The 111440-nt window shown below is 68.2% G+C and carries 104 protein-coding genes, 1 tRNA gene and 2 pseudogenes; 51 read left to right on the top strand and 56 right to left on the bottom strand.

Annotated elements, in window-relative coordinates; genetic code table 11:
- Positions 1-9: 9 nt before the first annotated feature.
- The 5 genes and pseudogenes from ASC81_RS27995 to ASC81_RS23240 all read right to left on the bottom strand — a co-directional run.
- A pseudogene (locus tag ASC81_RS27995) lies at positions 10-510 on the bottom strand (multicopper oxidase domain-containing protein); the annotation flags it as partial.
- Between the two features lies 1 nt (position 511).
- Positions 512-1532 (bottom strand): copper oxidase (locus ASC81_RS23255; RefSeq protein ID WP_235533750.1); only part of this gene is annotated, 1021 nt, incomplete at its 3' end.
- Positions 1533-1552: 20 nt separating this feature from the next.
- Complete coding sequence (locus ASC81_RS23250) at positions 1553-2956, bottom strand: TolC family protein (protein ID WP_056272806.1); 1404 nt, start codon at positions 2954-2956, stop codon at positions 1553-1555.
- A 13-nt stretch (positions 2957-2969) separates the two neighbouring features.
- Positions 2970-3341, bottom strand: a complete 372-nt coding sequence (locus ASC81_RS23245; RefSeq protein WP_156392385.1) for a hypothetical protein — start codon at positions 3339-3341, stop codon at positions 2970-2972.
- 123 nt (positions 3342-3464) lie between these two features.
- Positions 3465-3839, bottom strand: coding sequence for a hypothetical protein (locus ASC81_RS23240; RefSeq protein WP_056272800.1), 375 nt, complete (start codon positions 3837-3839; stop codon positions 3465-3467).
- A gap of 170 nt (positions 3840-4009) precedes the next feature.
- Here ASC81_RS23240 and ASC81_RS23235 point away from each other — a divergent pair, with 170 nt between their 5' ends.
- On the top strand, positions 4010-4267 hold the full coding sequence (locus ASC81_RS23235; protein ID WP_056272797.1) for a heavy-metal-associated domain-containing protein: 258 nt from the start codon (positions 4010-4012) through the stop codon (positions 4265-4267).
- Between the two features lie 19 nt (positions 4268-4286).
- Here ASC81_RS23235 and ASC81_RS23230 read toward each other — a convergent pair whose 3' ends face one another.
- From ASC81_RS23230 to ASC81_RS23200, 7 genes are all read right to left on the bottom strand, one after another.
- On the bottom strand, positions 4287-4667 hold the full coding sequence (locus tag ASC81_RS23230; RefSeq protein ID WP_056272795.1) for a hypothetical protein: 381 nt from the start codon (positions 4665-4667) through the stop codon (positions 4287-4289).
- A gap of 290 nt (positions 4668-4957) precedes the next feature.
- The gene (locus ASC81_RS23225) at positions 4958-8080 is read right to left on the bottom strand and encodes an efflux RND transporter permease subunit (RefSeq protein ID WP_056272792.1); all 3123 of its coding nucleotides are present in this window, start codon (positions 8078-8080) and stop codon (positions 4958-4960) included.
- Positions 8081-8090: 10 nt separating this feature from the next.
- On the bottom strand, positions 8091-9194 hold the full coding sequence (locus ASC81_RS23220) for an efflux RND transporter periplasmic adaptor subunit (RefSeq protein ID WP_056272789.1): 1104 nt from the start codon (positions 9192-9194) through the stop codon (positions 8091-8093).
- The gene (locus tag ASC81_RS23215; protein ID WP_156392384.1) at positions 9191-9784 is read right to left on the bottom strand and encodes a hypothetical protein; all 594 of its coding nucleotides are present in this window, start codon (positions 9782-9784) and stop codon (positions 9191-9193) included. Before ASC81_RS23215 ends, ASC81_RS23220 begins: the two co-directional genes overlap by 4 nt.
- Positions 9781-11037 carry a TolC family protein gene (locus ASC81_RS23210; protein ID WP_056272784.1) on the bottom strand — a complete coding sequence of 419 codons (1257 nt, stop codon included), beginning with the start codon at positions 11035-11037 and terminating at the stop codon, positions 9781-9783. Before ASC81_RS23210 ends, ASC81_RS23215 begins: the two co-directional genes overlap by 4 nt.
- 105 nt (positions 11038-11142) lie before the next feature.
- A complete protein-coding gene (locus tag ASC81_RS23205; RefSeq protein ID WP_056914162.1) occupies positions 11143-11526 on the bottom strand; it encodes a hypothetical protein in 384 nt (127 codons plus the stop codon).
- A gap of 61 nt (positions 11527-11587) precedes the next feature.
- A complete protein-coding gene (locus ASC81_RS23200) occupies positions 11588-12478 on the bottom strand; it encodes a LysR family transcriptional regulator (RefSeq protein WP_056272779.1) in 891 nt (296 codons plus the stop codon).
- Between the two features lie 96 nt (positions 12479-12574).
- Here ASC81_RS23200 and ASC81_RS23195 point away from each other — a divergent pair, with 96 nt between their 5' ends.
- Entirely contained in the window at positions 12575-13561 is a 987-nt protein-coding gene (locus ASC81_RS23195) for a TerC family protein (protein WP_056272776.1), read from the top strand.
- 109 nt (positions 13562-13670) lie between these two features.
- Positions 13671-14159 carry a DUF456 domain-containing protein gene (locus ASC81_RS23190; protein ID WP_056272773.1) on the top strand — a complete coding sequence of 163 codons (489 nt, stop codon included), beginning with the start codon at positions 13671-13673 and terminating at the stop codon, positions 14157-14159.
- A gap of 76 nt (positions 14160-14235) precedes the next feature.
- Here the strand turns inward: ASC81_RS23190 and ASC81_RS23185 are convergent, their stop codons facing one another.
- The 11 genes from ASC81_RS23185 to ASC81_RS23140 all read right to left on the bottom strand — a co-directional run bounded on the left by ASC81_RS23185 (position 14236) and on the right by ASC81_RS23140 (position 28771).
- On the bottom strand, positions 14236-15537 hold the full coding sequence (locus tag ASC81_RS23185) for a glycoside hydrolase family 105 protein (protein WP_056272769.1): 1302 nt from the start codon (positions 15535-15537) through the stop codon (positions 14236-14238).
- 131 nt (positions 15538-15668) lie between these two features.
- The gene (locus ASC81_RS23180) at positions 15669-17387 is read right to left on the bottom strand and encodes a PQQ-dependent sugar dehydrogenase (RefSeq protein WP_056272766.1); all 1719 of its coding nucleotides are present in this window, start codon (positions 17385-17387) and stop codon (positions 15669-15671) included.
- Between the two features lie 35 nt (positions 17388-17422).
- A complete protein-coding gene (locus ASC81_RS23175) occupies positions 17423-18316 on the bottom strand; it encodes a 2-dehydropantoate 2-reductase (RefSeq protein WP_056272763.1) in 894 nt (297 codons plus the stop codon).
- 13 nt (positions 18317-18329) lie between these two features.
- Positions 18330-19160 (bottom strand): NAD(P)-dependent oxidoreductase, encoded by an 831-nt coding sequence (locus tag ASC81_RS23170; RefSeq protein ID WP_056272760.1) that lies wholly within the window; start codon positions 19158-19160, stop codon positions 18330-18332.
- Between the two features lie 154 nt (positions 19161-19314).
- Positions 19315-22281, bottom strand: a complete 2967-nt coding sequence (locus ASC81_RS23165) for a TonB-dependent receptor (protein WP_162245953.1) — start codon at positions 22279-22281, stop codon at positions 19315-19317.
- A gap of 294 nt (positions 22282-22575) precedes the next feature.
- A complete protein-coding gene (locus tag ASC81_RS23160) occupies positions 22576-25617 on the bottom strand; it encodes a glycoside hydrolase family 2 protein (RefSeq protein ID WP_056273378.1) in 3042 nt (1013 codons plus the stop codon).
- Between the two features lie 5 nt (positions 25618-25622).
- Positions 25623-26057 (bottom strand): hypothetical protein, encoded by a 435-nt coding sequence (locus tag ASC81_RS23155; protein ID WP_056272754.1) that lies wholly within the window; start codon positions 26055-26057, stop codon positions 25623-25625.
- An 8-nt stretch (positions 26058-26065) separates the two neighbouring features.
- Complete coding sequence (locus tag ASC81_RS23150; RefSeq protein WP_200946964.1) at positions 26066-26893, bottom strand: DUF4861 family protein; 828 nt, start codon at positions 26891-26893, stop codon at positions 26066-26068.
- A 71-nt stretch (positions 26894-26964) separates the two neighbouring features.
- A complete protein-coding gene (locus tag ASC81_RS27230; protein ID WP_156392382.1) occupies positions 26965-27117 on the bottom strand; it encodes a hypothetical protein in 153 nt (50 codons plus the stop codon).
- A gap of 23 nt (positions 27118-27140) precedes the next feature.
- Positions 27141-28355, bottom strand: a complete 1215-nt coding sequence (locus tag ASC81_RS23145) for a glycoside hydrolase family 105 protein (RefSeq protein WP_200946963.1) — start codon at positions 28353-28355, stop codon at positions 27141-27143.
- A gap of 340 nt (positions 28356-28695) precedes the next feature.
- A tRNA-Ala gene (locus ASC81_RS23140) sits at positions 28696-28771 on the bottom strand.
- Between the two features lie 47 nt (positions 28772-28818).
- Here ASC81_RS23140 and ASC81_RS23135 point away from each other — a divergent pair.
- Complete coding sequence (locus ASC81_RS23135; protein ID WP_056272748.1) at positions 28819-29709, top strand: alpha/beta hydrolase; 891 nt, start codon at positions 28819-28821, stop codon at positions 29707-29709.
- Here ASC81_RS23135 and mnmH read toward each other — a convergent pair.
- Genes mnmH through ASC81_RS23115 form a run of 4 tightly spaced genes read right to left on the bottom strand, consistent with a single transcriptional unit; the run spans position 29704 to position 35060 of the window.
- A complete protein-coding gene (mnmH, locus tag ASC81_RS23130) occupies positions 29704-30771 on the bottom strand; it encodes a tRNA 2-selenouridine(34) synthase MnmH (protein ID WP_056272745.1) in 1068 nt (355 codons plus the stop codon). The genes ASC81_RS23135 and mnmH overlap by 6 nt on opposite strands.
- Positions 30768-33356, bottom strand: coding sequence for a [protein-PII] uridylyltransferase (locus tag ASC81_RS23125; protein WP_056272743.1), 2589 nt, complete (start codon positions 33354-33356; stop codon positions 30768-30770). The genes mnmH and ASC81_RS23125 overlap by 4 nt, the downstream gene beginning before the upstream one ends.
- Positions 33357-33359: 3 nt before the next feature.
- The gene (gene map / locus ASC81_RS23120) at positions 33360-34181 is read right to left on the bottom strand and encodes a type I methionyl aminopeptidase (protein WP_056272740.1); all 822 of its coding nucleotides are present in this window, start codon (positions 34179-34181) and stop codon (positions 33360-33362) included.
- Positions 34182-34202: 21 nt separating this feature from the next.
- The gene (locus ASC81_RS23115; RefSeq protein WP_056272737.1) at positions 34203-35060 is read right to left on the bottom strand and encodes an undecaprenyl-diphosphate phosphatase; all 858 of its coding nucleotides are present in this window, start codon (positions 35058-35060) and stop codon (positions 34203-34205) included.
- A gap of 116 nt (positions 35061-35176) precedes the next feature.
- On the opposite strand from ASC81_RS23115, the gene ASC81_RS23110 reads away from it, so the two are divergent.
- From ASC81_RS23110 to ASC81_RS23100, 3 genes are all read left to right on the top strand, one after another.
- Positions 35177-35815: a TetR/AcrR family transcriptional regulator gene (locus ASC81_RS23110; RefSeq protein ID WP_056272735.1), complete on the top strand. Its 639-nt coding sequence runs from the start codon at positions 35177-35179 to the stop codon at positions 35813-35815.
- 44 nt (positions 35816-35859) lie between these two features.
- Positions 35860-36513, top strand: coding sequence for a protein-L-isoaspartate O-methyltransferase (locus tag ASC81_RS23105; RefSeq protein ID WP_056272732.1), 654 nt, complete (start codon positions 35860-35862; stop codon positions 36511-36513).
- 140 nt (positions 36514-36653) lie between these two features.
- Positions 36654-38000, top strand: coding sequence for a TolC family outer membrane protein (locus ASC81_RS23100; RefSeq protein ID WP_056272729.1), 1347 nt, complete (start codon positions 36654-36656; stop codon positions 37998-38000).
- A 6-nt stretch (positions 38001-38006) separates the two neighbouring features.
- Here the strand turns inward: ASC81_RS23100 and ASC81_RS23095 are convergent, their stop codons facing one another.
- Positions 38007-38537, bottom strand: coding sequence for an Lrp/AsnC family transcriptional regulator (locus ASC81_RS23095; RefSeq protein ID WP_082536762.1), 531 nt, complete (start codon positions 38535-38537; stop codon positions 38007-38009).
- A gap of 109 nt (positions 38538-38646) precedes the next feature.
- On the opposite strand from ASC81_RS23095, the gene yedA reads away from it, so the two are divergent.
- Entirely contained in the window at positions 38647-39552 is a 906-nt protein-coding gene (yedA, locus tag ASC81_RS23090; protein ID WP_056272726.1) for a drug/metabolite exporter YedA, read from the top strand.
- Here the strand turns inward: yedA and ASC81_RS23085 are convergent.
- Positions 39524-40405: an MBL fold metallo-hydrolase gene (locus tag ASC81_RS23085; RefSeq protein WP_056272723.1), complete on the bottom strand. Its 882-nt coding sequence runs from the start codon at positions 40403-40405 to the stop codon at positions 39524-39526. The genes yedA and ASC81_RS23085 overlap by 29 nt on opposite strands.
- Positions 40406-40485: 80 nt before the next feature.
- On the opposite strand from ASC81_RS23085, the gene ASC81_RS23080 reads away from it, so the two are divergent.
- From ASC81_RS23080 to ASC81_RS23055, 6 genes are read left to right on the top strand one after another with little or no spacing between them, the layout of a single operon-like run.
- Positions 40486-40800, top strand: a complete 315-nt coding sequence (locus ASC81_RS23080; protein WP_056272720.1) for a metalloregulator ArsR/SmtB family transcription factor — start codon at positions 40486-40488, stop codon at positions 40798-40800.
- Between the two features lie 3 nt (positions 40801-40803).
- Complete coding sequence (locus ASC81_RS23075; RefSeq protein WP_056272718.1) at positions 40804-41238, top strand: YeeE/YedE family protein; 435 nt, start codon at positions 40804-40806, stop codon at positions 41236-41238.
- A gap of 9 nt (positions 41239-41247) precedes the next feature.
- Positions 41248-41658: a DUF6691 family protein gene (locus ASC81_RS23070; protein WP_056272715.1), complete on the top strand. Its 411-nt coding sequence runs from the start codon at positions 41248-41250 to the stop codon at positions 41656-41658.
- A 3-nt stretch (positions 41659-41661) separates the two neighbouring features.
- The gene (locus tag ASC81_RS23065; RefSeq protein ID WP_056272712.1) at positions 41662-42294 is read left to right on the top strand and encodes a DUF599 family protein; all 633 of its coding nucleotides are present in this window, start codon (positions 41662-41664) and stop codon (positions 42292-42294) included.
- A 27-nt stretch (positions 42295-42321) separates the two neighbouring features.
- Complete coding sequence (yaaA, locus tag ASC81_RS23060) at positions 42322-43107, top strand: peroxide stress protein YaaA (RefSeq protein WP_056272711.1); 786 nt, start codon at positions 42322-42324, stop codon at positions 43105-43107.
- Positions 43104-43946 carry a 2OG-Fe(II) oxygenase gene (locus ASC81_RS23055; RefSeq protein WP_056272708.1) on the top strand — a complete coding sequence of 281 codons (843 nt, stop codon included), beginning with the start codon at positions 43104-43106 and terminating at the stop codon, positions 43944-43946. The genes yaaA and ASC81_RS23055 overlap by 4 nt, the downstream gene beginning before the upstream one ends.
- On the opposite strand, the gene ASC81_RS23050 is transcribed toward ASC81_RS23055, so the two are convergent.
- Both ASC81_RS23050 and ASC81_RS23045 read right to left on the bottom strand, forming a co-directional pair.
- Complete coding sequence (locus ASC81_RS23050) at positions 43947-44906, bottom strand: DUF3667 domain-containing protein (RefSeq protein WP_056272705.1); 960 nt, start codon at positions 44904-44906, stop codon at positions 43947-43949.
- Complete coding sequence (locus ASC81_RS23045; RefSeq protein WP_056273373.1) at positions 44903-45475, bottom strand: LuxR C-terminal-related transcriptional regulator; 573 nt, start codon at positions 45473-45475, stop codon at positions 44903-44905. Before ASC81_RS23045 ends, ASC81_RS23050 begins: the two co-directional genes overlap by 4 nt.
- Before the next feature lie 92 nt (positions 45476-45567).
- On the opposite strand from ASC81_RS23045, the gene ASC81_RS23040 reads away from it, so the two are divergent.
- The 9 genes from ASC81_RS23040 (at position 45568) to paoC (ending at position 56374) form a co-directional block, all read left to right on the top strand.
- Positions 45568-46062, top strand: coding sequence for a hypothetical protein (locus ASC81_RS23040; RefSeq protein WP_156392381.1), 495 nt, complete (start codon positions 45568-45570; stop codon positions 46060-46062).
- A 114-nt stretch (positions 46063-46176) separates the two neighbouring features.
- A complete protein-coding gene (locus ASC81_RS23035) occupies positions 46177-46884 on the top strand; it encodes a CoA transferase subunit A (RefSeq protein ID WP_056272702.1) in 708 nt (235 codons plus the stop codon).
- A gap of 1 nt (position 46885) precedes the next feature.
- Positions 46886-47524, top strand: coding sequence for a 3-oxoacid CoA-transferase subunit B (locus tag ASC81_RS23030; RefSeq protein ID WP_056272701.1), 639 nt, complete (start codon positions 46886-46888; stop codon positions 47522-47524).
- Between the two features lie 117 nt (positions 47525-47641).
- Positions 47642-49339 (top strand): DUF1800 family protein, encoded by a 1698-nt coding sequence (locus tag ASC81_RS23025; protein ID WP_082536760.1) that lies wholly within the window; start codon positions 47642-47644, stop codon positions 49337-49339.
- Entirely contained in the window at positions 49336-50709 is a 1374-nt protein-coding gene (locus tag ASC81_RS23020) for a DUF1501 domain-containing protein (RefSeq protein ID WP_056272699.1), read from the top strand. The genes ASC81_RS23025 and ASC81_RS23020 overlap by 4 nt, the downstream gene beginning before the upstream one ends.
- A gap of 31 nt (positions 50710-50740) precedes the next feature.
- Positions 50741-52507, top strand: a complete 1767-nt coding sequence (locus ASC81_RS23015) for a gamma-glutamyltransferase family protein (RefSeq protein ID WP_235533748.1) — start codon at positions 50741-50743, stop codon at positions 52505-52507.
- A gap of 80 nt (positions 52508-52587) precedes the next feature.
- Positions 52588-53226, top strand: coding sequence for an aldehyde dehydrogenase iron-sulfur subunit PaoA (gene paoA, locus ASC81_RS23010; protein ID WP_056272696.1), 639 nt, complete (start codon positions 52588-52590; stop codon positions 53224-53226).
- Positions 53223-54173 carry a xanthine dehydrogenase family protein subunit M gene (locus tag ASC81_RS23005; protein ID WP_056272693.1) on the top strand — a complete coding sequence of 317 codons (951 nt, stop codon included), beginning with the start codon at positions 53223-53225 and terminating at the stop codon, positions 54171-54173. The genes paoA and ASC81_RS23005 overlap by 4 nt, the downstream gene beginning before the upstream one ends.
- Positions 54174-54175: 2 nt before the next feature.
- Positions 54176-56374 (top strand): aldehyde oxidoreductase molybdenum-binding subunit PaoC, encoded by a 2199-nt coding sequence (gene paoC / locus ASC81_RS23000; RefSeq protein ID WP_056272690.1) that lies wholly within the window; start codon positions 54176-54178, stop codon positions 56372-56374.
- Positions 56375-56497: 123 nt separating this feature from the next.
- Here the strand turns inward: paoC and ASC81_RS22995 are convergent, their stop codons facing one another.
- Together ASC81_RS22995 and ASC81_RS22990 are read right to left on the bottom strand one after the other, a co-directional pair.
- The gene (locus ASC81_RS22995; protein WP_156392380.1) at positions 56498-56944 is read right to left on the bottom strand and encodes a disulfide bond formation protein B; all 447 of its coding nucleotides are present in this window, start codon (positions 56942-56944) and stop codon (positions 56498-56500) included.
- A 44-nt stretch (positions 56945-56988) separates the two neighbouring features.
- Positions 56989-57456 (bottom strand): RidA family protein, encoded by a 468-nt coding sequence (locus ASC81_RS22990; RefSeq protein ID WP_056272683.1) that lies wholly within the window; start codon positions 57454-57456, stop codon positions 56989-56991.
- Between the two features lie 80 nt (positions 57457-57536).
- Here ASC81_RS22990 and ASC81_RS22985 point away from each other — a divergent pair, with 80 nt between their 5' ends.
- Both ASC81_RS22985 and ASC81_RS22980 read left to right on the top strand, forming a co-directional pair.
- The gene (locus ASC81_RS22985; RefSeq protein WP_235533747.1) at positions 57537-59948 is read left to right on the top strand and encodes a DNA internalization-related competence protein ComEC/Rec2; all 2412 of its coding nucleotides are present in this window, start codon (positions 57537-57539) and stop codon (positions 59946-59948) included.
- A gap of 49 nt (positions 59949-59997) precedes the next feature.
- Positions 59998-61083 (top strand): cyanophycinase, encoded by a 1086-nt coding sequence (locus ASC81_RS22980; protein WP_162245952.1) that lies wholly within the window; start codon positions 59998-60000, stop codon positions 61081-61083.
- Here ASC81_RS22980 and mltB read toward each other — a convergent pair.
- The 3 genes from mltB to ASC81_RS22965 are packed head-to-tail and all read right to left on the bottom strand — an operon-like array spanning position 61077 to position 65139.
- Positions 61077-62132 (bottom strand): lytic murein transglycosylase B, encoded by a 1056-nt coding sequence (mltB, locus tag ASC81_RS22975; protein ID WP_235533746.1) that lies wholly within the window; start codon positions 62130-62132, stop codon positions 61077-61079. The two genes, ASC81_RS22980 and mltB, sit on opposite strands and share 7 nt — an antisense overlap.
- Positions 62129-64159, bottom strand: coding sequence for a DUF3488 and transglutaminase-like domain-containing protein (locus ASC81_RS22970; protein WP_056272677.1), 2031 nt, complete (start codon positions 64157-64159; stop codon positions 62129-62131). The genes mltB and ASC81_RS22970 overlap by 4 nt, the downstream gene beginning before the upstream one ends.
- Positions 64156-65139 (bottom strand): DUF58 domain-containing protein, encoded by a 984-nt coding sequence (locus tag ASC81_RS22965; protein WP_056272666.1) that lies wholly within the window; start codon positions 65137-65139, stop codon positions 64156-64158. The genes ASC81_RS22970 and ASC81_RS22965 overlap by 4 nt, the downstream gene beginning before the upstream one ends.
- A gap of 88 nt (positions 65140-65227) precedes the next feature.
- Between ASC81_RS22965 and ASC81_RS22960 the strand changes: the two genes are divergently transcribed.
- From ASC81_RS22960 to ASC81_RS22950, 3 genes are read left to right on the top strand one after another with little or no spacing between them, the layout of a single operon-like run.
- Positions 65228-65824, top strand: coding sequence for a DUF6151 family protein (locus ASC81_RS22960; RefSeq protein ID WP_156392379.1), 597 nt, complete (start codon positions 65228-65230; stop codon positions 65822-65824).
- Complete coding sequence (locus ASC81_RS22955; RefSeq protein ID WP_056272643.1) at positions 65821-66321, top strand: GNAT family N-acetyltransferase; 501 nt, start codon at positions 65821-65823, stop codon at positions 66319-66321. Before ASC81_RS22960 ends, ASC81_RS22955 begins: the two co-directional genes overlap by 4 nt.
- Positions 66296-66733: a cupin domain-containing protein gene (locus ASC81_RS22950; RefSeq protein WP_056272640.1), complete on the top strand. Its 438-nt coding sequence runs from the start codon at positions 66296-66298 to the stop codon at positions 66731-66733. The genes ASC81_RS22955 and ASC81_RS22950 overlap by 26 nt, the downstream gene beginning before the upstream one ends.
- A 7-nt stretch (positions 66734-66740) precedes the next feature.
- Here the strand turns inward: ASC81_RS22950 and ASC81_RS22945 are convergent, their stop codons facing one another.
- Positions 66741-67688 (bottom strand): MoxR family ATPase, encoded by a 948-nt coding sequence (locus tag ASC81_RS22945; RefSeq protein ID WP_082536756.1) that lies wholly within the window; start codon positions 67686-67688, stop codon positions 66741-66743.
- Positions 67689-67698: 10 nt separating this feature from the next.
- Here ASC81_RS22945 and ASC81_RS22940 point away from each other — a divergent pair, with 10 nt between their 5' ends.
- Both ASC81_RS22940 and ASC81_RS22935 read left to right on the top strand, forming a co-directional pair.
- On the top strand, positions 67699-68634 hold the full coding sequence (locus ASC81_RS22940) for a histone deacetylase family protein (protein WP_056272637.1): 936 nt from the start codon (positions 67699-67701) through the stop codon (positions 68632-68634).
- Positions 68635-68710: 76 nt separating this feature from the next.
- Positions 68711-69997: a mechanosensitive ion channel family protein gene (locus tag ASC81_RS22935; protein ID WP_156392378.1), complete on the top strand. Its 1287-nt coding sequence runs from the start codon at positions 68711-68713 to the stop codon at positions 69995-69997.
- Here the strand turns inward: ASC81_RS22935 and ASC81_RS22930 are convergent.
- From ASC81_RS22930 to ASC81_RS22895, 9 genes and pseudogenes are all read right to left on the bottom strand, one after another.
- Complete coding sequence (locus tag ASC81_RS22930; RefSeq protein WP_056272631.1) at positions 69994-71010, bottom strand: NAD(P)-dependent alcohol dehydrogenase; 1017 nt, start codon at positions 71008-71010, stop codon at positions 69994-69996. The genes ASC81_RS22935 and ASC81_RS22930 overlap by 4 nt on opposite strands.
- Before the next feature lie 22 nt (positions 71011-71032).
- A complete protein-coding gene (locus ASC81_RS22925; protein WP_056272628.1) occupies positions 71033-71893 on the bottom strand; it encodes a PHB depolymerase family esterase in 861 nt (286 codons plus the stop codon).
- A gap of 49 nt (positions 71894-71942) precedes the next feature.
- The gene (locus ASC81_RS22920; RefSeq protein ID WP_056272626.1) at positions 71943-73616 is read right to left on the bottom strand and encodes an asparagine synthetase B; all 1674 of its coding nucleotides are present in this window, start codon (positions 73614-73616) and stop codon (positions 71943-71945) included.
- Positions 73617-73636: 20 nt separating this feature from the next.
- A complete protein-coding gene (locus ASC81_RS22915) occupies positions 73637-75400 on the bottom strand; it encodes a GNAT family N-acetyltransferase (RefSeq protein WP_235533745.1) in 1764 nt (587 codons plus the stop codon).
- Between the two features lie 51 nt (positions 75401-75451).
- A pseudogene (locus ASC81_RS28310) lies at positions 75452-75802 on the bottom strand (GNAT family N-acetyltransferase); the annotation flags it as partial.
- A gap of 45 nt (positions 75803-75847) precedes the next feature.
- Complete coding sequence (locus tag ASC81_RS22910) at positions 75848-76921, bottom strand: glycoside hydrolase family 99-like domain-containing protein (protein WP_056272621.1); 1074 nt, start codon at positions 76919-76921, stop codon at positions 75848-75850.
- A 12-nt stretch (positions 76922-76933) separates the two neighbouring features.
- Positions 76934-78406 (bottom strand): oligosaccharide flippase family protein, encoded by a 1473-nt coding sequence (locus ASC81_RS22905; protein WP_056272618.1) that lies wholly within the window; start codon positions 78404-78406, stop codon positions 76934-76936.
- Positions 78407-78411: 5 nt separating this feature from the next.
- A complete protein-coding gene (locus ASC81_RS27225; protein ID WP_056272616.1) occupies positions 78412-79464 on the bottom strand; it encodes a glycosyltransferase in 1053 nt (350 codons plus the stop codon).
- A gap of 2 nt (positions 79465-79466) precedes the next feature.
- On the bottom strand, positions 79467-80444 hold the full coding sequence (locus ASC81_RS22895; protein WP_056272613.1) for a glycosyltransferase family 2 protein: 978 nt from the start codon (positions 80442-80444) through the stop codon (positions 79467-79469).
- 194 nt (positions 80445-80638) lie between these two features.
- On the opposite strand from ASC81_RS22895, the gene ASC81_RS22890 reads away from it, so the two are divergent.
- From ASC81_RS22890 to ASC81_RS22880, 3 genes are read left to right on the top strand one after another with little or no spacing between them, the layout of a single operon-like run.
- Positions 80639-81682, top strand: a complete 1044-nt coding sequence (locus tag ASC81_RS22890) for an NAD(P)-dependent oxidoreductase (RefSeq protein ID WP_082536751.1) — start codon at positions 80639-80641, stop codon at positions 81680-81682.
- Positions 81679-83094: a GMC oxidoreductase gene (locus ASC81_RS22885; protein WP_056272608.1), complete on the top strand. Its 1416-nt coding sequence runs from the start codon at positions 81679-81681 to the stop codon at positions 83092-83094. Before ASC81_RS22890 ends, ASC81_RS22885 begins: the two co-directional genes overlap by 4 nt.
- Positions 83091-84212: a glycosyltransferase family 1 protein gene (locus tag ASC81_RS22880; RefSeq protein WP_056272605.1), complete on the top strand. Its 1122-nt coding sequence runs from the start codon at positions 83091-83093 to the stop codon at positions 84210-84212. The genes ASC81_RS22885 and ASC81_RS22880 overlap by 4 nt, the downstream gene beginning before the upstream one ends.
- Here ASC81_RS22880 and ASC81_RS22875 read toward each other — a convergent pair.
- Genes ASC81_RS22875 through ASC81_RS22855 form a run of 5 tightly spaced genes read right to left on the bottom strand, consistent with a single transcriptional unit; the run spans position 84192 to position 87710 of the window.
- Positions 84192-85115, bottom strand: a complete 924-nt coding sequence (locus ASC81_RS22875; protein WP_056272603.1) for a glycosyltransferase — start codon at positions 85113-85115, stop codon at positions 84192-84194. The genes ASC81_RS22880 and ASC81_RS22875 overlap by 21 nt on opposite strands.
- Before the next feature lie 3 nt (positions 85116-85118).
- A complete protein-coding gene (locus ASC81_RS22870) occupies positions 85119-85835 on the bottom strand; it encodes a M48 family metallopeptidase (RefSeq protein ID WP_156392376.1) in 717 nt (238 codons plus the stop codon).
- Positions 85805-86656 carry a hydrolase 1, exosortase A system-associated gene (locus tag ASC81_RS22865; protein WP_056272599.1) on the bottom strand — a complete coding sequence of 284 codons (852 nt, stop codon included), beginning with the start codon at positions 86654-86656 and terminating at the stop codon, positions 85805-85807. Before ASC81_RS22865 ends, ASC81_RS22870 begins: the two co-directional genes overlap by 31 nt.
- Complete coding sequence (locus ASC81_RS22860; RefSeq protein ID WP_056272596.1) at positions 86653-87456, bottom strand: hydrolase 2, exosortase A system-associated; 804 nt, start codon at positions 87454-87456, stop codon at positions 86653-86655. The genes ASC81_RS22865 and ASC81_RS22860 overlap by 4 nt, the downstream gene beginning before the upstream one ends.
- Positions 87453-87710: an acyl carrier protein gene (locus tag ASC81_RS22855; RefSeq protein ID WP_056272591.1), complete on the bottom strand. Its 258-nt coding sequence runs from the start codon at positions 87708-87710 to the stop codon at positions 87453-87455. Before ASC81_RS22855 ends, ASC81_RS22860 begins: the two co-directional genes overlap by 4 nt.
- Before the next feature lie 132 nt (positions 87711-87842).
- On the opposite strand from ASC81_RS22855, the gene ASC81_RS22850 reads away from it, so the two are divergent.
- Together ASC81_RS22850 and ASC81_RS22845 are read left to right on the top strand one after the other, a co-directional pair.
- Positions 87843-89432: an acyl-CoA ligase (AMP-forming), exosortase A system-associated gene (locus ASC81_RS22850; protein ID WP_056272588.1), complete on the top strand. Its 1590-nt coding sequence runs from the start codon at positions 87843-87845 to the stop codon at positions 89430-89432.
- Positions 89429-90691 (top strand): pyridoxal-dependent decarboxylase, exosortase A system-associated, encoded by a 1263-nt coding sequence (locus tag ASC81_RS22845; RefSeq protein ID WP_082536750.1) that lies wholly within the window; start codon positions 89429-89431, stop codon positions 90689-90691. The genes ASC81_RS22850 and ASC81_RS22845 overlap by 4 nt, the downstream gene beginning before the upstream one ends.
- A gap of 6 nt (positions 90692-90697) precedes the next feature.
- On the opposite strand, the gene ASC81_RS22840 is transcribed toward ASC81_RS22845, so the two are convergent.
- Both ASC81_RS22840 and ASC81_RS22835 read right to left on the bottom strand, forming a co-directional pair.
- Complete coding sequence (locus ASC81_RS22840; protein WP_056272586.1) at positions 90698-91432, bottom strand: arginyltransferase; 735 nt, start codon at positions 91430-91432, stop codon at positions 90698-90700.
- Complete coding sequence (locus ASC81_RS22835) at positions 91429-92160, bottom strand: leucyl/phenylalanyl-tRNA--protein transferase (protein WP_056272584.1); 732 nt, start codon at positions 92158-92160, stop codon at positions 91429-91431. Before ASC81_RS22835 ends, ASC81_RS22840 begins: the two co-directional genes overlap by 4 nt.
- A 15-nt stretch (positions 92161-92175) precedes the next feature.
- On the opposite strand from ASC81_RS22835, the gene ASC81_RS22830 reads away from it, so the two are divergent.
- The 14 genes from ASC81_RS22830 to pepA all read left to right on the top strand — a co-directional run bounded on the left by ASC81_RS22830 (position 92176) and on the right by pepA (position 106778).
- Positions 92176-92541, top strand: a complete 366-nt coding sequence (locus tag ASC81_RS22830) for an arsenate reductase (protein WP_056272581.1) — start codon at positions 92176-92178, stop codon at positions 92539-92541.
- Positions 92541-93248, top strand: coding sequence for a riboflavin synthase (locus ASC81_RS22825; protein WP_056272580.1), 708 nt, complete (start codon positions 92541-92543; stop codon positions 93246-93248). The genes ASC81_RS22830 and ASC81_RS22825 overlap by 1 nt, the downstream gene beginning before the upstream one ends.
- A 334-nt stretch (positions 93249-93582) precedes the next feature.
- The gene (gene kdpF, locus ASC81_RS26735) at positions 93583-93675 is read left to right on the top strand and encodes a K(+)-transporting ATPase subunit F (RefSeq protein ID WP_082536749.1); all 93 of its coding nucleotides are present in this window, start codon (positions 93583-93585) and stop codon (positions 93673-93675) included.
- Positions 93672-95357 (top strand): potassium-transporting ATPase subunit KdpA, encoded by a 1686-nt coding sequence (gene kdpA, locus ASC81_RS22820; protein WP_056272577.1) that lies wholly within the window; start codon positions 93672-93674, stop codon positions 95355-95357. The genes kdpF and kdpA overlap by 4 nt, the downstream gene beginning before the upstream one ends.
- The gene (gene kdpB, locus ASC81_RS22815) at positions 95354-97399 is read left to right on the top strand and encodes a potassium-transporting ATPase subunit KdpB (protein WP_056273360.1); all 2046 of its coding nucleotides are present in this window, start codon (positions 95354-95356) and stop codon (positions 97397-97399) included. The genes kdpA and kdpB overlap by 4 nt, the downstream gene beginning before the upstream one ends.
- Positions 97396-97980 carry a potassium-transporting ATPase subunit KdpC gene (gene kdpC / locus ASC81_RS22810; RefSeq protein WP_056272574.1) on the top strand — a complete coding sequence of 195 codons (585 nt, stop codon included), beginning with the start codon at positions 97396-97398 and terminating at the stop codon, positions 97978-97980. The genes kdpB and kdpC overlap by 4 nt, the downstream gene beginning before the upstream one ends.
- A 16-nt stretch (positions 97981-97996) precedes the next feature.
- On the top strand, positions 97997-98965 hold the full coding sequence (corA, locus tag ASC81_RS22805; protein WP_056272572.1) for a magnesium/cobalt transporter CorA: 969 nt from the start codon (positions 97997-97999) through the stop codon (positions 98963-98965).
- 100 nt (positions 98966-99065) lie between these two features.
- On the top strand, positions 99066-101744 hold the full coding sequence (locus ASC81_RS22800) for a DUF4118 domain-containing protein (protein ID WP_056272570.1): 2679 nt from the start codon (positions 99066-99068) through the stop codon (positions 101742-101744).
- Between the two features lie 17 nt (positions 101745-101761).
- On the top strand, positions 101762-102424 hold the full coding sequence (locus ASC81_RS22795) for a response regulator (RefSeq protein ID WP_056273357.1): 663 nt from the start codon (positions 101762-101764) through the stop codon (positions 102422-102424).
- A gap of 45 nt (positions 102425-102469) precedes the next feature.
- The gene (locus ASC81_RS22790) at positions 102470-102688 is read left to right on the top strand and encodes a DUF3820 family protein (RefSeq protein WP_056273353.1); all 219 of its coding nucleotides are present in this window, start codon (positions 102470-102472) and stop codon (positions 102686-102688) included.
- Positions 102689-102807: 119 nt separating this feature from the next.
- On the top strand, positions 102808-103674 hold the full coding sequence (locus ASC81_RS22785; protein WP_056272568.1) for an ABC transporter ATP-binding protein: 867 nt from the start codon (positions 102808-102810) through the stop codon (positions 103672-103674).
- Entirely contained in the window at positions 103671-105251 is a 1581-nt protein-coding gene (locus tag ASC81_RS22780; RefSeq protein WP_056272565.1) for a hypothetical protein, read from the top strand. Before ASC81_RS22785 ends, ASC81_RS22780 begins: the two co-directional genes overlap by 4 nt.
- A 56-nt stretch (positions 105252-105307) precedes the next feature.
- Complete coding sequence (locus tag ASC81_RS22775) at positions 105308-105826, top strand: hypothetical protein (protein WP_056272562.1); 519 nt, start codon at positions 105308-105310, stop codon at positions 105824-105826.
- Positions 105827-105977: 151 nt separating this feature from the next.
- Positions 105978-106778, top strand: coding sequence for a flocculation-associated PEP-CTERM protein PepA (pepA, locus tag ASC81_RS22770; protein ID WP_162245950.1), 801 nt, complete (start codon positions 105978-105980; stop codon positions 106776-106778).
- Between the two features lie 41 nt (positions 106779-106819).
- Here the strand turns inward: pepA and ASC81_RS22765 are convergent, their stop codons facing one another.
- Positions 106820-107641: a Crp/Fnr family transcriptional regulator gene (locus tag ASC81_RS22765; protein ID WP_082536748.1), complete on the bottom strand. Its 822-nt coding sequence runs from the start codon at positions 107639-107641 to the stop codon at positions 106820-106822.
- A 218-nt stretch (positions 107642-107859) separates the two neighbouring features.
- On the opposite strand from ASC81_RS22765, the gene sigJ reads away from it, so the two are divergent.
- The gene (gene sigJ, locus ASC81_RS22760) at positions 107860-108816 is read left to right on the top strand and encodes an RNA polymerase sigma factor SigJ (protein ID WP_156392409.1); all 957 of its coding nucleotides are present in this window, start codon (positions 107860-107862) and stop codon (positions 108814-108816) included.
- A gap of 49 nt (positions 108817-108865) precedes the next feature.
- Positions 108866-109345: a carboxymuconolactone decarboxylase family protein gene (locus ASC81_RS22755; RefSeq protein ID WP_056272554.1), complete on the top strand. Its 480-nt coding sequence runs from the start codon at positions 108866-108868 to the stop codon at positions 109343-109345.
- Between the two features lie 10 nt (positions 109346-109355).
- On the opposite strand, the gene ASC81_RS22750 is transcribed toward ASC81_RS22755, so the two are convergent.
- Both ASC81_RS22750 and ASC81_RS22745 read right to left on the bottom strand, forming a co-directional pair.
- Complete coding sequence (locus ASC81_RS22750; protein WP_056272553.1) at positions 109356-110027, bottom strand: hypothetical protein; 672 nt, start codon at positions 110025-110027, stop codon at positions 109356-109358.
- Positions 110028-110067: 40 nt separating this feature from the next.
- Positions 110068-110871, bottom strand: coding sequence for a HEAT repeat domain-containing protein (locus ASC81_RS22745; protein WP_056272549.1), 804 nt, complete (start codon positions 110869-110871; stop codon positions 110068-110070).
- Between the last annotated feature and the right edge of the window lie 569 nt (positions 110872-111440).

Here is a 111440-nt window from a genome sequence, read left to right as displayed (position 1 = left end):
GATGGGCGCTCAGTGATGGCCGCCGTGGCCGCCGCTGGGCTTGCGAACCTTGACCTCGACATCGGTCTTGGCACGCTTCACCGGCGGCATCAGGCCCGCGCTTTCCGACTGGAAGCGGGCGGCATCCGGCAGGCTGCCGTTGAACTCGTAGGCCACCGTGCCGGGGGGGTGCTGGTACCACCCAGGGTCGCTGTAGTCGCCTTTCTTCAGACCCTTGCGCACCTTGACGACGCTGAACATGCCGCCCATGCCCACCGCGCCGAAGGGGCCCTGGCCGGCCATCATGGGCGCCGTGTTGTCGGGCAGCGGCATGGCCATCTCGGTCATGTCCTTCATGCCGCGCTCGCCCATCACCATGTAGTCGGGCACCAGCTTGCGGATCTTGCCGGCCAGGCCGCTGTGATCGACGCCGATCATGGTGGGCACGTCGTGGCCCATGGCGTTCATCGTGTGGTGGCTCTTGTGGCAGTGGAAGGCCCAGTCGCCCTCCTCGTCGGCGAGGAAGTCGATNCGATCATGGTGGGCACGTCGTGGCCCATGGCGTTCATCGTGTGGTGGCTCTTGTGGCAGTGGAAGGCCCAGTCGCCCTCCTCGTCGGCGAGGAAGTCGATTTGGCGCATCTGGCCCACGGCCACGTCGGTGGTGATCTCGGGCCAGCGCGCGCTCTTGGGCGTCGGACCGCCGTCGGTGCCGGTGATGAGGAACTCATGCCCATGCAGGTGGATGGGATGGTTGGTCATCGTCAGGTTGCCGATGCGGATGCGCACCTTGTCCTTGAAGCCGACGACGAGCGGGTCGATGCCCGGGAAGATGCGGCTGTTCCAGCTCCACAAGTTGAAGTCCAGCATCGTCATGATCTTGGGCGTGGCCGCGCCCGGGTCGATGTCGTAGGCGTTGAGCAGGAAGCAGAAATCGCGATCCACCTCGTCGATGAGCGGATGCCGGCCCTTGGGATGCGTGACCCAGAAGCCCATCATGCCCATGGCCATCTGCACCATCTCGTCGGCATGCGGGTGGTACATGAAGGTGCCGGGGCGGCGCGCCACGAACTCGTAGACATAGGTCTTGCCCGGCGGGATGCCGGGCTGGTTCAGGCCGGTGACGCCGTCCATGCCATTGGGCAGGCGCTGGCCATGCCAGTGGATGCTGGTCAGCTCGCCGAGCTTGTTGGTGACGAAGATGCGCACCCGGTCGCCTTCGACCACCTCGATGGTCGGGCCGGGGCTCTGGCCGTTGTAGCCCCACAGGTGGGCCTTGAAGCCGGGCGCCATCTCGCGCACCACGGGCTCGGCTACCAGGTGGAATTCCTTGACGCCCTGGTTCATGCGCCAGGGCAGGGTCCAGCCATTGAGCGTGACGACCGGGTTGTAGGGGCGGCCCGTGTTGGGCACCAGCGGCGGCATGGTGTCGGGCTTGGTCTGCAGCACCGGCTCGGGCAGTGCGGCAAGCGCCACCTTGCTGACCGAGGCCATCGAGGCGGCGGCGGTGATCGCACCGGCCCCGCCGAGCAGGGCGCGTCGATTGAATGTCATGTGGGTTCCTTGAAAAGGCTTCAGTGGCCCGCACCGGCTTCGCCGCCGGCGGACACAGCGGCTGCGGCCGGCATTGGCAGCGTGGCGCGGCCGATCAGGGCCATGTCGAGATCCGCCTTGGCCAGCCAGAAATCGCGCAGCGCCTCGATGGACGCATTGACGCTGGCGACCTGCGAGCGCGCATCGGCCAGCAGCTCGAAGACGCCGATCAGCATGCCGTTGTAGCGCAGCAGTTGCTCCTCGGAGATGCGCTTTCTCAGCGGCACGATCTCGTCGCGGTGATGGCGGGCGATGTCGTAGCTGGCGCGGTAGTTGCCGTAGGCCTCGCGCACTTCCGAGCGGGCGTTGATGGCGGTCGCAGCGGCCTGGTGCAGGGACTGCATGTAAAGGCTCTCGGCCTTGGCCGCGCGGGCGCCGCCCCAGTCGAACAGCGGCAGTTCCAGGGAGACTTCCCAGCCGGTCTGGCGCGGCGCCTCGTTGGACGTGTTGCGCACCAAGCCCAGCTCGAAGACGCTGACGAAGCGCGTCACCTCGGTCAGGCGCAGATTGCGTGCCGTCTGCTCGGCCGCCAGGCGCGCCGCCTGCACATCCAGGCGCTGGGCCAGGGCCTGGCGCTCGATGTCCGGCTGGTCACGCGGCGCATCCGGCAGGTCCGGCAGGCGTTCGGGCAGCTTGAAGTCCAGCTGGTCACCCCACAGCCCGAGCAGCCGGGCCAGGCGCTCGCGCGCGGCGCGCTGGCGCTGTTCGGCGCGGGCCAGGCCGAGCGCCGCATCGGCGTAGAAGCCCTGCTCGCGCAGTCGCGTCAGCGCATTGAAGTTACCGGCCTGCTGCATCCTGCGAGCGAGTTCGGCACTGGCCTCGGCGGCCTCCTGCACCTGGTGCATATAGCGAAGGCTCTCGCGCGCCGCGACGGCCTGCACCCAGGCCTTGCGCGCATCGGCGGCCAGGCTCAGCACGTCCATCGCCACCTCGCGTTGCACGGCCTGCAGCCGCCGTTCCTCCAACCGGCTGACCAGGGGCAGGGTCAGCAAGCGGGCGAGGTTGACATGCAGCGCTCGCTCCAGCTCGATCTCATCGCCCTGCGTGAGGCGGCCGAAGCTGAAACCGGGATTGGGCAGCCGCGCGGCCTGGCTGACTTCGGCCTCGGTGATGCCGAGCTGCTGCAGCCGGGCCTGCAGGCCACGGTTGTTCAGCAGCGCGATCTGCACGGCGGTGTCGGCGCCTATGGGCTGGCGCAGCAACTCCGTGACCTTGGCGTGCGTGCGGGCCAGGTCTTCGGCCGAGCGATCAACCGTCAGCGCTGGCGCGGTGTGAGCCTGGGTCAGCGACCTAACCTGGTTGAGCGAGGCGCCGGGTTCGACGGAAGCACAGCCCGCCAGCATGGCGACGGCCAGCAGGGAAAGCGGAAGTCGGGATCGTTTCATCGGTCGATCTCCTTCAGCGCGGCGCGTGGTGGTCATGCCGTTCGTTCGGCTTGACCGCAGACGCCGCAGCGGCAGGGGCTGCTGGGCCGTCATCCGCCTGCACCTTTTCACGGGCGTAGGCGCGCCAACCGCCGGCGCGGCGGGCCGCCTCGTTGGCCTGTTGCCAGGACCCGGCCGGCGCTTCCTTCAGCGCGCGGTAGCGCGCGAGGGCGCTGTCATGGCGAACCGCGGGCGCGCTGGCTTGCGGGTCGGTGGGATCAGGTCTGCCAACTGCCGTCTGCGCCTGGGCGGGCAGCAGGGCTGCGGCGACGATCATGGCCAGCGTCAGCGGTGGCCAAGCCGAACGCGCGGCGGTGCGGCCGTCTTTCAAGGGGGTGGGGAACATGCTGTCCTCGTCCAAAGAAGTGGATCGAAGAGCCCGCAGCAACGGCTGCCGGTCAGGCAGGCGCTCGGGATCTCGGGGTCGAGTTGAAGCGGGTCGCGGCGCTCCGGGCGGGCGCCGGCCGGCTCAGCGCAGGCTTCTTGGAGGGCGGTCGATGCGGTCGATGCGGCCGCCCACCACGAGGGAGCGGACCGCCTGCAGGACCGTGTCCGCGTTGACGACCTCGGTTGCCAGGCTAGGCGCTTCCGCCTGTGGCGCGACAGCGCCGCAGCAGGGCGCGCACTGCACGCATTTCGTGGCCGACGTCTCGTCCATCGCGGACTGGCTGGCCTCAGCATGGTGATCATGTTGAGACGAACTGTCCGCCGTCGCATGATGTTGCGGCAACGCCGCGCCCGCATGCGCCGGTCCGCAAGCCATGTAGCCGGCCGCCGCCAGCCCCTTGAGGGGCAGGGTCAGGATCAGCAGGCTGACCAGGAGGCAGCGGAGCAGTGCACGCATGCTGAAACTTTATCCCAGCCGCTTTGCAACAGCACATGGGCGCAGTGGCAGGCCTCGGTTCGGCGGGGGCATCTATCGACGTGACCTGGCCTCGCGCGATCTGCCGCTTGACCTTGCCACGGGGGCAAGCTCCACAGTTCCTTCACCACAACGTATTGAAGGAGCCAGTGATGATTGCGTTCGAAGTGAAGGACATGACGTGCGGACATTGCGTCAGCATGATCACCAAGGCCGTCAAGGGTGTCGACAGCGACGCGGCGGTCGCCATCGACCTGGCGTCCAAGCGCGTGGAGATCGGCTCCAGCGCCGCCAGCCCAGACGAGTTCAGGTCGGCGATTGCGGAAGCGGGCTACACGCCCACCGAAGCAACCGGCGCACCTGCCGCGCCCCGCGCAGCCACGGGCGGCGGTTGCTGCGGCTGTCGTTGAGCGGGCTCGCCGCGCACCCTTACTTGACGGTGAAGCGCACGGTCGCGGTCCTGCCCTCGACGTTGTACAGCACGGCCATGACCTTGGCACCCGGGGCAATCTTCACGCCGGTGGCACGCAGCTTGTTGCCCTCGGTGGCCTTGACGGCCACCTCGGTCTTTTGCGTGCCGTTCAACACGGTCAGCTTGCCCGAGATGCCCTTGGAGGGCATGTCCTCGTCATGGTCGACGAGGTAGATGGTCGCGCCGTCGGCGTCGGCCACCAGCTCGAAGTTGACGTCGTTGGCCACCTGCACCGTGCCGCCGTGGCGCGGCTTGGCGGCGCCGTGGGCCATCGCGACATTCATCCCCAGCGCGCTGATGGCGAGGAGGGCGGCAGTCAGCAGTTGCTTGGTTTTCATGGGTACTCCGATCTGATCGAGGGTCTAGGGCCTGTTAACGCTACGGCAATGGGTCGCGAAGGCCCGCCGCCAGGGGCCAATCAAGGCGCGACACGCCGCCCGCACTGATGTGCAGGCAAGTGGCGCAACGCCGAGTGGCCCCTGGCGGCGGGCCTTCCCTTCGGGTTGTGGCCGGAAAGGCCGCGCGCGGCGTTGCAAATGCTCGCCGGGTGTCCAACCCGGCTCCGCTTTGCGCCTTGCGCGCGGCCTTTCTGGCCACAACGCGACCCGTTGCCGTAGTGTTAACGGCCCTAGAACGATTGCTCGGCCTCGGCCGACGACTCGACGTCTTGTAACAGCCGTGTCAACGGACGCTCGCCTACCAGCCAAAACACGACCGGCGTCAGCACCGTGTCGAGCAGGGTTGAGCTGACGAGGCCTCCGAAGATGACGACGGCCACCGGATGCAGGATCTCCTTGCCGGGCTGGTCGCCGGCCAGCAGCAGCGGTGTCAGCGCAAAGGCCGCCACCAGCGCGGTCATCAGCACCGGCGTCAGCCGCTCCAGCGAGCCGCGCACGATCATGGCCTGGCCGAAGTGCTCGCCCTCGAACTTGCACAGGTTGATGTAGTGGCTGACCTTGAGGATGCCGTTGCGCGTGGCGATGCCGGCCAGCGTGATGAAGCCGACCATCGTGGCCACCGACAGCGTCACACCTGCCAGCCACATCGCCAGCACGGCGCCGATGAGCGCCAGCGGGATGTTGGCCATGATGATTGCCGCCAAGGTGGCCGAGCGGTAACGCGTGTAGAGCACCAGGAACATCATTGCCAGCGACACCAGCGACAGCGCCACGATCAGCTGCGTGGCCTGCTCCTGCGCCTGGAACTGGCCCTCCAGGCTGACGAAGGCGCCGGTCGGCAGGGCGGTCCCGGCGATGACCTGGCGGATGTCGGCGATGACCTGGCCCATGTCACGCCCGTCGGTGTTGGCGTAGACGACGATGCGCCGCCGCCCGTTCTCGCGGCCGATCTGGTTGGGGCCGTCGGTCTCCTCCACGGTCGCGATGCTGGACAGCGGCAACCGCCCGGCCGGCGTGTCGATCAGCGTGGTGCCCAAGTCTTGCGGGCTGCGCTTGTCATCGGGCAGGCGCAGCACCAGGTCATAACGGCGCTGCCCGTCGACGATCTGCGCGCCATGCGCGCCATCGGTCAGCGCCTGCAGCACGCGCACCGCCTCGCCGGGCGACAGGCCGGTCTGGGCCAGCTTGCGCTGGTCCAGGCGCACGGCGATCTGCGGGATCAGCACCTGCTTTTCCACGGTCAGGTCAACCAGGCCCGGCACGTTGCTCAGGCCGGCGCGCATCTGCTCGGCCAGGCCGCGCAGCGTGTCGGTGTCGTCGCCGTAGATCTTCAAGGCGACCTGCGCACGCACGCCCGACAGCAGGTGGTCGAGCCGGTGCGAGATGGGCTGGCCAATGGCGACCTGGGCCGGCAGCGAGGCCAGTTGCTCGCGGATGCGGGCCATTGCCGCCTCGCGGTCGACGGGCTCGCCATCGCGCTTGAGATCAACGTCGATCTCCGTGGAATGCACGCCCTCGGCGTGTTCATCCAGTTCGGCGCGGCCGGTGCGGCGGCCGACCTGGGTGACCTCCGGCAGCTGGCCGATCAGCGTCTCGGCCAGCGCGCCCATGCGGTTGCTCTCGGCCAGCGAGGTGCCGGGGTTGAACATCAGCGACAGCACGAGCGAGCCCTCGTTGAAGGCCGGCAGGAAGGCGCGTGGGAAGAAGGGCACGCTGGCCGCAGCCACCGCGACGGTCAGCGCCGCCGCACCGATCAGCAGGCGCGCCCGCGGGAAGGACCAGGCCAGCAGCAGCGCGTCCCAGCGTTTGAGCCGGGCCACCAGCGGGCTGTCGGCATGCGCCAACTTCATGCCGGGAAGCAGGAAGGCGCTGAGCACCGGCGTGACCGTCATCGACACTCCCATCGACGCCAGGATGGACACGATGTAGGCGATGCCCAGCGGCGTGAACAGCCGACCTTCGATCCCTGGCAGCGCGAACAGCGGCACGAACACGAGCACGACGATCAACGTCGCGTAGACGATGCCGGTGCGCACCTCCACGCTGGCCGCGCGCACGACCTCCAGCACCGGCTTCGGCTCGGGCAGCAGGCGGTTCTCGCGCAGGCGGCGTTGGATGTTCTCCACATCGACCACCGCGTCGTCCACCAGCTCGCCGATGGCGATCGCCAGGCCGCCCAGCGTCATCACGTTGATCGACTGGTCGAGCCAGCGGAACACCAGCGCTGTGACCGCCAGCGACAGCGGAATGGCCACCAGCGAGATCAGCGTCGTGCGCGCCGACAGCAGGAAGGCGAACAGCACGATGGCCACCATGATGGCGCCGTCGCGCAGCGCACCGGTCACGTTGGAGATCGACGCGTCGATGAAGTCCGCTTGGCGGAACAGCACCTGCGGCGCGCTCAGGCCCTTGGGCAGACCGGGCTTCAACTCGTCCAGCGCGGTCTCGATCTGACGCGTCAACTGCACGGTGTCGGCGGCCGGCTGCTTCTGCACGCTGACGATGACGGCCGGCGCGCCCTTGTAGCCCGCGTCACCCCGCTTGAGCGCAGCGGCGAAGCGCACGCCGGCCACCTGCTCCAGCAGGATGGGGCGGCCGTCCTTCCAGGCGACGGCGATGCCTTGCAGGTCCTCGATGCGGTTGCTGCGGCCGAGGTGTCGGATCAGGTATTCGCGACTGTTCAGGTCGATGAAGCCGCCGCCGGCATTGCTGGCAAAGCCGCGCAGCGCCTGCTCGATCTGCGTCAGCGACACGCCGCGCTGGGCCATGCGCACGGTATCGGGCTCGACGCGTAGCGTGCGCACCTCGCCGCCGATGGGCACCACCTGGGCCACGCCCTGAATGGCCAGCAGCCGCGGGCGCAGAACGAAGTCGGCGTACTCCCGCGCCTGCATTGGTGTGGCTCCGCTGGCGCCGAGCGGTAGTGCGATCAGCATGACCTCACCCATGATGGACGACACCGGCCCCATCGTCGGCGTGATGTCACCCGGCAACTGGCCACGCAGCTGGGCCAGGCGCTCGGCCACCTGCTGGCGGTTGGCGTAGACGTCGGTGCCCCAGTCGAACTCGGCATAGACGATAGACAGGCCGACGCCCGAGGTCGAGCGCACCCGCGTGATGCCAGGCATGCCGTTGAGCGCCGTCTCGATGGGCACGCTGACGAGCTGCTCCACCTCCTCCGGCGCCATGCCGCCCGCCTCGGCCAGCACGGTCACCAGAGGCTTGTTGAGGTCGGGAAAGACATCGACCGGCGTGCGCCAGGCGGTGAGGGCGCCATAGGCCATCAGCAGCGCGGCAATGGCCAGCACGAAGAGCCGGTTGCGCAGGCTGGTCTGGACGATCCAATTGAACATGGCCGGCCCTTCAGCGGATCTGCGCGATCAGCGGTGCGCCTTGCACCACCACGCGGTTGTCGGCCGCGAGGCCGCGCGTGATGAGCACGGTTTTCGCGTCCAGCGGCCGCAGCTGAACCGGCTGCGGCAGGTAGCGCTCGGCGCCGGTCTTGATCCACACGACCGCCTCGTTGACAGGGCTGCGCACGACGGCCTCGGCGGGCAGGGCGATGCCCTTGGCGGTCTCCTTCAACGTGACGATGACGTTGACCGTCTGGCCAACCGCGAGCGTGGATGCCTTGTCGATGCGCGCGCGAAAGCTCAGCGGCAGGCTGCCCTCGCGCAGCGCCAGTGGCACGCCGGCCAGCTGCAGCTTCACGCCGCCCGTGTCGGCCAGGCTGGCACCGGCGATGCGCGGCCCCAAGGTCACGTCGGTTGTCAGCGCTTCCACCATCAGGCGGCTCGGGTCGACGATGTCCACCAGCACATCGCGCGCGTCGACAACCTGGCCGGCAACCAGCTCAGAGCGGGCGATGACGCCCGACACCGGCGCGCGCAACGCCACGCGCGCACCCAGGCTGGCAGAGATGCTGCGCTCGCGGGCGGCCAGGGACCCGGCCTCCAGCCGCGCAGCCTCGATCTCCTTGCGCGGCACGGTGGCTTCCAGGCCTTCAAGCCGTTTCTGGCGCAGTTCGGCAAGCTGGCGGGCGGCGCGCAGTTCGGCGCGCTGGGCCTCCTGGTTGGCCTGTGCGAAAGGCTCGGATTGCGGTTGCAGCCAGGCCAGCACGTCGCCCTGGCGCACCGCCTGGCCAGGCACGGGCAGGCCCCTGGGACCCGGTTCGATGCGGCCGGCGTAGCTGGCCTGCACCCGGCCGCTGGCATTCGGGTCCAGCACGACACGGCCGGGCAGCTCCAGCGTGGCGGCAGCCTCGGTTTCGGGTGCCAACAGTGTGCGCAGCCCGAGCCGGCGCTGCGCCAGCTTGGGCACGTTGACGCTGCCATCCGGCAGGCGCACCAAGCCCGACGCATTGCCCGGCGCGGCGTGGTCCAGATGTTCGCCGTCGGGGCCATGGGCGCCCGGCCCGGCGAGGGCAGTGCCGGCGGCCAGCATCAGCGTGAGCAGCGCGCGCTTCATGGCTGACCTCCTTGCCGGGTCTTGGCCGTGCGGGTGCGGCGCCGCCAGACGGCGATGCCGATCAGCAGCGTTGCAAGAACGGCCGTGCCGATCCAGACCTTGCCGCCAAGGAATTCACCGCCGTGGCTGTCGTGCGCTTCATCCGCCGCCACCTTGAGCGTCGCGTCCAGCAGGTCAGACTCGTTCCCATCGATGATGGTGAAGACGAGTGCATGGTCACCGGGATTGCCGAGCAGCTTAAGCATCGCCGCGTCGGCGACGGCATAGCTGCCCATGTCGGCCTGGAAAGCCGCCTTGGCCTTGAGGCCGCCCGATTCGATCTCGACCTGGGCGCCCAGCACCGGCTCGTTGGTCGCGAAGCGGTCGATCAGCATCGAGAACTCCTTGGTGCCCAGCGTGGCGACAAGCTCGAACTGATCGCTGGCCGCTTCGATGCGCGGGCGGCTGCTGGCCGTGGCGTTGTTGGCCGCCGGGCCGTCGAGGTGTTCGCCGTCGGGGCCGTGGGCGCCGGGGCCTGCGATGGCGCCGAGGCTGAGAGTGGCTGCGAGCAGGCCGGCGACCAGCGCCCGCAGCAAGGTGGTCATGCTCATGGGAGAAGTCCTTGGGCTTGTTGGAGTCGCGCCTGGGCCAGGCGCAGTTGAGCCTGCTGGCGAGCGCTCGCCGCTTCGGCCTGCGCGGCGGCATTCAGCGCGCGCAGCAGTTCGGGCAGCGGCAGCTCACCGGCCTTGAAGGCCTTGTCGATGTGGCTGGCGCGCTCGCGCAGCAGATTGGCGCGCCGGGCCTCCAGGGCGGCCTGGCCGTCGGCACCCTGCAACTGCTCGCGCGCCAGAGCCAGTTGGGCCGCCAGGCGATCCCGGCTGCGCTGCTGCTGGTTCAGCGCCAGGTCGACCTCGGCCAGGGCTGCCGCAATGCGCGGCTGGGCGTGCGCGGCCGTGCCGAAAGGCAGGCGCAAGGCGACGCCGACGCTGTGCTGCGTTGGATTGCCCAGGCCCGGCCGCTCCTGGCGCAGGCTGACACCCAACTCCGGCCCTTCGCCGCGCTGGGTCTGCACCAGGGAGAGCTTGCGCTGGGCCCGTTCGACACCGCGTGCGGTCAGCTGCAACTCCGGGTGGTTTTCGTTGAGGTCAAAGGTGGGCGCGGCGGCGGTCGGCTCGGCCTGGGCCGTGACGGCGAGGCCGGTCAGCAGCCGCCATTGCGCCAGCTGGCTCCGCAGCTTCTGTTCGGCTTCAGCCTGCTGCGCCTGGCTGGTCAGCCATTCAGCGCGCGCAGCCATGGCGTCGACCGGCGCAAGGTCGCCCGCCTTGACCCGCTGGTCGACGTCGTCCGCCAGCTGGCCGAGCAACTGGGTTTGCAGCGCGGCGAGGCGCTGTTCGGCTTCGAGGCCGGCCAGCAGCCCGAGCGCCTCGCGCACCTGGCCGGCCACTTGCAGGCGGGCGGCCTGCTCAGCGGCCTGGCTCCAGTCGAGTTCCGCTTGGGCGGCCTGGCCGGCTGTGGCGCGGGCGCCGATGCCCCAGAGCGGCAAGGCCACGCCGACTTCGGTTTCACGCTGGCCTTCGGCCGCGCTGCCGCGGCCTTCGCGCTGGGACAGCTGCAGCGCCGGTGGCGCCGCCAGCAGGCTGCTGGCAGCTGCCTGTTCGGCACGTGCCTGTCGCTGCTGGCCAAGTGACTGGGCCGCCTCGGCGGAGCGCTGCCAGGCGGCGTCGATGGCCTGGGCCAGCGTGGGGCGGTCGGTGGCCAGAGCGGCGGTGGCTGGCGCCGGCAGAGCTTGGGCGACGACGGCGGGCACGCTGGCGGCCAGGGCCAGGCCGGCGAGCCACGGAACGAGCCATGGATGGGGTTTCACGAGGGTCCTGATGCGGTGGGCGCAGCCGGCCTGGCGCCAGCAGGAGCTGGCCAGGCGGGCTGAGCGACTGACGGCCGAGCGGCAAGGCGCGCGGGTCGCGGCGGATCAGGACAGGGTCTTGGGAGGGCGCTCGGGCCCGGCCAGGCAGGGCTGCGGCGCCGGTGCGGCGGCGGCGGTGGCCGGCATCTCGGGCAGCAGGCGGGGCAGGGTCAGGCCGAAGAAGCCCATCATCGCCGTCGCATGCAGGCCGCAATCGCTGGCCATGTGTTGGGCTGACGCGAGCGACTGGTCTTCATGCACGGCGTCGGTGCCGCCATCGTCGTGATGATGGTGGGCCTGGCCCTCGAAGTGCATCAGCGCATGCGAGCGGCCTTCATCACCCGCCAGCGTCACGGCGACACCGGCGTGCGCAAGCGCCTGCCAGAACATGCAGAGCATCAGAAGGAAGGTCGTGAAGCCGCGACGCATGGCCGGCAGTTTAGGCGACATGGCGGCGGGCGGTCGGGGCGGATGAGTGGTTAGGTGGCGCGCAGGGGAATCGGTGCCGCACTCATACACCGGCCTGCGCCACCATGCGCCGCACCAGCGGATGCACGACGCGCCGCTCGGTGCTGATGCCGTAGAAGTGCTCCACGACGCCATCCAGCCCTCCGATATGGCGCACACCGTACTGCGCCAACAGTTGCTGATGGACGAGCGCTGGCGCCGGGAACACACCCATGCCACTGGCGGCGAAGATCTTCAGCAGTGCCGAATCCTCGAATTCGCCCGCCACGCGCGCCGTGATGCCGTGCTGCGTCAGCCAGCGGTCGATGTGCGGGCGCACGGCCGCGTTGGCGGCGGGCAGCAGCATCGGCACGTCGGCGAGCCCTTGCGGGTAGCGCTTCTTCGCGCGCGCCGCCAGCTCCGCCGTCCCATACCACGCCAGCGCCGATGAGCCCATGGCGTGGTTGAACACCTTCAGGCCCGCGTGCGGCGGCGCCGGCCGGTCGGCCAGCACCAGGTCGAGTTTGTGAACCGCCAGGTTGCCCAGCAGGTCCTCGAAGCGCTGCTCGCTGCACAGCAGCCGCAACCCTGGCGTGGCCAGCACCGGCTGCAGCAGGTGGCGGACCACGAGCTTGGGCAGCGTGTCGCTGACACCCAGCGCCAGCCGCACCGCAGGGCCAGCGCCGTCGGGATCGCGCAGCAGCCCTGGCAGCGCCTCGCCGGCTTCGAAGATGACCTCGGCCTGCTGCATCGCACGCTGCCCCGCCTCGGTCAGCGTCACGCCGCGGCCCTCGGGGCGCAGCAGCTGCACGCCCAAGGCACGCTCCAGCTCACGCACCTGCGCGCTGACCGTCTGCACCGCCATGTCCAGCCTAAGCGCGGCGCGCGACATGCCGCCCTCCTTGGCGACAACCCAGAAGTAGTACAGGTGCCGGTAGTTGAAGTGCTGGGACATGTTCCTGTTTTCCGGGAAGCTTTCTCTCGAATTGTCTGCTTTCACGGAAGACTCGGCCCGCCTATCGTGCGACCGTCCTTCAACTTCGGAGATCGCGTGGACACCTTGCTCACCCTGTTGCATACGCCCTGGCTGGACAAGCCCGTCTGGGCCTGGCTCGCCTTCATAGCGGTCGTGACCGTCCTGTTGGTGCTGGACTTGGGTGTGCTGCACAAGGAGGAGCGCGAGATCGGCGTGCGCGAGAGCCTGCTGCTGTCGGCCGGTTACATCAGCATCGCGCTGCTGTTCGGCGCGTGGGTCTGGTGGTACATGGGCCCGCGGTCGGGCATCGAGTACTACACCGGCTTCCTCATCGAGAAGTCGCTGTCGATGGACAACGTGTTCGTCATCGCGATGATCTTCGGCTTCCTGGGCATCCCCCGCGTGTACCAGCACCGCGTGCTGTTCTGGGGCATCCTCGGCGTCATCGTCATGCGCGCGGCACTGATCGGCGTGGGTGCGGCACTGGTGCAGAACTTCAGCTGGGTGCTCTACCTGTTCGGCGCCTTCCTCGTCATCACCGGCATCAAGATGTGGCTGGCCGCCGAGCAGGTGCCAGACATGGCCGGGAATCCGGTGCTGAAGTTCCTGCGCCGCCACCTGCGCGTGACCGACCAGCTGCACGGCAACGCCTTCTTCGTGAAGCAGCCCGACGCCGACGGCAAGCTGGTGCGCTGCGCGACGCCGCTGTTCCTGGCGCTGTCGATGGTGGAGATCGTCGACTTGGTGTTCGCGGTGGACTCGGTGCCAGCCATCTTTGCCATCACCAGCGACCCGTTCATCGTCTACACGAGCAACATCTTCGCCATCCTTGGCCTGCGCGCGCTGTACTTTGCGCTCGCCGCCATGATCCACCGCTTCCACTACCTGAAGTACGCGCTGGCGCTGGTGCTGGTGTTCATCGGCACGAAGATCTTCCTCGTCAACGTCATCGGCAAGTTCCCGCCGGCCGTCTCGCTCGGCATCACCTTCGGCCTGATCGCCGGCGGCGTGGTGGTGTCGCTGTGGAAGACGCGCGGGCAGGCCATCGCGCAGCAGGCCTGACGACGGTGTGCTTCTGCCGCCCGACGCTGTGATCCGCTTCGTCGGCATTTCGTCCTACATTCGCGTCGCGCATGGCGGCTGATGCTCATGCCACTTCAACTCAAGCGATATGCCAAGTTTCGACGTTCTCCTCTGGATAGTCAGCGCACTGCTGATGGCCGCCGGTCTCGCGGGCGCCGTGCTGCCGGTGCTGCCGGGCGCGGCGCTGGTGTTGGCCGGCGCGGTGCTTGGCGCGTGGATAGACGGTTTTGAGCGCGTTGGCGGCTGGACGCTGGGTGTGCTCGTCGCCCTCGCCATCCTGTCCTGGGTGCTGGACTACGTGGCCGCGCTGCTTGGCGCGAAGAAGGTGGGCGCCAGCCGGCTGGCGCTGCTCGGCGCGGCCATCGGCACCGTTGCGGGGCTGATGTTTGGCATCGTCGGTGTGTTCGTGCTGCCGTTCATCGGTGCGGCGCTCGGCGAATACATCGCGCGGCGCGACCACCAGGCCGCCGCGCGCGTGGGCATGGCGACCGGACTGGGCCTGCTGTTGGCGCTGGTCGCCAAGGTCGTCATCGCCTTCATGATGATCGGTCTGTTTGTCGCTGCGTTGATCTTTTGAAGGCGCCGTGCATGTTGGGCGCGGATCACCATAGCGCCTGTTTCAGCACGCTCCGACGCCGGATCGCCATCATGGTCTAGCGACCGTCCGCTTTCGGAACGAAGGCCAGATCCAGCATGGCCTGGCGTTCTGCCATCGCGCGTTCCCAATTGCGCAGCCTTGCTGGATCGCCATCGGTGGGCCGCGGCAGGTCTCGGATGGGCAGCCGGACCGGCCCGGGCGCATCTCTGGCGGGCTCTGGCGCGGGCAGCGGGTGGCCGATCGTGCCGAGACGCATCACCTCCAGACCCGCCAGCAACAGGCCGCCGGTGCCGTACAGCTGATGGTCGTTGGCGCCAGCAGGTTCCGGCTGATCGCCGGCTTTCTGCGCGAACCCCAGCAGGCCGTTGGGCTGCATCAATCCAGCCAGGCCAGCCCATGCGCGTGTGGCGTGTGGCAGATAGACCTGCCGTTCAAGCAAGCCATGGTTGATGCCCCAAGCAAGCGCGTAGGCGAAGAAGGCCGATGCCGTGGACTCCGCGCCGGGCGGGTCTTGCGGGTCCAGGAGGCTCGTGGTCCAGCAGCCGTCTTCACGCTGCAGTGCCGCGATGCTGGCCATCATGCTGCGGAAGACTTCAATGTAGCGGGGACGTGTCGGCCAGTCGCTGGGCAGCGCTTCAATCAGGCGCGCCAAACCTGCAACGACCCAGCCGTTGCCGCGCCCCCAGAAGACCGGCCTGCCGTGGCGGGTCTTGCGCGTCAGGAAACGCTCATCCCGGAAGAACAGACCATGGCTTGACGACCAGAGACGGTCATGGACGCGCCACCACTGCACGTCCACCGCGCGCAGGTAGCGTGGGTCCCGGGTGAGGGCGGCGGCCCGGGCGTAGACCGGAGGCGCCATGAACAACGCGTCGCACCACCACCAAACCAGCTTGTCGGGTTTCGGTTCAAGCTGCAGGTAGGGCAGGGTGTACGCCAGTCTTGCCTGCAAGGGCGCCAGCTCTCCCGGCTCGCCGCTGCGCGCGTACAGCTCCAGATACACCTCGCCCATGGCGATGTTGTCGGCGTCCAGCATGTTGTGCGCTGACCAGGCGCCCAAGAGGCCGAAGTTGTAGTGCTCGGCGACGCTTCGCAGATAGGCATGAAAGTGCGGCAGGCTGGAAACGCGCGCCAGGCGGCCCAGGCCGATGAGGAAGGTCGCAGCAATCCAGTTTGCCGAGATGCCACGCCCGGGCCGGGGCGGTATGTGCAGGGGCTGCTCGGTCAGGCGCGCAATCTCGACGGAGGCACTCTGCTCAAGCAAGCGCTGCACGCGGGCCGGTGCCGGCAGGGCGGACGGGTCGAATTCACAGTCCTTGGGATGCAGCGCCCTCGACAGGTCGCCGCGCGCGGTCACCTGGGTGGTCGCAAGCGCAGGAACAAGGCCTAGCAGCTGGCGCCGGCTCGAACGGGTTGGGTCTTGGAAGTTCATGAGGGACGGGTCGTCAGGGTTCCCAGGGTTGGCTCGCCAGAACGGCGTGGTTGCGGTCACTTGGGGAAGACACGCCAGATCTCGCCAGTCACGTCGTCGTCCACCAGCAGCGAGCCGTCGTTCTGAACGGCCACCGAGCTGGGTCTGCCCCAGACCTCCTGGTCGCTGATCACGAAACCGGTCATGAAGTCTTGATAGCGGCCCGTGGGTACGCCGTTCTTCATGAGCACACGGACGACCTTGGACCCGGTGCGCGTATGCCGGTTCCAGGAGCCGTGAAAGGCCAGGAACAGGTCGCCGTCATAGGCCCTTGGAAAAGCCGCGGGCCCATGGGCGGGCGCCTCGTACATGACCATGCCCAGCGGCGCCGAATGAGCCATCAACAGCAGATCTGGCGTGGTGACCTTGTTGCGAAGGTCCGGCCGGTGACCCGCCAGTCGCGGGTCTTCGTGGGCGCCGATGTAGTACCAGGGCCAGCCGTAGAAGGCACCGGGTTTCACGCGGGTCAGGTAGTCGGGCGGCAGGTTGTCCCCCAGCAGATCGCGCTCGTTGACGCTGCAGATCAGGTCGCCGCTGCGGGGGTGCACATACATGCCGACGCAATTGCGCAAGCCCGTGGCAAAGGTGCGCCGGTTGCTGCCGTCGGGATCGAAGGCGAGCACCAGGGCATGGCCCTCTTCTTCGCCCCAGGCCGCGCCCATGCCGTGCCTGGCTTCCCAGGCGGCGATGGGCTCGGGCGGCGTGCGGCCGATGCCTTCCGCCACGTTGGTGGCCGAGCCGATCGACAGGAACAGCGTGCGGCCGTCGTTGGAGAACGCCAGCGTGCGCGACGAATGCGCGCCTACCGCTGCACTGAGCCTGGATACGACGACCTCCGGCGCGCCCGTGGCGACCAAGTCGCCGTTGCGATAGGGGTAGCGGACGATCGAGTTGACGAAGGCAACGTACAGATACTTGGGATCCGGGCCGACGGGCCAGAACGCCATGCCGAACGGGCGGTCCATGCCGGACGCGAAGGTACTGATCGTGTCTGCCGTGTCCCCGGTGGACGAGCGGAACACCTTGACCAGCCGCTTGGGCGTCGATGAGATGAAGATGTCGCCGTTTGGCGCCTTCACCATGACACGGCCACGGTCCGCATCCCTGGCCCAGAGCTGCACGCCGAAGCCATCCGGCACCGAAGGCAGCGTGCCCTCGGGCCGTGGCACGGTCTTCGGGCTGTTGCTCGCGCTTTCGGTCGCATAGGGCTTGGGCAGCTGGGACACCTTGAGCGCATGGATGCGACCCGGCCTGTCGGCGCTCCAGTGGCCCGGCTCGTCGGCAGCCTTCGCGCCAGTCGCCCCATTGGTGCGGCTGGCTGGCTGGGGCGCCACGACCGGTGGCTTGCCGCCCGTCAGCTGCGCCAGGTAGCGCACCAGTTCCGCACGCTCGGCGGCGTCCGCCACGTTGACAGGCATGGTGGTTCCGGGCGCGAAGCGCGCGGGGTCGGCAAGGTAGCGTGCCAGTTCGTCCGCCGTCCACGCCTTGCCCTGGGCGGCGAGCCCAGCCAGTGCCGCCGAATAGCCAAAGCCGGGCACGCCACCGATCTTGCGTCCGACGACGCCGTGCAAACCCGGCCCCATCAGCGACCGAAGGTCGGGCGATGCGGTGTGGCACATCGCGCAGTTGCTTTCGAACACGCGCTTGCCGACTGGCCCACTTTGCGCGTGCGTCAGGGGCAGCGCGCTGACCGTCAGCAGGATCGCTGTGAGGAGGGCGCGGGAGGGGAACTTCATGGTTTGCCTTCCGGTTTCAATTGGCTTCGCCGCGGCTACCCGCGCGGCGGGGCGTCGGCGTCGAGCGTGCTTGCTTCGAGCAGGGCCGTGACCATGGCGTTGATGGGTGTCGGGATGCCATGGCGTCGGCCGAGGCGCACGACGACGCCGTTCCTGGCATCCACCTCCATCGGCCGCCCGGCGCAACGGTCCGCGAGCATGGAGTTGACAGCGTCCGGCGAGGCCTGCTGCGCCGCGAGGATCGTCTCCACCAGCGAATCGGGCAGCACGGCACCTTCGGCCCTGCCTACCGCGATCACTTCGCGGATCAACGCAGCCGTCAACGCCGCCACGCCGGCATGGCGCGAGATCACGGACGGTCTCTTGACGACGGCGCTGAGCGCGCCCGCCGCGTTGAGGCAAAGCTTCTTCCAGATCTCGGACTTGAAGTCGACGGCCTGCGTGACGTCCAGCGGCGTGTGGCTGAAGAGATCGACGAAACGCGCCCCGAGCTCGCCGGCGGGTACCACCATGCGGCCGGTGCGCCGCTGCCGCACGCGACCCGGTGCCGTGCGCTCGGCCGGGATGTCGACCATGACGGGCAGCATGCGGTCAAGGGGCAGATGCGCCTGGAAGTGCTCCAGGTGCTCGACGCCATTCTGCAGAACGGCGAAGAACGCCTGCCCGGCAAAGAGCGGCGCCAGGCTGGCGGCGACCGTGGGAGCGTCGTACGCCTTGACCGCGATCAGCACCCACTCAACGCCTAGCAAGCCGGCTGCATCGCGCACGACCCGTGGCGATGCACGCAGCAGGCCCTGCGGCGTCTCGGCTTCGAGGGTGCCGAGGTCGGAGCGGCCCTGCAGGGTGAGCACATGCCGCGGACCCTGCGCCAGCCATGTGGCGACCGTGCATCCGATGGCACCCGGGCCAACGACAGCAATCTGCGTCATGGATGGAATCCCTTCAGACGTGGCCCGCGAACGGGAACGGGCCCAACACGACGAAGCCGCCGCCCTGGTACTTCACCTCGGACCGCGTCGGGTCGACGTCGCCCTGCTTCGCCTCGATGGCCGCGCGCCAGGGCTCGGAGCTGTCCTGCGGGCGGTAGCCGACATGATTGCTCTGCGAGTTGTCCCACCACGTCGTGCGGTTGTCGCTGGCGCCGTAGACGATGCTGTGCCCGACGACGGGCGCGCTCAGCGCGGCAACCAGCAGGCGCTCCATGTCGTCGTGGCTGATCCAGCTCGAAAGCTGGCGGCGGTCGACCGGCTCGGGCAGGCAGGAGCCGATGCGGATCGTCACCGTCTCCAGCCCGTGGCGGTCGAAGTAGAACTGCGCGAGGTTCTCGCCGAAGGCCTTGGACAGGCCGTAGTAGGTGTCCGGTCGTGGCACCACATGCGCCTTGATCGTCTCACCCTGGCCGTAGAAGCCGGTCACATGGTTGGAGCTGGCGAAGACGATGCGCCTGGTGCCTCGGCGGCGTGCGGCCTCGTAAAGGTTGTAGGCCCCGACGATGTTGGCGGGCAGCACGGTGGAGAAGGGCTTCTCGATGGACACGCCGCCGAAGTGCAACACGGCGTCCACGCCGTCCAGCAGGTCGTGCAAGGCGGCCTCGTCCTCAAGCGGCGCGACGACAACTTCCTCGCCATCGCTTGCCGGGTCCATCGGCGCCAGGTCGGAGACGCGCAGCGTCTCGCAGTAGCGCTTCATGCGCGGTCGCAGCATGCGACCGAGGGCGCCAGCAGCGCCGGTCAACAGCAGCCGCTTGCAGATCGGGCCGAACGATGGGTTCATGGGTCTGTTTGCCAAGTCCGTTCACATGGCCCTTTCCGGGGCCAGTGCGAGAAGAAAAAGGGGCGCTCGGCATGCGGAGCCAAGGGCCCGACAGTGGACTGAAGATGGCCAGCAGCCGGGGCGGCTGGCCGGAGAGCGTCGGAACGCTCGGTCTTCAGAACTTGTACGACATGCCGACGCCGAAAGTTCGGCCGAAGTGGGCGTACAGCCACGTGTCGTCCCGCTGGGTGTCGCGGCCATAGCGCAGTGGCTGGTCCGTCAGGTTGGCCGCCTCGAAGGTCACCTTCAGCTTCGGCGACACGTTGTACGACGCCGAGAAGTCGATGTTCGTCGAAGCGTTCACGAACGAAACATCGTGGCCGTTCACATCGCCCAGCACGTTGATCAGGTACTTGGACCTGTAGGCCGCGGAGACGCGCGCGCTGAAGGCGCTGTCCTCGTAGTAGAGCGTCAGGTTGCGCGCCTTTGGCGACATTCCCACGAGGTTGGCGTTGATCGACAGCTGCGGCAGCGTCGGCGTCGCCGTGCGGGTGATGTAGTTGATGGTCGACTTGACGTGCGTGATGTTGGCCAGCATGCCGAAGTTGCTCCAGATACCCGGCAGGAAACTGAACGGCAGCTGCAGGTTGGCCTCGAAGCCCGTCAGCGGGCCGCCCGGCGTGTTGGCTGCGCGGCCGACCGTCACGATGGACGTGGGCAGCGTGGCGCACGTCGGGTTGCTGCCCGTGATAGTGCAGGTGCCGCCGCCCGTCAACAGCGCATCCGGCAGGCCGAGGGTGTTGTAGGCGACGCGCTCGGTGACGCGCTGGATGTAGCTGTCGATCTTCTTGTGGAAAACGCCCAGCGACACCAGCGAATTCTTGGCGAAGTACCACTCGGCCTGCAGGTCGTAGGTGTTCGCGCGCACGGGGTCCAGGTTCGGCGCACCGATGCTGACCGTCTGCGCGTTGGTATTGACCGAGGCGGTCGGCGCCAGATCGGCGTACTCCGGGCGCGACAGCGTCTTGCTCGCCGAGAAGCGCAGGAAGACGTCCCTGGGCAATTCGGCTGTCAGGTTCAGGGAGGGCAGCGTGTCGCGGTAGGTCTTGTCGAACGACACCGGTTGCAGCGTGCCGTTGACGTTCACCAGCGCCGAAGCGTTGGCCTTGGTCTCGGTGGCGCGCACGCCGACATTGCCGCGCAGCATGACGGGACCGACGTCGTAGTTGAAGTCTGCCGACAGGTAGGCCGCGTTGATCTTCTCGAGGATCTTGCGATTGGCCTGTCCCAGCACGTTCAGCTGCGAGCCTGGAATCGAAGGAGAGTGGGCTTCGATGTCCCACACCTTGCGGAACTTGTCGAGATCGACGGCCACCCACTGGCTGGGGTAGCCCGACCCTTCCAGCCCCTTGCCGAAGTTGGAGATCATGCGTGTCACGCTGGCCATCTGGAACCCGGGCGGATTGGCGAGGCCGTTCTGCGCGCCGGAGCTGATCTCGAAGTTGTCCCAGGCGTTCTTGCGTGACGACAGGCCGCTGCGCAGCGTGATGTTGTCGCTGACTTCCCAGCTGCCGCCCACCGCGTTGGTACGCAGCTTGTTGCCGGTGTTGAGCACGCGACCCACGAAGCCGCCGCGCACGGTGCCGTCGGGATCCGTGGGCGCAAAGCTGTAGTTGGCGGGGTTGGCCACGTCGGTGCCGAAGGTCAGCGTGGGCACGTTGCGGTTCTGCCGGAAGTCGAACGAGAACCCGTTGACGTTAGGTATGTCGAGCTGCACCGTTGCGCGCATCGGTGAATCGAGCCGGCTGTCCGAGACGCCGCTCATCAAGTCCAGCTTGATGGTGTCGGTCAGCTTGTGCGTGGCGCTCAGCACGTGCTGCTTGAAGGTCGTGTTGTTGACGTCGATCAGGCCTTCGGAGCGCACGTCGACGCCGTTGAACTTGCCGTATTCCCAGCTGCCGTTGCCGTTGAACGAGGCGTCGACGATGGACGTCATCGGCTTGCCATTGGAGCCGATCGGGCGGCCGAACGAGATGGCGGAGATGTAGTTGTCGTAGCGGCTGTTGTCGAACGTGCCGCCCAGCACGTCGAGGCTGACCTCGGTGGCCTCGGAGGGCTTCCACTGCAGCGCGGCGGTCACGCCCAGGCGCTCGTACTCAGCGATGGAGCGGCGATAGCGCGGGATGCGCGGGTGGAAGGCGCCGCTGCCCGCGGCCGGCGTGGCCACGGTGCCGCCGAAGTTGTCCGTGCGGCCGAACACGTTCTGGTAGGCCGCCAGATTGGACGTGCGGGGCAGGTTGACGCCGCAGTTGTTGGCGTCGATGCCCTTGACGGCATTGTTGGCCGGGTTCTGCGGAACAAAGCCCACCGGAGAGCAGAAGCCCGAGCCGCCGTCGCTGGCGGGCAGCAGTTCGACGGCTTCGTAGCCTTCCTCCGTGGCGCTGCGCTTGGACCAGGCGCCGGACACGAGGATGCCGATCTTGCCGATGTCGGTCTGCGCGCTGGTCGTGAACAGGCCCGTCAGGCGCGGCGCGGATCTGCGGGCGAGCGTGTTGTAGTTCGACTGCGCGCCGAACGTCAGCGTCTGGTCCCTGAAGTCGAAGGGGCGGGCGCCACGCAGGTCGACCGTGGCACCGAGCGAGCCTTCCTCGACGTCGGCTTGCGACGTCTTGCGAACGGACAGGCTGTTGAACAGCTCGGAAGCAAAGACGGAGAAGTCGAAGGCACGGCTGCGGTTGGTGCTGCCGTTGATGTCGGATGCACCGGTGGCGGAGATGGCCTCGATGCCGTTGATGCGCACACGGGTGAAGCCCGCGTTCAGGCCTCGCACGGTGATCTGCTTGCCTTCGCCGCCGTCGCCGCGGGCCAGCGCCACGCCGGGAACGCGCTGCAGCGATTCAGCCAGGTTGGCGTCGGGGAACTTGGAGACGTCTTCCGCCTTGATGACGTCGACAAGGCCGTCGGCGTTCTTCTTCTGGTTGAGGGCGCTGTTCAGGCTGGCGCGAAAGCCCGTGACGACGACAGCCTCCAACTTGCTCGGGTCCTCCTGGGCCATCGCGCCACTGGCGAAGGCGGCACTCGCGAGCGCGACCAGGCTCTTGCGCAAAAGTCGCTGGCTCCCGTTGCGGTGGGATTTCTTCATTTCATCTCCATGGTTGTTTTCGGTGGCCCCGCTGGGCTGCCGCATGGTCGTCGTACAACAAAGCGGAAACAATAGCGTTAAGAAAAACGCTCACGGAGTTGCGCGAAATCTCGGTCCGCCTGGTGGGAGCCCGCATGAACACTGGACGAAGCTGATGTGGCCCCGCAACACGGCGAAGCTTCATGGCCCGGCTTGCTGGGCGACCCGAATTTCGCTGATGCGTGTTTTTAGTGGGACGTCATACAACCATTGGCAATCCCGCAGTTCGCAGCGCTGGCCGCGCGCGTGCCGCCCTCAGAACTGCAGACGCAAGCGGCCGCTGTAAGCGCCCGAGGCCAAGGACGGGCCGCCTGCCGGGCCCGTCAGGTCGGCCGCCTGCATCTTGGCGCCCATGCCTGGGATGGCATGGAGAAAGCCGATGTCGCTGGCCGGGAAGTCCACGCTGGTGGTCGGGAAGTCGGCCATCCTGGCGCCCAATTGCAAGAAGCCGGCGCCCTCGTTCGTGAACGTCATGTCACCCGCAGGCGAAGCAAGCCGAAGCCACTGCGGGTTGGCGTAGTAGCCGGCCGGAGCGCTGAAGTCGTAGACGCCCAGCACCGGCCCGCGAATGCGGTTTTGCCAGACGGGGCCAGGCCCGCGCACCAGCGCTCTGAACTGGCTGATGTCCGCCAGCGGCCTGTCGAAGCCGATGCCGTGATACAGCACCGGGCCGTGCAGCTGATAGGTGTAGTCGAGCGCCAGCACGCCGTGTTCATCCAGGCTCCAGCGCAGGCGTTCAATGCCGCCGGCGCCGGGCGCTTCAAGCCACGCGCCTGTCGTACCCACGCCGGCCGTCACTGCCACCTTGAGCGGGGCGACGTTGAAACGCTCAGCCTCGTGCGCCAGGCGCAGGGACACCACCGCCGGCGTGCGTCGGGCGCCCTGCAGCCGCGTCACGCGCACGGCCTTCACGAGCTGCGGCGGGAAGGTGTGCGTCTGCCCGTCTCGTGCAACGCGGCCGCTGTCATACACGGTCTTCCATCGCTGGCCATCGGAGGACAGCTCCAGCCTGAAAGCCGCCCAGCCATCGGTCTCGGCGAGCCCAAGGTCGATGGTGGCGACGTTGGCCATCGTCGGGGCCTGGAACTCGTAGGTGCCGTCACCCCTGGCCTGCGGCGTCTGCCAGCTCGGTTCGGCCGCGGGCTTGGGGCGCGCGACGACCAGGCGAGGCCCGTTGGACAGTGGCTGCGTCTTGCCATCCCTTTCCACTTCCAAAAGCAGGCCGGTGCGAGCATCGAAGCGAGCCGCCACAGCGCCGGCCGCAAGCCGGATGCTGTCGCCCTCTCGTGCAGCGGTGGGCGCCCCCAGCTTTCTGGTGGCGAGGCCGATGGGCCGGTCGGGCAGGGGCCACACCCAGGTACCAAGGTGCTCTGCGTTGTTTGTCGCGACCAGCCGCAATGCGTCTGCATCACGCCAGGCAGCCGGCAGCGGAAGCTTCAGCGCACCCGTGCCATGAGGCAGTACAGCGGGCCCCGCGAGTTCTCCCGAGGACAGCACATGGGGGTCAAGCTTGCGATCCTGCGGGGCAGGCCAGCGCACCCACTCCCACCGGAACCGCAGCGCCGACAGCGACGTGAAGTCGTACTCGTTGCTGACTCTAAGGACGCCATCGAACTGGCTGTTGAGCGTCGGAAGCTCGATCTGCACCGGCGACCAGATCTCCTTGACCGTGTCGAAGCTCGGCTCCTTGTCATGCCGCGAGCCCACGATGCCGTCGGGTGCGTAGCTGCCGAAGAGGTCGAGGCGCCCGCCCTGGTCGGTTCGGGCGATGCCCTCATCGGCCAGATTCCACAGGAAGCCGCCCGCGCCACGAGGGGATGCCTTCATCGCCCGCCAGTAGTCATCCAGCCCGGCACCATGGCCGCCATCGAACAAGCCGTGGAGGAATTCTGTCGGGAGCACCAGCATGTCGCCCGCGAGCCGGCGCAGCAGGTCGGGATAGCGCGGGTAGTGCTTGGTGTCGATGCCACCGAAGGGCTCCCAGGGGTGGATCAGGGGGCGCGCCTGGGGGTCGTACAACGCGAAGTCGGCATCCAGCTCGCGGTTCCAGCCGCCCTCGTTGCCGTTGGCCCAGATCAGGATGCTGGGATGGTTGACGTCGCGCTCCACCAGCGCTCGCACCAGCTTGCGGCCCACCTCCGTGCCATGCGCCTTCTGCCAGCCGCTCAGTTCATTGATGACGTAGAGCCCGAGTTCGTCGGCAGCCTCCAGAAACGCCTTCTCCGGCGCGTAGTGCGCCACGCGCATGGCGTTCATGTTCATCGACTTGATCAGGCGGGCGTCGTCGTAGGCCTGGGCACGGGACACCGCGCGACCGGTCTCCGGCCGGAAGCTGTGGCGATTGATGCCCTTGAGCATCACCCGTTGGCCGTTCAGGTACAGGCCCTGACCCTCACGCACCTCGAAGGTCCGAAAGCCGAAGCGCTCGCTGGCCTGATGCACCGCCTTGTCGCCTTCGTACAGCGTGAGCTGCAACTGGTAAAGGTTGGGCGTCTCCGCGGTCCACAGCCGCGGCTGCTCGACCTTGCCGTGCAGGCGCACGCGGCCGGCGCCGCCGGCGGGAATCGCGACCGTGAACGGCTGCCCGACGTTCTCACCCTGGCGCGTGGTGACCTGGCCGACCACACGCGTGACGGTGCGCGGCGCACGCAGCGTGACATCCGCGGTCAGCGCGCCACTGGCCTGAGCGTTGATCGCCATGTGCGCGATGGATTGGGACGGCGACGCCTCCAGCCAGACAGGACGGTAGATGCCGCCAAAGACCCAGTAGTCGCCATGGCGTTCCGCGATATCCGTGGCCATGTCCGCGGACGCCTCACTGACCTGCACCTCGATCTCATGGTCTTCACCCGGTGTGATCCAGCGCGTGACGTCGTGGCTGAAACGATTGAAGCCGCCCTGGTGCATGGGTCCGACCACATTGCCGTTGACCTTGACGAGGGTGTCGGTCATCACCGCATCGAACACCACGCGCACCGTGCGGCCCGTCCAGTCTGCCGGCACCGAGAAGCGACGTTTGTAGACGGCGGAGTCGGCGACACGCGGGCCCTTGTCATAGCCGTACTGGTAGCTGCCAAAGCCTTGTTGCTGCCAGTTGGACGGCACGAGGATGCGCGCCTTTTCGCCAGCGCGTCGACCACCACTGATCGTGAAATCCCAAGCCACGGCATCGTCCGGGCCGCTGCCGGTCAGCATCAGCGTGGCTGTACGCGGCACTGCGCCGGCAGGCAGCTGCGATGCCGCCAGGCTCGACGTGGCGGCGACCAAGCTCGCCAGGCCTAGCAATACGTTGCGCATGAAGTTCATCGTTGCAAATCCCCGGCGGGTTGGTCGAGCAATTGAATGAAGGTGGCGGGGCCGAGGTTGGGCGAGACCCATTCGCGCAAAGTCCAGGCCACTTGCTTGTCCGGGGTGACCTCCAACGCGCCGAACCGCGTGGTCAGGAGCACATGGCCGGTGGGCGGCAAGGTGCAATCGCCCAGTTCCTGGATGTCCGCTTTCTCGTCGCGAATCACGCGGAACTTGATGGCATAGCTCCACACCGGCTTGCCGCCGCGGACGAGGTGGACGGTTTGCTGATCGGCGTTGTGTTCGTATTCACCGCGGCACAGAAACGGGTGCTCCGCCAGGCCCTTGCCTGGCATCACCTCAGGGGAAGCCACGGGTTGCGGCTGCTGCGCATGCGCAGCCAGTGTCAGCGCGGCAACCAGCGGCAGGGCGGCAAGCTTGCTGGGCATGGCTGGGGCTATTTCGGCAGGAAGTCGAGCCGCTCGGCGGCAACGTGTGCCTCCCAGGCGGCCCGGTCGTTGAAGTCCAGCCCCTGCTCCCACACCGAACCGATGTAGTAGACGAACGGCTTGCCAGGTGTGACCCGTATGCGGATCAGGTGGTTGTCTGCATCGGCACCGGTGTCCACCACCATGTCAGGGTCCACACGCACAGCCGTGCCTATGGCACCGTATCTGGCGTGGGCCGGCGACCAGAACACCATCAGGCCCTTCTTCGCATCGGCCAGCAAGCTGCCCTTGGCCGTGCCGACAGGCGTCTTGCTGAGCCCGATGCCGACGATCAGTTCCTCCGGCTTGTCGGACTGGATGACCGACTGCAACCGGGTGAAGTGGGTGCCCGACGGCAGGGTGAACGTGCGGGTCTCCCACACCTTGCGGTCGACGCTCACGGGCCAGGGCGCATACGTCACCTGGAACGACGCCACGTCGGGCCCGTTCTGCAGGATCTTGTGGGACGCCCAGTTGCGCGAGACCCAGAGCTTGTCGTCGAACCAGATGCCCAGACCGCCCACGCCGCGGCTGTTGCCGACGCTGTAGAAGTCCATGCCTTCGCCGTAGTCGTTGTGATAGTTCGGCGTCTTCAGCTGCCGGTCCATGAAGGGCCAGCGCACCTTCTTGGCCCAGGCATCAATGCCTGAACCGGAGGGCGGTTCGATCTTCTGCAGCACAGGGCCGTAGATGCGATGCGCGACTTTGTCGTTCTCCCAGATGATGTCGTCGGCGCGGTCAGGCGCATGGCGCGTCGTGGCGCGAGGTCGCTGCTCGTCAGCGGTGGGAGGACGCAAGGCGGGCGGCTCCGCGGCCTGGGCGCATGCAAGCGATGCGCCAGTTGCGACGCCCATCAACAAGCTGCGCATCAACGCGACCTCCATCGCTTTTTCTGAAACAGGGCATCAGCAATGGGCAGGCTGCGGATGCGCAGGAACTCTTCGCGGCGCGCCCACAGCAGTGGCATGTCCGGTGCCAGATCCCGTTCCTGTCGCGCACCGTTGATCTTGAACTTGGCCATCACCGGTACTCGATCATTGAGATTCACAGCTCGGCGATGGCTGTGCCGGCAAGCAGGAAGGCGCCCACCCCGTACAACTGCGTGTCGTCGTAGCTGACCTCATCCGGCCGATCACTGACGGGCTGCACGTAGCCGAGCTTGCCATCGGGGTGCACTGCCCGCAGCAGCGCGGCCCATCCCTTTCTTGCAGAAGCTTCGTATGTGCCCCTGTCAAGGAAGCCGCGGCTGATGCCCCAGGCCAGGCCGTACGTGTAGAAGCCAGTGCCGCTCGACTCCGCAGGCGTGTTCGGGCCATTGGCCAACAAGGACGGCGCCCAATAGCCATCGGACTTCTGAATGGCCTTCAGCTTGCCCGCCATCCGTTGAAACAGGACGATCATTCGCGCGCGGTCTGCATCGCCCTCGGGCAGGCGGTCGATCATTCGCGCCAGGCCGGCGAACGCCCAGCCGACACCGCGACTCCAGAAGACCTTGCGACCGGCGGCGTCGCGGCGCTCGAAGAAACGCGAGTCACGGAAATAGAGATTTTCGGAGTTGTCGAACAAGTACTCCGTGGCGGCCCAAAACTCCTTCTTGGCGAACTCGGCGTATTTTGGGTCTCCGGTCTGTCTGCTTAATTCGAACCAGGCGGGCGGGGCCATGAACAAGGCGTCAGACCAGCACCAACGGGATTGGCAGCCCAGGGCCTCGAAACCGGTTCCTTCGCGATGGCCGGTGAATTCAAGGGCAACGGTCGATGGTTTTGAAAGGATTGCGTCGAATTCGGCCTTGACTTCTGAAGCGGCCACCTCGCCGGCACCATTCCTCGACGCCCATAAATACGATTGGCCAATTGCCTGGTCGTCCGCAAAGTACTTTCTCGCGGCCAGTTTCCATTGGTTGGCTTCGCCGCGCTGAAGAATCAACTGCTTGTAGCGCAGGTTGGCGCTGCGATCTGCCAGTTCGGTCAAGCCTATGAACAACGCCGCTTGCACCCAGCCTTTCGGGTTCGGGTAGCCCTCTCCCGTCTTGATGGGGTTCAGGCCTGCTGCCATGGCGGTGATTTGATAGTCAGCGACACGCTCGACGACCTTCATGACCTCGGGAGATCTGAGCCTCTGATATTCCCGGACGGGCTCGGCAGTCGCCGTGGCTCGCTTCTGGGCGCCGTTTTCTTGAGGCACATCGTTGGCCGACAGCGCGGCGCTGGCTAGCGCTGTCATCGCAACTAGAGAAAAAGTATTCAATAACACGCGCATGCGGATTCCCCGTTTCGCGGCGGGCCGTTGTTCTCGGTTTGCAAATCGCCGCTCCGCTGGGCCAGGCTTTTCGCGATCTCCGCGTCAGGCCGCCGGCCGAAGTGCGTGTGGATCGTATGGCGCGCGCGCGCCAGTGGCGCTCAACAATTTGATTGGTTGTACGATGACTGCCTTCAAAGGGATGCGCGCTTGAGCCCACATCGACGGTTTCCGAGTTACCGCGATATGGGATCTCCGGGAGCCGGCAGAACTGCCAGAAAAAGAAAAAGCCCTTGAACGTTGATGCTCAAGGGCCTTTCGAAAGTTCTGGGACGGTGCGGGACCGTCTGGAATGGTCGGTTGGTGGAGAGGAGGAGGATCGAACTCCCGACCTCCGCATTGCGAACGCGGCGCTCTCCCAGCTGAGCTACCCCCCCACGCGTGCCGAAAAGTGTAGCGTCGGGCGCTGCAATCTTGCACGGCCATGAGGTTGAACAAGCCAACGGCCTGGTTCGAGGTCCAGTACAACAATCGCCAGCGGGTGCCCGACAGCGCGGACGTGCTGGCGCGCTGGGCCGAGGCCTCGGCGCTTGTCCGCAGGCGGGCAGATTGCCGGCTTGATCTGCGCTACGGCGCCGCCCCGCAGCAGACGCTGGATGTCTTCGCGCCCGACGCCGCCTTTGCCGGCGGTTTCGCGCCGGTCCTCGTCTTCATCCATGGCGGCTACTGGCGGGCGCTGGACAAGTCGGACTATTCCTTCCTGGCCGCCAGCTTCACCGATGAGGGCGCACTGGTCATCTTGCCCAACCATGACCTTTGCCCTGACGTCAGCATCGACCGCATCGCCACGCAGCTGACCGAAGCCGTCGCCTGGGCCTGGCGGCATGCCGCCGAGCATGGCGGCGATCCCAGCCGCATCATCCTGGTCGGCCATTCGGCAGGCGGTCATCTGGCGGCCATGCTGAGCTGCTGTGACTGGAAGCGCGTCGGCCGGGACCTGCCGCGCCGACTGGTGCAGGGCGCGATGTCGGTGTCCGGGCTGCACGATCTGGCACCGTTGCGGCAGGTGTCCTTCCTGCAGCCGGACCTGCGACTGGACGCGGGCAGCGTGCGGCGGCTCAGCCCCTGCCGCTTCCCGCCGCCGGCGGCACCGCAGACGCTGTATGCCGTGGTCGGTCAGCAGGAGAGCGAGGAGTACCGTCGCCAGAACCGGCTGATCCAAGAGGCCTGGGGCGCCCGCGCGGTGCCGGTCTGCGAAGAGCTGCCGGGCTGCAACCACTTCACGGTGATGCACGACCTGGCGGACCCCGAAGGCCGCTCTCACCAGTTGCTGCGGCGTCTGCTCGGCCTGCGCTGGTACAGCGGCTTGCTATAGAGCGGGCGCGGCGGCGTCCATCAGACTGCGTGCGGCTGCCTGCATGCTGGCCGTCGAGCCGTCGGCCAGCGGCAGCTCGCGGGCGCGGGCGAGCGCCGGAAAATGGCCTCGCAGCGAGCGCTCGTAACCGGGGTCGTAGTGGTCGCGCATCAGCGCCGCGAAGACGCCGGCCCAGTCACCCGCGCGAGCCTGGGCCTGCCAGGCTTCCACGCGCGCCCGGCCGCGCAGTTCGACGAGGCCGTCCAGCGCGCGACAGAAGCCGTCCGGATCGGCAGCGAAGTGGCCGTAGTCCTGCAGCAGCAGCTCGACACGGGCGGCCTCGGGCATCGCGATCCAGACGCAGCCGCCCTGGTTTTGCATGGCGCCGAGCAGTGTCTCGGGCACGCGGATGCGGCCGATCTTGCGGCTCTCGCTTTCCACGAAGACGGGCCGCGTCGCGTCCAGGCCGCGCAGGGCCTGCCACAGCACGCTGTCGAAGGCCTTCTGGCTGGGCTGCGGCGCGTCGGGCAGGGCGCCGAGCACCGAGCCGCGGTGGGCGGCCAGGGCTTCCAGGTCCAGCACCTGTGCGCCCTCGGCGGCCAGCGCATGCAGCAGCCGCGTCTTGCCACTGCCGGTGCGGCCGCACAGCACCCGCCAGTCGAAGCGCTCGGGCAGGGCGATGAGGTCCTCGCGCACCTGGGCGCGGTAGGCCTTGTAGCCACCGACCAGCTGGCGCGAGCGAAATCCGATCTGGCCGAGAAACCAATGCATGGCGCCCGAGCGCTGGCCACCGCGCCAGCAGTAGACGAGCGGCCGCCAGGTCTTGGGCATGGCCACGGCGCTGGATTCGATGTGGCGGGCAATGTTTCGCGCGACCAGGGCCGAACCGAGCTTGCGGGCCTCGAAGGGCGAGCTGGCATAGAGCAGGCCGACATCGTGGCGCTCCTGATCGTCGAGCACCGGCCAGTTGATGGCGCCGGGCATGTGGTCTTCGGCGAATTCGGCGGGCGAGCGCACATCGACGATGGCGTCGAAGCGGTCCAGCTCCGCGACCGCTTCGCCAATGCTTGTCGTATAGCTCATGCGGGCAGCGAGACGGCGTCCAGCAGCTCGCTCTCGATCTGGATCTGCGCCTTGTTGTGTTGCAAGGCCGGGCCGTCAACAAGGAAGGTGTCTTCCACGCGCTCACCCAGCGTCGAGATCTTGGCCAGCTGCAGGTTGATGCCGTGGCGGGCCAGCACGCGGGCAATGGCATACAGCAGGCCGGCGCGGTCGCTGGTGCTGATGGTCAACAGCCAGGCGGTGGCACGCTCGTCGGGCCGCAGCGAGATGCGCGGCGAATAAGGGAAGCTCTTCACACGCCGCGACAGCCGTCCACGCCTGGGCTCGGGCAGCGGGCCGCTCGCCTGAAGCGCGGCGCTGAGCTTTTGTTCCACCAGCGGCACGAGGTCGCGGTGGTGCACGTCGGCCTCGGGGCGAATCACCTGGAAGGTGTCCAGCGCGTAGCCGTTGCGCGTGGTGTGCACCTTGGCGTCGAGGATGCTGAAGCCGGCGGTGTCGAAGTAGCCGCAGATGCGGGCGAACAGGTCTTGCTGGTCGGGCGCGTAGACCAGCACCTGCAGGCCCTCGCCAATGGGCGAGGGGCGGGCGCGCACGATGGGAAGCTGCGTGTCCACATGGCGCCACAGCGAGCGCGCGTGCCAGGCCAGCTCGGCGCCGTCGTGGCGGGCGAAGTAGCTGATGGCCAGGCGCTTCCACAGCGGTTCCTCGGTGCCGGGCAACTGAGAGTGCAGGGCCAGGTCTTGCCGAGCCTCGGCCTTGCGGGCTTCGATCTCGGCGTCGAGGTTGATCGGTGCACCGCCCAGGGCACGCAGCGTGATGCGGTAGAGGTCTTCCAGCAGCTTGCCCTTCCACGCATTCCAGACCTTGGGGCTGGTGCCGCGGATATCGGCAACGGTGAGCAGATACAGGGCCGTGAGGCGGCGCGAATCGCCGACCTTGGTGGCGAAGGCGGTGATGACCTCGGGGTCGGACAGGTCTTCCTTCTGCGCCACGCGCGACATTGTCAGATGGTGTTCGACGAGAAAGGCGCACATGCTCGTGTCGTCCGCGTTCAGCCCATGCTGGCGGCAGAAGCGCCGGACCTCGGTGGCGCCGAGCTCGGAGTGGTCGCCACCGCGGCCCTTGGCAACGTCGTGGAACAGCGCGGCGATGTAGAGCAGCTCGGGCTGGTCGAACTGGGCGGCCAGCTGCGAGCAGAACGGGTACTCGTGGGCGTGCTCGGGGACCAGGAAGCGCCGCACGTTGCGCAGCACCATCAGGATGTGCTGGTCCACCGTGTAGACGTGGAAGAGGTCGTGCTGCATCTGCCCGACGATGGCGCGGAACACCCACAGGTAGCGACCCAGCACGGAGGTCTGGTTCATCAGGCGGAAGGCATGCGTCTGGCCTTCGGGCGCGCGCAGCATGGCCATGAAGGTCGCGCGGTTGACCGGGTCGCGCCGCCAGGCCGCGTCCATCAGCCCGCGCGCGTTGTACAGCGCGCGCAGCGTGCGCGCCGACAGGCCCTTGATGCCCGGTGTCTGCTGGTAGACCAGAAAGGTGCGCAGGATGGCGTGTGGATCGCGCTGGAACAGGTCGTCGCTGGCGACCTCCAGCATGCGGCCGCGGTCGAGGAAGTCCGGATGGCCGTCGATGGGCCGCAGCTGATCATGCTGCGAGCCGTTGATCTGCTCTTCAAGATTCAACAGCAGGATCTGGTGCAACTGCGTGACGGCCTTGGCCGCCCAGTAGTAACGCCGCATCAGCAGTTCCGACGCGCGCACTGAGTCTGTCGACACAAAGCCGAAGCTCTGGGCCACGGCGGTTTGCAGGTCGAAGACGAGGCGGTCCTCTCGCCGCCCGGCCACTGCATGCAGCCGCGCGCGAATCAGCCGCAGCTGGCCCTCGTTGCGCTGCAGCTGGCGGCTTTCGAATGGGGTGATCAGGCCGCGCTGGGCGAGGGCCTTCCAGGTCTTGCCCAGGCCCGCCGCACGCGCGACCCACATCAGCATCTGCAGGTCGCGCAGGCCGCCGGGGCTTTCCTTGCAGTTGGGCTCCAACGCATAGGGCGTGTCGTCGAACTTGGTGTGGCGCTGCAGGCTCTCCAGCGTCTTGGCGCGCAAGAAGGCCTTGGGGTCCATGGCCGCCATGAAGCGCTTGGACATCAGCTTGAACAGCTTGGCATCACCGGCCAGTGGGCGGGCTTCGAGCAGGGCGGTCTGGATGGTCACGTCGCCCTGGGACTCGGACAGGCATTCGCCCGGCGTGCGCACCGAGGAGCCGATCTCCAGGCCGACATCCCAGCACGACGTGATGAAGCCTTCGATGGCGGTCTTGACCACGCCCGGCTGGTAGGCCTCGACCCCGTCGGGCAGCAGCACCAGCACGTCGACGTCGGAATGCGGGAACAGCTCGCCCCGGCCGTAGCCGCCGACGGCGGCGAGGCAGGCTCCCTCGGGCATGCCGGCCAGCGCCCAGAGGCCGCGCAAGGTGTCGTCAACGTGGCGGGCCAGGCGGCGCAGCAGCAATTGCGCGCCGGCCTGCGTGGGGCGCTCGGCCAGGAAGCCGTCAATCAGCGACTGCTTGCCGGCCTTGAACTGCTGGCGGAGATCGGCGAGCGTCGCCACCTGCTACGCCGTCGCCGCAGCGGCTTGCGTGATGAAGGCCGGGGGGGGCGGGCTGCCGGCCGACAGCGTCATGACCTCGTAGCCGGTCTCGGTCACCAGGATGGTGTGCTCCCACTGGGCCGAGAGAGACCGGTCCTTGGTGACGATGGTCCAGCCGTCACCCATTTCGCGGATCTCGCGGCGGCCGGCGTTGATCATGGGCTCGATGGTGAACATCATGCCGGGCACCAGTTCGTCCAGCGTGCCAGGGCGGCCGTAGTGCAGCACCTGCGGTTCCTCGTGGAAGACCTGGCCGATGCCGTGGCCGCAGAACTCTCGCACGATGGAAAAGCCGGCGTTCTCGGCAAAGGTCTGGATGGCATGGCCGATGTCGCCCAGGCGCGCGCCGGGGCGGACCTTGGCGATGCCCTTCCACATGGCTTCATATGTGAAGGCGCACAGGCGCTTGGCCGCGATGGAACCCTCGCCGACGACGAACATGCGGCTGGTGTCGCCATGCCAGCCGTCCTTGATGACGGTGACGTCGATGTTGACGATGTCGCCGTTCTTCAGCGGCTTGTCGTTCGGGATGCCGTGGCAGACCTGGCTGTTGACCGAGGTACAGATCGACTTGGGATAGGGGATGTAGCCCGGCGGGCAGTAATTGAGCGGCGCCGGGATGCCCTGCTGCACGTTGACGATGTGGTCGTGCGCGAGCTTGTCGAGCTCGTTGGTCGTGATGCCCGGCTTGACGTGCGCCGTGAGCATGTCGAGGACTTCGGACGCCAGGCGTCCGGCGATGCGCATGCCGTCGATGTCGGCGCCGGTCTTGATCGTGATGGCCATGGGCGGATTATCCCAGCAGCCTCAGTCCTTCCAGATGTCCATGCCCATGTAGGCGGTGGCCAGCACGACGAGGCCGAAGGCGATGCGGTACCACGCGAAGATCTTGAAGTCGTGGTTGGAGACATAGCGGATCAACCAGCGGATGCACAGCAGCGCGCTGATGAAGGCGAACACCAGGCCCACCGCGAACATTGGCAGGTCGCCCCAGTCCAGCGCATCGCGCTGCTTCAGCACCGAATAGGCGCCCGCGCCCATCAACGTCGGGATGCCCAGGTAGAAGCTGAACTCCGCGGCCGCCTTGCGCGACATGCCCAGCACCACGCCGCCGATGATGGTGGCGCCCGAACGGCTGGTGCCGGGGATCATGGCCAGGCATTGCAGCAGGCCGACCTTGAGCGCGTCCATCGGGCGCATGTCGTCCACCGTCTCGATGCGCGCCTTGCGGGCACCCTGCATGTCCATGTCGCCGTACAGGCGCTTGTGACGCGCCTCCACCCACAGGATGATCAGGCCGCCGACGATGAAGGCCAGCGCCACCGGCACAGGGTGGAAGAGGTGGGCCTTGATGTATTTGCCGAAGGCCAGGCCCAGCACCACGGCGGGCAGGAAGGCGATCAGCACGTTGAGCGCAAAGCGCTGCGCCTGCGGCTCGTGGGTGATGCCCTTGACCGTGCGGGCCAGGCGTTCCCGGTACTCCCAGACCACGGCGAACATCGCGCCGGTCTGCACGGCAATCTCGAAGACCTTGGCCTTTTCGCCGACGAAGTTGAGCAGCGAGCCGGCCAGGATCAAATGCCCGGTGGACGAGATGGGCAGGAATTCCGTGAGCCCCTCGACGATGCCCATGATGGCGGCTTTGATCAGCAGGACTACATCCACGTAAAGGCTCCGAGCGGCGAAAAGCCGCGCAGTGTAGCCAGCGGCGATGTCCCGAGCTTGCAGCCGCCGGACCCGGCGGGCTACATTAGTGACCCTTCGGTCATTAACTCCGCAACTTGGCCACCGCCCCCCGTCAACGCCGCAAGGACGCCCGCCCGCAGGAGCTGCTGGACGCTGCCCTGGCGCTTTTCGTCGAAAAGGGTTTCGCGGCCACGCGCAGCGAAGAGGTGGCCGCACGCGCCGGCGTCGCCAAGGGCACCCTGTACCGCTACTACCCGAGCAAGGATGAGCTCTTCAAGGCGATGGTGCGCGAGAACCTGTCCGTGCACATCGCCGAGTCCGCAGCGCAGGCGGCGCAGTACCAAGGCCCCATCGCCGAGCTGCTGCGCCAGATGATGCAGGCCTGGTGGGCCAAGGTCGGACAAGGCAATGCCGGCGTGGTCTGCAAGATCATGATGGTCGAGGCGCGCAACTTCCCGGAGCTGGCGCGCTTCTATGTGGACGAAGTCATCACGCCGTCGCAGAACCTCATCGGCGGCCTCATCGAGCGCGGTATCCGCGCTGGGGAGTTCCGCGCCGTGCCGGTGGAGGCCACCGTGCACATGCTGATCGCGCCCATGCTGCACATGATGCTGCACGAGCACTCCTTCGGGGAGTTCGACATCTGCCACCCCACCATGAGCGCGACCGACTTGCTGGACGCCCAGATGTCGCTGCTGCTGCACGGCCTGCTCGCGAAGCCCGCTGGCACCTAGAATTTTGGTTTTCAGACCGCCCGACCCGTGCCCCGGAGAACAAGATGAATCTCGAACAAGCCCGCTTCAACATGATCGAGCAGCAGATCCGCCCTTGGGACGTGCTCGACCCCAGCGTGCTGGAGCTGCTGCACGTCGTGCACCGCGAAGATTTCGTGCCAGAAGCCCACCGGGCGCAGGCCTTTGTCGACGTCGAGCTGCCGCTGACGGCCACGCGCCGCATGCTGGCGCCCAAGGTCGAAGCGCGCCTGCTGCAGGAACTCAAGGTGCAGCGCCATGAGAAGGTGCTGGAGATCGGCGCTGCGACGGGTCACCTGGCCGCGCTGCTCGGCCACAAGGCCCAGCGCGTCATCGCGCTGGAAGCCGACGCGGGGCTGGCTGCTCAGGCCCAGCTCAACCTCAAGCGCGCCGGCGTGCTCAACGTCAGCGTGCTGAACCAGAACGGCGCCGCGGGTCTGCCGACCGAAGAGCCCTTCGACGCCATCCTGCTGTCGGGTTCCGTGGCGGCCGTGCCCCAGGCGCTGCTGAACCAGCTCAAGGTCGGCGGCCGACTGGTGGCCATCGTCGGCGAAGTGCCGGTCATGCGCGCGGTGCTCGTCACCCGCACCGGCAGCAGCGATTTCCGCTCCGTCGAGTTGTTCGACACGGTGGCCGACCGCCTGCCCGGCTTTTCCGAAGCGCCGGCCTTCAGCTTCTGAAACGGCTGATGCAGCCCGTCGCGCCAAAACGACCGTTGCGGCCCCCGCGGGCGCAGGTCGTCGCATGGCTTCAGTCATCGGCGGGCTTTGCCCCTATAAACCCGGCCGCGCTCACTCCATTGCCCCAGTCAAGGAATCCCATGCCCTTCGTCCCAGCCCGTCGCCTGATCCTGCAACCGCTGGCCTTTGCCGCCAGCCTCCTGCTCGCTGGCGCGGCCCAGGCACAAAGCCTGCAAGAACTCTACGAAGCGGCACGGGGCTATGACGCGACCTATCTCGCGACCCGCGCGACGGCCGATGCCGCCGCAGCCCGCGCGGCCCAGGCCGAAGCATTGACGCGCCCGTCGCTCTACCTGTCGACCTCCGGCACCGTTGCGCGTGCCGACCCGCCGGCAGGCACGAGCGTCAACAGCACGACGCTGCAGGCCGGCCTGTCGGGCAAATACTCGGTCTACAACGCCAGCAACCTCCCCACCATCGACAAGGCGCGCCGCGCCTATGCGCTCGCGCAGTCCGACCTTGAGGCGGCCGAGCAAGACCTGATCGTGCGACTGGCCACGGCTTATTTCGATGTGCTGGCCGCCAAGGACGCGTTGACGACCTCGCAGGCCAACAAGGCCGGCATCTCCGAGCAACTGGCGTCGGCCAAGCGCAACTTTGAAGTCGGCACGGCCACCATCACCGACACCCGCGAAGCGCAAGCCCGTTATGACCTGGCGGTGGCCCAGGAGCTGGCGGCCGACAACGACCTGCGCGTCAAGCGCGTCACGCTGGACCAGTTCGTCGGCCGTGTCGGCGTCGAGCCCAAGGGCCTGGCCGTGCCGGTGGCGCTGCCGGCCTTGCCCAGCAGCAACATCGACACCTGGGTTGCCACCGCGGATGAGCAGCACCCCGGCGTGCGCCGCGCGCGGCTTGGGCTGGAGATTGCACAGCTCGACACCCAGATCGCGCGTGCCGGCCAGAAGCCGACGCTGGATGCCAGCGCCACCCTGGGCGGGCAGAACGTGCACAACAGCCTGAATGGCGTGGCGGCAGCGCAATCCGGCGCCGGTACCGGCAAGAACGCCAGCATCGGCCTGACGCTGAGCTACCCGCTCTACACCGGCGGCCTCACGCAGAACCGCATCCGCGAAACCCTGGTGCTGGAAGAGAAGGCCCGCAACGATCTCGACTTCGCGCGCCGTGCGGTGGCCGAGGGCACGCGCCGCTATTTCTACCTGGTTCAGTCGCAAAAGGCCCAGGTCAGCGCCTTCGAGGCCGCCGAGTCGTCCACCAAGCTGGCCCTGGAAGCCACGCAGCTGGGCTACAAGGTCGGCGTGCGCGTCAACCTGGACGTGCTCAACGCCCAGACCCAGCTCTATTCGACCCAGCGTGACCTGGCCAAGGCGCGCTACGACGTCGTCGTCAACAGCCTGCGGCTGCGCCAGGCCTCGGGCCAACTGCGCCCCGAAGACGTCGCCGCGGCCAACACGCTGCTGGTCAAGTAAGCGGTCTCAGGCCGGTGCACCAGCCCCGCCGCGGCGGGGCTTTTTTCTGGCCGCGGCCAGCGGCGCTGCAGCTTCGGCCGCAACTGCCGGCACGGCCGGCAGCGGCTTCAGCGGCGCGTGCTCACGCAGCGCGCGCAGGATGATGGCGGTGGACGTCGGCGTCTGCTGGCAGAAGCGCGTGAGCACGGCCTTCAGGTGCACGACGTCGCGAACGGCGATCTCCAGGATCCAGCTGTCCTCGCCCGTCACGTCGTAGGCGGTCAGCACCTCCGGGCTGGAAGCCAGCGCCGCCAGCATCGACGACTCGTCCATGGACTCGATGCGGATCACCGCCCGGATCGCATAGCCCAGCCGGCCGCCATCGACGATGGCCCGGTAACCGCGGATAACGCCGCCGTCCTCCAGCTTGCGCACGCGCTCGGTCACGGCCGGCTGGCTCAGGTGCACGCGGCGGCCCAGCTCGGCCATCGTCAGCCGCGCGTCGGCCTGCAGCTCGGCCAGGATGCGGTGGTCGTGTTGATCGAGCTCAATGGCCATGAAATTCTCGTGCTTTGACGGTCATGTTCTTCAATATTAAGGCGAGGCAGCACTTCAACCTTCAAGCGCCCATTCCGCTGTCGCTCTGCAATTCCTACCATCCCGGTCCATGAACACGACGACCCTGCCGCTCAAGACCACCACCGGCCTCGGCCCCAAGCTGATGCTCTGCCTGGCCGCCACCTGGCTGGTCTGGGGCTCCACCTACCTGGCCATCAAGATTGCCCTCGTCAGCCTGCCGCCCTTCTTGCAGATGGGCAGCCGTTTCCTGGTCGCTGGCGCGCTGCTGGCCGGCTGGATGCGCTGGCGCGGCGTGCCCTGGCCCGACCGGCGGCAGTGGCTGCACGCCCTCGTCATCGGCGGGCTGATGCTGGGCGGCGGCATGGGTGGCACGGCCACCGCCGAGGTGACGGTGGGTTCCGGCCTGGTCGTCGCCTTCATTGCCGTCATGCCACTGATGATTGCCGGGCTGAACCTGCTGTGGGGCGAGAAGCCGACGCGGCTGGAGTCGCTCGGCATCGCCTTCGGCCTGGTCGGCGTGCTGCTGCTGACGCAGGGCCAGGGCTTCGGCGCCTCGCCCGCCGGCCTGGTCGCTATCAGCGTCGCCTGTGCGAGCTGGGCCGTGGGCAGCGTGCTGTCGCAGCGCAACCTGCCGCTGGCGCCCGGGGCGATGGGTTTTGCCAGCGAGATGCTGGCAGGCGGTGCCGTGCTGATGGTGCTGAGCCTCATCGGTGGCGAGGCCCTCCCCGAGCGCATCGAGCCCGAGGCGCTGTGGGCCTGGGCCTATCTCGTCGTCTTCGGCTCGCTGATCGCCTTCAATGCCTACATGGTGCTGCTGGCGGAGGCATCGGCGGGCCTGGCGTCGAGCTATTCGTTCGTCAACCCTGTCATCGCCATGCTGCTCGGCGTCACGCTGGCGGGCGAGCACATCAGCGGCCACGAGTGGCTGGCGGCCGGCGTCGTCCTGATCGGCGTGGTGTTGCTGCTCATGGGGCGCGCGAAGGCAGCGCATTGATGGGGATGCGCAGGTAGGACACGCCGTTGTCCTCCGCGGCCGGCAGCTCGCCAGCGCGGATGTTCACCTGGATGGACGGCAGGATGAGGGTGGGCACGTCAAGCGTGGCGTCGCGCGCCTTGCGCATCCTGACGAACTCCGCCTCGCTCACGCCGTCGCGCACGTGGATGTTGCCGGCCCGCTGTGCGGCCACCGTCGTTTCCCAGGCGGGGGCGCGACCGTTGGGGGGATAGTCGTGGCAGACGTACATGCGTGTCTCGGGCGGCAGCGCCAGGATGCGGTGCACCGAGCGGTACAGCGTGGGCGCGTCTCCACCGGGGAAGTCGGCTCGCGCGGTGCCGACGTCAGGCATGAAGAGGGTGTCGCCGACGAACACCGCGCCGTCGACGACATAGGCCAGGTCGGCGGGCGTGTGCCCGGGCACCAGCAGCGCGCGTGCCTCGATCCCGCCGATCCTGAACACCTCATCGTCCTTGAAAAGATGGTCGAACTGCCTGCCGTCAGGCAGGAAACCGCGCTCCAAGTTGTAGAGCTTGCTGAACGTCGCCTGCACCTCGCGGATGTGCTCGCCGATGGCGATGCGCCCGCCGACCCGGCCCTGCAGGTAGCGGGCACTGGACAGGTGGTCGGCGTGGGCGTGCGTCTCCAGGATCCACTGCACCTGCAAGCCGTGGTCCTTCACGTAGGCGAGCAGCCTGTCCGCCTGGATGGTGCCGGTGCGGCCCGACTTGAAATCGAAGTCCAGCACCGGGTCGACGATGGCGGCGCATTGACTTGCGTTGTCGACGATGACGTAGGAGACCGTGCAGGTCGCTTCATCAAAGAAGGCCTGGACGGTGATGCTGGCAGCCATGAAGGCTCCTTGGGATGTGGACAGTATATTGACTGACATTATATTTATAGATATATTGAAGTCAAATCACGGAGCGACACATGCCCACCCCTGTCATCGACCCCGACGTCTTGCGCAAGGCCGCCGGCCAGGCCGTCAGCGCCTTGAAGGTGCTGGCCAACGAAGAACGCTTGCTGTTGCTGTGCCAACTGTCGCAGGGTGAGATGGCCGTCGGCGACCTGGAGGCGGTGCTCGGCATCCGCCAGCCCACCTTGTCTCAGCAGCTGGGCGTGCTGCGCGGGGAGGGCGTCGTGGACACCCGCCGCGACGGCAAGCGCATCTTCTACAGCATCGCTGATCCGAGGCTGCTGCGGGTGCTGGCCGTGCTCTACGACATCTACTGCCCCAAGGACTGAAGAATGTCCCTCGACTGGAATGCTTTCACGCCGCTGGCCTCGCTGGCGGGCGGCGCGCTGATCGGGCTGGCGGCGGCGCTGTTCGTGCTGTTCAACGGCCGCATCGCCGGCATCAGCGGCGTGCTGGGCGGGCTGCTGAGGCCGGTCCAGGGCGACCTGGGCTGGCGCGTTGCCTTTATCGCGGGGATCGTCGTCGCGCCCTGGGTCTACGTGTTGTTCACTGCCTTGCCCGTGCCCCGTATCGACGCGGGCTGGACCGTGCTGGTGCTGGCCGGCCTGCTGGTCGGCGTGGGCACGCGCTACGGCGCCGGCTGTACCAGCGGCCATGGTGTCTGCGGCATGTCGCGGCTGTCACCGCGCTCGCTGGTCGCCACACTGGCTTTCATGGGCGCGGGCTTCGTCACCGTGTTCACGTTGCGCCACCTCGTTGCCGCTTGAAGAGCCGTCATGCCCATCCTCACTGCACTCGTTGCCGGCCTGGTGTTTGGCCTCGGCCTCATCCTCTCGGGCATGGCCAACCCGGCCAAGGTGCTGGGCTTCCTGGACCTGGCCGGCCCCTGGGACCCGTCGCTGTCCCTGGTCATGGTCGGCGCCATCGCCGTGGGCCTGGTCGCATTCGCGGTCGTCAGGCGGGGGGACACGACGCTGTTGGGCCTGGCCTTCAAGCTGCCAGCCGCCAGTCACATCGATGGCCGGCTGGTTGGCGGCAGCCTGATGTTCGGCGCTGGCTGGGGCCTGGCCGGCTTCTGCCCGGGGCCGGCGCTGGTGGCGCTGGGCATGGGCGAGATCAAGGCCGTGGTGTTTGTCGCGGCGATGCTGGCGGGCATGGGCTTGTTCGAGCTGCTGGAGCGGCGCTGAGCCATGAGCGCCGACTGGACCTGGGCCAGCGTCGGCGCGACGTTGGCGGTGCTCGGCCTGTACGAGGCCTTGCTGATGTTGCTGCGCTGGTGGCGGCCGCAGCGGCTGGCCTCGGCGCGGCATGCCGGGCTGCGCGAGGAGTGGTTTCGCGTCGTGTCCGCGCACAAGGGCTCGGAGGTGCTGGCGGTGCAGACGCTGCGCAACTCGCTGATGTCGGCCACCATGCTGGCCTCCACGGCCGCGCTGGCGCTGATGGGCACGGTCACGCTCGCCGCACCGTCGCTGCACGACGGCCTCGCCAGCCTCAGCCCGCGCCTGGTGCTGCAGCTGGCGCTGCTGGTGCTGCTGTTCGCCGCGCTGGTGTCGACCGTCATGGCGGTGCGCTTCTATAACCACGCCGGCTTCATCGGCGGCATGCCGGTCGAGTCGGAAGCGCGAGCGCGGTGGACGGCGGCCGGCGTGCGCTACGTGCGCCGGGCCGGCGTGCTGTACGGCTTGGAGCTGCGCCAGCTGGTGCTGGTCGTGCCGGTCGTGTCGGCCATGCTGCTGCCGGGCTCGGGACCGGTGGCGGCGCTGCTGGTGGTGGCGGTGCTGTACTCGCTGGATCGTTTCAACGACGGGGGTGCCGAGGGCTGACGCAAACAGGCTTCAAAATCCGCGCCCATGCTGTTCCTGCTTTCGCCCGCCAAGTCGCTCGACTACGACACCCCCACGCCGCCCGAGCTGGCGCCAGCGTTGACCCGCCCGCAGTTCCTCGACGACACCGCCGCGCTCATCGACGTGCTGCGCACCAAGACCGCCGCCGATGTGCGCGAGCTGATGGATTTGTCCGAGCCGCTGGCCCAGCTCAATGTCGACCGGTACAAGGCTTGGCGCCCGCGCTTTACCGAGCACAACAGCAAGCCGGCCATGCTCGCCTTCAACGGCGATGTCTACGACGGGTTGGACGCGAAGACGCTGAGCGCGGACGACATCGCCTGGGCGCAACAGCATGTGCGCATGCTGTCCGGCCTGTACGGCATCCTGCGGCCGCTGGACCGCATGCAGCCTTATCGCCTGGAGATGGGCACACGTCTGGCGACGGACGCTGGTAGCAACCTCTACGACTGGTGGGGCGACCGCCTGGCGCTGCACCTGAACAAGCTGGCTCGTGGCGAGAAAGCGCCGGTCATCGTCAATCTCGCGTCCCAGGAATACTTCCGCGCGTGCGACCGCAAGGCCTTGAAGCCGCGGGTCGTCGACTGCCAGTTCGAGGACTGGAAGAACGGCGAGTACAAGATCATCAGCTTCTTCGCCAAGCGCGCCCGAGGCTTGATGGCGCGCTTTGCAATCCAGCAACGTCTTGAGACGCCGGAGGGCTTGAAAGGCTTCGACCTGGACGGCTATCGTCTCGCGCCCGAGGTCTCGTCCAACGAACGTCTTGTCTTCCGACGCAAAGCCGCCCCATGAGCCAGCAAGTCATCACGCCCGAACTCTGTGAATGGATCGCCGAGCAGACCCGCGCCGGCCATGCTTCTGAAAGCGTGCTGGCCGCCATGCTCGGCAGCGGCTGGGACGAGGGCGTCGCGCGCCAGGCGCTCGCCCGCACCCTGGGCCAGTCCGCCACGCTGACGCCGCCGCCCGGTGCGACGGTCGGCCTGCCCGAGCCCGAGATGAGCCGCTTCACGCCCGTCATCGACGCCGGCGACCGCCATGTCAAGGTGCTGATGGCCCTGCGCCAGCCCCGCGTCATCGTCTTCGGCGACCTGCTGTCCGACGAGGAATGCGACGGCATCACCAGCCTGGCGGGCAAGCGCCTGGCGCGCTCCGAGACGGTGGCGACCGGCACCGAAGGCAGCGAAGTGAACGCCGCGCGCACCAGCGACGGCATGTTCTTCGAGCGCTGCGAGACCGAACTGATCCGCACCATCGAGTCGCGCATCGCGACGCTGCTGCGCTGGCCACTGGACCATGGCGAGGGCCTTCAGGTGCTGCGCTACCGGCCCGGCGCCGAGTACCAGCCGCATTACGACTACTTCGACCCCGGCCACGTCAGCACGCCTTCCATTCTCAAGCGCGGTGGCCAGCGCGTGGCCACGCTGGTCATCTACCTGAACACGCCGACGGCGGGTGGCGCGACCATCTTTCCGGACATCGGCCTGGACGTGGCGCCCGTCAAGGGCAACGCCGTCTTTTTCAGCTACGACCGGCCGCACCCTGCCACGCAGACCCTGCATGGCGGCGCCCCCGTGATCGAGGGCGAGAAGTGGGTGGCGACCAAGTGGCTGCGCCAGGGCGTTTTCACCTGATCACGCGGTGATCGCGATCAGCAGCGCGATGGTCAACGTGACACTGATCAACAGCACGAAATAGAAGGCGCTGAGCACCAGGCCGCGCCAGATCGAACCCCACCAGCGAAGGCCATAGACGCGCCGCATGGCAAGAAGGCCGTGGCCGAAGACAGCGAGCGTCGCTGGCCCTTCGGTGCCGGTGGCGATGGCCAGCAGCAGCGCCAGGAACCAGAGGCTGTGGCTGTGCAGCGAGAACACGAAATGCTCGGCATAACGTCGGCCGCTGCCGGCGAACGTCACCAGCAGCAGCGCCGCGAAGATGGGCTGCATCGCCAGCATGGCATAGGGCGCGAGGGCGCTCGCGCGGGCCTTCCATTGCTCGAAAGTCAGGGACTCGGCCTTGTCGAGCACGCCAGTGAGCCAGCGTTCGCCGCTGCTGCAGGTCTCGGGACGGGTCAGGTCGCAGTCGCCAAGCTTGGAGCTGACCTTGACGCCACCCGGTGCGGCGCTGGCCCCGTTGGCAGCCGCCGCTGCAGCCGCGGCCGTTGCGGCGGCCTGTCTCGGTGACGTGTTCGGCCCCACGCGAATCGTCACGGGCTTGCCCGGCTTGGCGATGGTGGCGGCGTTGCCGTCTTCCACCACCTGGGTCGGCCCCTGCGGCAGCAGCGCCCAGCCGACGAAGAAGATGAAGCTCGCGCTCAGGTAGACCCGCAGCGGCAGCACATAGCGCCGCCGCCGGCCGTGGAAATAGGCGTTGGTCAGGTGACCGGGAAGGCACACCAGCGCCCACAGCGTGCGCCACAGCGGGCCGTCGAAGGCGACGTAGTGGCCGAGGTACTCGGTGAACATCTCGCGCACCGACGGCGGGTGCAGGTCGGTCTCCTGCCCGCAATGTCCGCAGTGGATGGGGCGCGGCGTGGCCAGCGTGAAGTGGCAGTTGCGGCAGTAGGGCAGCTCCGGGGCGTGCGAATGGCTCATGCGGAAAGCAGTTTGTGGATCAGCTCCGGTGTGCTGCCCGCCTGGTATTTCTTCATCAGCCGGCCGCGGTAGACGTCCACTGTGCGGGGGCTCACACCCAGGCGCCGGCCGATGAGCTTGCTGGTCTGGCCTTCGACGAGCAGGGCCGCGATCTCGCGCTCGCGCGGCGTCAGGTCGGCGCTGATCTGGCGCCGTGCCGACAGGTCCTCGAAGCTCCAGATCCCGCGCGCATGCGGGTCGCCGCGGTCCAGCGCGCGGCCGGTCACGTGGCACCAGAACAGCTCGCCGCTACCCAGCCGCCGCATGACGCGGTCGTCGCCGTAGTGGCCTTGCGCATCGAGGCTCGCAACGATGCGCGCGCCGGTGCGCTCGAACTCGGCCGCGCTCGGGTACATGACGGAGAAGCTCTTGCCGACCAGCTGGTCCCGCGTGGCGCTGAACATCTGCAGAACCCGCTCGTTGCAGTCGACGATCTGCCGCTGGGCCGAGAGCACCAGCCCGATGGGGGCGAATTGGAACGCCGCGTGATAGGTCGGGAGTCCGGAATCCGTTTGGGAAGGTGACGTGATCAATCGCGTTGGATGTTGGGTGAGATCTGCATGTCGACCGGCTCCCTCGGCTGGCCCGTGCGGACCTCGCATGGATTCAAACGGAGCACATGATGGGTAAATACGATTCGCAGCTCAAAAAGATCCGTGAGGTGCACGCCAATCTGGTCGAAGGCCTGGCCGAGAAACACAAGATCGAGGCCAGATTCTCCGACATGACGACGCAGATCACCTCATTGACCCGCATGAAGAAGGACGTGGACGCCAGGATCACGGCGGCGCTCAAATTGCTGGTCAACCCGAAGTCCTCGACCGCCTCCTGCGTGCCCGCGGCCGCCGATCTGCACAAATTCCTCCAGCAGCGGTTGAAGGTGGAAGAAGGCATGGCACTCATCGGCCCTCAGGAGATGGTGAACCGGGTCGCCCAAGATGGGCTGCGCATGGTCGGACTGCGGCTGACAAGCTGGGTCGATACGATGAACCAGCTGGTTCACACCGTTCAGGACGTCCTGGTCAAGGAAGAGGAAAAGTCGCTGCGGGAGGCCATGAGAAAGATCGACTGGAAGAAGGTCGGGGTCGTTTATGTCGAGCCTCGGCTGCGGAAGTAGCCGCCGCCCCGACCCTGCCGCGCGGTGTCGCGTGCCTGCTTAGGCGATTTCGCGTAATCGACGCGCCCGGCGCGTCGGCGCTACCCTTCGCCCCTCAGTCAAGCAGGAGACGGCATGAACAAGGTGTACCCGAGCGCTGAAGAAGCGCTGCGCGGCGTCGTGGAGGACGGGCAGATGCTCGCGGTTGGCGGCTTCGGCCTGTGCGGCATCCCCGAGGCGCTGATCACCGCCCTGCGCGACAGCGGCGTCAAGGACCTGACGGTCATCTCGAACAATGCCGGCGTCGATGGCTTCGGGCTGGGTGCGCTGCTGGTCACGCGCCAGATCAGGAAGATGATCTCCAGCTACGTGGGCGAGAACAAGGAGTTCGAGCGCCAGTACCTGGCCGGCGAGCTGGAGCTGGAGTTCACGCCGCAGGGCACGCTGGCCGAGAAGCTGCGCGCCGGTGGCGCCGGCATCCCGGCCTTCTTCGTGCGCACCGGCGTGGGCACGCTGATCGCCGAGGGCAAGGAGGCGCGCGAGTTTGACGGCGAGACCTACATCCTGGAGAAGGCACTGGTGCCCGACGTGTCGCTGGTCAAGGCCTACAAGGCCGACAAGAGCGGCAACCTGGTGTTCCGCCGCACCGCGCGCAACTTCAATCCCGCCGCGGCCATGGCCGGCAAGCTGACGGTCGTCGAGGTCGAGAAACTCGTCGAGACCGGCGAGATCGACCCGGACGACGTGCATCTGCCGGGCATCTACGTGCACCGCATCGTCGTCAACGCCAACCCCGAGAAGCGCATCGAGAAGATGACCTTGTCGCCCAAGAAGGAGAGCTGACATGGCCTGGACCCAAGATCAGATGGCCGCCCGTGCGGCCCAGGAGCTGGAAGACGGCTTCTACGTCAACCTCGGCATCGGCATCCCGACGCTGGTGGCCAACCATGTGCCGGCGACGAAGGAAGTCTGGCTGCAGAGCGAGAACGGCATGCTGGGCATCGGCCCCTTCCCGACCGAGGACGAGGTCGACGCCGACCTCATCAACGCCGGCAAGCAGACCGTCACCACCTTGCCGGGCAGCAGCATCTTCGGCAGCCACGACAGCTTCGCGATGATCCGCGCCGGCAAGATCAACCTCAGCATCCTCGGCGCGATGCAGGTCAGCGGCGGCGGCGACCTGGCCAACTGGATGATCCCGGGCAAGATGGTCAAGGGCATGGGCGGGGCCATGGACCTGGTCGCCGGCGTCAAGCGCGTCATCGTGCTGATGGAGCACGTCGCCAAGAAGAAGGACGGCAGCGAAGACCTCAAGATCATTCCCAGCTGCACGCTGCCGCTGACGGGCGTGGGTGTGGTCGACCGCATCATCACGGACCTGGGCGTCTTCGACGTCGTGCCCGAAGGCATCAGGCTCGTGGAACTGGCCGAGGGCGTCACGCGCGAATTCGCGCAAGGCAAGACCGGCGTGCCGCTTTTGTAACTTCGTGATTCGTTTCTGCCGGTAAGCGGCAAGGCGTTTGTCACGGCCTTGCCGCGGCGGGCGTGTCGAGGGCCGCGGGCTTGGGGATCATCCGGCTCGCCACCTTTCGGACGCCCCATGCCTGACCTGCTCGACGCACCCGCTGCCGTTGAAGACGCCCCGTCGCCGCTGACCCCGGCCGGCACGCTTGCCACCGCCGCGCTGCTGAGCGCCTGCGGTGGCGGAGGTGGCGGTAGCGGCGACCCCGCACCGGGCTCAGGCCCGGCTGCCTCGCCACCCCCACCGCCGCCGCCCGCGCCGCCGACGGATGCCGAGGCGGCGCGCTTCCTGGCGCAGGCCGGCTTTGCTGCAACGGCGGCCGACATCACCACCGTCAAGGTGAGCGGTTACGCCGCCTGGCTGGATGCGCAATTCGCGCTGCCCATCACCGCGGGTCATTTCGACTGGATGGTGGAGCGCGGCTATGCGGTCGAGGCCAACCGCAACAGCTTCGCGGGCCTGGACAACACGCTGTGGCGCAAGCTGATGTCCGCCCCCGACACGCTGCGTCAGCGCGTCGTGCTCGCCCTGTCGGAAATCTTCGTCGTCTCCATGACCGGCCTGCCGGTGCAGTGGCGTGGCCTGATGGGCGCTGCCTATGTCGACCTGTTGGAGCAGCACGCCTTCGGCAACTACCGCGAGCTGCTGCAGGCCGTCACGCTGTCGCCCGGCATGGGCGTTTATCTCGCCATGCGCGGCAATCAGAAGGAAGACACCCGCACTGGCCGTGTGCCCGACGAGAACTATGCGCGCGAGGTGATGCAGCTGTTCAGCATCGGCCTGGTGCAACTCAATGCCGATGGCAGCCCGAAGCTGGGTGCCGACGGCAAGGCGCTGGAGACCTACACGCAGGCACAGATCACCGAGCTGGCGCGCGTTTTCACCGGCTGGGACTACGACGGCGTGAGCAGTACCGACCCGGCCTATGTGAAGAAGGCCATGGTCAACAACCCGGCCCGCTTCGCCACCGGGGCCAAGAAGGTGTTGGACGCCGACATCCCGGCCACCGCCGATGGCGCCGCGGCGATGAAGATGGCGATGGACACACTGGCCAGCCATCCCAACGTCGGCCCCTTCCTCGGGCGCCAGCTGATCCAGCGGCTGGTGGCCTCGCATCCCAGCCCAGCTTATGTGGGGCGCGTGGCTGCCGTCTGGGCCAACAACGGCGCGGGCGTGCGCGGCGACCTCAAGGCCGTCGTCCGCGCCGTGCTGCTGGACAGCGAGGCGCGCAGCGCCGCCACGGCGCCGTCTGCCGGCAAGCTGCGCGAGCCGGTGCAGCGACTGCTGCAATGGGCACGCAGTTTTGGCGCCGCGTCGCCGACCGGCCTGTGGAATATCGGTGACACCACCAACCCCGCCACGCGTCTGGGCCAGAGCCCGCTGCGCAGCCCGTCGGTGTTCAATTTCTTCCGCCCCGGCTATGTGCCGCCGGGTTCCACGCTGGGCAGCAACGGCGTCACGGCGCCGGAGTTCCAACTCTGCAACGAGAGCACGGTCGCGGGTTATCTCAATTTCCTGCAGACGGCCATTGCCAGCAGCATCGGCGAGGTCAAGGCCAGCTATGTGGCCGAGCTGGCCCTGGCCAGCGACGCGTCGGCGCTGGTCGCCACCTTGGCGCTGCGCCTGGGCGGCGGTGGCATCTCGACGGCGACCGAGTCGATCATCGCGACGGCCGTCGCCACCATCAACGCCGGCACCGACGCCGGCAAGCTCAACCGCGTGCAAGCAAGCATCCTGATGCTGATGGCCTGCCCCGAATACCTGGTGCAGAAATGAAGCTCAACCGACTCCCCCAGCTGCAGCGCCGCGAGTTCCTGCGCCGCGCCTCCGCCTTCGGCATTGCCGGCACCGCGGCGCCCTGGGCGCTGTCGCTGGCCGGCATCGGCGAGGCCGCCGCCGCCACGACACCGGGCGACTACAAGGCGCTGGTCTGCGTCTTCCTGTATGGCGGCAACGACTACGGCAACACGCTGGTGCCTTTCGATGCCGCCAGCCACGCCGCCTATGCCGGCATCCGCCAGGCGCTGACCCTCCCGCGCGACACGCTGGCCGCCACCGCGCTGTCCGAGGTCGTCGGCGGCCGGCAGATGGCACTGGCGCCGCAGCTCGGCAAGCTCAAGGGCCTGTGGGATTCGGCCAAGCTGGCCGTGCAGCTCAACGTCGGCACGCTGGTGCAGCCCACCACGCTGGCCCAGTACAAGGCCAGGAGCGTGCCGCTGCCGCCCAAGCTGTTCTCGCACAACGACCAGCAGTCCGTCTGGCAGGCCAGTTCGCCCGAGGGCGCCACCTCGGGCTGGGGCGGGCGGCTGGGTGACCTGTTCATGGGCGGCAACGGCACGTCCACCTTCACCTGCATCAACGTGTCGGGCAACGCCGTCTACATGGCCGGCAAGCAGGCGGTGCAGTACCAGGTGTCGACCAACGGTGCGGTGCCCATCAACGGCATCACCAAGTCGCTGTACGGCTCCCAGGCGTGTTCGGCGGCGCTGCGGTCGCTGATCACGGCCGAGCGCACGCACTGGATGGAGGCCGAGCTGAACCGCGTCGTCAAGCGCTCGGTCGACGCGCAGACGACGCTGGGCGCCGCACTCGCCGGCGTGCCGGCGTTCGGCACGGTGTTCGAAACCACCAGCCTGTCCAGCCAGCTCGCCATGGTCGCCAAGCTGATCGCCGCGCGCCAGAGCCTGGGCGCCGCGCGGCAGGTCTACTTCGTCTCCATCGGCGGCTTCGACCTGCACGACCAGCTGGCCACCCAGCACCCGCTGCTGATGACGCAGGTCAATGACGCGATGGCCAGTTTCTACGCCGCCACGGTGGAGCTGGGCGTGGCCGACCAGGTCACCACCTTCACCGCCAGCGACTTCGGCCGCACGCTGACCAGCAACGGCGACGGCAGCGACCATGGCTGGGGCAGCCATCACTTCGTCATGGGCGGCGCCGTCAAGGGTGGGCGCTTCTACGGCACGCTGCCGTCGGTCAGCGTCAACGGGCCCGACGACGTCGGCCAGGGTCGGCTGCTGCCGACCACGTCGGTGGACCAGCTTGCCGCCACGCTTGCCAGCTGGATGGGCGTCTCCGCCACCGACCTGCCGCTGGTACTGCCGCAGATCGGCAACTACACGCAGCGCGACCTGGGTTATTTCTGAGGTCGATGCGGCGCTGCCTAAGATGGCGCGCATGCAATTGACGCCCCTCTTGATCGCCCTGCTGCTGGCCTCGGCCGGTGCGCTGGCTCAGCCCGTTGAGCAACCCGAAGCCGCCACCACCCGCACGGCCAAGCCGGTCGGCCTGACCCAGCCGGCGCAGCGCTTTGCCGTGACGGCGGCCAACCCGCTGGCGGCCCAGGCCGGCCTGGAGATCCTGCGCGCCGGCGGCTCGGCCATCGATGCCACGGTGGCCGTGCAGGCCGTGCTGGGCCTGGTGGAACCGCAGTCCAGCGGTATTGCTGGCGGTGCCTTCCTGCTGCATTGGGACGGCAAGCAGGTACAGACGCTGGACGGCCGCGAGACCGCGTCCGGCGCGGCCACGCCCGAGATGTTTCTCAAGGCCGACGGCAAGCCCATGGCCATGCGCGACGCGGTGCTCAGCGGCCTGTCCACCGGCGCGCCCGGTGTGCTGGCCATGCTGGCCGAGGGGCACCGCCAGCACGGCAAGCTGCCGTGGGCACGCCTGTTCGAGCCGGCCATCCGCCTGGCGGAGCAGGGCTTTGCCATCAGCCCGCGCCTGTTCGAGCTGGCGTCAAGCGAGACCGCCTTGCGCACCGACCCGCAGGCCGGGCCGTATTTCTTCGACGCTGCTGGCGCGCCCAAGCCGGTCGGCACCGTGCTGAAGAACCCGGCCTATGCGGCCGTGCTGCGCGCCGTGGCCAGGCAGGGCGCCAAGGGGTTTTATGAGGGTCCCGTCGCCGCCGACATCGTGCGCCGCATCAAGGGCCATGCCCGCCCGGGCCTGCTGGCTGCCGCTGACCTGGCCGGCTACAAGGCCCTGAGCCGCCCGCCGCTGTGCAATGAATGGCGCAGTTATCGCATCTGCGGCTTCGGCCCGCCGACGTCGGGCCACCTGACGCTGATGCAGATCCTCGGGCTGCTGGATACGCAGCCGGCCGCGGCTTCGGCCAAGGCGCTGACGGCTGACTGGATGCATGCCTATGCCGAGTCCGCCAAGCTGGCTTTTGCCGACCGCGCCCAGTACATCGGCGACCCGGCCTTCGTCACCGCGCCCGGCGGCGACTGGCAGAACCTGCTGTCGCCCACCTATCTGAAAGACCGTGGCGGGCTGATCGGCGAGCGAGCGATGGCGCCCGCCGCGGCAGGCCAGCCGGCGGCCGTCAAGCTGGCGTGGGCGCCACAGGCCGAGCAGCTTGAAGCGGGCACCAGCCAGATCAGCGTCGTCGACGCCGACGGCCATGCGGTGGCGATGACGAGCAGCATCGAATCCGCCTTCGGCAACCGCGTCATGAGCGACGGCGGTACCGGCCTGGCCGGCGGCTTCATGCTGAACAACCAGCTGACGGACTTTTCGCTCAACCCCGTGGGCGCCGACGGCAAGCCGGTTGCCAACCGCGTGGAGGCCGGCAAGCGCCCGCGCTCCAGCATGGCGCCGACGCTGGTGTTCGACCGTGACGGCAAGCTGCTCATGGTGGCGGGCTCGCCGGGCGGGCCGGTCATCATTCACTACGTCGCCAAGGTCATCACCGGCGCGCTGGCCTGGGGCCTGCCGGTGCAGCAGGCGGTGGACCTGCCCAACTTCGGCCATTTCAACGGCAGCGCGCTGATCGTCGAGCGCGGGGCATTGACGGCCGAGCAGCTGGCCGACTTGCGCGGCCGCGGCCACACCGTCAACGAGACCGACCTGACCAGCGGCCTGCAGGTGCTGATGCGCGGCAAGACGGGCTGGGTCGGCGGCGCGGACCCGCGCCGTGAAGGCGTCGTGTTAGGGGAATAGCGGTCGTCGGGCTGTTGTCCGACACCGCAGCCTATCCGTTGCGCCCTAGGCTGGCCCGCTTGTGAACCGCGGGGTCAGCGATGGATGATTTGCCAGGATGCCTTTCACGCCGGGACGTGCTGATCGCCAGCGCCGGCACCGCCACCCTCACGGCTGCAGATGCGGCCCCGCCGGAGACCGCTGTGTCGAGCACCACCTTGCCGCCCACGATGAGCCGCGTGACGTTGGAAATCAACGGCAAGGCGCACAGCCTGGATGTCGATACCCGCACGACACTGCTCGACATGCTGCGCGAGCAGCTGCAGCTGACCGGCACCAAGAAGGGCTGCGACCACGGCCAGTGCGGCGCCTGCACGGTGCTGATGGACGGGCGGCGCATCAACAGCTGCCTGATGCTGGCGGTGATGGCGCCAGGCGGCAAGACCACCACCATCGAAGGCCTGGGCACGCCCGCCAAGATGCATCCGCTGCAGGCGGCGTTCGTCGCGCATGACGGCTACCAGTGCGGTTACTGCACGCCGGGGCAGATCTGTTCTGCGGTGGGCATGCTCGACGAGCTCAAGCGCGGCGCGCCCAGCCATGTGACGGCCGACCTGAATGCCAGGCCGCTGCTGAGCCCCGACGAGCTGCGCGAGCGCATGAGCGGCAACCTCTGCCGCTGTGGCGCCTATTCCAACATCGCGGAGGCCATCACACAGGTCGTCGGAGGTGCGGCATGAAAGCCTTCAGCTTCGAGCGCGCCCGCACGCCGGCCGAGGCCGCCGCGGCCGTCGCGCGCCGGCCCGATGCCCGCTTCATCGCCGGTGGCACCAATCTGCTGGACCTGATGAAGCTGCAGATCGAGACGCCCGGCCATGTCGTCGACGTCAATGCGCTGGGGCTGGACCGCATCGAGCCGGTCGATGGCGGCGGCCTGCGCATCGGCGCGCTGGTGCGCAACAGCGACCTGGCGGCTGATGCCCGTGTGCGCATGGACTATCCGGTGCTGTCGCGCGCGCTGCTGTCCGGCGCTTCGGGCCAGCTGCGCAACCGCGCCACGACGGCGGGCAACCTGCTCCAGCGCACGCGGTGCCCCTATTTCTACGACACCGCCCAGCCCTGCAACAAGCGCCAGCCCGGCAGCGGCTGCAGCGCCATCGGCGGTGTCACGCGCGCGCTGGCCGTCATCGGCGGCAGCAAGGCCTGCATCGCCACCCACCCCAGCGACATGGCCGTCGCCATGCGCGTGCTGGACGCCGAGGTCGAGACCGCGCGGCCCGATGGCCAGGCGCGGCGCATCCCGATTGCCGACTTCCACCGACTGCCTGGCGACACGCCCCACATTGACCACACGCTGGCCCATGGCGAGCTGATCACGTCGGTCGTGCTGCCGCCGCCCGCGGGCGGCACCCAGCTCTACCGCAAGGTGCGTGACCGGGCGTCCTATGCCTTCGCCCTCGTGTCGCTGGCCGCCATCGTGCAACGTGACGGCAGCGCCCGCGTGGCCTTTGGCGGCGTGGCCCACAAGCCCTGGCGCGTGGAGGCGGCCGAGCCCCAGCTCGCGCGCAACGCCAAGGCGTACATCGGTCAGGCCTTTGCCGGCGCGGCGCCGCAGCCCGACAACGCCTTCAAGCTCCAGCTGGCCGAGCGCCTGCTCGCCGACGCCCTGCAACCCGCCAAGGCCTGACCATGCGCTTCGACCAACCCGCAACCACCAACCCCATCGACCAGGGCAAGGTCGTCGGCCGCGCCACGCCGCGCATCGACGGCCCGCTGAAGACGACGGGCACGGCGCCCTATGCCTACGAGCATCACGACGTGAAGCCCGCGCCGGCCGTCGGCTATGTCATCGGTGCCGGCATCGGCAAGGGCCGCGTCGCCGCGATGGACCTGCGCGCCGCGCGCGCGGCGCCGGGGGTGCTGGCCATCGTCACGGCGCAGAACGCCGGCAAGCTGGCCAAGGGCAAGATGAACACCGCCAAGCTGCTTGGTGGCCCCGAGGTCGACCATTACCACCAGGCGCTGGCCGTGGTTGTCGCCGAGACGCTGGAGCAGGCCCGCGCCGCGGCGGCCTTGGTCAGCATCCGCTACGAGGAAGCGAAAGGCCGATTCGACCTCGGCGCAGAGAAGCCGCATGCGCCCATTCCCAAGGACGACGGCCAGGGCAATCCAGCGCAGACGCGTGTCGGCGACTTCGAGGCCGGCTTTGCCAGGGCGCCGGTGCAGCTCGACGCGACCTACAAGACCCCCGACCAGAGCCACGCCATGATGGAGCCGCACGCGACCATCGCGCAGTGGCAGGGCCAGAAGCTGACGGTGTGGACGTCCAACCAGATGATCGATTGGGCGGTGGGTGACCTGGCCAGAACGCTGGGCATCCCGAAGCAGAACGTCCATGTGAAGTCGCCCTTCATCGGCGGCGGCTTCGGCGGCAAGCTTTTCCTGCGTGCCGACGTGCTGCTGGCCGCGCTGGGCGCGCGCGCGGCGGGGCGCCCGGTGAAGATTGCCTTGCAGCGGCCGCTGATGGCCAACAACACCACCCACCGGCCGGCCACCATCCAGCGCATCCGCATCGGCGCGGGCAAGGACGGCCGCATCTCGGCAATCGGCCACGAGAGCTGGTCGGGCGACCAGCCCGGCGGCGGGCCGGAAACGGCCACGGCGCAGACGCGCCTGCTCTATGCCGGCGCCCACCGCTACACGGCCCTGCACCTGGCCGTGCTGGACCTGCCCGAGGGCAATGCGATGCGCGCGCCCGGCGAGGCGCCCGGCATGATGGCGCTGGAGATCGCCATGGACGAGATGGCCGAGAAATTGGGCCTGGACCCCATCGAGTTCCGCGTGCGCAACGACACCCAGGTCGACCCCGAGAAGCCCGAGCGCCCGTTCTCGCAGCGCCGCCTGACCGAGTGCTTCAGGCTCGGCGCCGAGCGCTTCGGTTGGAGCAAGCGCAACCCGAAGCCCGCGCAAGTGCGCGAGGGCCGCTGGCTGGTGGGGCAGGGCGTGGCGGCGGCCTTCCGCAACAACATCGTCATGAAGTCCAAGGCCCGCGTGCGGCTGGACGCGCAGGGCCGCGTGACTGTGGAGACCGACATGACCGACATCGGCACCGGCAGCTACACCGTCATCGCGCAGACCGCGGCCGAGGTGATGGGCGTGCCCCTGGACAAGGTGGTGGTGCGCCTGGGCGACTCCGAGTTCCCGGTGTCTTGCGGCTCGGGCGGGCAGTGGGGCGGCAACAGCTCTTGCGCTGGCGTCTATGCCGCCTGCATGAAGCTGCGCGGCATGGTCGCCCAGCAGGCCGGGCTGGGCGAGGACGCCACATTCGTCGACGGCGAGGTGCGCGGTGGCGGCAAGACGGTGGCGTTGAAGACCTTCGCCGGTCTGGTCGCCGAAGACGGTATCGAGTTTGGTGACCTCGACAAGCGCTACCAGCAGTCGACCTTCGGCGGGCATTTCGTCGAGGTGGCCGTGCATGTCGTGACGGGCGAGATCCGCGTGCGCCGCATGCTGGCCGTCTGCGCGGCCGGCCGCATCATCAACCCGACATCCGCGCGCAGCCAGGTCATCGGCGCGATGACGATGGGCGTGGGCGCGGCGCTGATGGAAGAGCTGCAGGTCGACCACCGCCGCGGCTTTTTCGTCAACCACGACCTGGCCGGCTACGAGGTGCCGGTGCATGCGGACATTCCGCATCAGGAGGTGGTGTTCCTGGACGAGGTCGATCCCATGTCGTCGCCGATGAAGGCGAAGGGGGTTGGCGAGCTGGGGATCTGCGGGGTGGCGGCGGCGGTGGCCAATGCGGTCTACAACGCGACGGGGGTGAGGGTGAGGGACTATCCGGTCACGTTGGATAAGTTGTTAGCGGGGTTGCCGGCGGTGGCGTAGGCGCTACCGCTGCTACGAGCCGGTTGCTTTTGCGCTTGTCCTAACTACTCGGTGCATTGCCGGGAGTCCGTCCCGGCAATGTAGCGAGTAGACGCGCTCCTCGCCAAGCAACCGCAATAAAGCTCAGCGCTTGTTCAAAACGACCAACCCCACCGCCCCAATCCCGGCAAACAACAACCCACTCCAAACCTCATACGGCAACCCAAGCAGCCGATACGCCGCCGCCTCGGCGCAATTCGCCGTGATCATGAACACCGACGGCCACAGCTCTTCGAGCCCAAGCGCCGTGACGATCTTGTCCGCCAGCCCCATCGCGCAGGTCGCCGTCTGTGACGCGACCTCATGCTGGAAGACCGCCGCCGTCAGCCCCGCCGCGCACAGCAGCAGCACCGCAACGACGGCCGCCTGACGCAGCGGGCGCCGAGCCCGTGCCAGCCAGCCCAGCAGCGCGAACACGCCGATCAGCAGGAAGAGGCCGCGCTGCAGCACACACCACGGGCAAGGCTTGTCCCCGAAATGATGCTGGGCGATGAGGGCCGCACCGACGCCGGCAAAGCTCACCAGCGCCATACCCGCCAGCGCGCGGGCCGGCAGCTTGGAAGGGGTGCTGAACATCAGTCCTGAACTTCCGCGATCAGCTCGATCTCGACGCAGGCGCCCATCGGGATCTGCGCCACGCCGAAGGCGCTGCGTGCATGTTTGCCCGCGTCGCCCAGCACGGTGGCCAGCAGCTCGGAACAGCCGTTGGTGACGAGGTGCTGCTCGGTGTAGTCGGGCGTGCTGTTGACCAGGCTCATGACCTTGACGACGCGCACGATCTTGCCGAGGTCGCCCGTGGCGGCCTGCAGCGTGCCCAGCAGGTCGATTGCCACCGCGCGGGCAGCCGCCTGGCCGGTGGCGGTGTCGACATCCTTGCCGAGCTGGCCGACCCAGGGCTTGCCGTCCTTCTTGGCGATATGGCCGGACAAAAACAGCAGATTGCCGCTGCGCACGAAGGGCAGGTAGGCGGCAGCCGGCACGGCCACCGGAGGCAGGGTGATGCCGAGTTCGGCGAGCTTGGCTTGGATGGCAGAGGAGCTCATGGGGGAAGCGCGGTGGCGCAAGAGAAAAACCGCGGCATGCTACACCCCGACCCCCAGCCACAGGGGGCAGGGAGGGGGCATTGACGCAGCCGCGCTGGGGCGTTCGGGAACTGGTCGCGATGGGCCTGGCCTGGCTGGCCGGCCTGGCGCTGCTGCATCGTTGCGCGCGGCTGCCAAGCGCGACCGAGTTCGCGGTGCTCGCCATCGCAGTCGCGCTGCTGTGGCTGTTGCGGCGCCGGCACTGGCTGGTGCTGGCCGCCTGCATCGCCGTGCTGGCCTTCACGCAGGCGGGGCAGCGCGCCCAGTGGCGGCTGACGCCCGAGCTGCACCCGGCCTGGGAGGGGCGCGACCTGGCGTTGACCGGCCGCGTGGATTCGCTGCCCATCGCCGTCACCGGCCAGGGCGGGGTGCCGGGCTGGCGCTTCGAGTTCGCCGTCGCGGCCGTCGGCCCGGCCGGCACCGCGCTGCCGCCCGAGGTGCCGCGCCGCGTGATGCTGCTGAGCTACGACGGCCCGCCTGTCACCGCCGGCGAGCGCTGGCGTTTCACGGCGCGGCTCAAGCGCGCCCACGGCCTGGCCAACCCCGGCGGCTTCGACACCGAGCTGTGGTTGCTGGAGCGCGGGCTGCGCGCCAGCGGCGTCGTGCGCGCGGCCGCACGCCTGGAGGCTGCGCCCTGGTGGGAAATCGATGCCGCCCGCCAGCGCCTGCGGGCCGCCATCCACGCGCACGTTGCCGACCCCGGCATGGCCGGCGTGCTCGCCGCGCTGAGCCTGGGTGACCAGAACGCCATTGCCCACGCCGACTGGGCGCTGTTCCGGGACAGCGCCATCGCGCATCTTTTGTCGGTCAGCGGCTTGCATGTGACGCTGTTCGCCTGGCTCGCGGCGGCAGCCGTCGCGCCGCTGTGGCGCCGCAGCCGCTGGCTCTGCCTGCGTCTGCCGGCCCCGACGGCCGCGCGCTGGGCCGGCGTGCTGGCGGCGTTCGGCTATGCGCTGTTCGCGGGGTGGGGCGTGCCAGCCCAGCGCACGGTGCTGATGCTCGCCGCCGTCGCCGGCCTGCAGACGCTGGGCCTGCGCTGGCCCTGGCCGCTGGTCTTGCTGGCCGCAGCGGTCATCGTCACGGCGGTCGACCCCTGGGCGCTGATGCAGCCCGGCTTCTGGCTGTCCTTCGGCGCCGTCGGCCTGTTGATGGCGGCGGGCGGCGAGCCGGTCAAGGGCTGGTGGCCGCGGCTGAAGGCCGTCTTGCGCATCCAGGCCATCGCCACGGTGGGTCTCGCGCCGCTCAGCCTGATCTGCTTTGCGCAACTGTCGCTGGTCGGCCTGCTGGCGAATCTGCTGGCCATTCCACTGATCAGCTTTGTCGTCACGCCGCTGGCCCTGCTCGGCGGTGCGTTCCCGCCGCTGTGGACGCTGGCGGCACTGCTGCTGCAGGTGCTGATGGCCTGGCTCAAGCTGCTGACCGCGCTGCCCGGGGCCGTGTGGTGGCTGCCGGCGGCGCCGCTGTGGGCCGAGGGCCTGGCGCTGCTGGGCGCGGCCCTGATCGCCATGCGGCTGCCGTGGCGGCTGCGGCTGGCGGGCCTGGCGATGACGGTGCCGCTGCTGTGGCCAGCCGTGCCGCGGCCGGCCGACGGCGAGTTCGAGCTGCTGGCGCCCGACATCGGCCAGGGCAATGCCGTGCTGGTGCGCACGCGCGGGCATGCGCTGCTGTTCGACACCGGCCCCGTGTATGCGCCCGGTGCGGATGCCGGCGAGCGCGTGCTGCTGCCCCTGCTGCGCTCGCTCGGCGTGCGGCGGCTTGACATGCTGATGCTCAGCCATCGCGACAGCGACCATGTCGGCGGCGCTGCGGCGCTGATGCAGGGGTTGGCCGTCAGCGAACTGCGCAGTTCACTGGAGCCCGGTCATCCGCTGCTGCGCACCGGCCCGGCCGAGGTACGCTGCGAAGCCGGTCAGTCCTGGGTCTGGGACGGCGTGCGCTTCGACCTGCTGCATCCGGCCGCCGCGCACTATGAGGCCGGCCTGAAATCCAATGACCTGTCCTGCGTGCTGCGCATCACATCCGCCTCGAACCGACGCGTGTTGCTCGCCGGCGACCTGGAGGCCGAGCAGGAGCGGCGCCTCGTGGCGCGCGAGCCCGACCTGCGCGCGGACATGCTGCTGGTGCCCCACCACGGCAGCAAGACCTCGTCCAGCGCCGAGCTGCTGGCCGCCGTGCGCCCGGCGGTGGCGCTGGTGCAGGCCGGCTACCGCAGCCGCTTCGGCCACCCGGCGCCGCCGGTGTTGGCGCGCTACCAGGCCGCGGGCATCGATGTCGTCACCAGCCCGGCCTGCGGCGCCTGGCGGTGGGACAGCGGCAGCGCTGAGGGCCAATGCGAGCGAGATCGGCGCCGCCGGTATTGGCATGACGGCACCGTTGCCAGCGCCGGACCCGAGGGGCCGCCGGCGGACGACAACTCGGCCGCATCCGATGGCGGCGTCGAACTGGTCTTTTGATGCGGCCACTGCCACACTCGCCGCACCGCCATCTCCAGAGGAACCTCGCATGAATCACCCACAAGCAGGGGCACGCCGTGCCGTTTCGTTGGCGTTGCTTTGCGTGAGCCTGGCCGCCTGGGTGATTTCTCCTGCGCATGCCGCGGGCGGCGGCGCGGGCACCGGCGCGCGTGCCACGGCGGGCAGCAAGGACTACGACCTCTACCGCAGCGGCAGCGCCGCCGATGCCCTGCCGCCGCAGCCAGCCAGCCCATTGATGGTGCTGGCGGGAGGTGGCATCGACGTGGACGACAGTTTCCGCGCCATGATCGCCAAGGCGCGCGGTGGCTCGACGGCGGGGGTGGATGTCGTCGTGCTGCGCACGTCGGGGGCGGATGGCTACAACCCCTACCTGATGGCCATGGGCGGCGTCGATTCCGTCGAATCCATCGTCATCAAGACGCGCGCGGCGGCGAGCGCGCCGGCGGTGCTGGACCTTGTCGCCCGGGCCGATGTGCTCTTCCTGGCCGGGGGCGACCAGTCCACCTATGTGGCGCTGTGGGCGGGTACGCCGCTGGAAGCGGCGATGAAGGCAGCCGTGGCGCGCCGCGTGCCGTTCGGCGGCACCAGCGCGGGGCTGGCGGTGCTGGGCCAGTTCGACTATTCGGGCGTCAACCAGTCCGTCACGTCGGCCGAGGCGATGGCCAATCCTTATGGCCGCAACGTCACCCTGGACCGCAGTCTGCTGAACGCGCTGCCCCTGATGGGCGGTGTCATCACCGACAGCCATGTCGTCACCCGTGACCGCATGGGCCGGTTGCTGACCTTCATGGCACGCCTGTCCGCCGACGGTTGGGCGGGCTGGCAGGCGCTGCGCGGCATCGGCGTGGACGAGGAAACCGCCGTCGTCGTCGACGGCGACATCGCCACCGTCATGGGCAATGACGATGGCCAGGGCGGGCGCACGGGGCGGGCCTACTTCGTCAGGCCGACGGTGGCGCCCACGACGGTGCAGGCCAAAAAGCCGCTGACCTTCCGCAACCTGCAAATCGAGAAGCGCGTGGCCGGCGGCCGCTACAACCTGGCCACCTGGCCGACCGAGTCGCCTTACTTTGTGTCGGTGGAGGCCGGTGCGCTGATGCCCAGCCCTTACTGAGGGCTGGCGCGTGCTCGGGCCAGGGCCTGGCCAAGCTCGATGACCGCCAGCGCGTAGTAGGCCGACCAGTTGTAGCGCGTGACCACCCAGAAGTTCTGCGTGCCCAGCAGCACGGTGGTGGGCTGTTGCGGGCCGTTCTGCAACTCGATGACGGCCATCGGCCCGGCGTGGTCGCGGGCCGCCTCGGAGGGCTCGGCACCGGCCTCCACCAGCTCAGCCGCCGTGAAAGTCGGCCTGATGTCCGGTGCCAGCAGGCGCCGGCGCGTGTCCGGGTCCGCCGGCAGCTTGATGCTGTAGTGCGTGGCCTCGCCGGGCTTCCAGCCGTATTCGACGAGGTAATGGGCCACGCTGCCGATGGCGTCCGCCGGGCTGTTGATCAGGTCGATGCGGCCGTCGGCGTCGAAATCCACCGCATGCTTGCGCCAGCTGCCGGGCATGAACTGCGGCAGCCCCAGAGCGCCGGCATAGCTGCCTTTGACGCCGGTCGGGTCCAGCTGAGAGGCGCGCGCCAGGCGCAGGAATTCGGCCAGTTCGGCGCGGAAGAAGGCCTGGCGCTCGGCTGCCCGCGGGTGGGCGGCGGGGAAGTCGAAGGCCAGTGTGGCCAGCGAATCCAGCACCGGAAAGCCGCCGGTGATGCAGCCGTAATAAGTCTCGACGCCGATGATGCCGAGGATGAGCGAAGCCGGCACGCCATAGGTCGACTCGGCGCGCGCGAGAGCCGCTTCATGCTCGGCCCAGAACGCCAGGCCGGCGGCGATGCGCTTGGGCTCGATGAAGCGGTCGCGGTAGGCCGCCCAGTTCTTCGCCGTGCCGACGCCGGCCGGCAGGATCAGCTGCTTGACTCGGGGCAGATTGCGCGCGGCCGCCAGCTGGCCGCGCAACGCTGCGGCATCCCAGCCCTCGGCCGCGGCGAGTTCATCGGCGAAGGCGACCAGGGCCGGGCGGGTGCCGAAGGGCTTGGGTGGCGGCTCGCGCTTGGGCTTGGCGTGGGCGCTGAAGGAGAGGCACAGGGCCAACAGGGGCAGCAGGGGCGGGATGGGCAACTTCACGGGCGCAGCATACGAGCCGCCGCGCGGAACTCGCCCCATGCAGGTATGGATGCGTTAGCGGCGTAACGCGAGCGCTCCAGCTTGTCCAGCCACTGGGCGGCCGGTTCGGCTTTCTGGCCGTGCCGGCGGCGCAGCGCGCGAGCCCACGCCGCGGGGCCCTCGTGCGTCGGCACGTCCACGCCGGCGCGCACCAGCAGGGCCGTGATGCGCGCGCGCTGCCGGCTCCAGGCGTCGTGCGGGCGGCTGCTCCAGCGTATCCAGGCGGCGCCGGCCAGGGCGAATGCAAAGATGACGCCGGCCAGCGCCTGGCCGAGGCCGGTCCAGTCGGGCTGGGCGAAACCCAGGCGCTTGAGCAGGTCGAACTGGTTCTCGCGCGAGTAGTTCAGCACCAGTTGCTGCCAGCGGTTGTTGACGGTCTCCCAACCGTTTCGCATGGCCCGCCACAGCGTCGGGTTGAACTGGCCCAACAGGTTGTAGGCGCCCGGCTGGGGCCGCAGCGCCTGGCCTTGGATGACGCGGTCCGGCGCGACGGCGGCGGTCGGATCGCTGCGCACCCAGCCCCGGCCCTCCACCCAGAACTCGGCCCAGGCATGGGCGTTGGCGTTGCGCACGATGTAGTAGCCGTCCTGCGGCTCGGCGTCCCAGCCCTGGAAGCCGGTGACGATGCGCGCCGGCACGTCCATGGCGCGCATCAGCACGACGAAGGCGGAGGCGAAGTGCTCGCAGAAACCCAGGCGCCGGTCCAGCCAGAACTCGTCGATGACATGGGGCGAGGTCTCGCCATAGCGGCCGGGCGTCAGCGTGTAGGTGAAGTCCTCGGTGCGTACATGCGCCAGCAGGGCCGTGGCCAGCGCCTCGGCGCGCGGCCCGGGCGCCAGGGCGGCGAAGCGCGGTTGGCCGGCCAGCTCCACGGCCCAGGCCAGGCTGCGCGGATTGAGACGCGCGGGGAGTTCGCTGTCCAACGAGCGCGCGATGCGGTCGCGGCGTACGCCGGCTGCCCAGGCGGGCTGGGCGCTGGCGTTGATCCGCAGCCGCTCGGTGATGGGGCGAGGGGAGATCCATTGCAGCTCCGGCCCGCGCACGACGTTCAGGTCGGGCAGGGCCATCTCGTTGCCGGCCGCGGGCGGGCTCATCTCCAGCAGCGGCAGCACCGACAGGCGCAGCGGCTCCAGCGTCATCTCGTAGCGCAGCACCGGGCCGCTGGTGGTCACGTCGTCGCGGCTGCGCAGCCAGCTCTGGGTGGGGCGCGGGTCGGGCGTGCGCCAGGTCTTGCCGTCGAAGCGGGTCAGCACCGGGCCGCGGAAATAGCGCTGGTCGGGCGGGGGCAGGGCGCCCTCGAACTTCAGTCGCATGGCGATGCTCTCGTCGTTGGCGATCTCGTTCATCGCGCCGAATTCGAGCTGGTTGGACAGGCCGGTCCTGCCGATGGCCTCGGTGGGCACGCCCCAAAGCGGCGCGATGCGCGGGAACAGCACGAAGAGCAGCACCATGACCGGCAGGCCCAGCGCCGTGGTGCCCGCTGCGCGGCGGGCGGCAATGGCGATGCTGGGCACACCCGAAGGCATCTGCGCCAGGACCACGGCCGCCAGCAGCCCCCACAGCGCGAACAGCGACCACAGGGCCGTCAGCAGCGACTGCGAGAACAGGAATTGCGTCAGCACCAGGAAGAAGCCGAGGAAGAAGACGACGAAGGCGTCGCGGCGCGCGCGCAGCTCCAGCGTCTTCAGTGCCATCAGCATGACCAGCAGCGTGATGCCCGCTTCACGCCCAATGACCGTCCGGTAGGTCAGCCAGGTCAGGCCGGTGTAGAGCACGATGACGGCCAGCAGCCACCAGCGGCCGGGCAGGGGACGCTGCCGCCAGGCGAGCAGGCCGCGCCAGGCCAGCACGACGGTGGTCAGCGCCGTGCTCCACCAGGGCAGGTGCTCGGCATGCGGTGCGATGACGGCCGTGATGACGCCGAGCAGGAAGAAGCTGTCGCGCGTGTCACGCGGCAGGCGGGCCCACCAGGCAGCCACCGAATTCATGCGTTGAACCCCGCCAGCATCTCCAGGCAGGCCAGCCGGTGTGCCGTGCCGAGCGACGGCGTGATCTCCCGACCGGCCAGGCGCAGTCCATAGGGCTGGCTCAGGCGCTCTGCCGCCAGCGCCCAGGCGGTCAGCCGCGACAGCCGTGCCTCGACGTCGCGGCCCTGAGTGTCGCGCCAGTCCAGCCACAGGTCCTGGGCCAGCGGCGCCTCGGTCTCGCGCACCCACAGCGGCAGGCCCTGGTCCAGCGCCAGGGCCGACTTGCGCCACAGGATCTGCTTCATCGAGTCGCCACGGCGGTAGCTGCGCACGCCAGAGAAATCGCTGCCGGTCTGCGCCAGGCGCATCGACGCAGCCTCGCCGGTGCCGGCCTCGGCCTGGGCGGGAAAGGGCGCCAGCACGTCCTCGGGCCGGGGGTAGACCCAGACCTTGGCGGCCGGCCGCCAATAGCTCCAGGCGCGGAAGAAGCCGAGCGGGAAACGCGTGGTGACGCTCAGGCGCGGCAGCTCGCGCAGGCCGCGCTTGTCGGCCGGCAACCTGAGCTTGAGCACCGCATGGCCCAGCGCCGGCACGTCGACCCAGGCCGGCTCGGTCGGACCGCCGTCGAGCTGGGCGCTGACGGCGATGCCGAAGCGCGCGCTGCCGTTGTTGTGCAGGCGCAGGTCGAGCACGTATTCATCACCGGCGTGCACACCATCGGGCGCGCGCAGGTCCATCTGCAGGCCGCGCAGGTTGGCATGTGTCGTGTGCATGGATGCCAGGCCGGCGCCGGTCAGCGCGAAGGTCAGCGCATAGCCCAGGCTCAGCTGCTCGTTGATGCTGGCCAGCAGCAGCACGGCCAGCGTGCCGCAGAAGGCCAGGCCGGCCAGCGTGGGCACGATGTAGACGTTGCGCTGCGTCGTCTGGTGCGTGTCGGCCAGCGGCTGGCGGGCTTGCCACCAGGCTTGCCAGCGGCTGCGCAGGGCGGGGAATGCTGCCATGGCGGAAGAATACGTGTGATCGACGAGGCCGACGCTGATGCGCGTCGATACCCGACGGCGGCCACGACCGTTGCGTTAGGCTGCCGGCATGAATCACCTCTTGCGTTGCCGGTGCGGGGCACTGGAAGGATTCGCGGCCTTGTCCGGTGCTGCCAGCCGGTCGGTCTGCTACTGCCGCGACTGCCAGGCGTTTGCCCGCTACCTTGGCGAGCCGGCGCGCGCGCTGAACGCGCAGGGCGGCACGGCCATCGTCGCCACACTGCCGGCGCACATTCACCTGACCCGGGGCGCTGAGCGCCTGGCGTGCATGCGGCTCAGCGACAAGGGCATGCTGCGGTGGTATGCCAGTTGCTGCCGGACGCCGATCGGCAACACGCCGCCGGACCCGGGATTTCCTTTTGTCGGGCTGGTGGAGGCCTGCCTGCCCGGCGCGCCCAAGGAGCTCGATGAGGCCCTCGGCCCGACGCGCGTTGCACTCAATACCGCCTCGGCGAACGGGAACGTCGCGCCCACGCGATCCGCCACCTTGCTGGCCATCCTGAAGATCATGCGCAATGTGCTCGGAGCGCGGCTGCGTGGCGGCCACCGGCAGACCCCGTTCTTCCGGCCCGGCACGGCCGAGCCGGTCGCGACGCCGCATGTCCTCAAGCCCGACGAGCATCGGGCGCTGCGGGGTGACGCATGACGACTGTCACGCTGCGGGAGATCACCGCCGATACCGTGCGCGCCGTCACCCAGCTCTCGGTGGCGGAGGGCCAGAAGGGCTTTGTCGCATCGAACGCCGTGTCGCTCGCCCAGGCCTTGTTCGCGCCGTCGGCCTGGTACCGCGCCATCTACCTCGGCGAGGAACTTGCCGGCTTTGTGATGCTGGAAGACGAGTCGCTGCTGTCACCGCCGCCAGCCCGGCCGGAGGTGGGCGTCTGGCGCTTCATGGTCGACGCACGGTTCCAGGGCCGCGGGGTCGGCGGGGCAGCGTTGCAGCAGGTCATCGAGCATGTGCGCAGCCGCAAGCAGTTCACCCGGCTGACGCTGTCCTATGTCCCCGGGCCGGGATGTCCGGAGCCCTTCTACCTGGGACTGGGCTTTCGCCACACGGGCCGCGTCGATGGCGAAGAAGTCGTCCTGGAATTGCCGTTTGCCGAAGGAGGCATCCATCATGAGTTCGGAACCGACAGCCACTGACAACCCATCCCGCGCGCCGGTCGTCCTGCACCCGGGTGAGGGCCGCGAATACGCGATGGGCAGCATCGCGGCGGTGTTCAAAGCCGACGGCGACGAGACCGCGGGCAAGTATTCGATCTCGGAGTGGTGGCTGGAGCCCAGGACCAAGGGCCCGGGTGCGCATTCGCATCCGGAGGACGACGTCTTTTACGTGCTGGAAGGCACGATGAGCTTCCTCGTCGGCGAGGCCTGGGTGCATGCGGAACGCGGCGCCTTCGTGCTGGCGCCGGGCGGCACCACGCATGATTTCGAGAATCGCGGCGACGTGCGGGCGGGGGTGCTGAATCTGTCCATCCCCGGCGCGTTTGAGCCCCACATGCCGGGCATCGCCGAATGGTTCAGGGCCCATCCGCCGGGGCGGACCGAAGCCTAGCCACCGGTCAGGGCAGCGGGATGGCCTCGATCATGGCCCGCACCTGTTCGCGCGCGCCGCGACCGGCACCAGCCCGCGGCTGCAGCCGGTGCGAGATGGTCTGCGGCAGGATGGCCTGGATGTCGTCGGGCGACACGTAATCGCGCCCCTGCAGCAGCGCCCGCGCCCGCGAGGCGCGCAGCACGGCAAGCCCGGCGCGGGGCGACAGGCCTTCGACAAACCACTGGCCCGAGCGCGTGGCAGCGATCAGGGCCTGCAGGTAATCCAGCAGCGGTGGCGCCGCGTGGATGGCTTTCACAGCCGCCTGGGCCTCCACCAGCGCCGGCGGCGTCATCACGGCTTTCAGCACGCGCAGTTGCTCGCGGCTGTCCTGGCCGGTCAGCAGCTCACGCTCGGCGGCAGCGTCCGGGTAGCCGAGCGAGATGCACATCAGGAAGCGGTCGAGCTGCGACTCGGGCAGCGGGAAGGTGCCGAGCTGCTCACTCGGGTTTTGCGTCGCGATGACGAAAAAAGGTTCGGGCAGCGGGTGGCTGATGCCCTCGATGCTGACCTGGTGCTCCTCCATCGCCTCCAGCAGGGCGCTCTGCGTCTTGGGACCGGCGCGGTTGATCTCGTCGGCCAGCAGCACCTGCGCGAAGACGGGGCCGGGGTGGAAGGCGAAACCGTTCTTCTCGCGCTCGTAGACGCTGACGCCCAGCAGGTCGCTGGGCAGCAGGTCGGCTGTGAACTGCAGACGCGAGAACTTCAGCCCCAGCGAGATGGCCAGCGCATGCGCCAGCGTCGTCTTACCGACCCCCGGCAGGTCTTCGATCAGCAGGTGGCCGCCGGCGATCAGGCAGGCCAGGGAATCGGCGATCTGGGCGGGTTTGCCCTTGATGACCGTGCTAATCTGGTTTTGCAAGGCCTGCAGTTGCCCTGCCAGCGTTCGTGATTGCGTCGTCATGGACCTGACCATATCAAGAGACATGCCCACCGCCTACTTCAATCCCCCCGAATGCCGCCGCCACGACATGGGCGAAGGCCACCCCGAATGCCCTGAACGCCTGGCCGCCATCGACGACTGGTTGATCGCTTCCGGCCTGAACCAGGCGCTGGAGCATTTCGATGCCCAACCGGTGGACCTCAAGGACGTGGAGCTGGCCCACACCCATGGCTATGTCAGCGAGATCGGCGCCATGCTGCGGGCCTGCGCCGAGAAGGGCGAGCGCTGCGCCGTCGACCCCGACACCTCGGCCAACGCCCACACCTGGTCGGCAGCGCTGCATGCGGCGGGCGCCGCGGTGCAGGCCACCGACCTCGTCATCGACGGCCGCGCCGACAACGCCTTTTGCTCGGTGCGCCCGCCCGGACACCACGCCACGCGCGACCAGAGCATGGGGTTTTGCTTCTTCAACAACGTGGCCATCGCGGCGCGGCATGCGCTGGACGTGCGTGGCTTGAAGCGCGTGGCCATCGTCGACTTCGACGTCCACCACGGCAACGGCACCGAGGACATCATTGCCGGCGACGACCGCGTGCTGATGGTCAGCCTGTTCCAGCATCCGCTCTACCCATACAGCGGCGCCGTGCCCAAGGGCACCAACATGGTCAACGTGCCGCTGCCCGCCTACACGCGCGGCGGCGAGGTGCGCGAGATCGTCGACGCCATGTGGCTGCCGGCGCTGGAGCGCTTCAAGCCGCAGATGATCTTCATCTCGGCTGGCTTCGACGCCCACCGCGACGACGAGCTCGGCCAGCTCGGCCTGGTCGAGGCCGACTACGAGTGGATCACCCTCAAGCTGAAGGTCGTCGCCGAGCGCCATGCCGAGGGCCGCATCGTGTCGGTGCTGGAGGGCGGCTACGACTTGCATGCGTTGTCGCGCAGCGTCGGCGTGCATCTGCGCGTGCTGGCGGACGTCTGAAATTTCCCTCTGACCCACAGCCGTTGGCCAGCTGGCGCACGCGCCTCATATGAATCCGATACGCCAACCTTTGAGCATGAATGAACTGCAGGCCCTGCTGGGCCGTGCCTTCAGCGCGGAAGCGCTGGCGGAATGGGCCTTGCTGCTGGGCTGCCTGGTGCTGGGTGCCCTGCTGAGCTGGGCGCTGTCGCGCGCCGTCACGCGGCGCGAGAACAGCGTGCTGTTCGGGCGCAGCGTGCTGGACGGCGCGCTCTTTCCGCTGCTGGCATTGGCCCTGGCCTTCGGCACGAGCCGCCTGCTGCCGGTGTGGGGACTGGCGCCGGCGCTGTTCCGGCTGGCGCTGCCGCTGCTGGTGTCGCTGGCCGTCATCCGCGTCATCGCCCGTGTGCTGACGGCGGCGTGGCCGAACTCGGCGCCCATCCGCTTGGTCGAGCGCATCGGCTCCTGGGTGGTCTGGCTGGGCGCGGTGTTGTGGGTCACCGGCCTGCTGCCCATCATCCTGGACGAGCTGGACGGCATCGGCTGGAAGTTTGGCGCCGTCAAGCTGACGTTGCGCAACATCATCGAAGGCGGCCTGACGGCGGCGCTGGTGCTGGTGCTGGCCTTGTGGGTGTCGGCGGCCATCGAGTCGCGGCTGCTGCAGCGCGAGTCCATGGACCTGTCCATGCGCAAGATTGCCGCCAACTCGATCCGCGCACTGCTGCTGTTCGTCGGCCTGCTGTTCGCCCTGTCGGCCGCCGGCATCGACCTGACGGCGCTGGGCGTCCTGGGCGGCGCCCTGGGCGTGGGCATCGGCTTCGGTCTGCAGAAGCTCGCGGCCAACTATGTGAGCGGCTTCGTCATCCTGGCCGAACGGTCCCTGCGCATCGGCGACATGGTCAAGGTGGACGGCTTCGAGGGCCGCGTGACCGACATCAAGACGCGCTACACGGTGATCCGCTCGCTGGGCGGCAAGGAGGCCATCGTGCCCAACGAGATGCTGATCACGCAGCGGGTCGAGAACTCATCACTGGCCGACCCGCGCGTGCTGTTGTCCACCGTCGTGCAGGTGGACTACGACTGTGATGTCGAGAACGTCATGAAGGCCCTGGCTGCGGCCGTCGTCGACGTGCCGCGTGTGTTGAGCGAGCCCGGTCCGGCCGTGCAGCTCAGCCGCTTTGCCGACAGTGGCATCGAGCTGACCCTGTTCTTCTGGATCATGGACCCCGAGAACGGCGCCGGCGGCGTGAAGTCGGACGTCAACCTGGCGATCTGGCGAGCGCTCAAGCGGCTGGGTGTGGAAATTCCCTATCCGCAGCAGGTGCAACGGCAGCACAGATCGGCCACAGAAGCGCGGGAAACATCAACGCCCGAGCGCGCCTAGGAAAGGTCTGCGTCCAGCACGACGCGGTAGCGCGCCTTGCCGCTGCGCAGGTGGTCCAGCGCGTCGTTGACGCGACTCATCGGGAAGCGCTCCACCTGCGGCAGGATCTGGTGGCGGGCCGCGAACTGCAGCATCGTCGCCAGCACCGACGGCGGTGGCGTGGGCGAGGCGGACAAGCCCTTCTGCCAGCTCAGCAGGCCGCCACTCTTGACGCTCAGCGCCTCGGTCACGACGCCCACCAGATGCATGCGGCCCTTGGGCGCCAGCGTGCCGATCAATGCGTCCCAGTTCAATGCAGCGCCCACGGTGATCAGCAGGAAGTCGAGGCTGCCGGCCGCGGCTTTCAGCTCGGCCTTGTCGACGCTGGACAGCGTCTTGTGCGCGCCCAGTGCCAGCGCCTCATCGCGCTTGGACGGTGACGACGTGAACGCCGTCACCTCACAGCCCCAGGCACGCGCGAACTTGACGGCCAGGTGGCCGAGGCCACCGATGCCGACGACACCGACCCGGTCCGTCGGCTTGATGGCATGCAGCACGAAGGGCAGGAAGACCGTGCCACCGCCGCACATCAGCGGGCCGGCGGCGGCGGGGTCGAGCGCATCGGGCAGCGGGATGGCCCAGCTCCAGTGCGAGCGCAACCGGTCCGCAAAGCCGCCGTGGCGGCCGATCAGCGTCGGCTGGCGCTTGCCGCACAGGTGCTGCTCGCCGCCGATGCAGAAGTTGCAGTGGGAGCAACTGCCCGTGTGCCAGCCCACACCGACACGCTGGCCGAGTTGCCGTCCCTTGGCACGCGGGCCTAATGCGGTGATGCGCCCGACGACCTCGTGGCCGGGCACGACGGGATAGCTGGCCGGGAACCACTCGCTGTCGATCATGGCAAGGTCGGAGTGGCAGACGCCGCAGTGCTCGACCGTGATTTCGACATCCTCTTCGCCCAACGGCCCGGGGTCAAAATCGAAGGGTTGCAAGGGGCCGCCAGCGGCATGGGCGGCGTAGGCGCGGATGATTGACATGGGAGTCCCTTGAAGGTTGGACCTACTGCAGCGAGTGGGCCTTGAAGAACTGCCAGATTGTGTCGGTCGCGTCGATCTCGGTGCGGGGCCAGATGTGGCCCATGCCATCGATGCGCAGCAGCCGGACTTCAGCACCGCCCGCGCAGCCGGTGTAGCGCGCGGTGTGCAGCGGTCCCGGCGGGTCTTCCTGGGCGAGCTTGGGCTGGCAGCGGTTGTGCGTGGCCCAGCCAGCGAGGGCTTCGGGCACGCTCTCGACCCATTCGCCGCCGCGGTCGCCGCGGCCTTCGTACGGGTTGGTCATGTCAGCCAGGCCGTGCACGCTGAGAACCGGCACTGAGCGGCCGGGGCAGGGCCCCATCCAGCGCAGCCCACCGACGGGCGCGATTGACGCGATGCGGTGGTTGAGCCGGCAGCCTAGCAATGACGACATCCGGCCGCCGCCCGAGAAGCCGGTGGCGTAGATGCGCGCGGGGTCGATGCAGCTGCGGCTGGCAATGTGGTCGATGACGTCGGACACGTATTGCACGTCGTCCGCGCGGCCGTTCGTGACAGGCACGTTCCAGCGTGAATCTTCTGCCTGCAGCGAGGCGACCGCGAAGCCTTCACGCGCCGCCAAAGCCTCGAAGCCGCTGGTCTTGGCCTGACCGACGGCATTGCCGCCCGAGCCATGCAGGTCAAAGACCAGTGGCAGCTGCGCTCGGCCCGCGACCGCCGGCGGCACGAAGAGCCGGTAGGTGCGTGTGCGGCCGCCCGAGGTCAGCTCACGCATCTCGCCGGCGACCGGCGTCAGTGAGCAGGCTGTCGGTGCCTGGGCGTTGGCATTCGCGAGCGGTGACAGGGCGAACAGCGCGAACAGCAGGGACGTCAAGGAGAGCAGGCGCATGGGTCTCAATGAGTCAGGCGATTTCTTGCGTGTCGAAGACGGCCGTGGTTCAGGCGAAGCGGTAGTCCGGCGCGTGCTTGCGCAGCCACTGCTCCAGCATCATCAGGATCCACACCATCTCGCCGTAGTAGCCGGCGTGCTCCTTGAGGCGCTGCGTCAGCAGGCTCTCGACGAAGTCAGCGCGCACGAGGCCGCGCGCCACCACGCCGCGCAAGGACTCCGCAGCCAGTGCGTTCAGCGCCGCATCCTTGACCGCCCAAGGGCCGAAGGGCAGGCCGAAGCCGTGTTTCTTCTTCGTCAGGATCTCGTCCGGCAGGAAGCCGCGCAGCGCCTCCTTGAAGAACCAGCGCAGCTTCAGCCCCTTGAGCTTGTAGCTGGTCGGCAGCTTGAGCGAGAAGTCCAGCAAGCGTGTGTCCAGCAGCGGGAAGCCGACGTCGACGCCAGCCAGCGCCGTCGTGCCGACGACCTTGGGCAGGTCGTTCTCGGCCAGCGTATAGCGCCAGTCGAAGGCCAGCATCTGGTTGACGAGGCTGGCCTCGTGCGGGCCGGCGGCCCAGGTAGCGCGCTGGTGCTCGCGCGGCACGCCGATGTCGACGGCGGCCAGGAAGGCGGGCGTCAGCACCTCGGCCATGCCGAGACGGTCCAGCAGGTTGTAGCTCTGCATGCGGTCAGGCATGGGCACCCGCGCCTGGCGGATGTAGCTGGTGGCCTTCTTCAGCAGCGGGATGTTGCCGGTGACCGGGTTCATGAACAGCGGGTTCAACACGCCGGTGCGCAGCGGCGAGGGGATCTGGCTGTAGACATGGAAGACGCGCTCCTTGGCGTAGCGCGTGTTGCCGCCGAAGAGCTCGTCGCCACCATCGCCGGCCAGCATGCGGCTGTAGCCGTCGTCATGCGCCTTGCGGGCACAGTAGAAGGCCGGCACGGCCGAGGAGTTGCCGAAAGGCTGGTCGTAGTGGGCGGCGACGTCGGGAATGGCTTTCACCAGGTCGGCCGGCGTCACGTAGTACTCGTGATGGTCGGCGCCGAAGGCCTTGGCCGCGATGCGCGCATAGGCCATCTCGTCATAGCCCTCGGCCTCAAAGCCGATGGAGTAACTCGCCGGTGCCTTGCCAGTGACCTCGCCGAGCAGGCCCGCCACGGTGGAGCTGTCGGTGCCCCCGCTGAGGAAGCAGGCGGTCCGGCCATCGGCATCCAGGCGGTCGCGCACGGCAGCGCGCAGGATGCCGCGAAACTCGTCGCGCAGCGCATCGAAGCTGGGGTTGGCCTGCTCCTCGAAGCGCGCGACCCAGTAGGGCGCGACGGTCAGCTGGCCGTTCTCGAACAACGCATAGTGCGCCGCCGGCAAGCGGTGGATGCCGGCATAGATGGTGCGCGGCGACGGGATGCAGTGATGGAAGAGATAGTTGAAGAGGGCCTGCGGGTCGAGTTCGCGGATGCCCAGTTGGCGGGCCAGCACGTCGGCGCGCGTCGCAAAATGCAGGCGGCCGTCACGCACGGCGTAGCAGAGGCTGTGCACGGCAAAGCGGTCGACAGCCAGATAGGTCCCGCCACTCGGTAGATTCAGCGCGACGGCGAATTCGCCGCCCACGTCAGCGGCACAGGCCGCGCCGCGCGTGGCATAGGCCTGCTGCCACGCGGCGAGCGCATCGGTGGCCGCGTTGGCGAAGCGGGGGGCGCCAGAGGCGAAAGGTGTGTCGGCGGGCAGGTCGTGGGCGTGCATCTCTTCTTGTCGCTTAGGGCTCAGGCGGGCGGATTGTCGATGGGCAGCCCGGGTTTTGGGCGCAGGCGGCGCCATGCCGCGCCAACCGCCTGGCGCGCCAGGCCGAACAGGCCGCGCAAGGTCAGCGGGTCATAGGCCACGAGGCCGAAGCGCTCGCGGCGGTGGCTCATCCAGGTCTTCTTGTAGACGTCGTCGCCGATCAGGTAGTCCACCTCGGCCACATTGTCGCGTTCGATGACTTCCTCAAGCAGCAGAGCCGTCACCAGGGTGCCCGGCGCGATCGCCTTGAAGGCCTCGTCATAGGCGACCTTGTAGATGTGCGCGCGACCGGCGTTGACGATCCAGAGCTGGGCGGCAATCGGCTTGTCGCCGATCCAGGCCAGGCCCAGCCGCAACCAGCCGCGCCGCGCGCACAACCGGATCAGGCCGGGGACGAATTCGACATAGGGCTCGGGCACTTTCCAGCTGGCGGCGTAAACCGCCTCGTAGGCCGCGATGCCGCGCTCCACGTCGGCTTCGTCGCGAATGATCTCCAGGCGGCCGCGGTCCTCCGCAGCCAGGCGCTTGGTCATGCGCTTGATGGTGCTGCGCAACTGGCCGCTGCGGTTCTTGAGATAGCTCGCCCAATCGGAATCGACCTGCAGGAACCAGTTGCCGAAGGCGAAATACTCATGCGGCCGTAGCCCGGCCAGTCGCAGTGCGTCGCGCAGCAGCGTGAACTCGCGCGCCTTCGGATCCATCGGCCAGAAGCGGTAGGCCGGCGCACCACGATGGCCTTTTCGCAGCGCCAGCATCAGCGGCAGCAGGTCCTCGGGCGTCAGGTCGTCCGCCAGGGCAGGGGCGTACAGCGTGGTGTAGTAATTGGCCAGCGCGCCGACCTCCAGCCCGGTGTCGCCCTTCTGGACGCCGATAGGAAGCACGGCTAGCGCGCGCCCTTGCCGGCGCAAGACGTAGAAGGCCGATTGCGCCGCGTCGCGGAACACCGTGTCGGCCAACAGGCCAAACCAGTCGGCGCCGAACTCGACATATGCCTGCTCCCGCTGGCCCAGCAGGGCGAGCGCGTCGTTGGGCATCTCCCGCGGGTGATTGAAGCGTTCCACCACCGCACCGCTGCGCTGCGCCATGGTGCCTGCATCGATGCGCGGCCGGTGCTGGGCTCGTGCGCGCCATCCGCGGCCACGCCGCAGCAGCCCATAGACGGCGTGCAGGCCGCGGTGGCGGTAGACGCTGACGTGGTTGATCCAGCGCTGTGATGTCGACCAGGCCAGCAGGTCGGCGTCTGCGTCGGTGTAGAACTCGACCACGCCGCCTGGGAGGCGCTTGAACAGGTCTTCAAGCGTCAGCAGGAGCAGCACGCGCCCGGGCGCGAAACGCTCGAACTCCTCGTGAAAGGTCGTCTTCAGCATGACTGCCATGCCGCCATGAAGCAACAGCATGCGAGAGGCGATCAGGGCGTCGCCGAGCCAGAGCTCGTAGACGAGTGCCTCGCCACGCTCCGCAAACGCTGCCATCACATCAGCATAGAAGCGGCCCTGCGCGTTATCGCGCTGCACGGCCGTCCCCTCACGACCTTTCCAGCCGTTGCTCTCCAGCGTGGCGTAACGGTCAACCGCGCCGGCGATCGCATCGGGTGCGCTGATGACAACCAAGCGCTGGTCGCCGCCTTCGGTTTGGATGCGGCGCATATAGCGCCGCATGTTCTGAACCAGCTTGCGCGGGCGCTGCGCCCAGTAGTCGTCGAAACTGCCGCGCAAGCTGACGTTCATCGTCAATGCGTGGGGCATTACTTGCGCATCTTCGTGGCGCAGGTCACCGAATTTTTGGTCGTTGCAGAGGAAATCCAACTGGGTCGCGTGTGACGGAAGCTGCTTGAGCAACTGCCTTGTCTGCAAAGCCTCGGTCATCAGGGCCGGCGCAATTTGCGCCACCATGGGTAGGAAGCTGGACCAAATGCCGAGACTGCGGTTCTGCCGTGTCACAAGCGTCATCGCGACCGGTTGATCGGCGCAAACAGCGACATAAAGGTGGACATCAGCTCCACCGAAATGATGCAGCAGGGCATCGACGAACCTTCCATCGAGCAGAGGATGGCCGCTAAACCTTGTGGCATTCAAGAGGTCCCAGGCGGCTCGATGCCGGCCCAATCCCTCTGAACTGGCAAGGCGTTCAGAGTGCCAAGCCGACATGCCTTCTTTGCGTGACGAATTCGACATCAGCTGATCGTCTGCACGTCAGATGACGTCTTTCACTTTGGCCTGAAGCATTTCCAGATACTTGCGTCCCCAGCGGCGACTTGGCTCCAGATGGTTACCTTCTGCCCATTCGTTCCATGATTTCACGAATAAGAAGTTGTCCTCCCTTGCCCGGCTGCGCCACAGCGCAATTGCCCGATCCAGTGCAGCTCCGAATTTCTCAGGCGTCGAGTCCTTCAACACAACGCCCCGAGCACCGCTGCGGGGCGTGTTGTCCCAGTTGGGAAGTACGCAGGGAATGGCGAGTGGCGAAGCGTTCTCAGGCAGCAAATAAGGCTGCAGGGCTTCATAGTCAAAGGCCGATGGGCGCCCGAGCCAGTCGAGGATTCTGTTGCGAATCTTTTGCCAGGGTTGCGACCAAGGCGTCCAAACTCTGCGGCGCATGAAGCTCGGCTTGAGAACGAAGGCGTCGAAGCCGTGCGACTTGGCGTCCCAGAGGGGATCTCGGTGTTCAGCAATGAGGTAGAGGCCTGGCAGCCCTGCTTCAACGGCAAGCTTGCGCCAATGGGTCGTGAAGGCGACGCAGTCCGGAAGGTGATCAGGGTCGTACACCATGAATACTGGTTTGCCGTTGACTCGCAGATAACGCGGGTCGCGGAAGGCCGGGAGCATCGCCGCAAAATGAGCTTTTTCATCCTCGACGCCGGGATATTGCTGCTCGACCAGAATCCGCTTGTCCAGACCGTGCCAGGCGCCGGACCATGTTTGGTTCGCCCAGCAGACCATGAACGAGAAGTCAGGCTTGCCGCTGGCCAACACATCGTTCAACGGGCGTTCGAGCAGGCGACGCCCATGGCCGAACCAATAGTGGTAGTAGCAAAAAGCTGCCACGGAGTAGGCCTTGGCCAATGCAGCCTGGGCTTCTCTGGCCTCGGTCAGGCGCAGATCGTAGAAGCCGAGCTCTGAGGGCAGGTTGGGCTGCTCATGCCCTCGATACAGGGGCTTGGCCTTCGTGACATTCGTCCACTCCGTGAATCCCGGTTCCCACCACTCGTCGTTTTCTTTGATCGGGTGGTATTGGGGCAAGTAGAGCGCGATGACCTCAGGTTTCATGAGTAGGTGCAATCAAGTGTTGGTGGGGCGACCGGGCCTGCGCAGGATTCTCTTCAGTTCGGAACCAGCTGGGTGCCCAAGCACGATTGCCATGCTCGCGCAGACCAGCGTGCCACAGGCCACGGAAATACCGAGGTTGAGCACCAGAGGCCAGCCCAGTGATTGGGCAAGCAGCCTTGCAAGAAAGGTTGCGGCTGCAGCCCCCACCGCAATCGTTGCCGTCATCCCCATGCGTTTCACAATTTTGAATGTGGAGATGCCGCACAGCGCTTTTGCAGCCTTGGCAAGAAGCATAAGGCGCACGATGTGCGCCAGCACTGACAGCGACGCAGCCGCAACCAAGCTGTGCATGGCTCCGACCATCAAGCAGCACGCCAGGGTTACACCGAAAACTAGGTTGATGCGAAGCTGCGCGTTCATGGCACCGTATGCGGTCAAGACGGGGGTGCACAACATGAAGGGCGCATAGATCAGCCCTTGAATGGCGCCGATCTGCAGAATCGGTATGGCCTCGGACCAGGCTTCGCCGAACAGCAGCAAGATGATCTCCTGAGCGCAGATACCCATGGTGCCGAAGAACAACCATTGCACGAGCGCTATCTGCAGCGTGACGCGGCCGTAGTCATCAGCAATCTCATGCCCTGCGTGGCGGGCGCGCGCCAAAAGGGGTGAAGCGACACTGACCACGGCCGAAGCGAAGAAGGTATAGAAACCCGCGTTGAGACTGTTCGATTTGCTGAGGATGCCGCTGCTGTGAAAACCCAGCATGCCACTGATGATGAAGTCATCGGCACGGGTTGAGACACCTTCCACCATGCGTGACATCGTGTTCGTTCCGCCGAACTTCAGCACCTCGCGCAGGTCGCGCAGGCCCGGCCGCAGGCGCGTGGCGTGAGGCTGCAACAGCAATAGCAGAACGAAGGTCGAGACGATGCTCGCCACCGAACCCCAAGCAGGGCTGGTATAGCTCAGGCCGTTGAGCGCGCAGGCCACGGTGACTGCGGCACCGACGAGCGCGGAGCCGGCTTGGATGACGAACACCGTGTCGAACTTCAGCTCTTTAACGAGAAGCGCCATGGTGGTGGCACCGAGCGGCAACAGCATAAAGTTCAGGCAGAGGATGTGCATGACCTGTGCGACGCCCGGCTCGTTGTACAGCGCTGCGAGCGGATAGGCGGCCAGAGCAATGACCAGGGCGATGATCCATGCCACCGCCACTGTCACGGTGAACGCGGCTCGTATCTTTTCCGGCGTCAGCTCCTTCTGGCTCACGAGATAGTCACCTATACCGAATTCGCGCACGATGGCGCCGATAGCGACGGCCGTCGCGGCCAGCGAGAAGATGCCGGTTTCCTGGGGCGTCAACAGGCGCGCCAGGATGACGGATGTTCCCAACTGCAGTGCAAAGGAGAAATAGCGCTGGGCAAAGGCGAACAGCACGGCACGCCGTGCCGATGGTGCGGCAGCTGAAGGCGGCATGGCCATGTCAGTCAGCCACTCAATTCGGCGGCGTCCAGCGCGGCTGCGGCAATGGCAGTCCATTGCCATGACTCGCAGATGCGGCGGTTGCTTTCGCCCCGAGCCGGCAGGTTGGGGCTTTGTGCCGCGGCAAGCATGGCGTCCTTCAATGCGGCGACATCGCCGGCTGGATAAGTGAAATTGTTCTCTTCACCCAGGGTCTCGCCTATGCAGCCTAGGCGCGGTCCGATGACGCTGCGCCCGAAGCTCATGCCCAGCACCGCCACACCGGAGTTCAGCCCGGCGGTGTGGCTGAGCACCACGCAGTCCGCGGCGTTCATGTAGACCTGGATGCGATCAGAGTCGATGGCGCGGCCGTGGACCAGCAGGCGTTTATCCGTGCGCTTCCGCCAGGCGAGGCGAGCCCGCTCGCGCCAGGCACCTGGTCCGGTCGGCGGGTTGTAAAGGCCGGCGACAAGGAGAAACTTCCGAGGGAGTTCGAGCCCGTCAAAGGCTTTGAGCAGCAGGCCAAGCCCCTTGTAGCCGCGAATCTGACCAAACTGAAGGAAAACCCGGGCATCGAGCGGGATACCCAGTTCGCACCTGGCGGCTTCCCGGCCGACGTCGTTAGGGTACGAAAAATAATGTCCGTGCGGCCGTACGAACCGCGGCAACGCCGCAGGGATGGCGTAGCGGTCCGCCAGGGCTTGGATGGAGCAGTTGCAGTGATGGTGGATGGCGTCGACGGAGTCGATGACTGCTCGATACACCTGAGCATCCACGCTGGCGTCGGCAACGTCGTGCGGGGCGAGGTTGTGGACCGTCCAGATCATCCGAACGCCGGTCTCGCGCAGAGCATGAAGCCGCATCAGGAAGTGCTCCGCCCGAGCTGTCAAGCTGCCTTCGCCGCGCCAGCGGTAGAACTCTTCAGGCCAATGCAGGTGCAAGAGGTCGGGGCGAAGATTGCCTTCCAGCAGGTTCTCGGCCCCGTAAATCGGCGTCCAGCCCAGCGCTGCGTAGGCGCGGCCGAGTTCGCGGATATAGATGTTGCCGTTGGGCGGGTGCGGAAGCAGGACAACGGGCATCTTCAATAGACGTTCAAGCGTTTCTGTGATCGACGCTCTACCCAGGCGGGATAGGCGGCAGGGCGCAGTCGAGACATCCAGCGACTCGAGATGGTGCCCCAGGCCCTGTACAGCCGAAGCTCGCGCGCGAAACGCGCAGCAGCGGAGTCGCCCCGCAGCGGCGCCACCATCCATTGCAGCGCATCCTGCGCCAACTGACGGTACAACCACAAGGGTACCCAGGCGAAATGACGCACCCGGGTGTCCATCTGCTGCCAAGGTGAGATCCCCGCCTTGAAAGACCAGCGGCGGAAGTAGCGGTGCGTCAGGATGGCTGCTTCGACCGGTGCGGTCACGACCAGGCGCGGCTCGTAAGCCACTACCTCACCGCGCTCAAGGCAGCGTTGGCCGAACTCGAAATCCATGTGGCGGAAGTGCGTCTCGGCAAAGCCGCCCACTCGCTCGAAGAGCTCGGCACGGGCGACCAGGTTCGCGCCTGCAGGTGCATAGGTGGGCGGCGGCGGCTGCAAGCGCTGCGGCCCAAGGTCGATGCCGCCCACGACAGCCGACATCGTGTCGTGATACCAGGCCGGCGGACCGCCGTTCGGCCACAGCAGCTCCGTCCGTCCGCCGATCAGCATCACCTCGCCCGGCGAGAGCGCCGCGTCGGCCTGTTCGAGCCAGTCCGGCGGAAAGACGATGTCGTCGTCGCTGAACGCGAGCCAGTTGCAGCCCAGCTCGCGGGCGCGCGCAATGCCGGTGTTCAGTGCGAACTGCTTGCCCTGACGAGGTTCTGACAGCGCATGCAGGCGACCGAGCGGCCAGCCTCCTTGGAGCGCTTTCAGCGTTGCCTGCGTGTCGTCTTTCGAGTTGTTGTCCACCACCAGCACTTCGACCAGAGTGCCAACCGGCGGACGCACGCGCGCCAAGCTCGCCAAGGACTCCGCGAGCACGGCGGCGCGGTTCCAGGTGCAGATGATGACGGCGATGGCTTGGGACATGGTCTGATGCCCGGCGTGAGTGCAAGGCGTTGAGGCGGCATGTCGACGGGCGGCGCAGTGTAGTGCTGCGGCCACGGGGCGTGACCCCGCGATTGCGCGAGTCGGAGCACTTCGGCTGCAAAGGTGCTCGCTTATCATCCGCGCCGCCCGGCCAGGCCAAGTACCGCGCGCCGTTTCCGGACCCATTGACCCCCATGACTTCTTCACTCGCACGTCCCGGGCGCTGCCTGATCACGGGCGCTAGCGGCTTCATTGGCAGGAGGCTCTGCGCGCGCTTTGACGAAGCAGGCATGCAGCCCTACGTGGCGCTGCTGCGCAGCGCCTCAACCGCCGCGGCCTGGCCCGCGCATCGAATAGCGCCGAAGGTGGCCGACCTCCTGGATGCGCCGCGGCTGGATCAGGCGCTGCAGGGTTGTGATGCCGTTGTGCATTTGGCCCATGGTGACCATGGCCCGCAGGCCACGCGCAACCTGGTCAAGGCCGCCACGGCGGCGGGCGTTAAGCGCTTCGTGTACATCAGCACCATGTCGGTCCATGGCCCCGTGCCGGGCACGGAGGCTGCTCGCGAAGAAACGGCCATCATCGGCCGCTACAACCACGAGTACTCCGACTCCAAGGCCGAGCAGGAAGAGATCGTGCAGGCGTCCCACGACCGCGGCGACCTGGCCGTCGTGATCCTGCGGCCTACCGTGGTCTACGGGCTTGGCGGTCATTTCGAGCTGCAGGTGATCGATCAGGCGCTCAGTGGGGTCGTCACGATGTTTGACGGGGGTACGGGCATCTGTAACGCGGTCTTCGTGGACGATGTCTGCGACGCCATCGCCGCGGCACTGTGGCGTCCAGAGGCGCTGGGCCAGGCCATGTTCATCAATGCCGATCAGCCCATCACGTGGGGCGAGTTCATCCGCACCTTTGCGGCCATGGTCCAACCGCAGCCTCGCTTCGACGACCTCGACGCCGCAGCGGCGCTGGCTTGGTGGCGAGCCCATCCGCCGCTGGTGGTGACGGGGCTGACGGATCGCATCCGGCTCAAGCTCAAGCGGCTGGCGGGCTGGCGGCCACCGGTGTCACCCTGGCCGCCCGAGGGCCGCGTGCTGCGTGAAACCTTTCCGGTTGCGTTCACGAACGACAAGGCCAAGCGGCTGCTCGGCTGGGCGCCTCAGGTGGATTTCGCCCGCGGCGTGGCGCTGACACATGACTGGCTGCGCAACCAAGGCCGGCTGGGCGTGCACGCATGACGCGGCCGCGCGCCGTCATCGTGGGTGCAGGACTCGGCGGCTGCATGCTGGCGCATGCGTTGCTGGCCACGCACGAGGTCACCCTTGTCGAACGAGGTGAATCCGTCGAGGACCCGCGTTTTCCGCTGCGTGATGTCGGTCTGCCGGCCGTCACCGAGCCCCACACCGGCGCCGGTCTGGGAGGCTCGACGCAGCTCTGGCACAACGGCCTCATCGAGATCGACCCCGACGTGTTCGAGGCTCACTGGCCCTGGCCGAAGACAGTGCTCGACCCCTATTACGAGCAGGCCTTCCCGCTGCTGTCGGGGCTGCCGTTGTCCAAGGTCCGCGCGGCGATCGAGGACCTGCGCTGCCGCTACCGGGCACTCGGCATGCCGGAGGCGCGGCTGCCCGGCCTCTACTACCCGCGCTGGCCGCGCAACCTTTGGACGTCGCTCGAATTGGCTGGCCGGGTGGCGGTGGTCCGCGGGGACGTGAACGGCTTCGAGCTGGACGAGGGCGGACGGGTGACCGCAGTGACGCTTGCAGGTGCTGCGGGCCGTGTGGCTGCCGATGTGGTCGTGCTTGCGGCCGGCGGCCTGGGAACGCCGGTGCTGCTGCAGAAGCTGGCGCGCCATCATCCGCTGCCGGCACTGGACCACGCGGGATGCCACTACGAGGACCATCCCATGGGCTTCGTCGGCGAAGTCCAGGTGGCGGTACCGCTGTACCGACTTTGGAATTACCAGGTCCCCGGCACCGACGGCAACCTGCGCCTGCCGTTGGTCGTCGTGCGCAAGGGCATGCACATCTCCTTCCAATTGCGGCCGGCTGCCACCTACTACCGTGCAAGCCGTCGCGAGCGCGTCGGCAGCGTGCTCAACCTGCTACGCCGCAACCCCTGGAACCCGCTGAACTACGTCAAGCTGCTCTCGCACTGGGACGACGTGCTCGACATCCTGTCTTTCAAGTTTGGCATCCGGCTGCCGACCCGGCACTACACGCTGGTGATGTGCGCACAGACGCCCGCCCAGCCAGAGCTGGCGGTCTGGAGCGAGGTCGATGCGGCGACGGGGCAGGAGGTGCGCATCCGCAACTGGGTCATCAGCGACGCCTTTCGCGCCGAGCTGCGAGCCTCCATCGACGATGTCTTCGCGGCGATGGGCCCCGTCATCACATCGTCGCGCGTCTTCCCGAACTGGTTCGAGCAGCTCTACACCGGCGCCCACCACTCCGGCACGGCGCGGCTGTCCGCCAATGCCCAGACCGGTGTCTGTGACGGCGACGGCCTTGTCCACGGTCTGGCCAACCTCTATGTTTGCGACGGCTCGGCCATCCCCGCCAGTGGCATTGCCAACACCGGCCTGACCATCGCCGCCCTGGCCCTGCGCCTGGCCGACCACTTAGGCGCGCGCGCCGCCCGTTCGACATGACCCTGAACATCGGTCTCATTGCCCGGACCTTGAACGCGCCGCATCTGCGCGGCACCGGCCGCTATGTGCAGGAACTGCTGAAAAACACGCATACGGCCGACGATGTCCGCTGGACCGCCTTCGGGCACAACCCCGCGCAGCCGTTCCGCGTACCGACCGACATGCAGGGGCGGGCCGAGGTCTTCGAGTTCCGCGGCGACCGTTTTCATCTTTGGGAGCAGCTCGGCCTGCCGCTGCGCCTGCGCCGCGCCGGCTTGCAGTTGCTGCATGGCGCCGAGAACACGCTGCCCGTCTGGCAGCCGGTGCCCAGCATCGTCACGATTCACGACACGGTGATGTTCGAAGAGGCCGGCCCCGGCACGCCCCAGCATCGCTACCTGCAGGATGTGCAGACCATGGCGCTGCGCCGCTGCGCCCATGTCATCACGATCAGCGGCTCCTCGCGGCGCGACATCGCGCAGCGCTGGCCCTTCCTGACCGACCGCCTGACCGTCATCCCGCATGGCATCGGCGACGACTTCTTCCAGCCGGAGAGCATGCCTGTGCCGCCCGTGCTTCGACAGGCACTGGCCGGCGCGCCCTATCTGCTCTACCTTGGCGGGGCCCAGCCTCGCAAACGTTTCGGCTGGGCGCTGGATCTGCTGGCACGTAGCGACCGCGGTGACCTGCATCTGGTCGCCTGCGGCTTTGGCGCTGGCACAGCGCCAGCGCCCGAGACGCTGCCCGAAGTGCTGCGCGGCCGGGTGCACTTTGCGCCCTTCATTGAAGACGCCGAACTGGTGGCCTTGTATCGCGGGGCGACTGCGGCGGTCTATCCGACGTTGTACGAGGGTTTCGGCTTCCCGGCCGTGGAGGCCCAGGCCGCCGGCACGCCCATCCTGTTCAGCCCCGTCAGCAGCTTGGTCGACCTCGTCGGTCCGCTGGCCTGGGCCGTGCCCGCCGACGATTTCGCTGCTTGGGAAGCTGCGCTTTGCGAGGTGCTCGCGCTGGCGCCGGATGCGCGTGGCGAGTTGGCTGCAAGAGGCATGGCATGGGCCCGGCAGTTCTCCTGGCGGCGCAGCGTCGAGGCTCACTTCGCCGTCTACCGTGAAGTGCTTTCAAGGCAGCAGGGAGCGTAACCAGAGCTTCCAGCCGGCCAAGTGCAGCGGGTCGACCGCGAAGGCCTGGCCGATGCTGCGCCGGGCAGCGCTGCGCTGACCGGCTCCAAGCTGGGTGTAGGCGAACTCGCTCCAGCTGCCGGCCAGTACGGCTCGTACGGCAGCGGCGTCCGCGCTGCGGCCATCCGGTCCGGTCAGGCCCCAGGTATCGAGCGCTTTTTGCACCACGCGGCCCCGGTAGTTGTCGCGCGGTGCGCTGCGCGTGATGCTGGCCGGATGCTGGCGATAGAGGGCCAGCGGCCGTGGCACGCGCTCGATGCGGGTGACGCGCGAAGCGCGCAGCCACAGGTCGTAGTCCTCGCCGATGCGCAGGCCGGTATCGAACACGCCGACCTCGTCGAACACGCTGCGCTGCGCCAGCACGGTGCTTGTCCACACCACGCAGTCCAGCAGCAGCTCGGGATAGATCCAGCCGCTGGCACCCGGCCGCTCGACGCCGGCCAGCGCCGCGACCTCGGCCGTGGCGGGCTCGGGCTCGCTGCTGAACCAAACCTGCCAAGCCGTATAGCTCATGCGGCAACCCGGGTTGGCGGCCACGGCTGCGAACTGGGCGGCCAGCTTGCCGGGCAGCCAGACATCGTCGGCGTCGCAGAAGGCGATCCAGTCGCGCGTGGCCGCTGCAATGCCGGCGTTGCGCGCTGCAGCCACGCCGGCATTGGGGCGCGTGATCAGGCGGACATCGGTGAATTCGGCCCGCACCCGTGCGGCGGAGCTGTCAGTCGAGCCATCGTCAATGACAATGATTTCCGACCCTGCCGGTAACTGCGCCTGGATGGCGCTCAACGTCACCGCGATGTAGCGCTCTGCGTTGAAGCAGGGTACGACGACGCTGACGGCGGGCAACTGCGCAAGCAGCGGCTGCATCGGTCAGCGGCTGGCTGCCGAGGCCGGAGTGGGCTGAGGATCACTGACCGAGCTTGCGGCGGCGGCAGGTGGTTCGACCCATTGACCCACTGCGGCCAGCCGGTTCTTCAGCTCGGGCCGATCAAACCCCATGGCCATCACCTTGTGCGCCTGCTCAAGGGCCTTGTCGTACACCTTCATGTCGATGTAGAGCATGCCCGCATTGAACTGCGCTATTGGGTTGTCTGATGTAGTGCTAACCACATAGTCGAGATGCCTGCGCGCCTCGTCGTCCTTGCCACGCTTGAACAAGTAGTTCGAGAAAAGCATGCGAACGACATGGTCGTCGGGCTGGAAGCGCAGCGCCCGCTCGTACAGGCAGGCGACGGTATAGACGGAACTGGTTGGCGGGTCCTTCTTCTCCTTCTCGGCCAGCCTTTCCATCGCTGCCAATGCTCTGGGGTGGTTCGGATACGCGTTCAGCGTGTACGCGATGTCGCCGCCGAAAGGCCCCGTCATGCCCTTGGTCAGGGTTTCGACACCGTGTGTGAAATGGGCGCGCTCCACAATCTGACGGGAGTAGGGCGTTGTGCGGCGGAAGTCGAACGGGCCGTAATGAAACTGCAGGGAGCCACAGGGAGGCTCGCCGGTCGGTTGTGCGCCTGCGACGCCCGCGAAACCTGTAACCGCCAGCGCGGCTACAGCCCAAGTCAATCCAGTGCGCAAATGTTCTTTAGCCATGTCAGCGTCTGTGCCTCGGTATCTTGGCGATGCGTGGAATTTGACAGGGTGTGGTCGGCGCCCGGCAAAGGGCGCGTCTGCAATGTGGGCGCCTGCAGCAAGGTGCGCCAAACTGGCGAGCTGCTGCTGTGCTCGATGAACTCCTTGGCAGTGTAGTCATCGCCACTCAGCACCAACAATGCCGGCCCGTCGAAGCCGCGCAGCCCTTCCGCCATGCGGTCCTGGAAGCTGCGGGAGTCGGGCTTCTGGCCTGCGCCGCGCGCCAGCCGCAGGTTGCTCGCCAGCCCGCGCAAGGCCGCGCTGCCGACGCCGCCCTTCAGCAACTTCAGCCAGAACGCGGGCTCGCGCAGGCGGCGCCAGTAGTAGTGCTTCACATGGGTCTGCGCCAGCGTGGCGGCGGACCGGACCCAGGGGTTGAGCAGGGCAACGCCCGCCACCCGGGGGTCGCGGGTCGATTCGAGGTAGAGCAGGGCGGCCGAGGCGGCGTCGCACAGGCCCCAGAGCGCAACGCGCTTGAGCGCAGGGCGGGCGGCGAGCAGGGCGGCGATGGCGGCGGCGATGTCGGCGTCGACGCCGAGGAAGTCGCGCGCCTCGCCGGGGCTGTCGCCCATGCTGCGGTAATCGAAGCGCAGCGCGGCGAAGCCGTTGGCGGCGAGGTGACGTGCCAGCAGCGTGAACTGGCGGTGGCTGCCTGCGCGGTACTGCGGGCCGCCGACGATGATCAGCACGCCCACGTCAGCCGGCGCGCGGTCGGATGGTTCGGCCAGGATGCCCACCAGCGGCGTACCGTCACAAACGAAGCTAAGGACCGACTCCTTCATGCCAGCGCCTCCACGGTGCGGCTGATCAGCGCCGGCGCCAGTTCGATCTCGCTGGTGGCCCAGAAGCCCGGCCCTGGAACGATCTGCGGCCGCACCGCCCAACCGGCGTCCTGCCAGCCCTTGATGGCTTGCTCGCTCACGGGCGTCAGCGCGGCGTCCTCGCGGGTGCTGACTTCCAGCCATTCGACACGGCCCGGGGGACCTGCCGGGCTCAGCTTTGCAGCCTCCAATCCTGAGGCCAGCCCCCCGCCCAAGGTGTAGCCGGCGATCTCCACCGCCCGGCCGGCGGCCAGCTCGGCCTTCATCTGCTCCATCAAACCCTTGCTGGCACCGCTGGCCATCTCGGCGGCCAGCTTGAGGCGCAGGAACTGCTGCAGCGCCAGCTTGCCGCTCGTCATGGGTTGCCAGAACAGGTAGTTGACCGGCCGGCCCCAGTCCGCCGCCGCCAGCAGGCAACCGGCGCGCAGGCCCCAGAGCCACAATGGGGCGTCTGGAACACGGCTGTCCAGGCAGTCCAATGCCAGGCGCACATCCGCCTGCCAGTCGGCCCAGCTCGCTTCGCCAAAGTCGGCCGACGAATCACCGCAGCCGCGCAGGTCGATCTGCAGCACGGCATGTCCGGCCTCGGCCAGCGCGCGGCAGGCCAGGGCGGCCATGCGGCGCGACTTGTTCATTTCCTCTGCAAACGGGTGCAGGTAGAGGACCTTGCTGCGTGCAACGCCCGGTGGTGCGTGGAACAGGCAAAGCCGCTGCTCGCCGTCAGCGGCGGGCAGGAAAAAGACGTCGGCTTGAGGGGTCAACCGAGGCGGGCGGCGACGAAGTCCGCCAGCGAGCCGACGGTGGCAAAGGTGTCGCCGTCGATGTCGTCGTCATCGACGACAAGGCCCAGCTGCTCTTCCAGTGCGGTGATCAGGCTGACCACGGCCATCGAGTCCAGCTCCGGCAATGCGCCGAGCAGGGCAGTATCCCGGTTGAAGGTCTGGGCGCGGCCGTTCAGGCTCAGCACATCGTCGAGAAGCCCCAGCACATGGCCGAGGACCTGATCTTTTTCCATTCGCGGGCGTCCAAAAATGCAGCCGCGCAGTTTAGCGGGCTGACCCCTCGCCTCCGGGGCTGCCACCCCTTGGCCTCGGGGGCGCATGCGATACTTTTTTCCCGCTTATTGACGTCCTGCCGGCCGCGCTTCATGCCCGAATCGACCCTGTTGAACGAGTTGGTGGCCGTTGCCGCCGAGCGCACACCCGACGCCCCGGCATTGACCTATTCGGGTGTGACGTTGAGCTACGGGATGCTGGACGCTGCCGTAACCGGCTTTGCGAGCGGCCTGATATCCCTGGGCTTGGCGCGCGGCGAGCGGATCGCCATCTACCTTGAAAAGCGGTTCGAGACCGTCATCGCGAGCTTCGGCGCCCCCGCGGCAGGCGGTGTCTTCGTGCCGCTGAACCCGCTGCTCAAGCCCGAACAAGTTGGCTTCATCCTGCAGGACTGCGACGTGCGCGTGCTGGTCACCTCGCCCGAGCGCCTGGCGCAGCTGGGCGATGTGCTGACGCAATGCCCGTCGCTGCGCCATGTGGTGCTGACCGGCGGCACGGGATCGGCGCCGGTGCCCGTGCATGACTGGGCGGCACTGCTGCAAAGCCCTGCGCGCGCCGGCCACCGTGTCATCGACACCGACATGACGGCCATCCTCTACACCTCGGGCTCGACCGGCCGACCCAAGGGCGTGGTGCTGTCCCACCGCAACATGGTGGCGGGTGGCAAGAGCGTGGCGAGCTATCTGGAGAACCGCGCCAGCGACACGCTGCTGGCCGCGCTGCCGCTGTCTTTCGACGCCGGCTTCAGCCAGTTGACGACGGCCTTTCACAGCGGCGCCCGCGTCGTGCTGCTGAACTACCTGCTGCCCAAGGACGTGCTCAAGGCCATGGAGCGCGAGAAGGTCACGGGCCTGACGGCCGTGCCGCCGCTCTACATCCAGCTGACCCAGCTTGAATGGCCGGCCGCCATCGATGCCAACCTGCGCTATTTCGCCAACACCGGCGGCCGCATGCCGCGCGCGACGCTGGACCTGCTGCGCGCCAAGGTGCCGTCGGCCAAGCCGTTCCTGATGTATGGGCTGACCGAGGCCTTCCGCTCGACCTATCTGCCGCCCGAGGAGGTGGACCGCCGGCCGGACTCCATCGGCAAGGCGATTCCCAACGCCGAGATCCTGGTGCTGCGCGAGGACGGCAGCGAATGCGCGCCGGACGAACCGGGCGAGCTGGTGCACCGCGGCGCCCTCGTCGGCCTGGGCTACTGGAACGATGCCGAGAAGACGGCCGAGCGCTACAAGCCGCTGCCCATCGGTGTCGGCGGGCGCGAGGGCGGGCTGCAACTGCCGGAGTTCGCCGTATTTTCGGGCGACACGGTCAGGCGCGATGCTGAAGGCTTTCTCTACTTCGTCGGCCGCCGCGACGAAATGATGAAGACCTCGGGGTACCGCGTCAGCCCGACCGAGGTCGAGGAGGTCCTGTACGCCACCGGCCTGGTCGGTGAATGCGTCGCTTTCGGCGTTTACCACGACGCCCTGGGCCAGGCGATCCAGGTCATCGCGACGCCGCCCGAAGGCGCGAACGAACTGGACCTGGCGGCGCTGACCGCCGCCTGCAGGGCCCGCATGCCGGCCTACATGGTGCCCCACGGCATCGATGCCCGCCCCGGTCCGCTGCCGCGCAATCCCAATGGCAAGATCGACCGCAAAACCCTCTCGACCGACTGGCTGGAACGCCACCCTGCATGACTGAATCCGTCCCGACCAAGCGCGTCCTCGGGCATGCGCCCGTGCTTTTCCCCCGTGACGCCAACGGCGAGCTGCTGGTCGGCGGCCAGCGCCTGTCGGTGCTGGCGGAGCGCGTCGGGCAGACGCCGTTCTATGCCTACGACCGCGGGCTTCTTAAGGCGCGGGTGGCCGAGCTGCGGGCGGCGCTGCCGCAGGGCATCGAGCTGCACTACGCCATGAAGGCCAACCCGATGCCCGCGCTGGTCGGGCTGATGGCCGGGCTGGTGGATGGCATCGATGTGGCCTCGGCCGGCGAACTGCAGGTCGCATTGAACTGCGGCGCCGACCCGCACGAGATCAGCTTTGCCGGCCCAGGCAAGCGCGACATCGAACTGGGCCAGGCGGTGGCGGCGGGTGTGCTCGTCAATGTCGAGTCGGTGCGCGAGCTGGCGCCGCTGGCGCGCGCCTCGCAGCGCTTGGGCCTGCCCGCGCGGGTCGCCCTGCGCGTCAACCCCGACTTCGAGCTCAAGGGCTCGGGCATGCGCATGAGCGGTGGCCCCAAGCAGTTCGGCATCGATGCCGAGGCGCTGCCCGAGGTGCTGGCCGAGGTCGGTCGCCTGAGCGGCGACGGCATCGCCTTTGAAGGATTCCACCTGTTTGCCGGTTCCCAGAACCTCAAGGCCGAGGCGATCTGCGAGGCGCAGCTCAAGAGCTATGAGCTGGCGCTGCGCCTGGCGGAGAGTGCACCGTCGCCCGTCAAGTTCCTGAACCTCGGCGGCGGCTTCGGCATTCCCTATTTCCCGGGCGAGTCGCGGCTGGAACTGGCGCCGATTGCTGACAACCTCGCCGCGCTGCAGGCGCGCGCCAAGGCCGATCTGCCGCAGGCCAAGCTGGTCATCGAACTGGGCCGTTATTTTGTCGGCGAGGCGGGCATCTATGTCAGCCGTATCGTCGACCGCAAGGTTTCGCGCGGCCAGGTCTTCCTGGTGGCCGATGGTGGCCTGCACCATCACCTGTCGGCCTCGGGCAACTTCGGCCAGGTGCTGCGCAAGAACTACCCGGCGTCCATCGAGCCTCAGGGTCGCCAGGAAGCAGCCACCGAGCCGGCCAGCGTCGTCGGCCCGCTGTGCACGCCGCTGGACCTGCTGGCCGACCGCATGGACATGGCGCGTGCAGAAATCGGCGACCTGGCCGTCGTCTACCAAAGCGGTGCCTATGGGCGCAGCGCCAGCCCCGAAGGCTTTCTGGGGCACCCGACCGTGTCCGAAGTGCTGGTTTAAACCGCGCTAAACAGCGTCTTCCCAGACGCCGTTCTGCAGGATCTGGTAGGGCTTGAAGCTCGCCTTGTAGGCCATCTTGGGGCTCTCCTCGATCCAGTAGCCGAGGTAAAGGTGGCTCAGCTTGAGCTCGCGCGCCTGGCTGATTTGCCAAAGCACGCCATAGGTGCCGAAGCTGCCCGGCGCGTCCGGGTCGTAGAAGGTATAGACCGCCGACAGGCCGTCGCTGAGGATGTCGAGGATAGACACCATGCGCAAAGGCGTGCTGCCGTCGGGCATCGTTTCGCGGAACTCCACCAGGCGCGAGTTGATGCGCGACTGGAGCAGGAACTGCGTGTACTGGTCGACGCTGTCGTGGTCCATGCCGCCGCCGCTGTGCCGTCCGGCCTGGTAGCGCAGGTAAAGCGCGTAATGCTCGGGCGAATAGCCCAGCCGCATGACCTTAGCCTGCAGATGTTGATGCGCCTTCCAGGCGCGTCGCTGTGACCGGGTGGGCTCGAAGCGGGTCACCGGCACGCGCAGCGCAATGCAGGCGCGGCACTGGTCGCAGTAGGGACGGTAGGTGAACAGGCCGCTGCGCCGAAAGCCCGCTGCGACCAGGTTGGAATAGGCGTCGGCGTGGATCAGGTGGCTGGGGGTGGCGACCTGCGAGCGCGCCTGGCGGCCCTGCACATAGCTGCACGGGTAGGCCGCCGTGGCGTAGAACTGGATCTGCGCGAGGGGCAGTTCTTTGGGATGAGTCACGTCGTATTCAGCAACCGGTGCCAGTAGTCCGGATGATAGGTCCACGCACCCGGCGAGGGTTCGCCCACGTGGGCGGCAAGATGGGCTTCGAACACGCTTCGCGGTACTTCGGCGGCGCCGAGCGAGGCCAGATGCGGGGTGTTCTGCTGGCAGTCGATCCACGGGATGCCGAACTCGCGGCACAGGCAGACCAGCGCACACAGGGCGATCTTGGAGGCATCGGTGCGGCGCATGAACATGGATTCGCCATAGAACATGCGGCCGAGATTGACGCCATAGAGCCCGCCCGCCAGCTCTCCGTCCACCCAGGTCTCGATGCTGTGCATGGCCGGCCAGGCCAGGTAAGCGGCCTGCAGCTCCGGCACGATCCAGGTGCCCGACTGCCCCTCGCGCGGCGCGCTGGCGCAGGCTTGCAGCACGGCGCTGCGGTCGTGGTCGATGCGGATCTCGCAGCCGGGTGTGGCGGCAAAGCGTTGCACCGCCTTGCGCAACGACCGGGACAGCTTGAAGTCGGCCGTCTGCAGCACCATGCGCGGGTCGGGCGCCCACCACAGCGGCGGCTGGCCGGGGCCATACCAGGGAAAGATGCCGCGGCTGTAGGCGGCCTGCAGCCGCTCGGGGGTCAGCGTGCCGCCGGCGGCGAGCAGGCCTGGCGCATCGGTCTCGGGGCCGAGCGCCCGGTGGCTGGGCGGGAAGTCGAGGGTCGCGTCGTCGAGCCAGTCGATCATGGGCGTCAACTTAACATGGCGCCCATGATCACCGTCTACGGCATCCCCAACTGCGACACCGTCAAGCGCGCCCGCGCCTGGCTGGCCGAACAAGGCCTGCAAACCGCTTTCCACGACTTCAAGAAGCAGGGCGTTCCTGCGGATCAGCTGCCCGAATGGCTGAAGGCCTTCGGGCGCGACAAACTGGTCAATCGCGCCGGCACCACCTGGCGCAAGCTCGACGACGCCACCAAGGCGGCTGTCGTCGACGATGCCTCGGCCACCGCGCTGATGCTGGCCGAGCCCAGCGTCATCAAGCGCCCCGTCGTGCGCTGGGCAGACGGCAGCCTGACGCTGAGCTTCACACCCGAGGCGTTTGCCAGCAAGAAGGAGAGTCGCTGATGTTCACCGGCATCGTCCAGGGCGTGGCGCGGGTTGACTCCATCCACGCCCGCGAGGGCCTGCACACGCTGGCTTTGAGGTTGCCGACCGGTTTCGACGAGGAGCTGGCCATCGGTGCCAGCGTCTCCTGCGACGGCGTCTGCCTGACGGTCACCGAGCGGCCGGCGCCTGACGTGGCGCTGTTCGACGTGATGGGCCAGACGATGAAGCTGACGACGCTGGGCGGGCTGAAGGTCGGCTCCGGGCTCAACGTCGAGCGCGCCGCCAGGGACGGCGCCGAGATCGGCGGCCATCCGCTGTCGGGCCATGTCGACGTGTCTGCCCGCATCGCCGAGATCCGCCGCCCCGACAACAACCACGTCATCCGCTTCGCCGTGCCCGCGCCGTGGATGCGTTATGTCTTCGCCAAGGGCTATATCGGCGTCAACGGTTGCAGCCTGACCGTGGCCGAGGCGCAGCGCGAGCGCGACGGCTCGGGCTGGTTCGAGGTCTGGCTGATTCCCGAGACGCTGCGCATGACGACGTTCGGCGACAAGGTGATGGGCGACGCCATCCACATCGAGATCGACCGCAGCACGCAGGTCGTCGTCGACACGGTGCGCGACGCGCTGGACGAGAAGCTGGGGCCGCTGCTGCCAGTGCTGGAGGCGATCGCGCGGGAGCGTGGGATCGACATCACCCAGCTCGCCTTGGCTAGGCAACCCTGAACAGGCCGTTCGCGCGCAGCGCATCCCTGCTTTGGGCGGTCTGCGGCGTAGCAAATCCTCGCCGGGTGATCAACCCGGCTGCGGTTTGCGCCTTGCAACCCATCCCAAACCAGGGTGCCCTGCATCGCAACGACCTGTCCAGGGCCGCCTTCTTGATGCTTTCTTGATGCCGCCCGCCGCGATCTTGTCGGCGGTTTGATAGCCCGATTTCCAGAATCACCTCCATCGTTGTTGGAGGTGTCATGGACATCGTTTTTATCGGGCTGGGCGCGGCACTTGCGCTGTTGACGGGGCTTGCGGCCTGGGGCTGTGAGCGACTGGCGGGGAGGAAGTCATGACCGGCTTCCAGATCGCCGCCGCCGTGCTTGTCGTCGCGCTGGTCGGCTACCTGTTCTGGGCGCTGCTGTTCCCGGAGGACCTGTCATGAGTGCCTCGGCTTGGGTGCAACTCGGCGCCTTCCTGTTCACACTGCTCGTGCTCGCGTGGCCGCTCGCGCGCTGGATTCACGCGGCCATGGAAGGCCGTGTCGCCTGGCTTCAACGCGTCGAGCGCGGCTTGCTGAAGTTCTCCGGCGTCCACCCCGACGCCGAGCAGGGCTGGCTGCGCTATGCGCTGGGCCTGCTGCTCTTCAATGCGATCGGCTTCGTCGCCGTCTACGCCTTGCAGCGCCTGCAGCATGTGCTGCCGCTCAACCCGCAGGGTTTCGCCGCTGTGTCGCCGGACTCGGCCTTCAACACCGCCATCAGCTTCGTCACCAACACCAACTGGCAGGGCTACGGCGGCGAGACGACGATGAGCCATCTGACGCAGATGCTGGCGCTGACGGTGCAGAACTTCCTGTCCGCTGCCACCGGCATCGCGGTCGTCATGGCCTTGCTGCGCGGCCTGTCGCGCCACAGCGCCGCCACCACCGGCAACATCTGGGCCGACCTGACGCGGGCCACGCTGTGGGTGCTGCTGCCGCTGGCCTTCCTGTTTGCCATCGCGCTGGCTGGCCTGGGCGTCGTGCAGACGCTGGCGGCCAGCCAGTCGGTCACGACGGTGGATGGCGCGCAGCAGTCGATCTCGCTGGGCCCGGTCGCCTCGCAGCTGGCCATCAAGATGCTGGGCACCAACGGCGGCGGCTTCTTCAATGCCAACTCGGCGCACCCGTTCGAGAACCCGAGCGCCGTGACCAACGCGCTGCAGATGCTGGCCATCTTCCTGATCCCGGCGGCGCTGTGCTTCGTCATGGGCCGGCAGGTGGGCGACATGCGCCAGGGCTGGGCGCTGCTGGGCGCGATGACGGCGATCTTCGTCGTTGCCGTGGTCATCGCCACCGGTGCCGAGCAGGCCGGCAACCCGCGTCTGGCCGAACTGGGTGTGGCGGGCGGCAACATGGAAGGCAAGGAGGTGCGCTTCGGCATCGAGGCCTCGTCGCTGTTCGCCGTCATCACGACGGCCGCCAGCTGCGGCGCGGTGATCGCGATGCATGACAGCTTCACGCCACTGGGTGGCGCCGTGCCGCTGATGCTGATGCAACTCGGCGAGGTCGTCTTCGGCGGCGTCGGTGCGGGCCTGTACGGCATGCTGGTGTTCGCCATCCTGGCCGTGTTCGTCGCGGGCCTGATGATCGGCCGCACGCCCGAGTACCTGGGCAAGAAGATCGCGGCTCACGAGATGAAGATGGTCTCGCTGGCCATCCTGCTGACGCCGCTGGCGGGGCTTGTCGGCACGGCCATCGCCGTCGTTGCGGACCCCGGCAAGGCCGGCATCTCGGCGCCCGGCGCCCACGGCTTCAGCCAGGTGCTGTATGCGCTGTCCTCGGCCGGCAACAACAACGGCAGCGCCTTTGCCGGTCTGTCGGCCAACACGCCGTTCTACAACCTGCTGCTGGGCGTCGTCATGTGGCTGGGCCGCTTCGGCGTCATCGTGCCGGTGCTGGCCATGGCCGGCTCGCTGGCGGCCAAGAAGCGGCTGGCGCCGGGTGCGGGCACGCTGCCGACGCATGGGCCGCTGTTCATCGCCTTGCTGATCGGTGTCGTGCTGCTGGTGGGCCTTTTGAACTACGTGCCGGCGCTGGCCCTGGGGCCGGTCGTCGAGCACTTGATCCTTTGGAGCGCCGCATGAATCGCGCCTTCTCTGTGTTCGACCCCATGCTGGCTCGCCAGGCCCTGGGCGAGTCGTTCCGCAAGCTGGACCCGCGCACGCAGTTGCGCAACCCGGTGATGTTCGTCGTCTACCTGGGCAGCCTGTTCACGACGGCGCTGTCGGTCGCTCAGCCCAACGGCTTCGTCATCGCCGTGACCGTGTGGCTGTGGTTCACCGTGCTGTTTGCCAACTTCGCCGAGGCGCTGGCCGAGGGCCGTAGCAAGGCGCAGGCCGCATCGCTGCGCGGGCTGAAGAAGGAGACCTGGGCCAAGGTGGCCGAAGCCTGGCAGCCCGGCGCCGCCCGCGATGCCGTGAAGTGGCATCCGCGCGAGGCCGGTACCTTGCGCAAGGGCGAGGTCGTGCTCATCGAGGCCGGCGATGTCGTGCCGGCCGATGCCGAAGTCATCGACGGCGTGGCCTCGGTGGACGAGAGCGCCATCACCGGCGAGTCCGCGCCCGTCATCCGCGAGAGCGGCGGCGACTTCTCGGCGCTGACCGGCGGCACGCGTGTGCTGTCCGACTGGGTCGTGGCCCGCGTGGCCGTCAACCCGGGCGAGACCTTCGTCGACCGCATGATCGCCATGGTCGAGGGCGCGCAGCGCAAGCGCACGCCCAACGAGATCGCGCTGACCATCCTGCTGGTGGCGCTGACGCTGGTGTTCCTCGGCGTCGTCGCCACGCTGCTGCCGTTCTCGCAATTCAGCGTGGCAGCAGCGGGCGCGGGTGAGCCGGTCAGCCTGGTCGTGCTGGTGGCGCTGCTGGTCTGCCTGATCCCGACCACCATCGCCGGCCTGCTGTCCGCTGTGGGCGTGGCGGGCATGAGCCGCATGCTGCAGGCCAATGTCATTGCGACCTCCGGCCGCGCGGTGGAAGCGGCCGGCGACGTGGACGTGCTGCTGCTGGACAAGACCGGCACCATCACGCTGGGCAACCGCCAGGCGGACGCGTTCTGGCCGCTCGACGGCGTGAGCGAGGCGCAGTTGGCCGATGCGGCAAGGCTGGCATCGCTGGCCGACGAGACGCCCGAGGGCCGCAGCATCGTCGCGCTGGCCGACCGCAAGTTTGGCGCCGCCACCACCACCGCGCGCGGTGAGTTCGTGCCCTTCACGGCGCAGACGCGCATGAGCGGCGTGGACCTGCCCGGCCGCCAGATCCGCAAGGGCGCCGGCAGCGCCGTGCGCGCCCACGTCGAGGCGCTCCACGGCCGCTGGCCCGCCAGCGTGCAGGCCAGCGTCGACGAGGCCGCGCGCCGGGGCAGCACGCCGCTGGTCGTTGCCGATGGCGTTCAAGTGCTCGGCGTCGTCGAGCTGAAAGACATCGTCAAGCCGGGCATCAAGGAGCGCTTCGCCCAGCTGCGCCGCATGGGGATCAAGACCGTCATGGTCACCGGCGACAACCGGCTGACGGCCGCCGCCATCGCCGCCGAGGCCGGCGTGGACGACTTCCTCGCCGAGGCCACACCCGAGGCCAAGCTCGCGCTGATCCGCGAGCACCAGTCGCAAGGCCGGCTCGTGGCCATGACCGGCGACGGCACCAACGACGCACCCGCGCTGGCCCAGGCCGACGTGGCCGTGGCGATGAACACCGGCACGCAGGCCGCCAAGGAGGCCGGCAACATGGTCGACCTGGACAGCAACCCGACCAAGCTCATCGAGGTGGTGGAGACCGGCAAGCAGATGCTGATGACGCGCGGCTCGCTCACCACCTTCAGCATCGCCAACGACCTGGCCAAGTACTTCGCCGTGCTGCCGGCGGCCTTCGTGTCGACCTACCCGCAGCTGGCCGCGCTGAACGTCATGCACCTGGCCAGCCCCAACTCGGCCATCCTCAGCGCTGTCATCTTCAACGCGCTGATCATCGTCGTGCTGATCCCGCTGGCGCTCAAGGGCGTGGCCTACCGCGCCGTCGGCGCCGCAGCACTCTTGCGGCGCAACCTGCTCGTCTACGGCCTGGGCGGCGTCATCGTGCCCTTCATCGGCATCAAGGCCATCGACCTTCTCATCTCGGGCTTCTTCTCATGAACACGCAACTCCGCCCCGCGCTGACGCTCTTCGTGCTGCTCAGCCTCATCACCGGCCTGGCCTACCCGCTGGCCGTCACCGGCATCGCGCAGACCCTCTTTCCCGGCCAGGCCAACGGCAGCGTCGTCATGCGTGACGGCAAACCGGTCGGCTCCGCGCTGATCGGCCAGGTCTTCAGCGACCCCGGCCACTTCTGGAGCCGCCCGTCGGCCACGGCGCCCGGGCCCTACAACGCCGCGGGCTCCGGTGGCTCCAACCTCGCGCCCACCGCGCCCGCCCTGGTCGACGCGGTCAAGGCCCGCATCGACGCGCTGCGCGCCGCCGACCCGGGCAACACGGCGCCGGTGCCGGTCGACCTGGTCACGGCGTCGGCCAGCGGGCTGGACCCTCACATCAGCCGCGCGGCGGCCGACTATCAAGCCGACCGCGTCGCCCGCGTGCGCGGGCTGCCGGTGGCGCAGATGAAGGCGCTGGTGGACGCGCACACCGAGGCGCGACGGTTCGGTTTCCTCGGCGAGCCGCGCGTCAATGTGCTGGCCCTGAACCTCGCGCTCGACCGTGCGACCATTCCCGCTCGATGACTGCAGACACAACAACATGCTGATCAACAGCGCCGTGTACGAGGATGGCCGCATCGTGGCCGAGCCGGGGTTGGAGGGCGTCTCCGAAGCGCTGGAGAGCCAGTCGGGCTTCGTCTGGATCGCTCTGCGCGACCCCAGCGACGACGAGCTGCAGCTGCTGCAGCGCGAGCTGGACCTGCCGCCACTGGCCGTCGAGGACGCCCGCAAGGGCCTGCAGCGCCCCAAGCTGGAGGAGTACGGCGACATGCTGTTCGCCGCCATGCATCTGCTCGAGGCCGGCCCCGACGGCCTGGAAGTCGGCGAGGTGCATGTCTTCGTCGGCGCGCGCTTCATCGTCTCGGTGCGGCACCGCAGCGACCAGGGCTTCCTGGGCGTGCGCGACCGCGCCGAGCGCGAGCCCGAGCTGCTGCGCCAGGGGCCGGGTTTTGTCTTCTATGCGCTGATGGACGCGGTGGTGGACCGCTATTTCCCGCTCATCGAGGCCATCGAGGCCGAGCTGGACGAACTGGAGACGACGATGTTCCAGCCCCGCCAGGACCGGCAGGCCGTCGTCGAGCGGCTGTTCAGCCTGAAGCAGCGGCTGACCACGCTGCGCCACGCCGTCACGCCGCTGCTGGAGGTGGCCTCCAAGCTGCATGGCGGCCGCGTGCCGGTGGTCTGCAAGGCCATGCAGGACTACTTTCGAGATGTCTACGACCACCTGCTGCGCATCCAGGCCAGCATCGACGCCGCCCGCGAAACCATCATCGCGGCGACGCAGGTCAACCTGACGCTGGTCTCCATCGACGAGTCGCTGGTCACCAAGCGCCTGGCGGCGTGGGCCGCCATCTTTGCCGCGTCCACGGCGCTGGCGGGCATCTGGGGCATGAACTTCGAGAAGATGCCGGAACTGCGCTGGGCGTTTGGCTACCCGATGGCGCTGGGCGTCATTGCCGTCGTCAGTGGGGCGCTGTATTGGCGCTTCAAACGCCTGGGATGGCTGTGAGCGACGCTGCAGTTGTAGGTTGGGGTGAGCGCAGCGAACCCCAACGCCCACGGCACTGCGCCGTGTTGGGGTTCGCAAGGCTCACCCCAACCTACCCACAATGACCGACGCAAGACCCGACCCCGACGCGCTGCTCGCCCAGTTGCAGCGCGACGAAGCCGCCGCCAAGCGTGGCCGGCTGAAGATCTTCTTCGGCGCCAATGCCGGCGTCGGCAAGACCTTCGCGATGCTGGCCGCCGCGCATGCGGCACAGAAGCAGGGCAGGAACGTGCGCATCGGCGTCGTCGAGACGCACGGCCGGACTGACACCGAAACAATCGCCCGCGACCTGCCGCGCCTGGCCTTGAAGGAGTTGGCGCACAAGGGCCAGACGCTGCGCGAGTTCGACCTGGATGCCGCGCTCGCCTGGGGCCGTGAGCAGCCCGGCGGCGTGCTGCTGCTGGACGAACTGGCCCACAGCAACGCGCCCGGCTCCCGACACTCCAAACGCTGGCAAGACGCGCAGGAGCTGCGTGAGGCCGGCGTGGAGGTCTGGACGACGTTGAACGTGCAGCACCTGGAAAGCCTGAACGACATCGTCGGCGGCATCACCGGCATCCGCGTCTGGGAGACGCTGCCGGACAAGGTCTTCGACGAGGCCGACGAGGTCGTCGTCGTGGACCTCCCGCCCGACGAGCTGCTGCAGCGGCTCAAGGAGGGCAAGGTCTACCTGCCGCAGCAGGCGGAGCGCGCGGCGAAGAACTTCTTCCGCAAGGGCAACCTGCTGGCCCTGCGCGAGCTGGCACTGCGCCGCACGGCCGACCGGGTCGACGACCAGATGCAGGCCTACCGCCGCGAGCACAGCGCCGCTGCCGTGTGGCCCAACCGCGAGTCGCTGCTCGCCTGCATCGGCCCCGGGGCAGCCAGCGACAAGGTGGTGCGCAGCGCCGCGCGTCTGGCCCAGCAACTGGAGCTGGACTGGCACGCCGTGCATGTGGAGACGGCGCAAGGCACGAGCGAGCCCGAGCGCCAACGGGTGCGACGCACGCTGGAGCTGGCCCAGTCGCTGGGCGCGCGCACGGCAGTGCTGTCGGCGCCCGGCGTCGGCGCGGCGCTGGTGGGCTATGCCCGCGAGCACAACCTGTCGCGCCTGGTCATCGGCCGGCGCGAGCGCGCCTGGCGCTGGCCAGGCCGGCCGTCGCTCGCCGAGGCCCTGAGTCATCTCGCCGAGGAGATGGATGTGCTGCAGGTCGCCCTGCCCACCCATTCGCGCCAGCCCGGGCCGGCGCCGCAGCGCGAGCTGGCCTTGCTGGCGCCCCATGCATTGCGCGGTTATGCGTCGGCCGCGGGCGGCACCCTGGGCGTGACGGCGGCCGGCCACGCGCTGCTGGTGGGCATCATGGAGCCCACCAATATCGCCATGCTCTATTTGCTCAACGTCGTCGGCGTGGCGCTGCGCTTCGGCCGCGCGCCGGCGGCGCTGGCGGCGCTGCTGGGCGTGGCGGCGTTCGACTTCGTCTTTGTCGAGCCGCGCTGGTCCTTCGCCGTCGGCGACGCGCAATACCTGGTCACCTTCGCCGTGCTGCTGCTGGTGGGCCTGGTCATCGGCCAGCTTGCCGCCGGCCTGCAGGCGCAGGCGCAGGCGGCCCGCGAGCGTGAGCGGCGCGTGCGCGGCCTGTATGCCATGTCGCGCGACCTCGGCGCGGCCCTGGTGCCCGAGCAGGTTGCCGAGATCGCGACGCGCTTCCTGCGCGCCGAGTTCGGCGCCGCCTCCGCCGTGCTGGCGCCGCCGCTGGGCACCCTGCCGGGCCGCGAGGTGCTGGCCGTCTTGCCCGGCGCCAGCGTCCAGCCTGACATCGGCGTCGCCCAATGGGCTTTCGACCACAGCCAGCCGGCCGGGCAGGGCACCGACACCTTGCCCGCCAGCAACTGCCTGATGCTGCCGCTGACCGCGCCCATGCGGCTGCGCGGTGTGCTGGCGGTGGAGGGCCGGGGCCAGCGCTGGTCGCCCGAGGAGCGCGAGCTGCTGGACACGTGTGCCGCGCTGCTGGCCATCTCGCTGGAGCGCATCCACTACATCGAGGTGGCCCAGCAAAGCACGCTGCAGATCGAGAGCGAACGGCTGCGCAACTCGCTGCTGACGGCCATCTCGCACGACTTGCGCACGCCGCTGGCCGCGCTCGTGGGCCTGGCGGATGCGCTCAAGCTGACGCCGTTGCAGGCACAGCAGGTCGACGTGGCGGACGCAATGCGCCGCTCGGCGCTGCGCATGAGCGCGCTGGTCGGCAACCTGCTGGACATGGCACGCCTGCAGTCCGGCACCGTGCAGCTGAACCGTCAGTGGCTGCCGTTGCAGGAGGTGGTGGGCAGCGCGCTGGCGAACGTGGACGAAGTGCTGGTCGGCCGTGACGTGGTGGTGGAGCTGCCGGCCGATCTGCCGCTGGTGGCGCTGGACGCCGTGCTCATCGAGCGTGTGCTCGTCAACCTGCTGGAGAACGCGGCCAAGTACGCGCCGGGTGCCATCCGCATCGTCGCGCGCACGGCTGGGCGGAACATCGAGATCGACGTGGCCGACAGCGGCCCCGGTTTCCCGGCCGGCCGCGAGGCTCAGCTGTTCGACAAGTTCGAGCGCGGTGATCGGGAGAGCGCCACGCCCGGTGTGGGCCTGGGCTTGGCGATTGCGAAGGCCATCGTCGAGGCGCACGGCGGCCGCATCAGCGCCCACAATGCCGCGACCGGCGGCGCCTGCGTCCGCATCGAGCTTCCGCTCGGTCAGCCCCCGGCGGAGAAACCAGAGTGAGCGCCGCACGCGTGTTGATGATCGAGGACGAGCCGGAGATCCGCCGCTTCGTGCGCATGGCGCTGCAGAGCGAGGGGCTTGAGGTTTTCGAGGCCGAGACGCTGCAGCGCGGCCTGATCGACGCCGCCACGCGCCGGCCCGAGCTTGTCGTGCTGGACCTGGGCCTGCCGGACGGCGACGGGCTGGACTTCATCCGCGAGTTCCGCGGCTGGTCGCAGGCGCCCGTGCTCGTGCTGTCGGCCCGCGAGGGCGAGGGTCGCAAGGTGCAGGCGCTGGACGCTGGCGCCGACGACTACCTCGTCAAGCCGTTCGGCGTGGCCGAGCTGCTGGCGCGCGTGCGCGTGCAGCTGCGCCGGCATGGCGCGGGCAAGGACGCCGACCCGGTGCTGCGCTTCGGCCTCATCGCCGTCGACCGCGCGCTGCGCACGGTGACACGGGACGGCGAGGAACTGCACCTCACCCCCATCGAGTACCGCCTGCTGCAGGAGCTGGCCACCGTGCCCGGCCGCGTGCTGACCCATCAGCACCTGCTCAAGACCGTCTGGGGCCCGGGCCACGCCGAGGACGTGCATTACGTGCGCGTGCACATGGCCAACCTGCGCAAGAAGATCGAGGCCGACCCCAACCGGCCGCAGTGGCTGGTGACGGAGGCGGGTGTGGGCTACCGGCTCAAGGCCTGATGCGGCCTGTTGGTCGGGTGTATACGTCGCCGTCTGCGCATGACCATGAACCCTGAAGACCTCATCAAGCTCGTGCAGACAGAGATGCCCTTTGGCAAGCACCAGGGCACGCTGATCGCCGACCTGCCCGGCAACTACTTGAACTGGTTCGCCCGCGAAGGCTTCCCCAAGGGCGAGATCGGGCGGCTGCTGGCACTGATGCACGAGATCGACCACAACGGCCTGGGCGAGTTGCTCAAACCCCTGCGCGGCCCGCGCCGCTGAACCGGCTCAAGCCGCGCTTCCTTCCGCCTGAGACGCCGCGGCTGCGGCCTGTCGGATGGCCGTTTCAATCGGCATCCAGCCTCCCTAACCTGCGGGCCATCACAGATCAGGAGGCGGCCGTGCTGCAGATTCAAGACGTCGTCAAGACCTTCGGAAAAATCAACGCCCTGGACGGTGTGTCGCTCGACCTCAAGCCCGGTGTCGTCGGCCTCATCGGCCACAACGGCGCGGGCAAGAGCACGCTGATGCAGATGCTGGCCACGCTGACCAAGCCGAGCAGCGGACGCATCCTGCTCGATGGCCAGGACATCGTCGCCAGGCCCGAGCTGATGCGCCAGCGCCTGGGCTATCTGCCGCAGGACTTTGGCGTCTACCCGCACCTCACCGCGCTGGAGTTCCTGCAGTATTTCGCCGCGCTCAAGGGCGTGCGTGACGCGCAACGGTTGCGCGAACTGCTGGAACTGGTCAACCTGCATGAACAGGCCCACCGCCCCGCCGCCGGCTTCTCGGGCGGCATGCGCCAGCGGCTGGGCATCGCGCAGGCATTGCTGAACAACCCCGACGTGCTCATCGTCGACGAGCCCACCGCCGGCCTGGACCCCGAGGAAAGGCTGCGCTTCAGGCATCTGCTTGGTGACCTCGGTCGGCAGCGCCTGGTCATCGTGTCGACGCACATCGTCTCGGACGTGGAGAACATGGCGTCCCACCTGGCCGTCATGCGGCAGGGCCGCCTGGTCGCCTTCGAGACGCCCGACGCCGTGCTGGCCCGCGCCGCCGGCCAGCTGTGGACGGCGCTGCTGGAGCCTGCCGACTACGAGGCGCTGCGTGCGCATGTGCATGTGCTGCAGGCCCAGCCGCAGGGCGGGCGTGTGCAGGTGCGCATCGCCCACCCGACGCGGCCGTTCGCCGAGGCGCAGCCGGTGCAGGCCAGCCTGGAAGAAGCGCTGATGGCACAGCGCTATGCCGATGCGCGGGTGGCCGCATGAACTGGGGCCTGCACAACGCGCTGGTGCTCAACGAATGGCGGCTGCGCAGCCGCCGCGTCAGCAGCCTGGTGATCCTGCTTGCCGTCGTGGCCCTGAGCTGGCTGATGGTGCTGGACCCGCAAAGCGGCGCCGCCATGATGGTCACCGGCAAGCAGCGCGTGGCCTACGAAAGCGAAGCCTTGGCCTTCGCCACCACGCTGATCGCATCGCTGCTGTTCGGGCTGGCGGGCTTCTACCTCGCCCGCGGTCGCAGCCAGGAGGACCTGCGCACCGGCACCGCCGCCGTGCTGGCCGCCACGCCGGTGTCCAACGCGCAGCTGCTGGGGGCGCGCTGGCTGGGCGCCTTCGGCTTCCTGATGACGCTGGGCGTCGTCGTCATGCTGACCATCTGGGTGCTGCAGCTGGTGCGCGGCGAGGGCCCGCTGCAGCCGCTGCCCTATCTGCAGATGCTGGTGCTTGGCCTGGCGCCGGGGCTGATGCTGTGCGCCAGCCTGGCTGTGCTGTCCGACGCCTGGGCGCCGCTGATGGGCAAGCGGGGCGATGCGCTGTACTGGCTGCTGTGGATGGCGCAGTTCGCCTTCATCCCAGCCGCGCTGGGGCAGGGCGGGCCGGTGACGTTGAGCGGCTGGCAGGTGTTTGACATCAACGGCGTGTCGCCCCTGCTGGTGAGCATCAGCCGGTTGATGGACGTGACCAGCATGAGCGTTGGTGGCGGCCCCTTCGATGCCACGCTGCCCGTTCTGCACATGCCCGAGGGGCTGTGGACGCGCGAGTTGGTGGCGCTGCGCCTGGGCTCGATGCTGTTGGCGCTGCTGCCGCTGTGGCCCGCGGCGCTGCTGTTCCACCGCTATGCGCCCGACCGGGTCAAGCTGCGCAGCGCGGGCGGGCGCTGGCAACTGGTGCGGGCACTGCTGTGGCTGCTGCAGCCGGTGATGCGGCCGTTCAACCGCGGCCTGGGGCTGCTGATGCGCGTTGCCGCACGTCTGCCCGGCGTGCCTGGGCGCTGGCTGGCGGACGTGGGCCTGGTGCTGCTCAGCCAGCCGCTGCTGGCGCTGGTGATGCTGGGCTGCGCGGTGGCCTCGGCCTTCGTGCCAGCCGAGCACCTGCCCGGCTTGCTGGCCGTGGTGCTGGGCGCCTGGGGCATGGCGATGGCCGATGTCAGTTCACGCGACCTGCAAAGCGGCACGCTGGCGCTGGCCAGCGCCGCACCCGGCGGCGCGCTGGAGCGCGGCTGGCGGCAGGCGCTGGCGGCCTTGGGTATCGGGCTGCTGGTGGCGGCGCCGGCGCTGCTGCGCTGGTCCAGTGATGCCCCGCTGCGTGCGCTGGCCTGCGGCGCCGGCTTGCTGTTCCTCAGCCCGGCGGCCGCACTGCTGGGCAGGCTGACGCACGGTTCGCGCACCTTCCTGGCCCTGTTCCTGTTTGCGCTTTACCTCAACCTGCAGAAGACCGGCATCGGCGCGCTGGATTTGCTGGGGCTCAGCGGCGACGCCCACTGGGGCAGCGTGGCCGGCTTTGCGCTCGCGGGCGCGCTGGGTTTTGCCGGCCTGCTGGCACTCCCCCGGTGGCGTCGGACCTGAGGCGCAGGCGCTGACCTACAGCAGGGCCGCCCCTATTGGCGCAATATTCATGGACCATGACTGCGCGTTTCAACGTCCTCTCCCTGCTGGTGGCCGGCCTGCTCGGCATGTCGGCCAGCGCCGAGGAACTGCCGCGCTCGCCCGCCTGCCGCGCCGCGCTGCAGGCGCTGGACCAGGCGGAAGAGGCCATCGCCGCCGCGGCCGCGGCCTCGGCCGCCACCACGCTGGATCGTGAGCGCCAGCGCAGTGTGGCCTCGCGCCTGCAACCGCTGCGCCAGCGCGTGGCCGACGCCTGCCTGGGCGGGCTGACCACGTCGCCGTCGCCGTCACAGCGCAGCTGGACGATGCCCGCGCCGCCCGCGCGGCCTTCAGCAGCGTTGCCGCGCACGCCCGCTGTGCCGCTGCCTTTGCCGCCGGTCCACATTCCGCGGCCGCAAGCGCCCGTCACGGTCAGCAACTGCAACGGCGCGACCTGCATCGCCAGTGATGGCTCAACGCTGACGCGCGTGGGGCCCAACGTGGTGGGCCCGCGGGGGCTGTGCACGGTCCAGGGCATGTTTCTGCACTGCCCGTAGCTTGAAGAGCGCGGGCTGCCGCCGCGTCATCTGAACGGGGCTCGTTCTTGGGGGGGCGCTGTGTGCGTGGCCGCACAGACGCTGGGCGGACCGGGTGCTGTACTGGCCCGGCGCCTGCATGGTGCAGGCGACCACCTACAAGGAGTTCCCCATGAGGTTTTCCACCAGCAAGACGTGTGTGTCCGTCCTGCCCGGCGCCGTCGTCGCCACCGCCTTGATGACGGTCTGTGCCGCCGCGTCCGCGCTACCCGCCTTCAGCTTCGACCCCGCCGCGGCCGGGCTGGCCGGCACGATGATCGATGCCGACAACATCCTGGTGTCGAGCTTCGCCGCCGTCACCATTGACCCAGGCGGCACGTTCACGCAGACCGGCTACCTGCCCGTCACCGGCTTCCAGATGATGGGCAGCTCGTTCACGCCGAGCGGCTTGAACACCGACTACGGGCTCTACATCGCCTTCTCCGGCTCCGGCACGACGACGACCAACGACCCGACCGCGACCTTCAACTTCGGCAACTTCACCTCGCTGACCTACACGCTGTACGGCTACAACGGCAGCGCCACGTTCGGCTTCAGCGGCAACACGGCCACGGAGACCGCGAGCGGCGAGGTGGCGCTGGCGAGCGGCATGCTGATTTCAGGCACGGTGTCGACCGTGCCCACCGGCGGTGGCGGCTTCAGCCCGTCAGCCAACGCGATGCTGACCGTCACGCTGGACACGCCGGCCTTCTTCGGCGCGCCCGATCCCTTCCATGCGGTGGCGCTGACGGCCTTCACCAACACCAGCTCCCAGGTCGAACCCTTCGCCGGTGGCTTCCGCATCCGCCAGGGCGGTGGCTCGCTGAACTTCGCCCCGGTGCCCGAGCCGAGCAGCATCGCGCTGATGGTCGGCGGCCTGGCTGCGGTCGGCTTCCTGTATCGGCGCCGCCAGGGCGCGCAGCGCTGGCACTGACGCGCGTATCGAACCCGCCTCCCGTGGCGCGACCGGAGGCGTCAGGCGACCGGCCGCGGCCGCAGCAGGCGGTCGAATTCGCGCCGGATGACGCCGTAGCAATCGCAGGCCCGGGCTTGCAGCCCCTGCCGGCCCAGCACCTCGATCTGGCCGCGCGCATATCGGATCAGCCCGGCCTGTTGCAGCCGGGCGGCCGCCAGCGTGACGCTCTCGCGGCGCACGCCCAGCATGGTCGCCATGGTTTCCTGGGTCATGGACAAGGCGGCGCCGTCCTGCTGGTCGGCGCGCAGCAGGATCAGGCGGCACAGCTGCTGCTCCAGGGCGTGGTGCCGGCTGCACAACGCCGTCTGCATGACCTGCGCCACCAGGGCCTGCGAATAGGCGAGCAGCAACTCGCGCACCGCGGGTTCACGCGCAAACCCTTCGGCCAGCGTCAGCGCCGGCATGCGAATGGCGCTGCCGGCCAGCTGCACGGCGGCGCGGCTGCGTGTGTAGTTGCCGTCCAGCAAGGGCAGGCCGACGACGCCCTCGCGGCCCACGGCGGCGATGTCGATGGCCTCGCCGGTGCGGTCCTGCATCGACAGCGACACCAGCGCGGTGACGGGGAAGTAGACCCATTGCAGCATCTCGCCGGCCTCGTGCAGCGTCTGCCCCTGGCGCAGGTGGACGCATTCGGTCGGCGCCGGCCAGCGCAGGTGATGCGCGTCGGACAGGGCTGCCAGCAGGTGGTTCTGGCGCCATGGGACGGCATGACCGGCCCCTTGCAGCACCGCGTGCGCTGGCGCCGCAGGCGAGGGCAGCCATGGGCGGGCGACTGCGGCTGCCAACGGCGCACCGCTGGACGGCAAGGGATTGACTTTCATCGCAGCGCGTCGGAGGAGGGGTAAGACGCGCCGCACGGCAAAACCTATGCCAAGGCTGCCGCCATGCGCCTTCATGGTGCGCAGCGCCAGCAGGCCGGTAGAAATTGCAGAAGATCTTTCATGCACTTCAGCATGGCAACATCGACAACGCCCGCATGTCACAAAGGTCAGGCCTGTTTCGTCTGGTGCGCATGAATCTCGACAACCTTGCCAACCGGATGGCTGCGCCGCGCGACTTCTCGCCCGCTGCTCGCGCACGCAGCTTCGACCGCGACCACGCCCGCCGCCTGCGCGCGCTGGCCTATCGCATGCTGGGCTCGCGCGCCGAGGCGGAAGACATCGTGCAGGAGGCCTGGCTGCGCTGGGCCGACGTGGACGAAGCCACAGTCGAGCACAGCGGCGCCTTCCTGTCGCGCCTGGTGACCAACCTCTGCCTGGACAAGCTGCGCTCCGCCGCCCACCAGCGCGAGCATTACGTCGGCGTCTGGTTGCCCGAGCCGCTGCTGGAGGACGAGACCTTGTTTGCCTGGGCGCCCGGCCCCGAGAAACAGGCCGAGTTCGCGCAGGACGTGTCCATCGCCTTCATGCTGGCACTGGAGCGCCTCTCGCCACTGGAGCGCGCGGCCTTCCTGCTGCACGACGTGTTCGACCTCGACTACGACGAGATAGCCCGCCACCTGGACCGCAGCGAGGCCGCTTGCCGCCAGCTCATCAGCCGCGCGCGCAATAACGTCAAGGCCGACTATGCGCGCCGTGAAGTCGCGAAGGAGGAGGGCGAGCGCCTGGTGGCCGCGTTCATGCACGCCGTGCGCAGCCAGGACGTGTCGGCGCTGGCGCAGCTGTTGAGTGAAGATGCCGTGATGCTGGCCGACGGTGGCGGCAAGGTCAGCGCCGTGCCGCGCGCGCTGCATGGCGGCGCCCTGATTGCGCGCACCTTCATCGGCTTTGCGCAGATGCCCAGCAGCCGTGCCTGGCGCATGGTGCCGGCACTCGTCAACGGCCTGCCCGGCCTGCTCGTCATCGACACCGCCGCTGGCGGGCGCCTGGTGCAGACCATCGCGCTGGCACCGGCCCAGGCCGACGGCCAGGTCGGCGCCCTCTACATCCAGCGCAACCCCGACAAACTGGCGGCCATCGCAGCGCGTGTCACAAGCGCTGGAGCTGACCCGTCTTGAGGGTGAGGCCAGCAATTCCGCTGGCCCGCCACACGCCAAGGACATCGACATGAGCACGCCCGCCCCCCGCCTCGACTACTTCCGCCAGTCCGCTGACCTGTCCAGGAAGTACATGGACTTCGGCATGGCCTTCCGCATGGACAAGACGCTGGCCCTGCTGGTGGACATCCGCGCCTCGCAGCTCAACGGCTGCGCCTTCTGCCTGGACATGCACATCAAGCAGGCCAAGCTCCACGGCGAGCGCGAACTGCGCCTGCACCACGTGGCGATCTGGCACGAGTCGCCGCTGTTCACCCCCAAGGAGCGCGCCGCGCTGGCCTGGACGGAACTGCTGACGCAAATCCCGCGGGGAGGCGTTTCCGACGCCGCCTATGCCGAGGTGCGCGAGCACTTCCCCGACGAAGAGCTGTCCGAGCTGACCTGGCGCATCGCCGCCATCAACGGCTGGAACCGCATGAACGTGGCCTTCCGCAACGTGCCCGGCTCGCTGGACAAGATGTTCGGGTTGGAGAAGGCGGGGCTGAGCTGAAGCGCACCGCTCAGATGCTGTATCCGGGGTGGGTGGCGAAGGCGTTGTCGATGACGAGATTGCCGCGCTGCCGCGCGCGTTCACGCATCGCCGAGGTGGTGCGCGCGCCCGCGGCATAGAACCACCACAGGTAGAGGGCGCCATACATCCACGCGCCCTCGTGGCCCCAGCTGGAGTCGGCGCCGTCCTTGCCCGCGCCGAACACCGAGCCGGCCGGGAACTTGGCGTTGTGTGATTTGCCGCCCGCGTGGCGAGCTTCGTGAATCAGCGTCTCGGCTCGGCCGGGCACGTCCTTCGTGTAGAAAAAGCCGAGATAGACCTCGACCGTGTCGCCGCTGGCCCGCGCTATGGCCGAGCCGTCGCCGCACTTGCTGCGCAAGTCGTCGATGTTGTTGCGCACATAGCGCCGGCCCCAGTTCAGGATGGGCGAGTTCCAGCTCTCGTTCTGATAGTCCTGCGCCGAGTAGGTGAGCAGGTAGCAGCCGTTGAAGGCGCGCGCCAGCGGCTTGCTGGTGTTGCAGGGGTCTTCCCAGCCGAAGCCGTCGTCCCAGTAGTTCTTGTTGCCCTGGAAGCCATAGGCGTTCCAGAAGTAGTCGATGTAGGCCTGGTTGCAGATGACGGCACCGTAGAGGTTGTCGCCGGAGGCATTCTTGTCAGGCACAGAGTAGGTACACGTGGCCATGGAGGGCTCCTGTTGCGGGTGTCAGAGGACCGGGCGGCTGTCAGTGCTTGCAGTCGCAATCGCCGTTGCCATCCTTCTCATCGCCGTCCTTGCCACCGCCTTGTCCGTCAGTCCCGCAGCCGCTGCTGGGGTTGAGGTCATGCGCCGGCACGTCGCGCTCTTTGGATTTGAGGTAGAGGCCGCCTTGCGCCTGCGGCGCCTTGCGCACGTCGATGCGGCGGATGGCGAGGATGAAGTGGTCGCGCTCGGGCAGGGCTTGGCGCAGCGTCTCTTCGGCCTTCTCGCCGCCATGTGCCAGATAGCCCTGGATGGCGGCCCGCCGGACCGAAAAGTTCTCGTGGCTCGCGTGGCGCAGCAGCAGTTCGCAAGCGCGCTGGCTGCCGTCTGCGGCCAGCCGCGTCACGGCCTCGACGGCGGTGGTGCGGATCATCACCTCCTCGCCCGCCGTGGTGAAGCTGTGCGGATCGGCCGAACGCTCTTCAGGCATGCGGCTGCTGAGCAGCTTGTCCAGGGGGTCGAGCGCGCTTTCGTGCTTCAGCTCGGCCATCAGCTGCACCAGCGCCCAGCGGTCAAGGTAGCGGTCATCGGCCAGGCGGCCGGCCTCCTCGGCCAGCGCGTGCACGACCTCCTTGCCGCGCCGCGCCAGTGCGTCCAACGACTGCTGGTAGCAGCGCTCGGCCACCTCGCCCGCGCCGCCCATGCGGTTGATCGCCTCGACGATGCGCGCCGCCAGCTCGGCATCGACGCTGCGTTCGAAGTGGAAGGGGTTGGCCATCGCCTGCACCTCCAGCCGGTCGTCGGCTGCGAGGCCTGGAGTATCTGCCGCGCGCAGTGTCGGTTCCATAACGGACCCTTTCTGTGCCATGAGGCTGGCACGGCCATGCGTTCGTCCGCTGCGACAGGCGGCGGCCCGGCCCGGGAGCAAGGCGCTGGGCATGGCCTCGAAGCGGTGCGCCGGGTGAAATCAATTTAGTAGCCATCCCGAGCCACGTCTTCCTTTCGATGGGGGAAGTAGTGAGTTCTAGGGGCAGGGTCTATCGGCCCTATCGCGCTGCCACCTATGCGCTGCCGTTTGAGCTGCGGCAAGCTGCAAGGCAGTCTGGCGGCCTATGACATTTGTTCGTCGACTACTGGCCAGGGACAGGAGCAAGTGCGGGGCGCCTGTCGTTAACGCGCAGCACGAGTGTCGAGTTCACGCTGGTTCCAGTCCTTCGCGTTGCCGCTTCCGGCTGACGGCTCCCGACCCGTTGCAGACCCAGCACTAGACCTGGTGAGCCGCCCTACAGCTGCCGTTCAACGCCGGATCTCCGGCGGGGGCCTCACCGAAGGCGAGGACGTCGCACTGGAGCACCTTGTTGGGCTTCATTGGCTCAATCAAACGGATAGTCATCGTGCCTTGTGACTACCGGAATT

The organism is Pelomonas sp. Root405 (genome assembly GCF_001425165.1).
GTDB lineage: Bacteria > Pseudomonadota > Gammaproteobacteria > Burkholderiales > Burkholderiaceae_C > Pelomonas.
The sequence above is the reverse complement of the archived record's forward strand: the minus strand, read 5'-3'. Positions and strand labels throughout refer to the sequence as shown.

Excerpts from the sequence above, each read along its gene's own strand:
- ASC81_RS23250 (WP_056272806.1), bottom strand. The coding sequence starts at position 2,956 with ATGAAACGATCCCGACTTCCGCTTTCCCTGCTGGCCGTCGCCATGCTG.
- ASC81_RS23245 (WP_156392385.1), bottom strand. The coding sequence starts at position 3,341 with ATGTTCCCCACCCCCTTGAAAGACGGCCGCACCGCCGCGCGTTCGGCT.
- ASC81_RS23240 (WP_056272800.1), bottom strand. The coding sequence starts at position 3,839 with ATGCGTGCACTGCTCCGCTGCCTCCTGGTCAGCCTGCTGATCCTGACC.
- ASC81_RS23235 (WP_056272797.1), top strand. The coding sequence starts at position 4,010 with ATGATTGCGTTCGAAGTGAAGGACATGACGTGCGGACATTGCGTCAGC.
- ASC81_RS23230 (WP_056272795.1), bottom strand. The coding sequence starts at position 4,667 with ATGAAAACCAAGCAACTGCTGACTGCCGCCCTCCTCGCCATCAGCGCG.
- ASC81_RS23225 (WP_056272792.1), bottom strand. The coding sequence starts at position 8,080 with ATGTTCAATTGGATCGTCCAGACCAGCCTGCGCAACCGGCTCTTCGTG.
- ASC81_RS23220 (WP_056272789.1), bottom strand. The coding sequence starts at position 9,194 with ATGAAGCGCGCGCTGCTCACGCTGATGCTGGCCGCCGGCACTGCCCTC.
- ASC81_RS23215 (WP_156392384.1), bottom strand. The coding sequence starts at position 9,784 with ATGAGCATGACCACCTTGCTGCGGGCGCTGGTCGCCGGCCTGCTCGCA.
- ASC81_RS23205 (WP_056914162.1), bottom strand. The coding sequence starts at position 11,526 with ATGTCGCCTAAACTGCCGGCCATGCGTCGCGGCTTCACGACCTTCCTT.
- ASC81_RS23200 (WP_056272779.1), bottom strand. The coding sequence starts at position 12,478 with ATGTCCCAGCACTTCAACTACCGGCACCTGTACTACTTCTGGGTTGTC.
- ASC81_RS23190 (WP_056272773.1), top strand. The coding sequence starts at position 13,671 with ATGCCAAGTTTCGACGTTCTCCTCTGGATAGTCAGCGCACTGCTGATG.
- ASC81_RS23180 (WP_056272766.1), bottom strand. The coding sequence starts at position 17,387 with ATGAAGTTCCCCTCCCGCGCCCTCCTCACAGCGATCCTGCTGACGGTC.
- ASC81_RS23175 (WP_056272763.1), bottom strand. The coding sequence starts at position 18,316 with ATGACGCAGATTGCTGTCGTTGGCCCGGGTGCCATCGGATGCACGGTC.
- ASC81_RS23170 (WP_056272760.1), bottom strand. The coding sequence starts at position 19,160 with ATGAACCCATCGTTCGGCCCGATCTGCAAGCGGCTGCTGTTGACCGGC.
- ASC81_RS23165 (WP_162245953.1), bottom strand. The coding sequence starts at position 22,281 with ATGAAGAAATCCCACCGCAACGGGAGCCAGCGACTTTTGCGCAAGAGC.
- ASC81_RS23160 (WP_056273378.1), bottom strand. The coding sequence starts at position 25,617 with ATGCGCAACGTATTGCTAGGCCTGGCGAGCTTGGTCGCCGCCACGTCG.
- ASC81_RS23155 (WP_056272754.1), bottom strand. The coding sequence starts at position 26,057 with ATGCCCAGCAAGCTTGCCGCCCTGCCGCTGGTTGCCGCGCTGACACTG.
- ASC81_RS27230 (WP_156392382.1), bottom strand. The coding sequence starts at position 27,117 with ATGGCCAAGTTCAAGATCAACGGTGCGCGACAGGAACGGGATCTGGCA.
- ASC81_RS23145 (WP_200946963.1), bottom strand. The coding sequence starts at position 28,355 with ATGCGCGTGTTATTGAATACTTTTTCTCTAGTTGCGATGACAGCGCTA.
- ASC81_RS23135 (WP_056272748.1), top strand. The coding sequence starts at position 28,819 with ATGAGGTTGAACAAGCCAACGGCCTGGTTCGAGGTCCAGTACAACAAT.
- mnmH (WP_056272745.1), bottom strand. The coding sequence starts at position 30,771 with ATGAGCTATACGACAAGCATTGGCGAAGCGGTCGCGGAGCTGGACCGC.
- map (WP_056272740.1), bottom strand. The coding sequence starts at position 34,181 with ATGGCCATCACGATCAAGACCGGCGCCGACATCGACGGCATGCGCATC.
- ASC81_RS23105 (WP_056272732.1), top strand. The coding sequence starts at position 35,860 with ATGAATCTCGAACAAGCCCGCTTCAACATGATCGAGCAGCAGATCCGC.
- ASC81_RS23100 (WP_056272729.1), top strand. The coding sequence starts at position 36,654 with ATGCCCTTCGTCCCAGCCCGTCGCCTGATCCTGCAACCGCTGGCCTTT.
- ASC81_RS23095 (WP_082536762.1), bottom strand. The coding sequence starts at position 38,537 with ATGGCCATTGAGCTCGATCAACACGACCACCGCATCCTGGCCGAGCTG.
- yedA (WP_056272726.1), top strand. The coding sequence starts at position 38,647 with ATGAACACGACGACCCTGCCGCTCAAGACCACCACCGGCCTCGGCCCC.
- ASC81_RS23085 (WP_056272723.1), bottom strand. The coding sequence starts at position 40,405 with ATGGCTGCCAGCATCACCGTCCAGGCCTTCTTTGATGAAGCGACCTGC.
- ASC81_RS23080 (WP_056272720.1), top strand. The coding sequence starts at position 40,486 with ATGCCCACCCCTGTCATCGACCCCGACGTCTTGCGCAAGGCCGCCGGC.
- ASC81_RS23075 (WP_056272718.1), top strand. The coding sequence starts at position 40,804 with ATGTCCCTCGACTGGAATGCTTTCACGCCGCTGGCCTCGCTGGCGGGC.
- ASC81_RS23070 (WP_056272715.1), top strand. The coding sequence starts at position 41,248 with ATGCCCATCCTCACTGCACTCGTTGCCGGCCTGGTGTTTGGCCTCGGC.
- ASC81_RS23065 (WP_056272712.1), top strand. The coding sequence starts at position 41,662 with ATGAGCGCCGACTGGACCTGGGCCAGCGTCGGCGCGACGTTGGCGGTG.
- yaaA (WP_056272711.1), top strand. The coding sequence starts at position 42,322 with ATGCTGTTCCTGCTTTCGCCCGCCAAGTCGCTCGACTACGACACCCCC.
- ASC81_RS23055 (WP_056272708.1), top strand. The coding sequence starts at position 43,104 with ATGAGCCAGCAAGTCATCACGCCCGAACTCTGTGAATGGATCGCCGAG.
- ASC81_RS23050 (WP_056272705.1), bottom strand. The coding sequence starts at position 44,906 with ATGAGCCATTCGCACGCCCCGGAGCTGCCCTACTGCCGCAACTGCCAC.
- ASC81_RS23040 (WP_156392381.1), top strand. The coding sequence starts at position 45,568 with ATGGGTAAATACGATTCGCAGCTCAAAAAGATCCGTGAGGTGCACGCC.
- ASC81_RS23035 (WP_056272702.1), top strand. The coding sequence starts at position 46,177 with ATGAACAAGGTGTACCCGAGCGCTGAAGAAGCGCTGCGCGGCGTCGTG.
- ASC81_RS23030 (WP_056272701.1), top strand. The coding sequence starts at position 46,886 with ATGGCCTGGACCCAAGATCAGATGGCCGCCCGTGCGGCCCAGGAGCTG.
- ASC81_RS23025 (WP_082536760.1), top strand. The coding sequence starts at position 47,642 with ATGCCTGACCTGCTCGACGCACCCGCTGCCGTTGAAGACGCCCCGTCG.
- ASC81_RS23020 (WP_056272699.1), top strand. The coding sequence starts at position 49,336 with ATGAAGCTCAACCGACTCCCCCAGCTGCAGCGCCGCGAGTTCCTGCGC.
- ASC81_RS23015 (WP_235533748.1), top strand. The coding sequence starts at position 50,741 with ATGCAATTGACGCCCCTCTTGATCGCCCTGCTGCTGGCCTCGGCCGGT.
- paoA (WP_056272696.1), top strand. The coding sequence starts at position 52,588 with ATGGATGATTTGCCAGGATGCCTTTCACGCCGGGACGTGCTGATCGCC.
- ASC81_RS23005 (WP_056272693.1), top strand. The coding sequence starts at position 53,223 with ATGAAAGCCTTCAGCTTCGAGCGCGCCCGCACGCCGGCCGAGGCCGCC.
- paoC (WP_056272690.1), top strand. The coding sequence starts at position 54,176 with ATGCGCTTCGACCAACCCGCAACCACCAACCCCATCGACCAGGGCAAG.
- ASC81_RS22995 (WP_156392380.1), bottom strand. The coding sequence starts at position 56,944 with ATGGCGCTGGTGAGCTTTGCCGGCGTCGGTGCGGCCCTCATCGCCCAG.
- ASC81_RS22990 (WP_056272683.1), bottom strand. The coding sequence starts at position 57,456 with ATGAGCTCCTCTGCCATCCAAGCCAAGCTCGCCGAACTCGGCATCACC.
- ASC81_RS22980 (WP_162245952.1), top strand. The coding sequence starts at position 59,998 with ATGAATCACCCACAAGCAGGGGCACGCCGTGCCGTTTCGTTGGCGTTG.
- ASC81_RS22970 (WP_056272677.1), bottom strand. The coding sequence starts at position 64,159 with ATGAATTCGGTGGCTGCCTGGTGGGCCCGCCTGCCGCGTGACACGCGC.
- ASC81_RS22965 (WP_056272666.1), bottom strand. The coding sequence starts at position 65,139 with ATGGCAGCATTCCCCGCCCTGCGCAGCCGCTGGCAAGCCTGGTGGCAA.
- ASC81_RS22960 (WP_156392379.1), top strand. The coding sequence starts at position 65,228 with ATGAATCACCTCTTGCGTTGCCGGTGCGGGGCACTGGAAGGATTCGCG.
- ASC81_RS22955 (WP_056272643.1), top strand. The coding sequence starts at position 65,821 with ATGACGACTGTCACGCTGCGGGAGATCACCGCCGATACCGTGCGCGCC.
- ASC81_RS22950 (WP_056272640.1), top strand. The coding sequence starts at position 66,296 with ATGAGTTCGGAACCGACAGCCACTGACAACCCATCCCGCGCGCCGGTC.
- ASC81_RS22945 (WP_082536756.1), bottom strand. The coding sequence starts at position 67,688 with ATGGTCAGGTCCATGACGACGCAATCACGAACGCTGGCAGGGCAACTG.
- ASC81_RS22940 (WP_056272637.1), top strand. The coding sequence starts at position 67,699 with ATGCCCACCGCCTACTTCAATCCCCCCGAATGCCGCCGCCACGACATG.
- ASC81_RS22935 (WP_156392378.1), top strand. The coding sequence starts at position 68,711 with ATGAATGAACTGCAGGCCCTGCTGGGCCGTGCCTTCAGCGCGGAAGCG.
- ASC81_RS22930 (WP_056272631.1), bottom strand. The coding sequence starts at position 71,010 with ATGTCAATCATCCGCGCCTACGCCGCCCATGCCGCTGGCGGCCCCTTG.
- ASC81_RS22925 (WP_056272628.1), bottom strand. The coding sequence starts at position 71,893 with ATGCGCCTGCTCTCCTTGACGTCCCTGCTGTTCGCGCTGTTCGCCCTG.
- ASC81_RS22920 (WP_056272626.1), bottom strand. The coding sequence starts at position 73,616 with ATGCACGCCCACGACCTGCCCGCCGACACACCTTTCGCCTCTGGCGCC.
- ASC81_RS22915 (WP_235533745.1), bottom strand. The coding sequence starts at position 75,400 with ATGCCCCACGCATTGACGATGAACGTCAGCTTGCGCGGCAGTTTCGAC.
- ASC81_RS22910 (WP_056272621.1), bottom strand. The coding sequence starts at position 76,921 with ATGAAACCTGAGGTCATCGCGCTCTACTTGCCCCAATACCACCCGATC.
- ASC81_RS22905 (WP_056272618.1), bottom strand. The coding sequence starts at position 78,406 with ATGGCCATGCCGCCTTCAGCTGCCGCACCATCGGCACGGCGTGCCGTG.
- ASC81_RS27225 (WP_056272616.1), bottom strand. The coding sequence starts at position 79,464 with ATGCCCGTTGTCCTGCTTCCGCACCCGCCCAACGGCAACATCTATATC.
- ASC81_RS22895 (WP_056272613.1), bottom strand. The coding sequence starts at position 80,444 with ATGTCCCAAGCCATCGCCGTCATCATCTGCACCTGGAACCGCGCCGCC.
- ASC81_RS22890 (WP_082536751.1), top strand. The coding sequence starts at position 80,639 with ATGACTTCTTCACTCGCACGTCCCGGGCGCTGCCTGATCACGGGCGCT.
- ASC81_RS22885 (WP_056272608.1), top strand. The coding sequence starts at position 81,679 with ATGACGCGGCCGCGCGCCGTCATCGTGGGTGCAGGACTCGGCGGCTGC.
- ASC81_RS22880 (WP_056272605.1), top strand. The coding sequence starts at position 83,091 with ATGACCCTGAACATCGGTCTCATTGCCCGGACCTTGAACGCGCCGCAT.
- ASC81_RS22875 (WP_056272603.1), bottom strand. The coding sequence starts at position 85,115 with ATGCAGCCGCTGCTTGCGCAGTTGCCCGCCGTCAGCGTCGTCGTACCC.
- ASC81_RS22870 (WP_156392376.1), bottom strand. The coding sequence starts at position 85,835 with ATGGCTAAAGAACATTTGCGCACTGGATTGACTTGGGCTGTAGCCGCG.
- ASC81_RS22865 (WP_056272599.1), bottom strand. The coding sequence starts at position 86,656 with ATGAAGGAGTCGGTCCTTAGCTTCGTTTGTGACGGTACGCCGCTGGTG.
- ASC81_RS22855 (WP_056272591.1), bottom strand. The coding sequence starts at position 87,710 with ATGGAAAAAGATCAGGTCCTCGGCCATGTGCTGGGGCTTCTCGACGAT.
- ASC81_RS22850 (WP_056272588.1), top strand. The coding sequence starts at position 87,843 with ATGCCCGAATCGACCCTGTTGAACGAGTTGGTGGCCGTTGCCGCCGAG.
- ASC81_RS22845 (WP_082536750.1), top strand. The coding sequence starts at position 89,429 with ATGACTGAATCCGTCCCGACCAAGCGCGTCCTCGGGCATGCGCCCGTG.
- ASC81_RS22835 (WP_056272584.1), bottom strand. The coding sequence starts at position 92,160 with ATGATCGACTGGCTCGACGACGCGACCCTCGACTTCCCGCCCAGCCAC.
- ASC81_RS22830 (WP_056272581.1), top strand. The coding sequence starts at position 92,176 with ATGGCGCCCATGATCACCGTCTACGGCATCCCCAACTGCGACACCGTC.
- ASC81_RS22825 (WP_056272580.1), top strand. The coding sequence starts at position 92,541 with ATGTTCACCGGCATCGTCCAGGGCGTGGCGCGGGTTGACTCCATCCAC.
- kdpF (WP_082536749.1), top strand. The coding sequence starts at position 93,583 with ATGACCGGCTTCCAGATCGCCGCCGCCGTGCTTGTCGTCGCGCTGGTC.
- kdpA (WP_056272577.1), top strand. The coding sequence starts at position 93,672 with ATGAGTGCCTCGGCTTGGGTGCAACTCGGCGCCTTCCTGTTCACACTG.
- kdpB (WP_056273360.1), top strand. The coding sequence starts at position 95,354 with ATGAATCGCGCCTTCTCTGTGTTCGACCCCATGCTGGCTCGCCAGGCC.
- kdpC (WP_056272574.1), top strand. The coding sequence starts at position 97,396 with ATGAACACGCAACTCCGCCCCGCGCTGACGCTCTTCGTGCTGCTCAGC.
- corA (WP_056272572.1), top strand. The coding sequence starts at position 97,997 with ATGCTGATCAACAGCGCCGTGTACGAGGATGGCCGCATCGTGGCCGAG.
- ASC81_RS22800 (WP_056272570.1), top strand. The coding sequence starts at position 99,066 with ATGACCGACGCAAGACCCGACCCCGACGCGCTGCTCGCCCAGTTGCAG.
- ASC81_RS22795 (WP_056273357.1), top strand. The coding sequence starts at position 101,762 with ATGATCGAGGACGAGCCGGAGATCCGCCGCTTCGTGCGCATGGCGCTG.
- ASC81_RS22790 (WP_056273353.1), top strand. The coding sequence starts at position 102,470 with ATGAACCCTGAAGACCTCATCAAGCTCGTGCAGACAGAGATGCCCTTT.
- ASC81_RS22780 (WP_056272565.1), top strand. The coding sequence starts at position 103,671 with ATGAACTGGGGCCTGCACAACGCGCTGGTGCTCAACGAATGGCGGCTG.
- ASC81_RS22775 (WP_056272562.1), top strand. The coding sequence starts at position 105,308 with ATGACTGCGCGTTTCAACGTCCTCTCCCTGCTGGTGGCCGGCCTGCTC.
- pepA (WP_162245950.1), top strand. The coding sequence starts at position 105,978 with ATGAGGTTTTCCACCAGCAAGACGTGTGTGTCCGTCCTGCCCGGCGCC.
- ASC81_RS22765 (WP_082536748.1), bottom strand. The coding sequence starts at position 107,641 with ATGAAAGTCAATCCCTTGCCGTCCAGCGGTGCGCCGTTGGCAGCCGCA.
- sigJ (WP_156392409.1), top strand. The coding sequence starts at position 107,860 with ATGGCTGCGCCGCGCGACTTCTCGCCCGCTGCTCGCGCACGCAGCTTC.
- ASC81_RS22755 (WP_056272554.1), top strand. The coding sequence starts at position 108,866 with ATGAGCACGCCCGCCCCCCGCCTCGACTACTTCCGCCAGTCCGCTGAC.
- ASC81_RS22750 (WP_056272553.1), bottom strand. The coding sequence starts at position 110,027 with ATGGCCACGTGTACCTACTCTGTGCCTGACAAGAATGCCTCCGGCGAC.
- ASC81_RS22745 (WP_056272549.1), bottom strand. The coding sequence starts at position 110,871 with ATGGAACCGACACTGCGCGCGGCAGATACTCCAGGCCTCGCAGCCGAC.